Raw genomic sequence first — 89,567 nt, 5'->3', positions numbered from 1 at the left:
CGGGTCCGGCGTTTGCTCCCGGCGCTGCGCGCCGGTCCGCGCCCCCGGTGGCATCGCTCGACTCGCCTGACGGCGAGTCGGGTCCGGCGTTTGCTCCCGGCGCTGCGCGCCGGTCCGCGCCCCCGGTGGCATCGCTCGACTCGCCTGACGGCGAGTCGGGTCCGGCGTTTGCTCCCGGCGCTGCGCGCCGGTCCGCGCCCCCGGTGGCATCGCTCGACTCGCCTGACGGCGAGTCGGGTCCGGCGTTTGCTCCCGGCGCTGCGCGCCGGTCCGCGCCCCCGGTCGCGTCGAAGTCCGCGTCGCGCTTCTCGACGAACGCGGTGCGCGCCTCGTCGGCGACGCCCCGCAACGTCAGCTCGTAGGTCAGGCCCTGCTCGAAGCGGTAGCTGCGGTTGACGTCGACCGGGTCGATGCCGTTGAGGGCCTCCTTGGCGCGGCGCAGGATCGTGGGTGACTTGGCCGCGAGCTGGCCCGCCACCTCGAGCGCCACGTCGCGGAGCTCGTCCCGCGCCACGACCGCACGGACGGACCCGAAGCGGTGCAGCTCCTCGGCGGTCGCGTTCTCGGCGAGGTAGAGCATGGCGCGCATGCGGTGCTCGGGAACGAGCCGGCTCAGGTGGGTCGCCGCCCCGAGCGCCCCGCGGTCCACCTCGGGCAGACCGAAGGTGGCGTCGTCGGAGGCGACGATGATGTCGGCGTTGCCGACCAGACCGATGCCGCCACCGAGGCAGAAGCCCTGGACCGCCGCGATGACCGGGACCTCGCACTCGTAGACCGCCTTGAAGGCGGCGTAGCAACCGCGGTTGACCCCGACGAGGGCGAGGTGGCCCTCGTCGGCTGCGAGCTCCTTGATGTCGACGCCCGCGCAGAAGCCCTTGCCCTCGGCCCGCAGGACGACCGCGCTGTCGGCCTGCTGGCCCGCGCGCGTGACCGTCTCGGCGAGCTCGAACCACGCGGCGACGGGCAGGGCGTTGACCGGCGGAAGGTCGATCGTCACCTCGGCGAACCCGTCGTCGTGCAACTGGAGCGTGATCGGCATCGTGGGCGAGTTCCCTGACACGGCGTCAGATGGCAAGCTAGCCCATCCATCTGGCCGGGAGACCCGTGGACGATCCGCTCGACCTCGCCGGTCGCATCGTGCTCGTCACCGGCGGGACGCGCGGCATCGGGCACGGCATCGCGACGCGGTTCGCGCAGGCGGGGGCGACGCTCGTCGTGTGCGGCCGGTCGGAGCCGGATGCCGACATCGTGGGGAGGTTCATCGCCGCGGACGTACGCGAGCCGGATGCGGTCGGGGCACTCGTCGGGACGGTCGTCGAGGACCACGGGCGGCTCGACGTCGTCGTGAACAACGCGGGCGGCTCTCCTCACGGCGCCGTCGCCGACGTCTCGCCTCGTTTCCTCGCGGCGATCATCGACCTGAACCTCACCGCGGCCCTGTACGTGGCGCAGCGCGCGAACGCGGTCATGCAGGGACAGGACGATGGCGGCTGCATCGTCAACATCGCGTCGCTGTCGGGGCTGCGGCCGTCGCCGGGGACGGCGGCGTACGGGGCGGCGAAGGCCGGGCTGCTCAACCTGACGCGCTCGCTGGCGATGGAGTGGGCGCCGAAGGTGCGGGTGAACGCGGTCAGCGCCGGCTACGTCGCGACCGAGCAGGCTGTGGAGCACTACGGCGGCGAGGATGGCGTGGCGCGGGTGGCAGCCACGGTGCCGCTGGGACGGATGGGCAGACCCCGAGACGTCGCCGATGCGTGCCTCTACCTCGCGTCGCCGATGGCCGCCTACGTCACCGGCGCGAACCTCGAGGTGCACGGTGGTGGTGAGCCGCCTCCGTTCCTCGCGGCGGCACGGGGCGAGTGATGCAGGCGCGGTATCCGCTCCGATCGAGAGGTGCCCGATGAGGTACGGCGTGACGCTTATGCTCACCGACCGCTCGATGCGGCCCGACGAGCTCGCGCGCGAGGTGGAGGCGCACGGCTTCGACAGCCTCTACCTCCCCGAGCACACCCACATCCCGACCGCCCGCGCGACCCCCGCCCCGATGGGTGAGCCGCTGCCCGAGTCGTACCAGCGCCTGCTCGACCCGTTCGTCGCACTGACCGCGGCCGCGGCTGCCACCTCGAGGTTGCGGGTCGGGACCGGGGTGTGTCTCGTCGCCGAGCGCGATCCCATCGTTACCGCCAAGGAGGTCGCGTCGGTCGATCTGCTGTCGGACGGTCGGTTCGTGTTCGGCGTCGGCTTCGGCTGGAACCGCGAGGAGCTGGCTCACCACGGGGTGGCGTACGAGGACCGGCGCGCCGTCGTGCTCGAGCGGCTGGCGCTGATGCGGGCCCTGTGGACGCAGGACGAGGCGTCGTTCGACGGCGAGCGCATCTCGCTCGAGCCGAGCTGGCAGTGGCCCAAGCCGGTGCAGTCGCCCCATCCGCCCGTGCTGTTCGGTGTCGGGGCGGGCGAGCGGTCGGTGCGGCTGCTGGTCGAGCACGCCGACGGCTGGATCCCGATCGGTGGGCGCGGCCTGACCGACGCGTTGCCCCGTGTGCGCGGCGCGCTGGAGGAGGCGGGGCGCGACCCGTCGAGCTTCGACGTGGTCCCCTTCGGCTCGACCCCCGACGTCGCCAAGTTCGACCACTTCCGCGACATCGGCTGCACCGAGGTCGTCACCAACCTGCCGTCCGGCGTCCGCGACGAGATCATGCCCGCCCTCGCCGCCGCCGCCGAGGTGGTGGGGGCCCTGCGCTGACCGCGTTGGCCGGACCCATGTAGGTACTTCGCCACCTCGTGGGTGGCGATGTACCTACACCGATGTCGTCGCGTCAGCTGCCGGGGGGTGGGACGGCGTCGTTGGCGTCGGCGGCGAGGCGCACCAGGCCGGCGTCCACGCCCTCGGGCAGCGCATCGAGCATCGCCTGCAGCTCGAACGCCCCGAGGTGCGACGAGCCGCGCAGCACCTCGGCCAGCGTGACCGCGGTCGCGGCGGTGGCGTAGCCGGGGCCGAGGGTCGCGATGTCGGTGACGGTCGCGGTCCGCTCGATCTCGGACACCTCGCGGGTGCGGGCGTCCTCCCAACGCAGGCGGACGGTGGCGACCGCCGCTTCCGCGGAAGCGCCCTCGGCCAGTACGAGCTCGTACATCGCGGTCACCTGGTGCCCGGCACCCACCTCGCCGGCGTCGACCTCGTCGTTGCGGAAGTCGTCGTCGGCGACGGCACGGTTGTCGTAGCCGATGAGGCGGTACTCGCGGACGGCTGCGGGATCGAACTCGACCTGGACCTTGGCGTCACGTGCGACGTGCACCAGGGTCGACTCGAGGCGATCGACGAAGAGGCGCTCGGCTTCCTCGCGGCTGTCGATGTAGAACGCGGTCCCGTTGCCATCGTTGGCGAGCTGCTCCATCAGGAAGTCGTTGTACTCGCCCTGGCCCACGCCGAGCGTGAGGAGGGTCAGGCCAGCGTCGACGCCGTCGCGGACCGTGTCGAGGATGGCGTCGGGGCCAGTCGCCCCGACGTTGGCAACGCCGTCCGACGCCAGAACGACGGCGTTGAGGCCGGGCGCCATGGCCTCACGTGCGACCTCGTAGCCCAGCTGCAGACCCGCTTCGGCGTAGGTCGAGCCGTTCGTCGTCAGGCCGGCGATAGCGGGGCTGATCGTGTCGGCCTCGGACAGGGGCACGGGACGGGTCACGAGGTTGGCGATGTCGCCGTAGGTGACGATGCCGATGCGGTCATCGGGGCGGAGCTGGTCGACGAGCAGGGTCAGTGTGTCCTTGACCGTCTGCAGCGGGGCTCCCTCCATCGACCCGGAGGTGTCGACGACGAACGTGAGGGTCGCGGGCGGCCGATCCTCGCGAGCGATCTCGGCGGTGTTCAACCCGACTCGGATCAGGGGGTGGGCCGGGTTCCACGGGGCCGGCGCGCCGTCGACGTGGATCGCCCACGTGTCGCCGTCGGCCGGGGCGGGGTAGTCGTAGCGGAAGTAGTTGACGAACTCCTCGGGGCGGACAAGCGATGTCGGCGGGCGCTGTCCGGTGCTGATCCACGACCGCGTCTGGGTGTACGAGGCGGTGTCGACGTCGGTCGCGAACGTCGACAGCGGATCGTCGGCGGCTGTGACGAACGGGGCGACGCCGGGGTCTTCGGTGTTGGTCGTGCGCGGCGGGTCGGTGTCGGGTTCCGGGGGCAGCGGTTCGATCGGCGGCAGTGGGCCGGTCGGGGCGACCGTTCCGCCCGTGGCAGCACCGGAACTCACCGCTGCGTCGTAGGACTCGACGACCCTCTCCTCGAGCACTGCGCGTTGCGCGCCGTCATCGCCGGCCGGGTCGGTCACGGCGCTGACCTGGTCGCTCGCCACGTCGTCACCTCCACATGCGGTCGCGATCGTCAGCGGGAGGGCGGTCAGGGCGATCAGTCGGCGGCGTCGCATCGTGGCTCCCTAGGCGTGTAGCCCGTGGGACGCCGCGGGGCGGGTCAGGGTTCCCGCCTTCGTCACGGTCGGACGATCAGCCGGAGGTGATAGCGCCCCAGCGGTGGCGGTCACGCAGGATGCCCAGCGCATCGTGCAGGGCGTGTTCGACGCGGGGCGCGTCGGTGAGGAACGCGGCCGTCACGACGGTGGTCGACGTCGGTGACGGACGGAACACCAGGACGCCAGCGGTGCGTCCGCGATCGCGTGCGAGCAGGGCTGGGCAGGCGTCGGCGGGGAAGCCTCCGGATGCTTCGACCACGTCGTCGTCAGCGACGCCGTCGCCGAGGAGCGTCCGCAGCCACGGGCGCTCGTCGGGGCGGAGGGGCCGCACGGTGACGTCGTCACGGTCGACTAGCGCGGGTCGGGGCGGTGGTTCGGGGCGGACGAGGCTGAAGCGCTCGAACAGCACGGGCTGGTCGTCGTCGAACGGGATGCCGACGGTCTCGGCTCGCCGCGTGAAGAACCGCAGGTGGGCGTCGCGCCAGTCCTCGAGCGTGCGGTCACCCTCACCTTCGTCCCACGCGAACGCGGGATCGGCCGCCCCGAACGGTGCCACCTCCACCTCGTCGGTGCGGATGACGCAGGCGGGACGGCCGTCGCCGTCGAGCACGATCCAGTGACGGCCCGGTGCCGGCAGGTCGTGAGCGTCCTCGTCGGCGAGCCAACCGGCGGTCGCCCGCTTGTCACCGTCGACGACGAGCCGTGCGAGCTTCTCGGCCATCTCGGGTGAGTCGCCGAACGCGAAGGCGTCGAGCACGTCCTCGTACCCGGTCGCATCGCGGAACTCGGCGGTGTACGCGGCGATCGCCTCGTCGTCGGGGTTCACGCCCGGACCCACTGCGGCAGGTGCAGCTCGCCCCGCCGTTCGAACACGGCCTCGACGGACTCGCCGATGACGATGCCGGCTGGATCGATCTCGTCGGGCGCCCCGCCCTCCTCGACGACGAGGTTGCCGACGAGACGGATGGTCGGGTCCTCGACGAGCGCGACGACGATCACGTTGTACGGGGCGAGCGCGGCGTAGGTCGGCAGCAGCGGCGGGTGCGCCACGACGTAGCTCCAGACAGTTCCACGCCCCGACACCTCCCGCCACCCGCGGTCGGTCGAGTTGCAGTGGGGGCACATCGGGCGGGGCGGGTGTCGCAGCGCCCCGCACGCCTCGCACGCCTGGATGGCGAGCACGTCGCGGGCGGTCGCCTCCCAGAAACCGGCCGACTCGTCGTCGACCTCGGGCACGAGCAGCTGGGGCCCTCCGGGCGTGTCCGTCGGCGCCTCCGGCACGGGCGTCACCTCCGCAGCAGCAGGGCGCTCGTGGGAACACCCTCGCCGGAGGTGACGATGCAGGTCTCGGCGCCTTCGACCTGTGAGGTCGACGTGCCCCGGAGTTGGCGAACGCCTTCGGTGATGAGGTTCATGCCGTGGACGTACGCCTCCGACAGTCCGCCGCCGGACGTGTTCGTGGGGAGGCGACCGCCGCGTCCGAGCGCCCCGTCCTCGGTGAAGGCGGCCCCCTCGCCGCGACCGCAGAAGCCGTAGCCCTCGAGCGACAGGATGATGAGCGGCGTGAACGCGTCGTAGAGCTGGGCGACGTCGATGTCGTCGGGACCGAAGTCGGCGTCGCGCCACAGCGCCTTGGCTGCGGCCCAGCTCGGTCCCTTCAGCGGGTCGTCGTTCCAGAAGTTGGTCATCGTGTGGTGCTGCGGTGGCAGTCCCTGACCGAAGCCGTGGACGTGGACGGGAGGATGGGGCAGGTCCTTCGCGCGATCGGCCGCGGTGACCACCACCGCCAGCGCCCCGTCGGTCTCGAGGCAGTTGTCGAACAGGCACAGCGGCTCGCTGATCATGCGTGCGGCGAAGTAGTCGTCACGGGTCATGGCGCGGTCGTGCATCACGGCGGCGGGGTTGCGGTTCGCGTGCTCGCGGGCGGCGATGGCGACGTTCGCGAGGTGCTCGCGGCTAGCTCCGTACTCGTGGATGTAGCGGCGCGTCAGCATCGCGACCTCGTCGACGGGGCGCAGCAGGCCCCACGGCCGCGTCCACTGTGCGGGTGTCCGCAAGCTGGACGGGTTGGTCCAGGGCCGCGGCCCCGAGCCGCGCTTCCGAGACCGCCACGCCACGCCGACCTTCGCCTGACCCGTCGCGACAGCCATCGCGAGGTGGCCGACCGTCGCGCATCCCGCCCCGCCCCCGTAGCCGACCTGGCTGAAGAAGGTGATGTCGCCGAAGCCGAGGTTCTTGGCGATCTGCACCTCGTTGTGGGTCTCGAGGGTGAAGCTGGAGAGCGCGTCGACCTCGTGCGGGGCGATGCCGGCATCGTCGAGCGCCACCTCGATGGCGGTGACGGCGAGCTCCTCCTCGGACGGTTCGAGGTGCTTGGCGAACGCCGTCGCCCCGATCCCCACGATCGCCGCCCGATCCTTCACCGCCGCGCTACCTCCACGCGCTGCAAGGTAGTGGGCGACTCCGGGACCGGACCCGATCCGCGCCGAGCGCCGGTCCGTGGAGCGGCCTCGCTCGGCACCGCCGGCTAGCTGGCGACCACGTAGGACAGCGTGAGCACGTCGACCGTGTCGATGTTGGGGTTGGGCACCGGGAAGCCGGTCTGCACCGTCCGCGAGACCGTCGGGATGATCACGCGATCATCGCCGACGGCCTCGATACCGCGCGGGTAGGTGCTGCCGACGGTGTAGCGCGCAGCCCACTGCCGCGAACCGTCCTCGGTCGCGAACGCGGTCGTGACGCTGTTCATCGCGCTGTGCTGGCCGCGCCGCTCGGTGATCACGACGCTCGATCCGTCGCCGCTGAAGGTCATCTGGGGGTAGTAGCCGACGTACCCGCTGCTGATGAGCGGCCGTGGGTCGCCGTCGGGGACGGCCCAGCGCACCGCCCCTGAGGCCGCGTCGTAGACCACCGTCGTGGAGCCGGCGTACGTGGGTCGCTCCTGGCCGCCCTCGGTGACCACCGCGACCGAGGCGCTGTCCGGCGACACGTCGATGGTGTTCTCGAACAGGTTGAAGTAGAACCCCTCGCCGTCGTCGCCGAGGTACGAGGTTTCCCAGCGCCGCTCACCCGTGGCCGCGTCGTAGGCGAACACCACGATCGCCGAGGTCGACGCCGTCGTGAACGAGCCGCTCGAGACCGGATCGAAACCGACCGCGAACACGCTGCCGCCATCGGGAGCGACAGCCAGCCCGCTCACCCCGTTGCTGTTGAAGAACCCGTCGGGGTCGCTCATCGGCTCGAGCGCCTCCCACAGCTGCTCGCCCGTAGCGGTGTCGTAGGCGACCGTGCCGAAGTTGCGCCGCAGTCCGTCGTCACCGTTCTCACCGCCACCGAGGAACACCCGGGTCCCGTCGATGCTGGAGGCGAGCCGACCCCCCGTCGTGCCCCAGGGTGCGGACGGCCGCCACGGTCGCTCCCACGCCGGGGCGGCACCGGTGGAGGAGACGTCCAGCGCCGACAGACCCATGGCGCTGCGTTGTTCGTCGACCTTGCGGTGCAGGCTGATCAGCAGACGGTCGCCGGTGGGGCCATCAACACGCTCGATCTCCTCCGGCCGGAAGTCCAACCTGTGGCTCCACAGCAGCGCCCCGTCGGAGGTGTCGAACGCCGTGACCGCCCCGCCGGTGCTGCCCGACCCGTCGTTCAGCGTGCTCAGCGCGTACAGGCGCTGGCCGTCCGCGCTGACCTCCATCCCGCGTGCGTACGCGTGGAGGGTGTCGCCGGCGTAGCGCCCGACCCAGCGCAGCGTGCCGTCGCCGGTGTCGTGGGCCAGGACGAGTGCGTCGAAGTCCACGCCGGTGCCGGTGGCGGCATCGCTGGTGACCGCGACGTACGCCGTCGCCCCGTCCGGGCTCACCGTCGTCGTATCCTCGGCGAAGAGCCCCGGTCCGACACGGTCCTCGCCCGCGCCGGGGCCGTCGAAGCGTTCCGAGGTCCACGCCTCGCAGCGATCGTCCACCGTGAGCGCCACGCAGCCGGGCACGGCAGCCGGTGCCGCGCCGGGCGTGGTCGTGCCACCAACGCAGCCGACTACGACTCGGGCTGCCGGCAGCCCCTCGTCCAGCTCAGCGACGACGGGCATGCAGGGCGGCTCTGACGCTACCGGCGGATGGGCCGACGCCAGGAGCGCCGTCGCACAGAGCCCGATGAGGACGACCACACGCATGCGCATCCCTGCCTCCCGCACCGCCGATGCAGTGAGAGGCCTTCTCCGCCGGAGGCGCGGACTCCTGCGCGTCCCGGTCCGCTGTGCGTCTTGGCTGCCGTGCTCGGGACGGACCGTCCGCCTCCTGCTCGTTCCGAGGCGAGATGCTGCCGTTGGCAAACATCCGCCTGAGTCGCGGAAGCAGTCGTCTGCGCCAGGCGCCGGGATGGCTGCTCCCCTCAACGTGCGCGGCGGCGGTGTCAGCGGCAGGGGGGACGGCCCCCAACGAGTGGGAGCAGTTCTGTGCGTTGGTGCGCGGATCCGCTCCCGCTGGAGGGTTGGGTCGGTCAGTGGGAGCGGTTCTGTGCGTTGGTGCGCGGATCCGCTCCCGCTGGAGGGTTGGGTCGGTCGGTGGGAGCGGTTCTGTGCGTAGGTGCCTCGATCTGCTCCCGCTGCGGTCGTCCACAGGCTGCGAGCACGCCGTTGACCGCGGGGCGGTGCCGAGGGTCATGCTGCGGCCATGGGTTGGAAGGATTTCATCGAGCTCCTCGACGAGCAGGGCGGCGTCGCCGCTTGCCGACAGGCTGACTCGTGCGGCCTCGACCGCAGCACGCTCAACCGACGAGTCGCGAAGGAGGGCTGGGCGCGCCCGTTCCCCGGCGTCATCCGCTCGCCCGGCGTCCCCGATGATGCACGAACCCGCACCCGGGCGGCACTGCTCGCCGTTGGTGGCGACGCTGCCCTGGCCGGGGAGACCGCGTTGTGGTGGTGGGGCGTGATCGACAAGCCGCCACCGTTCGTGACCATCATCGTGCCCTGGGGCCGGAGAGGGAGGAAGCTGCCCGGCGTGCGCGTGATCCGCAGCCGGGTCCTCGAAGCGTTCGACGTCGAGGAGGTCGACGGCGTACGGGTGACGACCGTCCAGCGGGCGTTCCTCGACCTCGCGGGGCGGCTGCCGAAGCGTCGGCTCCGTGCCTTGCTCATCGACGCCCGCCAGCGTCGGAAGGTCGAGCTCTCCGACGTGGCTCAGCGGGCGATGCAGGTGTTGCGCGTCCCGGGTCGGAACCGCCTCATCAGACTCTGCGCCGAGCTCGCTCCGGAGAACGCCGACTCGATCCTCACCGATGCGGTCTTCCGTGGGCTCATCGACGCGGGGCTGGCGCCGGACACGGTCCCGGTCGAGGTCCCGGTGGCGGGGCGGGTCTTGCACCCGGACATCACCTTCGCTGCCCGGCGCTTGGCGATCGAGTGCGATGGTTACGGCTCACACTCGGAGCGCTCACAGCTCGAGCTCGACAACCGCAAGACCAACGCGTACCAGCTGAGCGGCTGGACGGTCCTGCGTATCGACTGGGACCGGTTCGAGAACGACTGGGAGGGCTTCCTCGCCGAGGTCCGGGCTGCTCTTGCCCGCTGAGTGGGAGCCAACCTGTGCGTAGCTGCACAGGACTGCTCCCACTGGGCTCTGCCTCGCTGAGTGGGAGCCAACCTGTGCGTAGCTGCACAGGACTGCTCCCACTCGGAGGTGGCACTAACCTGACGCCCCGTCAGAACCCGAACGGGGCGGAGGGACCGTGGCCACCGAGCTGGAGCTGACGACCATCGGGGCGCTGGTCCGGGATGCGGCCGAGCGTCACGGCGAGGCGGAGGCGGTCGTCGACGACACGATCCGCTGGTCGTTCCGCCAGCTGCACGAGCAGGTCGTCGTCGCCGCGAAGGCCTTCCTCGCCACCGGGCTCGAGCGGGGTGACCGCGTCGCGATCTGGGCACCGAACTGCCACGAGTGGATGGTCGCGGCGCTCGGTGCGCTCACCGCGGGAGGCGTGCTCGTGCCACTCAACACCCGCTACAAGGGTCACGAGGCCGGCTACATCCTCGACACCAGCGGGGCGCGCTTCCTGCTCACGGTCTCAGGGTTCCTCGACACCGACTACGTGCAGCTCCTGCGGGACGCGGACGTCGACCTCGACCGCTTCGAGCGCGTGGTCATCCTGCGGGGCGCGGCCACGGACGGCGACGCGACGGACGGCACCCAGGTCTGGAGCGCCTTCCTCGCGGGGGGCAAGGACGTGCCGCTCGACGACGTCCTCCGGCGCGCGGACGAGGTCCGCCCCGAAGACACCAGCGACATCATCTTCACGTCGGGGACGACGGGCCGTCCGAAGGGCGTCGTGACGAGCCACCAGCAGACCCTGACCGTCTTCGAGGTGTGGTCCCGCCTGGTGGGCTTGCGCCCCGGCGACCGCTACCTCGTGGTGAACCCGTTCTTCCACACCTTCGGCTACAAGGCCGGCTTCGTGTCAGCGATCATGCGGGGCGCGACGACCATCCCGCACGCCGTGTTCGACCCGGCGACCGTCATGACCCGCATCGAGGTCGAGAGGGTGACGATGCTGCCTGGCCCGCCGACGCTGTACCAGATGATCCTCAACCATCCCGACCGCGAGAAGCACGACCTGTCGAGCCTGCGCCTCGCGGTCACCGGGGCAGCGGTGGTGCCGGTGCAGCTCATCCGCCAGATGTCCGACGACCTCGGCTTCGACGTGGTGCTGACCGCCTACGGACTGACCGAGGCGACCGGCGTCGTGAGCATGTGCCGCGAGGGCGACGATGCCGAGACCATCGCGAACACCTGCGGCACCGCCATCCCTGACACCGAGGTCCGAGTGGTGGACCAGGACGGCAACGCGGTGTCCGCCGGTGAACCGGGCGAGGTGGTCGTCCGCGGCTACAACGTCATGCAGGGCTACTTCGAGGACCCCCAGCGGACCGCCGAGACCATCCGCGACGGTTGGCTGCACACCGGTGACATCGGGGTGATGGACGAGCGGGGGTACCTGAAGATCACCGACCGGCTCAAGGACATGTTCATCGTCGGAGGTTTCAACGCCTACCCCGCCGAGATCGAGCAGGCGCTCCTGGACCACCCTGCGATCGCCCAGGCGGCGGTGGTCGGGGTCCCCGACGAGCGTCTCGGCGAGGTGGGTTGTGCGTTCGTCGTCCCGGCGAACGACGCGAGCGTCGATCCCGACGAGGTCATCGCCTGGAGCCGCGACCGCATGGCCAACTTCAAGGTGCCCCGGCGCGTCGAGGTGGTCGACGCCCTGCCGACCAACGCCAGCGGCAAGGTGCTGAAGACCGAGCTGCGCGATCGCGTCTTCGCCAGCTGACGCCCCGACCCGCGCCTCGCCTGGCGCCGCCCCGATCCCCGCGCACCACGAACCGAGGAGAGCCCGCCCATGGCCGACTTCCCCGCCACACCCGAGGAGTACCTCGATCGGCTCGGCCTCGGTCCGGTCGAGCTCGGGTCCATCCTGTTCACACTGGTAGAGCCGCACCCCGGTTGGGAGGTCGCCTACAACCGCTGGTACGAGCGCGACCACTTCTACGCGGGATGCATGGTCGGGGCGCACAACTTCGCCGGGGCGCGCTGGGTCGCGCCCGCCCCGTACAAGTCTCTACGGCACGTCGCCCCGCACTCGCCGGTCTCGGACGACCCGAAGGCCGGCAGCTATCTGTCGCTCTACTGGGTCGAGAAGGGCCACCACCAGGAGTGGAACCAGTGGGCTTACCGCCAGTTCAAGTGGCTGCACGACAACGACCGGATGTTCCCCCACCGCGACCACGTCCACACCCTGCTGTACGAGCACGACTGGGCCCTCTACCGCGACCCCGATCCGGTGCCAGCCGCTCTGGCTCTCGACCACCGCTTCACCGGGCTGGTGGTCGTCATCGGTGAGGCATCGGGTGGTCGCGCCGAGGTGGACCGCTGGTACCGCGAGGAGTGCCTGCCGGCGCTGCAGCGCGATTCGGCCATCGCGATGACGCTGAGCTTCTCCGCCATCCCGCTGCTGGTCGACGCGAAGGACGTCGACAAGGATGCCGACGTCGCGGGGCGGTGGCTGCACCTGCACTTCCTGGAAGCCGACCCCGCCGGCGTGTGGATGGAGTCCTTCGCCGACCACCCCGCCACTGTGGAGGAGTCGCGCCTCGGCCGCGTCGTGTGGCAGGGCCCGTTCATCCCGACTGTGCCGGGCACCGACACCTACGCTCACCAACTGTGATCCGAGACGAAGAGGGACGTGCATGAGTGACGACAACGAGCGGCTCGTGCGCGAGGCGTTCGAGCAGGTCTGGGCCCACGGCGACTTCACGTCGATCGCTGAGGACTACGTCGACCACAACCCCGCCCCGGGCGTCCCGGGGAACCGCGAGGGCCTCATGCGGCTCCGTGAGATGACACTGGCGGGCTTCCCCGACTTCGCCGTCACCGTGGAGGACGCCGTCGCCGCGGGCGACAAGGTCGCCGTTCGACTCACGAACACGGGCACCCACGAGGGCACTTTCCTCGGCATCCCCCCGACCGGGGCCCAAGCGAACTGGACGGTCATGGCGATCTTCCGCGTCGCGGATGACAGCGTCGTCGAGCGCTGGGGCTTGGTCGATGCCGTGTCGCTGCTGACCCAGCTCGGCGCGTTCCCGAGGTCGTAGCGGTGGCGGACCTGCCGGTCCGCGCGGCGCTGCCGCAGCTACGCGAAGCGCTCGACGGGCGGGGCGTCGCCGTCCTCGAGGCGCCGCCCGGGGCGGGGAAGACGACGCTGGTGCCGCTGGCGCTGCTCGACGCCCCGTGGCGCGGCGACGGACGGATCGTGGTCACCGAACCTCGCCGGCTCGCCGCCCGCGCCGCCGCGCGTCGCATGGCCCAGTTGCTCGACGAAGGCCTCGGCGCCACCGTCGGCTACGTGACCCGCGACGAGCGGGTGACATCGAAGGCAACCCGCATCGAGGTCGTGACCGAGGGAGTGCTGCTCCGACGCATCCAGCGCGACCCGTCGCTGGCCGGGATCGCGGCTGTCATCGTCGACGAGTTCCACGAACGTTCCCTCGAGGCCGACCTCGCGCTCGCGTTCACCGTGGAGACGCATGAGGCGCTGCGCCCCGACCTCCGCATCGTGGTGATGTCCGCCACCCTCGAGGGCGAGCGCGTGGCACGCCTGCTCGACGACGCCCCGCGCGTGGTCAGCGAGGGTCGCCTGTTCCCGGTCGAGACCCACCACCTCACGCGCACTGACCCGCGCCGGATCGCGCAGGGCAGCTCGGTTGGTCTACCGCCCTCCGGGCTACTTGAGACCGTCGTCGCGGCGATCGAGCGTGCACTCGGCGAGACCGAGGGTGACGTGCTCGTCTTCCTCCCCGGGGCGCGGGAGATCCGCAGGGTCGCCCGAGACCTCACCGAGACGACCGCGCGCCCCGTAGCACGGGACATCCTCATCGCCCCGCTCTACGGGGCACTGCCACCCCGGGAGCAGGACCGCGCTCTGGATCCCGCCCCGCGGAGCATGCGCAAGATCGTCCTCGCCACCGACATCGCCGAGACGAGCCTGACCATCGAGGGCGTCCGCGTCGTCGTGGACAGCGGTCTCGCCCGCGAGCCCCGCCTCGATCCGCGCACTGGAATGAGCCGACTCGAGACCGTCCGCGTCAGCCGCGCCAGCGCCGACCAGCGGCGCGGCCGCGCGGGACGCACCGCCCCCGGCACCTGCTACCGGCTCTGGCCCGAGCGCGAGACCGCAGGCCTCGACCCGTTCCGCCGCCCCGCCATCACCCAGATCGACCTGGCTGGGTTCGTCCTGGAGGTGGCGCGCTGGGGCGCCGATCCGACCGATCCAGCCAGCCTCAGCCAGCTCCGACTCCTCGATGCCCCTCCTGCCCCGGCGCACGCTCAGGCGGTCACGCTCCTCGAGGACCTCGGCTGTCTCGAGGACGGCCGCCTGACCGATCACGGCCGCGCTGTCGCCGAGCTCCCGGCTCACCCACGCCTGGGTCACCTGCTCGTCCGCGGGAACGAACTCGGTCGGGGCGCGCTCGCCGCCGACCTCGCCGCGATCCTCGGCGACCGTGATCCCCTGAACGTCGAGCGGTTCGCCTCCCACGTCGACATCGGGGCTCGCGTGGACGCGCTCCGCGGCCGCCCCGCCCCGCCCCGCACGACCCCACGACGGGGCACGCTGCGGGCGGTCCGGCGCGAAGCCGAGCGACTCCGCCGGGCGGTCGGCGCCTCGCCCGACCGCCCCGACGATCCCACCCACGTCGGGGCGCTGCTGTCGCTGGCCTACCCCGACCGCATCGCACGCAACCGTGGACGCCGCGGGGCGTTCGTCCTCGCCAACGGTCGGGGCGCGACCGTGGCCGAGGACGATGTCCTCGCGGGGGAGGACCTGCTGGTCGTCGCGGACGCTGACGCGGGGGGCTCGGACGCCCGCATCTACCTGGCCGCCGGGGTCGACCTGGCCGATCTCCGTCGCGTCCACGGGGACCGCATCCGGACGCTCGAGGTGGTGGCGTGGGACAGCGAGGTCGGGGACGTCGTGGCCGAGCGGCAGGAGCGGCTCGGGGCGGCGGTCCTCACACGCACGCGGCTGGACCGTCCGCCCGAAGGGGACACCACCGCGGCGCTGCTCGACGCGATCCGCGACCGGGGTTCGGGAGTGCTGCCCTGGACCCGCGAGGCGCAGGAGTTCCGACACCGCGTCGGGTTCCTGCGTCGTGAGCTGGCTGAGGACTGGCCCGACCTGTCCGACGAGGCGCTGCTGGCCACCCTCGAGTCGTGGCTCGCCCCGTTCCTCACCCGCGCACGTCGTGTCGCCCACCTCGACCGCGTCCCCCTGCTCGACGCGCTGCGAGCCCAGGTCCCGCCCGGCGACCTCCCCGCCATCGACCGCCTCGCACCCACCCACCTCCAGGTCCCGTCGGGGTCACACGTCCGGCTCGACTACTCCGCAGAGCGCCCCGTCCTCGCGGTCAAGCTGCAGGAGCTGTTCAGTTCGACCGCTACGCCTCGGATCGCGGGCGGCCGGGTGCCGGTGCTGCTGCACCTGCTCTCGCCCGCGCAGCGCCCCGTGCAGGTCACCGACGACCTCGCCGGCTTCTGGGAGCGCAGCTACCCCGAGATCCGCAAGGAGCTCCGAGGGCGCTACCCCAAGCACCCCTGGCCCGAGGATCCGCTGACCGCGACGCCCACCCGCCGGACCAAGCGCCGGGGGACCTGACGCCCAGTCAGGTCTGGCTACGATCCCACGCATGCACCTGCGCTACAGCGACGACGAGCTCGCGTTCCGCGACGGGCTCCGTTCCTGGCTCGCTGACGTGGTGCCCGACCTGCCTCCTGAGCCCGATCCGCAGGACTGGGAGGCCCGCCGCGTCTACGACACCGGTTGGCAGCGCCAGCTGCACGACGCGGGCTACGCCGGCATCAACTGGCCCGCCGAGTACGGAGGCCGGGGTGCCTCGCCGACCGAGCACCTGATCTTCCTTGAGGAGACCGAACGGGTCGGCGCCCCGTACGTGGGCATGAACTTCGTGGGACTCCTGCACGCCGGCCCCACCCTCATCGCCGAAGCCACCGACGAGCAGAAGCAGCGCTACCTCCCGCCGATCCTCCGCGGGGAGGAGGTGTGGTGCCAGGGGTTCAGCGAACCCGATGCCGGCAGTGACCTCGCGAGCCTTCAGACCCGCGCGGTCCGTGACGGTGACCACTACGTCGTCACGGGGCGCAAGATCTGGACCTCCTTCGCGCACGTCGCGGACTTCGCCGAGCTGCTGGTGCGTACCGATCGGGATGCCCCGAGGCACGCGGGCATCTCGTGGCTCATCCTGCCGATGGACAGCCCCGGCATCGAGGTGCGGCCGCTCGACACCCTGGTCGGTAGCTCGGAGTTCTGCGAGGTGTTCCTCGACGAGGTCCGGGTACCCGCCGTCAACCGTGTGGGGGAGGAGAACGACGGCTGGCGCGTCGCGATGGTCACCTTCAGCTTCGAGCGCGGTACCGCGTTCGTGTCGGAGCTGCTGCGGTCACGTCAGCACCTCGAGCACCTCATCGAGCTGGCCGACGAGCTCGGGAAGCTCGAGGCTCACGCGGCTCAGCTCGGGCACCTCGTCGCGGACTTCGGAGCTCTCTGGGCTCTCACCAAGCGCAACGTCTCCCAGGCGTCCAGCGGCTCGGGCGTCCCGGGCTTGCTCGGGTCGGTGTTCAAACTGCACTACTCCGAGGCCACCCACCGCATGGGCGACCTCGCGATGGCGATGCTGGGCAGCGCAGGGCTGAGCCTCGACGACATCGACGGCATCGCGGGGGGCCGCCACGTGCGGTCGTGGTTCCACGCACTGTCCACTTCGATCGCCGCCGGCACGTCGCAGATCCAGCGCAACATCCTCGGCGAGCGGATCCTCGGCCTGCCGAAGGAACGCTGATGCACCTCGACCTCGACGACGAGGAGCGTGCACTGCAAGCGGGTATCCGCGAGCTCATCCGTGGGCGCTTCCCGTTCGACCGCGTCCGGGCCGGCTTCGACCGCACCGACTGGAAGCAGCTCGCCGACGCCGGTGTCTTCGCCCTGCGCATCGCGGAGTCCGAGGGTGGTCTGGGCCTCGGCATGACCCACGCCACCGTGGTGTACGAGGAGCTCGGTCGGGCGCTCGTTCCCGGACCGCTCGTCGCGACCGGTCTCGCCGCCGCGGCCGTCGATGGGGCGGCGATCGGCGACCGCGTCGTCGGACTCGTCGAGGGGGCGACGCACCCCCACATCGTCGAGCATCCCGGTGATCTCGACGATCTGCTCGTGCTCGCCCCGAAGCGCATCGGTCACGTCGATCCGCGCAGCCTCGACCTGCAGCCGGTGGCACGCCCACTGGACCCGCTCACGCCGGTCGCCGCCCTGGACCCCCTGCCGGAGGGGGAGCTGGTCGGCGAGACCTGGGCGGCGGGGCGCTTCCACCTCGAGGGGGCGGTACTGACCGCGGCACTCCAGCTCGGCATCGCTCTCGAGACAACCGACCGCGCGGTCGCCTTCGCCAAGCAACGCGAGCAGTTCGGCCGTCCCATCGGCTCGTTCCAGGCGGTCAAGCACCTGTGCGCGGACATGCTCGTGCGCGCCGAGGTAGCGCGCGCCGCCGTGTACGCCGCCGCCGTCCATCTCGACGACCCAGCCAGCGGCGACGTCGACCGCGCCGTCGCGACCGCGAAGATCTGCGCCGACGACGCCGCGCTCGCCAACGCCAAGTCCAACATCCAGGTCCACGGCGGCATGGGCTTCACCTGGGAGGCGCACGAGCATCTGTTCCTCAAGCGCGCTGCCGTTCTGGCCGCACGCTTCGAGCGCGCCGAGTCTCATGCGAGTAGGCTCGCCGCTCGCTGACCGCGGGTCACCGAGAACGCTTAGCTCGAGCCCACATCGCGGTCAGGCTCCCTCCACCTACTACCTCCTTAGGGGGGCACATGAGATCCACGAGAACTCGCGCTGCCGCGATCGCGCTCACCGGTGCGCTCGCGTTGACCGCTTGTGGTGGCGATGACGACACCACGGATGACCCGACGGATGCAACGACCGCCGAGCCAACCGGGGCCGCCACCGACGCCGATGCAGCCGGTGAGGTCACGACCGTGACCGCGGTCAACTACGCCTACCCGGACGCCCCGGCCGAGGTGGCCGCGGGGACCACGATCGTGCTCCAGAACGACTCGGAGGACGAGGTCCACGAGATCATCGCGCTGCGGATCGACGACGACGAGACCCGCCCCCTGGAGGAGTTGCTCCAGCTTCCGCCCGAGGAGCAGGAGACGCTCGCCACCTTCACCGGCGTCGCGCTCGCCCCACCCGGCGCGAGCTCCACGGCGCTCCCCGCCCCGCCGCTGACGCTGACGGAACCCGGGCGCTACCTGTTCGCGTGCTTCATCCCCACCGGCGCCCCGCCGGACGAGGTCATGGCCGCAGTGCAGGCCTTCCTCGAGGCAGGTGCCCCCGAGGATGGTGGGCCCGAGTACCCCGAAACGGGGCCGCCACACGTCACGCAGGGGATGGCCGCAGAGGTAACCGTCACCTGACGGTGAGCCCGCACCAGTCACCGGGGGAGGGGTCGCTACGGCGACCCCTTCGCCGTTCCTCGACCGACCGCCCCGGAGTAGGCTCGCGTCGCGCGTTGGCGGGAGAGCTTCATCCCGGTCCCAGGGGACCACTCCTCCCGTCGACGACAGGTCGGGTGGGGTGGCGGTGTCGGTGACGGATCGGCGGGTCGGGACGGAGGCAGGTGCTGCCACGTTCACGTTCCTGTTCACCGACATCGAGGGCTCGACGCGCCTCCTCACGGAACTCGGTGCGGCCTACAGCGAGGTCCTGCGGACGCACCACGAGATCCTGCGGGAGGCGATCGGTGCCCACGATGGGGTGGTCGAGCGCACCGAGGGCGACGCGTTCTTCGCGCTCTTCCCGACCGCCCAGGGTGCGGTCTCCGCCGCCGTCGAGGCACAGCGCCAGTTCGCCGCCGAACCGTGGCTGATGGACGAGCCTCTCAAGGTCCGGATGGGCCTGCACACCGGCGAAGCATCGCGGGTCGATGACGAGCTCGTCGGTCTGGACATCCACCGCGCGGCCCGTATCGCCGCCGTGGGCTGGGGTGGGCAGATCCTCGTCTCGGAAGCGTCGCGCCAGCTCCTCAGCGGTGAGCGCGCCGATATCGAGCTGCGTGACCTCGGGGCGCACCGCCTCAAAGATCTCGACGCCCCGCAGCACCTCTACCAGGTCGTCTGCTCCGGGCTCCGCGAGGACTTCCCAGCGCTGCGTTCGCTCGATCATCTCGCGAACAACCTGCCGACCGAGCTGACCGGCTTCATCGGGCGCGACCGCGAGGTACGCGACGTCGCGGATCTGCTCGCGACCGCGCGCGTCGTCACCTTGACGGGACCCGGCGGCACCGGCAAGACACGCCTGTCCATCCGGACCGCCGCGGAGGTCGCCGACCGCTTCAGCGACGGCGTCTTCTTCGTCGCCCTCGCACCGATCGTCGATCCGGACCTCGTCGTGCCGACGATCGCGACGACGCTCGGCCTCAGCGAATCCGCCAACCGCCCCATCCTCGATGTCGTGGTAGACCACCTCGCCGATAAGCGGGCGCTCCTGGTCCTCGACAACTTCGAGCAGGTGCTCGCCGCCGGACCGGACATCGCCAAGCTCGTCGGCGACGCCCCGGCTGTCTCGGTGCTCGTCAGTTCTCGCGCGCCGCTGCGCATCTACGGCGAACACGAGTACCCGGTCCCGCCTCTCCCGGTGCCTGCCGATGCCGAGCTCGACCTCGACTCGCTCGCCATGAACGAGGCGGTCGCGCTGTTCCTCGCCCGCGCGAGCGCGATGCAGCCCGGTCTGCAGCTGACCCCGGAGAACGCCCCGGCCATCGTCGCGATCACGCGGCGACTCGACGGACTGCCGCTGGCGATCGAGCTCGCCGCCGCCCGCGTCAAGCTCCTGCCGCCCACCGCGATCGCGGAACGGTTGGATCACGCCCTCGATCTGCTGGGTGGCGGAGCGCGGGACCTCCCCGATCGACAACGCACCTTGCGCGGCGCGATCGCGTGGAGCTGGGACCTGCTCGAGCCGGCGAGCCAGGCGCTGTTCGCGCGCATGTCGGTGTTCATGGGCGGCGCGTCGCTCGCCCACATCGAGGCCGTGTGCGCGGACGACCTCCCCGGCGATCTGTTCGAGGCGTTATCGGATCTCGTCGATCACAGCCTGGTCAAGCGTCACGGCGACGACCGCTTCTTCATGCTCGAGACCATCCGCGAGTACGCCGACGAGCGCCTGTCGGAGCGCGATGAGTGCGACGCTGTCCGGCGGCGTCACGGAGACGTCTTCCTCGACCTGCTCGAATCGTCGGCGCCGGGGTTGACGGGTGAGGCGGCGGTTGACGTGCTGCACGCGCTGGTGCGGGACATCGACAACCTCCGCGCCGGGATCGACCGGGCCGTGGCCCGCGCGGATGTCCGCTGCGCCTTGCGGCTGGTCGGGGCGGGATTCCGACTGTGGCAGATGGCCGGACACCTCAACGAGGGGGCGGCCGTCGCCGATCGCGTGCTCGCGATGCCGGGTGTCGACGCCCACCCGCGCGAGCTCGGGACGGCGCACGAGACCGCCGGCGGCATCGCGTACTGGCGTGGCGACCTCCCGGTCGCTCGCGAGCACTACCAGCGCGCACTCGACCGCTACCGCGAGGCGGGCGATGTCCACGATGTCGCCCGCGGGCTGTACAACCTCGGGTTCGGTTACTGGCGGGACCCCGAGCGCGCGGTAGAGCACTTCAACGAGGCGCTCGCCGTCTACGAGACGCTAGGCGACGAGGTCGGCGTCGCGCGCGCCCACTGGGGGCTGGGGGTGGCCAACTACTGGCTCCACGACTACTCAGCCATCCAGCATCACACCGAGCAGTGCCTCGACGTGTTCCGGACGACCGGGCAGGCCTACGACCTCACCTGGGCGCTGCACATGCGGGGGATCGCCGCGTACGGGCTGGGCCGCTACGACGAGGCCGTCCCCTTCTTCGCTGAGGCGCTCCAGCGACTCGTGGCGGCGGGCGATGTCTCTGGGATCGACCTCGTGCTCGCCGACTTCGCGTTGGTCGCCGAGGCCGAGGGTGACGACGAGCGCTCGCTGCGACTGTGGGGAGCCGGCGAGCGCATCGCCGAGGAGAGTGGCTCTGGGCTCGTGGCGGCGCAGTACGACGAGTTCGCGCGCCCTCGTCGGTCGGACGAGTCGGTGCCGCCCGATCGGGCCGCCGAGCTGCGCGAGCAGGGCCGTCGGATGAACCTCGAGGCGGCGGTCAGCTACGCCCTCGAGCGCGTCGCGGAACCGGACGGTGGGCGACAAGCCACCGAGGCTGGTACGCCGAACGGCTAGCTTTCGCGGACCTGACGCCCCGTCAGGTCCCCGCCCGCTCCGGAGGTGTTGCCGCGTGTCGCGCCCCGCACCGCTCGCCGGCATCCGCGTGCTGGAAGCCTCGATGCTCGGGCCCGCCGGCATCACCACCCACCTCGCCGACCTCGGGGCGGACGTGATCAAGGTCGAGCCGCCGCAGGGCGACTACGTGCGGCGCATGACGTGGCCGATCATCGAGGGCGTATCGCTGATGCACCTCCACCTCAACCGTGGCAAGCGCTCGATCACCATCGACCTGCGCACGCCCGAGGGCGTCGAGGTGTTCGCCGAGCTCGCCGCGGCCTCGGACGTCGTGGTCGAGGCGATGCGCCCCGGTGCGCTGGAGCGGCGGGGCGTGGGCTACGACCTGCTGCGCCAGCGCAACCCGCGCCTCGTCTTCACCTCGATCAGTGGGTACGGCGCGACCGGTCCCTACAAGGACCTCCCGAGCCACGGCATCGCCTACGACACCTGGGCCGGCATCGTCACGCCCGCCTACGACGAGGAAGGCTTCTGCTACATCCCCGAGCATGTCTCGATCGGCATCAACGTCGGTCCCGTCTTCGGGGCGCTGGGGATCCTCGCTGCGGTCATCCGCGCACGTGAGACCGGTGAGGGCTGCGCGCTCGAGGTGGCCCAGTCCGACGCGGCCGCCTACTTCGACTGGTACCGGTCGGAGACGTGGCTCGCCTACGAGCGCCCCGACGACGAGGTCACCGGCAACGCCGCCGACGACTACGAGCGCCGCGCCCCGGGCACCGCCGGGATGAAGGAGGGCGTCCGCTACCAGATCTACGAGTCGGCGGACGGGCACGTGCTGTTCATGGCGAGCGAGCGAGTGTTCTGGCGCAACTTCTGCGAGGGCGTCGACCGGATGGATCTGTTCGAGCGCTGGCCCGGCAGCGAGCTCGCCGACCACGCCCGCGGCAACCGCGAGCTGCAGGCGGAGCTGCGTGCCATCTTCCGCAGCCGCACCAGCGCGGAGTGGATCGCCTTCTCGGGTGAGGCGGAGACCCCCATCGCCCCGGTCAACACGCCTCGCACCGTCACCGCCGACCCGCAGTTCCAGGCACGGTTCGCGATCTACGACCACCAGCAGCACGGCGCCGACATGCTCAGCCAGCCGCTGCACTTCGTCGACGAGGAGCTGCCGCCGCCGTCGAAGGCTCCGACCGTCGGCGAGCACACCGACGAGGTGCTCAGCGACGTGCTCGGGTACGACGCGGGGCGCATCGGGGCGCTGAGGGAGGGCGGGGCGCTCGGCTGAGGACCGAGCGGGAGCGGTTCACCGCGCTGAGCGGCGGGCCTCGATGCCGGCGAGCTTCTCGATGGCCTTGACCAGCGCGTGGTTGCCCTCGCCGCCCCGACCCTCGTGCTGCAGCGAGCGGTAGAGCTGGAAGACCAGCCCCGTCGCCATCGCGGGCACCCCGGCGCGGTCGGCGGCCTCGAGCACGAGCCGCAGGTCCTTCTGCTGCAGGTCGATGCTGAAGCCCGGTTCCCAGTAGCCGTCGACGACCTGCGGGCCGCGATGCGCCAGCATCCAGCTCCCCGCCGCCCCGCCCGAGACGGCGTCGATGGTCGCGTCGAGGTCGAGTCCTTGGGCCGCGGCGAACACGAGCGCCTCGGAGACGCCCAGCATGGTCGTGACGACGAGGATCTGGTTGACGAGCTTGCACGCCTGTCCCGCGCCGGGGCCGCCGACGTGGGTGATGGTGCGGCAGAAGGCGTCGAGGACGGGACGTGCCCGGGCGACATCGTGGTCGAGGCCTCCGACCATCGCGGCGAGGGTCCCCGCGATCGCGCCCTCGCTGCCCCCGCTCACCGGCGAGTCGACCCAACCCACGCCCCGCTCCGCCATCCTGGCGTGCAGCTCCCTCGTCACGTCGGGGCTGATGGTGGAGCAGTCGATGACGAGCATGCCTTCGGACAGGCCCGGCACGAGCTGATGGGTCACCTCTGCCACGTCCGGTGTGTCGGAGACGCACAGGACCACCACGTCCACGGCCTCACCGAGGTCGGCCGGCGTGTCGGCTCGAGCTGCGCCAGCCTCGACGAGGATCTCGGTCCGCGCCGGCGTGCGGTTCCACACGGTCAGGTCGAAGCCACCCGTGAGGAGGTTGCCGGACATGCCTGATCCCATGATCCCGAGCCCGATGAAGCCGATGCGTTCGCTCACGGGGGACCCCTCTGCGACGGGAGATCGAGGGTAGGTCAACGGTAGGGTTGTCGATCGCCTGGTGGTGCAGACGGCCCGGTTCCAGGAGAGCGCGTGACGATGGAGCTGTTCGAGACGGCCAGCCTCGGATCCGCTCGCCTACGCAACCGACTCGTCAAGGCCGCGACCTTCGAGGGGCGTACGCCGCGCGGCGCGGTGACCGACGAGCTCGTGGAGTTCCACCGCCGTCACGCGGCGGGAGGTGTCGGGGCGACGACCGTGGCGTACTGTGCCGTGTCCCCTGAGGGCCGTACGTACCGGGATCAGATCGTCCTCGACGACGACGCGGTTCCCGGGCTGCGGCGACTCACCGACGTCGTCCACGCCGAGGGTGCCGCCGCCCTCGTCCAGCTCGGCCACGCCGGGACCTTCGCCAACGCGAAGGTCAACCGCCGCCCCGCGCTCGGGCCCTCACGCGCGTTCAGCCCCCTGGGCATGACGCTCGCACGCCCCGCCTCGACCGACGAGCTGGCGACGATCCGCGGGGCGTTCGCCGCTGCGGCTCGCCGCGCGGTGGAGGCTGGCTTCGATGGCGTGGAGGTGCACGTCGGGCACGGCTACCTCCTCAGCCAGTTCCTGAGCCCCGCGACCAATCGTCGCTGCGACCGCTACGGCGGCTCGGCCGAGGCCCGTTCGCGGTTCCCTCGCGAGGTGCTCGCGGTCGTCCGCGACGGTGTGGGTGCCCGTGCCGCCGTGACCGCGAAGCTGAACATGCTCGACGGCTACCGGCGCCGTCTGGACGTCGAGGACGCCCTCGTGGCCGCACGGGGCATCGATGCCGACGGGACCGTCGATGCGTTGCAGCTCACCGCCGGATCGACCAGCCGCACACCGATGTTCCTGATGCGCGGAGACGTGCCGATCGCGGATTTGATCGATCAGCAGCCTTCGGCGATCCAGCGGTTCGGTATGCGCGTCGTCGGGCGACGTCTGATGGTCGAGTACCCGTTCGAGGAGGCCTTCCTGCTGCCCTGCGCGCGCCGGTTCCTCGGCGAGGTGTCGGCCCCGCTGATGCTCCTCGGCGGAGTCACCCGCCCCGAGACCGCTCGCGCCGCGCTCGACGAGGGTTTCGCGTTCGTGGCGATGGCGCGGGCGCTGCTCTACGAACCTGACCTGCCCCAGCGGTGGCGAGGCGGCGACGCTGCCCCGTCGGGATGCGACCACGGCAACCGCTGCGTCGTCGAGATGGAGCGGGACGGCACCCGCTGCCCCATCGCCCCACAGGGGTCGTGGTCACGAACTTGAATACCTGGGTGCACAGAGACGTAGCCAAGTAGTCAAGTTCGTCGGAAGGACGGGCGTGGACGACGAGGTGCTGCGGCGGGCGGGGGCGTGGGTCGAGGGCGATCCCGACCCCGCGACGCGCGCCGAGCTCGAGCAGCTGATCGAGGCCGGTGACCGCGATGCACTCGCGGCACGGGTGGACGGGACGCTGAAGTTCGGCACCGCCGGGATCCGCGGGGTGGTCGGGGCCGGGCCGCTGCGCATGAACCGTGCGGTCGTCATCCGCACGACCCGGGGCCTGGCTGAACACCTCCTCGACGAGCCCGGAGGCGGCATCGTCGTGGTCGGGCACGACGCACGTCCCGACAGCGAGCGCTTCGCCGCCGACGCGACCGGGGTGCTCGGAGCTGCCGGGCTCGAGGTCCACGCGTTCGACGGGGTCGTGCCCACGCCGCTCGTCGCGTTCGCTGCCAAGGAGCTGGGGGCCATCGCGGCTGTAGTCATCACCGCCAGCCACAACCCGCCTGAGTGGAACGGCTACAAGGTCTACGACCACCGCGCCGTACAGATCGTGCCGCCCACCGACACCTCCATCGCACGTGCCATCGACGAGGTCGGTCCCGCGCGGCAGGTACCGCGTCGCCCCGGCGACCGCCCCGCCGACATCGACGGCGTGCACGTCCTCGGCGACGAGATGTTCGACCGCTACCTCGCGCGCGTCCTCGCCGCACGCAGCTCGACCGACCGCGTCCCGCTCCGCATCGCGCACACCCCGCTGCACGGTGTCGGAGGCGAACCGGTCCGATGCGCCCTCGAGGCGGCCGGGTACGAGGTCCACCAGGTCGCCTCCCAGCGGGAACCCGATGGGGGTTTCCCGACCGTTCCGTTCCCCAACCCGGAGGAGCCCGGGGCGCTGGACGCGGTGCTCGCACTGGCCACCGAGGTCGACGCCGACCTCGTCCTCGCCAACGACCCCGACGTCGACCGACTCGCCGTCGCCGTCCCGGACAGCGACGCGGGCTGGCGACCCCTGGACGGGAACGAGATCGGCGTCCTCTTAGCCGACCACCTCCTGCGCCACGACCGCGCCGCGGCGGAGCGGCTGGTCGTGACCTCGATCGTGTCCACGCCGATGGCGACAGCGATCGCCGAGGCGCACGGGGCGCGTCACGAGGTGACGCTCACCGGCTTCAAGTGGATCTGCAACGCTGCCCTCGACCTCGCCGAGACTGAGGGGGCGCGGCTCGTGCTCGGCTTCGAGGAGGCGCTCGGCTACTGCGTCGGCGAGCTCGTCCGGGACAAGGACGGGATCAACGCCGCGGTCGCCTTCGCCGACCTCGCCGCCGCGTGCAGCGCCAGAGGCACGACCGTCCTGGGCTACCTCGACGAGCTGTACGGAGCCCACGGTCGCTGGATCAGCGCCCCGCTCAGCATCGTCCGTGCCGGCCCCGATGGCCCGGCCGAGATGGCGGCCGCGATGGAACGGATCGGCATCGACCGTCATCCGGAGGCGCTCGCCGGTCGGCAGGTCGAGTCGGTGCGCGACCTGCGGAGCGGAGCGGACCAACGGCCCCGGTGGCTCCCCGACGACGCGGTGGTCGAACTGACCTTCGACGGCGGCCGGGCGCTGGTCCGCCCCAGTGGTACCGAACCGAAGCTCAAGATCTACGTCGACGTGCGGGGCCCCACCGACCGCCCCGCCGAGCAAGCCCGTGCCGATGCCGCGCGCATCGCGCACGACCTCGCCACCTTCCTCGGCGTCGGCCCAGGCTGAGCCTCGATCCCTCTACTCGGGGTTCTTGCCCTCTGGCGCCTTCGCCTTGGCGGCCTTGACCTCCGCGCTCTTCTCGCCGGCGCCTTTCTTCTGGGACTTCTTCCCGGAGCCCTTCGAGGACTTCTTCGTCTTCTTCTTGGTCTTCTTCTTGGCGCTCGACTCGTCCTTGGCCGACTTCTCCTCCGCGGCTTGCTCGTCGGCGTCGTCGGAGGCAACTGGCTGGGGTCGCTCCGTCCCGGCGAAGCGGTCACGCAACTCGAACTTCAGGACCTTGCCGGCGGGGCTGCGGGGGAGCGCGTCGACGACCTCGACCTGCTCGGGCCACTTGCGCTTGTTGAGCTTCTGCTGCTCCAGGAACCCCTGGACGTCGGGGAGCGTCGGGGCGTCGGCCCCGTCGGCCACGACCAGCACCGCGCACGCGCGCTCGCCGGTCTCGTCATCGGGCAGTCCGATGACGGCCACGTCGGCGATGGCGTCGTGGTCGTACAGCACGTCCTCGACCTCCTTGGCGGAGATGTTCTCGCCCTTGCGGATGATGACGTCCTTGACACGGCCCGTGATCGTCAGGAACCCGTCCTCGTCGAGCTTGCCCAGGTCGCCGGTGCGGAAGAAGCCGTCCTCGTCGAACGCCTCCTCGCCGAGGCTGGCGTCGAGGTAGCCCACCATGAGCTGCGGCGCCTTGGCGCGGACCTCGCCCTCCTCGCCGGCTGTCGCGACCTCGCCGTCGAGGGTCACGAGCTTGAGTTCGACGCCGGGCATGGCCCGGCCCTCGGTGTTCGCGAGCGCCTCGTCCTCGTCGTCGGGCGTGGCCATGGTGAGGATGGGCGCCTCGGTGAGCCCGTACCCGCTGAGGATCCCGGCGCTGTCCGGCCACGCTTCCCTCATCGCGTGGTGGAGCTGTGGGGGCTTGGGGGCGCCGCCGCCGGGGAAGCCGCGGACGGAGCTGAACAGCTTCGCGTTCTCCTTCTTCGCGGCGAGGTAGGCCTGGTGGAAGTACGTGCCCGCGCCGGCGAGCGTGACGTCCTGACCGTCGAGGAACCCGATGGTCGTTTCGGGGTTGAAAGCCTGGTCGATGACGTTCGGGAATCCGACGAGCAGGCTCGAGAAGAGCCAGATGATCCCGCCGATGTGCGGGAAGGGGAACACCAGCGCGGAGCGATCGTCCGGGGTCAGCTCCAGGGATTCGCACATGCCACGCGACACCGCCATGATCGTCGCGTCGGTGTGCTGCGCCCCCTTGGGGTTGGCGGTGGTCCCGGAGGTGTAGAAGTACCAACGCACCGGAGCCTCGTCCTCGAAGTCGGTCCGAGGTGGCTTCGGCAGGTCCTCGAGCTGATCGACCTCGGCCAGGCCGGGTCGGGTGATGAGCTTGACATCGAGCCCCTCGACGTCGGCCGCGATGCCGCGAGCGAACGAGGCGAAGTCGAAGCCGCCGAACTCCTCGGGGACGATGAGGAGCTTGGTCTGGGCCTCGCGCACGATGAAGCCGACCTCGCGTTCCCGGTAGATGTGCAGGATCGGGTTCTGGATGACGCGCATGCGCGACAGCGCCCCGACGATGAGCATCGACTCCTGCCATGTCGGCAGCTGCCACGACACGACATCGCCCGCCTTGACGTTCCAGGCCTGGAGACCGACCCCCACACGTTCGACGCGTTCGGCGTACTCGCCGAAGGTCAGCTCCCGGCCGGTGTCGTCGATGACCATCGGCGCGTCAGGCGTGGCGTCCGCACGCTTGCTGATGAGCTCCCACAGGGTCCTGGCCTCGAGCATCCGTCACTCCGCTGTCGATCCGACGTGGCGCCCTGACCCGGCGTCTCCCGAGTCCCCCTCGGATCGGGCCCTGCGCCGAGTAGCGTTCGCCGTCCCCAGGCTAGGCCAGGAGCAGGGTCCGTGACAGCGGAGACGGTTCGGCTCGAGCGTGACGGCGACGTGGCGGTACTCACGCTCGATCGCCCCGAACGGCACAACGCGTTCACCGACGCCATGGACGACGAGCTGTTCGCGGCGTGGGAGCGGCTCCACGACGACCGGAGCGTCCGCGCGATCGTGTGGCGGGGCGAGGGTCCCAGCTTCTCGTCGGGACGTGATACGGAGGAGCTCGGTCAGCGCCCCGACGGGGTCAGCGACCTCGACTACATCGCGCGGGGGCACCGCTACACGCGCCTGCTCCTGACGATGCCCGCGCCGGTCGTCGTCGCCTTGAAGGGGTGGGTCATCGGTGGGTCGTTCGAGCGGGCGCTGCTGTGCGACCTGCGCATCGCGGCGGACGACGCCAGGATGATGCTGCCGGAGGTCAAGCACGGTGTGATCCCCGACTCTGCCGGTGTCGCGCGGCTGTTCCAGATGGCTGGTCACGGCGTGGCGGCCGACCTCGCCCTGACGGGGCGGGTGATGGACGCTGACGAGGCGCTCCGGCACGGCGTGGTCTCGCGTGTCACGGCCGTCGAGGAGCTCGATGAGGTCGCGCTCGAGATCGCCCACACCATCGCCGCGTTCCCGCCGCTCGCAGTGCGGATGGCGATGCAGACCGTGCGGGGGCTGGCCAACCCGCCGGTTGAGGACACCCTCACCCACGAGATGCTGGCGCAGACGGTGGTCATGGCCGGTGACGAGTTCCGCGCCCGCCGCGAGGCGCGCGACCGGTCGTGAGGCCGGCGACTTCCGGTCAGCTGAGCTGGTCGCGGATCGGGGTGAAGGGAGGTTGCAGCAGTGACCGACGCTGCCAGTTCGCCCCGTCGACGGTCAGCGTGGCCCCGCTGATGTAGGTGCCGTACGGCGACGCCAGGAAGGTCGCCGCCCAACCGAGCTCGCGTGGTCGGCCGACGCGCCCCGCCGGTGAGCGCTCGTCCTCGCGGTCGCCGCGCTCGGGCACGCCACGGATGTGGTCGGCCTCGTCCTCGTGCGGGAAGAGGCCGGGAACGAGGCAGTTGACCCGGATGCCGTAGGGCGCCCACTCGACCGCGAGCGTCTCGGTGAGGTTCTTGACCGCGGCCTTCGCGGCAGCCGAGTGCACGAACCCCGGTCCGCCGGTCCAGGCGTAGCTCGCCCCGATGTTCACGATGCTGCCCGGTGTGCCGGCGTCGAGGTGGCGTCGCGCGAACTCGCGCGAGCAGAAGAACGTGCCGTCCGCGACGATCTGGGTCACCGCTCGCCACCCGTTGGGCGACAGCTCCTCGGCGGCGACGGGGAAGTTGCCGGCCGCGTTGTTCACGAGCACGTCGGGCAGTCCGAGCCGGGCCACGACCGCGTTGAACGCCGCCCCGACCTGATCGGGATCGCGCACGTCGCACGCCACGGCGGTGGCGCGCGCCCCGACCTCGCCGATGGCGGCGATCCCCGCCTGGTGGTGGGCGGGGTTGCGGCTGAGGATCGCGACGCTCGCCCCCAGCCGCGCGAACTCGACCGCGATGGCCTTGCCCAGGCCCGTCCCACCTCCGGTCACGGCGACGACCGCGCCGTCGAACGTCCCTGGCGGGAGCGCCGACGCCCCGACGTCCGGCGGCTCGGGCAGCCCCATCACATCCACCTCCCGCTGAAGATCGAACCGTTGAACCGGAGCATCAGGTTCACCGGTTCAATCTTCCGAGGCTGAGCGGACGACGGCGAGGGCGTCGAGGGCGACGACGCCGTCGGGGCGGGCGAGCAGCGGGTTGAGGTCGAGCTCCACGAGGTCGTCGCCGAGGTCGAGCGCGAGGTCCTGGACCGCCATGACGGCGTCGACGAGCGCGTCGAGGTCGGCGGCGGGGCGACCTCGCGCCCCGGTCAGCAGCGGCAGCCCGCGCACCTCGCGGACCATCCGCTCGGCCTCGGCGCGGGTGAAGGGCACGACCCGGAAGGTGACGTCGCGGTACACCTCGACCGCCACCCCGCCGATCCCGAACACGACCGTCGGCCCGAACAGCTCGTCGCGGACGAGGCCGAGGATGGTCTCGGTCCCGCCGCTGAGCTGCTCGGCCACGAGGACGCCCTCGATCGAGTCGGGCGGGACGTGGCCCGTCACCGCGCCGAGCAGCCGGTCGTAGGTGTCCCGCACGCCCCGCTCGTCGAGGACGCCGAGGGCGACGAGCCCGAGGTCGGTCTTGTGCTGCAGGTGTGGCGACACAACCTTCATCACGACCGGGTAGCCGATCTCGGCTGCCGCCGCGACCGCCTCGTCGGAGGAGCTGCACAGCTCCTCGCGCGGCATCACGATGCCGTAGCCGTTGACCAAACGCTTCGCCGTGACCTCGCTGAGCGCCCCGCCGTCGCCGATGACCTCGCGCGCCACGGCCGCGCGGGCGTCGTGCGGGGCGCGGGGCGGCAGAGCGGAGACGTAGCTCGACCGGAAGCGGTGCCAGGCGAAGTACGCGCGGATCGCGGTGAGCGCGTTGCCGAGCGAGCGGAAGACCGGCAGGCCGCTGGGCAGGAGGATGTCGCGGTAGGCCGGTTCGGTTCCGACGGGGGAACCCCACACGACGCAGATCGGCTTGTCGGTGCCGCGAGCCGCATCGACGAGGTCCTGTGCGAACTTCTCCGAGATGGGAGGGACCGCACCGGGGATCGGCACGAGCAGCAGCGACACGGCGGGGTCGGCGAGGATCGCTTCGAGGATGCGGGGACCACGCTCGTCCCCGGTGGGGTGGCCACCGCTGTCGACGGGGTTGGACACGCGGAGGAAGGGCGCGATGAGCTCGTGCAGTCGTCCCTGGGTCGGCTCCGACAGCTCCGGGAGCTCGAGGCCGCGGGCGGCCGCGAGGTCCGCGGCGTGGGCCCCGGTGCCGCCGGAGATCGAGTAGATGGCGAGCCCGTTACCACGGGGCGGGGTGGCGCGCGCGAGCAGCATCGACACGTCGGCGAGCTCGTCGAGCGTGTCGACCCGGGTGACGCCGTACTGGCGGAAGGCCGCGTCGGTGACCTGGTCGGAGCCCGCGAGGTGGCCCGAGTGCGACCGCGCCCACGACCGGCCCACGTCTGTGCGGCCGACCTTCACGCACACGAACGGCACCGCGCGGGCGGCGGCATGGTCGAGCGCGCGCAGCAGCGCCCCGCCGTCCTTGAAGCCCTCGATGTACGCGGCGACGGCGCCGACGTCGTCCTGGTCGGCGAACCAACGCAGGAAGTCGGCGGCTTCGAGATCGGCCTCGTTGCCGGTGGGTGCCCACGCCTTGAGCCCGAGCCCGAGTTCCTGCGCCTGGTACAGCGGTCGTCCCTGGTGACCGGACTGGGTGATCAGACCGACGCGCTTGCCGCCACCGACGTCCGGGGAGAAGTCCTGGAACGCGTTGAGCGTGGTGTTCGGTCCGAGCAGCCGCAGGTCGGTGCCGGCCAGCATCTCGACGATGGCGCGCTGGCGCGCCTCGCCCTCGTCGCCGGTCTCGGCGAAACCGGCCGAGAAGAGGACCGCGAACCGCGCCTTCTTCTCGATGATCTCGGGCAGGACCGCCTCGGGCTTGCTGATGAGGATCGCGACGAGGTCCACCTCGCCGGGCACGTCGAGGATGGATCCGTACGCGGTCAGGTCGTCGACCCGCTCGCGACCGGGGTTGATCGGGATGACCTGCGCCCCGTGCGCCTCGCCCCAGCGCCGGATCTGGTCCCAGCTCATCCAGGCGGGTGAGTCGGGGTCGTCGGTGGCACCGATGACGGCGACGACGCGGGGCGTGAAGAACCGGTCGAGGTCCGCCACGCGCGCCTCCACGCCACCTCCTCCGGATCCCGCCCGTCGTGCTCGTCGCCGACGCAGAACCTGACGGTGTGTCAGGTTAGCGCTGGAGGCCCAGGAGTACCCTCGGACCCCGCTCCGTGGAGCATCTGGCTCACCTGTGAGACACATCCTCCACGCAGCCTCGCTCAGGGGGCCGTAACCCCCGCTGGGAGGAGAAGATGGCGACCGGACCGACGCAGCTGCTGGAGACGGCGAGCGCGGCGTTCGGTCGTCGTGTCGAGCCGGTCGCGGTGCTGGCGAACTCCGCCGAGCCACTGGCGATCGCGTGCCACGCGATGGCGGGTCGCTTCCTCGAGGGCGGGACCCTGATCGCCTTCGGCAACGGCGGCCCGACGACCGACGCGCAGCACGTGTCGGTGGAGTTCGTCCACCCCGTCATCGTCGGCAAGCGCGCGCTGCCAGCCATCTCGCTCAACGCCGACGCGGCGAGCTTCACGAGCGTCGCGTCGCGACACGGCTTCGACGAGGTCTACGCGCACACGCTCCGCGTCGTGGGCCGGCCCACCGACATCGCACTCGGGCTGTCCCACGACGGCGACTGTCGCAACGTGCTGCGTGGTCTCGAGGCCGCGCACGAGGCCGGGCTGCTGACGATCGCGCTCGTCGGAGGTGACGGTGGTGCCATCGCCGACAGCGGAGCCGTCGACCACGTCCTGCTGGCGGCGTCCGACGATCCGTTGGTGGTGAAGGAGGCTCACGTCACGACCTACCACGTGCTGTGGGAGCTGGTCCACGTCTTCCTCGAGCAGCCGGACGTCGTGACCGGCGACGCATCCGCGGCCGAGACGGGTCCCGACGGCCTAGGCGAGCTCTACCCGTTCCTGTACGAGGGCGGCTCGGACATCGAGGCCGTGCTCGAGGAGGTGGCTGCGTCCAGCCGCGACAAGGTCGCCGAGGTCGTGCAGCTCCGCACCCGGACCGGCGAGGCCTACGCCGACGAGCTCGCACGGGCGGCCGCGGCGCTGGGGGAGTCCTTCCGGAGGGGTGGGAGGCTGCTCAGTTGCGGGAACGGCGGGAGCAGCAGCGACGCGCAGGAGGTTGCTCGCGTCCACCTCGACCCGCCTCACGGCTGGTCGCCGGTGCCGGCGCTGTGCCTGACCAACGATGTCGCGGTCATCACCGCCCTGTCGAACGACGTCGACTTCGAGGTCGTGTTCTCCCGCCAGGTGCGCGCCTTCGGCCGCCCCGGTGATGCGTTCGTCGCGCTGTCGACGAGCGGCAACTCGCCCAACCTCATCCGCGCGTTCGAGGCTGCCCGAGAGATCGGGATGGTGACGGTGGGGTTCGCGGGTGGGGATGGCGGGACGATGGCGAGCAGCGACGCCATCGACCACCTCTTCGTCGTGCCGTCCGCGTCGGTGCACCGCATCCAGGAGGTCCAGACGACGCTCTACCACGTGCTGCGTGAGCTCACGGCTGCGGCGATGACGGCCTGACCGAGGCTGATGCCACCGTCGTTGGGTGGCACCCGCCGGTGGGTGAGGACCTCGAAGCCCGCCTGCGTCAGCGCCGCGAGCACGCCCTCGACCAAGCGCACGTTCTGGAAGACCCCTCCGGACAGCGCCACCGTCGTTAGTCCCGTCACCCCCCGGACGTGCTCCGCCGCCTCGACCACGACGCCGATCAGCCCGGCGTGGAACCTCGCGGCGATGGTCGGCGCCGGCACACCATCCCGGAGGTCGTCGACGACGGCCCGGATCAGGTCGCTCGCGGCGATGGTGAACGGCGCCCCGCTCGTGTCCAGCGTCGCTGGGTAGGCGGCGTCCACCGTGACATCGGCGGCCTGCTCCAGCTCGATGGCGGCCTGGCCCTCGTAGGTAACGGCGTCGCGGATGCCGACGAGGGCGGCGACCGCGTCGAACAGCCGCCCCACGCTCGAGGTGGGTGGGGAGTTGATGCCGGAGCGGCCGACCGCGACGACGTCGTCCCAGCGCTCGGCGTTGCGTCGGCGGACCTCCAGAGCCTCTGACGCGAGACCAGCGGCGTCGAGGTGGGTGGCGGCCATGCGCCACGGTTCACGGATGGCGGCGGCTCCGCCCGCGAGCGGGACGGTCGAGAGGTGGCCGACGCGGTCGTGTTCGGCGCGGTCGGCGACCAGCACCTCGCCCCCCCAGATGGTCCCGTCGTCGCCGTAACCGGTGCCGTCGAACGCGAACCCGATGACCGGCCCGTCGACGGCGTTGTCCGCGAGACACGAGACGATGTGGGCGTGGTGGTGCTGCACGCCCACGAGTTCGACGTCGTCGAGTTCGGACGCGTACTTCGTCGACAGGTACTCGGGGTGCAGGTCGTGGGCGACGACCTCCGGGGAGATGTCGAACAGGCGCGCGAAGTGGGCGATCCCGTCGGTGAAGGCTCGCAGCGTCTCGTGGTTCTCGAGATCGCCGATGTGGTGCGAGACGAACACGTGCTGGTCCTTCGCGAGCGCGAAGGTGTTCTTCAACTCGGCGCCGACCGCGAGGACGTGACGCGGGAACGGCCACGCGACCTCGACCGGGCGTGGGGCGTAACCACGCGATCGCCTGAGCGGGGTGACGCGATCGCCGATCACCCGAACGACCGAGTCGTCGACGCGGGTGTGGATGGGGCGCTCGTGGGTGAGGAAGGCGTCGGCGATGGGTCCGAGGCGCTCGAAGGCGTCGTCGTCGCGGAAGGCGATGGGCTCGTCGGACACGTTCCCGCTCGTCAGCACGAGGGGGCGGTCGACCGCAACCAACAGCAGGTGGTGCAGGGGGGTGTAGGGCAGCATCAGCCCGAGCGAGCGGTTCCGTGGGGCGACGGACGAGGCGATCGCGGCGTCCTGGCGTCGCGGCAGCAGCAGGATGGGGCGCTCGCGGCCGGTCAGCAGCTCCGCTTCGGTCTCCCCGACCTCGCAGAGCTCGCGTGCCGTCGCCAGGTCGGCGACCATCAGGGCGAAGGGCTTCTCCTCGCGGTGCTTGCGCCGCCGCAGCGCCGCGGTCGCCTCCTCCGATGTCGCGTCCACCGCGAGGTGGTACCCACCGACACCCTTCACCGCGACGACCCGGCCGTCCAGGAGCAGCCGTGCCGTCTGCTCGATGGGGTCGCCTCGGAGCACCTCGCCCGATGACGCGACGAGACGCAGCGACGGCCCACAGGCGGGACAGCACACCGGCTGGGCGTGGAAGCGACGGTCGCGAGGGTCGGCGTACTCGGCGGCGCAGGCCTCACACATGTCGAACCGCGCCATCGTCGTGTTGGGACGGTCGTAGGGCACGCCCGTGACGATGGTCAGCCGCGGCCCGCAGTTCGTGCAGTTCGTGAACGGGTACCGGTGGCGACGATCACGGCGGTCGGTCACCTCAGCGAGGCAGTCGTCGCACGTGGCGACGTCGGGCGAGATCTGTGCCGTCCGCACCCCGCCGGCGTCGCTGGCGACGATCGTGAAGGTGTGCGTGCCGACCGGCGTGAGTGGTTCGACGTCGAAGCGCTCGATCCGAGCGAGCGGTGGCAGTTCGACGGGGAGCCTCGTGAGGAACCGTTCGATCGCTGGTTCGCGCCCCTCGATCTCGATGAAGACCCCGGCCGCGTCGTTGCCGACGTGACCGGTCAGGCCGAGCTCGGTCGCCAGCGCGTACACGTACGGACGGAACCCGACCCCCTGCACGGTGCCGTCGATCCGGACGCCACGACGGATCCGCTCCTCGGTACTCCCCAGTGGGACACCTCACGCTCGGTCACGCGCCGACCGGGTCGGGCGTGAACGAGCGTAGTGAGGGCAGTGTCAGTGGTTGCGGAGGGCGTTGATGAGCTCCTTCTTACTCATGTCGGAGCGGCCCTCGATGCCGACGTCCTTGGCCTTCTCGTACAGCTCGTCCTTGTTCCAGTCCTCGTACTTGCTCGAGGAGCCACCGCGCTTGCCGGCCTTCGAACGGTCGGCGTTGGCGATGCGGGCGGCCTTCTCCTTCGACATGCCCTCCTCGCGCAGGGACTCGTACTGCTCGTCGTCCTTGACCGATGGTCCGTGGTCCTTCTGACCCAAGGTTGATCCTCCTCGTAGCTGGCGGTTCCAAGGTGCGTGCCCGAGGCGGCGCTCGCTCGCCCCTTGCCCGACCGGACGGAGGGCGGTCCCGCGGTCGTGGGTACGTTCGTCCGGAGAGGTAGCACGAGGAGGAGTGCTCAAGTAGCGAAGCGGTAGCACGAGGAGTGCTCAAGCAGCGGAGCGGTAGCACGAGAGTGAGGGAAGGGGGCATGCGTGGACTGGCTCGGCGCCGAGGAGTACTGGCTCGCGCGCTGGCTGTTCCAGCGTGCCCTGGCGGCGATCTACCTCCTCGCTTTCGTGGCGGTCGTCCACCAGTGGCGCGGGCTGCTCGGAGACGACGGGCTGACACCCGCCCGTCGCTTCGTGGAACGGGTGGCCTTCCGTCAGAGCCCCAGCCTGTTCCACTGGCGCTACTCCGACGGGGGCGTGCTGGTGGCGGGCTGGCTCGGGATCGGTCTGTCAGCCGCCGCGGTCCTGGGCCTCACCGAGTCGGGACCGATCGTGGTCTCGATGGGGACGTGGATCGTCCTGTGGGCGCTGTACCTGTCGCTGCTCAACATCGGCCAGGTGTGGTACGCGTTCGGGTGGGAGTCGCTGCTGGTCGAGGCGGGCTTCCTCGCCATCTTCCTCGGGCCGGCCGACGTCGCCCCGCCTCTGCTGGTGATCTGGTTGCTGCGCTGGCTGCTGTTCCGGGTCGAGTTCGGGGCGGGACTCATCAAGCTGCGGGGCGACCCCTGCTGGCGCGACCTGACGTGCCTGGAGTACCACCACGAGACCCAGCCGATGCCCAACCCGCTGAGCTGGTACTTCCACCACCTGCCACGGTGGGCGCACCGGATCGAGGTCGGCGCGAACCACGTCACCCAGCTCGCGATCCCCTTCCTGCTCTTCACCCCGCAGCCGGTCGCGAGCGTCGGCGGCGCGGTGATCGTGGTGACGCAGGCCTACCTGATGGTGTCGGGCAACTTCGCCTGGTTGAACGCCCTGACGCTCGTGCTGGGGTTCACCGCCCTGAGCGGTGGGTTCCTCGACGCGCTGCTGCCGGCGTCAGCCCCGGCGGACCTGGCCGACCCGCCGGTGTGGTTCGGCGGGCTCGCCATCGCGCTCACCGCGCTGGTGGCGGTCCGCTCGGTGCCGGTCGTGCGCAACCTGCTGTCACCGGGTCAGGCGATGAACCGCAGCTTCGACGCCCTGCGGCTGGTGAACACGTACGGGGCGTTCGGCTCCATCACCAAGACCCGCTACGAGATCGTGGTGGAGGGCACGCTCGACGACCCGGCCGACACGTCCGCGGAGTGGCGCGAGTACGAGTTCAAGGGCAAGCCCACCGACGTTCGCCGCAGACCGCCGCAGGTCGCCCCGTACCACCTCCGACTCGACTGGCTGATGTGGTTCGCGGCGATGTCGCCCTCGCCGGGGTTCCGCGACCGCTGGTTCGTCCCGATGATCGAGGCGTTGCTGGCCGCTAACCCCAGGATCCTCGCGCTGCTCCGGGATGACCCCTTCGACGGCGAGCCGCCCCGCGCGGTGCGGGCGATCCGCTACCGCTACCGGTTCAGCTCCCCGGCCGAGCGGAGGGAGAGCGGGGCGTGGTGGACACGCGAACCGGTCGGCACCTACGTCCCCGCGGTCGCACGTCAGGGATCAGGCGCCTCTCACGGATCGATGCGCGGATGACACGCCATCCCGCGTCAACTACACATCGCTGCTGCGAGGAGGAGGAGGAGGGACACGGGGCGCACACGTCGAAGTAGGCGGTGAGGCGAGGCGATCCCCCGCCCGAATGCTCCAGGAGTGACCCCGATGCGCCGTCCCATCCTCGCCGCCCTCGCCGCCCTGGCGCTGGCCGCCACCGGCTTCACCACCGCGGTATCCCCGACCGGACAGCTCGGCGACGGCAACATCACGGGCGTGGGGACGCTCGGGTTCGACGGGGCGTACGCGAACTCGCCCAACGTCTACTACCTCGGGACGCTCTTCACCGAGTCGCCGGGTGTGGGCGGCAAGTACGTCGAGGTCGAGGGCCAGCCGCGCTTCTACATGACCGGCGTCAAGGGCCTGTCGATCTACGACGTCTCGGTGCCCACCGCGCCGGTCCTGATGGGACACCTCCCGCTCGGGCACTTCCAGAACGAGGACGTCGACGTCTCCGCCGACGGTTCTCGCGCCATCATCTCGATCGACACCGTTGGGGTCTCGCCGACCGGCGGGCGCGCCGGCACGCTCGGCGGCGTCTACGTGATCGACATCGAGGAGGTCGTGCCGGGACGGGTGCTGCGGCCGCAGATCAGTGCCTACATCCACGAGCGCAACCACACCTCCACCTGTGCCGATGACGCCTGCGAGTGGATCTACGGCTCGAGCAACGACATCCTCCACGTCGAGGGCAAGGGTCCGGACGACACCACGATCACGCGGGTCGGGGCGGGCGTGACCGGCGGACACGCGTGGAACCGCGATGAGGCCGGGATCATGATCAGCGACTCGGGTACGCGCTTCGTGGTCGATCCCAGCGACGATCCCGCGAACCCGACGGTCGTCACCAGGGGCCAGCCACCCGCCAACGACCGCTACCAGCACAACAACGTGCGCCCCGACGCGCTCGGCTTCGTGCCACGCGCTCCGCGAGAGCAGTGGGACGAGCACCCCGAGGACTCCTACCAGGAGGGCTCATTCGAGGGCACCTCGGCGCTGCGTGCCGGCGAGCTGTTCATCGGCAACGCCGAGACCACCGTCAACCCGTTCTGCGACAACGCCGGCGGTCTTTCCACCTGGGACATGCGCGACTGGGACAAGGGCCGCGAGATGGCGCTCGTGGAGCAGCTCAAGCCCGCCAACGGCTTGCTCGTGACCGACGGCCGCCCCGTGGTCAACGCGGGTCTCGGCTGCTCCGGTCACTGGTTCACGGTCCAGGACGACCTGATCGCCGCGTCGTGGTACGAGCACGGCACGCGCTTCGTGCAGGTGGACAGCTCCAACGGCGAGATGACGGAGGTGGGTTGGTTCCAGCCGGTCGTCACCGAGGCGGGGGCTGCCCACTTCGTCGGCCAGGTCGAGGTACCGGGAGTCGGGCGGACGCTCGACATCGTCTACAACGTCGACTACGCCCGCGGCATCGACATCATCGCGTTCGACCGCGAGGGCATCCCACCCACCGACGAGCAGCTGATCGGGTCGTGGTACCAGAACCTCGACCGCTTCCAGACGGGCGCGTTCGCGAACACCGAGCGCTACCTCTGCAACCTCGCGTCGACCAACGGCGGCGCGGTCCCGACAGGCACCACGTTCGCCGATGCGCTGGTCGCCACCGCGGCGGAGTAAGCCCGACGATCTACACGTCCGCGGATTCCCCCGCCCCGAGCACGACGACCTTGGCGATGCCGCAGTACTCGCCGAACTGGTCGGGGTTGGCGATGAAGTAGTCGTAGTGGATCGGGATGACCGTCTCCGCCCCGAGCATCTCGACGAACCGGTAGGCGTCACGGAAGCTGATGCTCGGTCCCGCGATCGGCGCCGCGAGCACCTCGACCGACAACCCTGGCAGCTCGCGCCCGTCGCCGGGGTGGAAGAAGCGTCCGTCGATGACGTAGCCCGTGTTCGGTGGGCCCGGCGAGCCGTCGACCATCTCGACGTGGGGCAGGTCGCGAGCCTCGACCTCGAACCCCGCCACGTCGAAGCTCTGGCGGTTGACGACCTCGGTCGAGCGTTCCGCCCCGAGGATCTTGCACACGTCGGCGTTGCCGTACATGGCGATGCCGCGCTCCTCGATGCCGTCGAGCCTGGACTCATCGAGGTGGTCGGCGTGGCGGTGCGTGTAGAGCACCGCGTCGATGTGACCGAAGTCGTCGAGGTCGAAGTCGGCGAACGCGAGCGTCCCCGGGTCGATCAACACCCGCCCCGCGTCCGGCTTCTCGAGGACCAGTGTCGACTGTGGGTACTTGGTGACCTTCACGGTGGCTCCTCCCGACGGAACTTGACTACTCGGGTGCATCTGGATGCCCCCAACCATTCAAGTTGCGTGAGGGTGGAGCGCAAGGGACGTTCGTCGGAGCGCCCCGCGGTTCCTGACGCCCCGTCAGGAACCGGTAGCCTCGGCGCCTCACACCCACCTCCGGAGGTCGCGAGTTGGCCGGGTTCCTCGAGGGCAAGAGCGTCGCGGTGACCGGTGCGGGGCGCGGTATCGGTCGCGCGGTCGCGCTCGCGTGCGCCGCCGAGGGCGCCAACGTGGTCGTCGCCGACATCGGTGTCGAGATGGACGGCTCCGACCCCAAGTCCGAGATCGCCGAGCAGGTCGCGAAGGAGATCGAGGCGGCCGGCGGGACCGCCATCGCGCTCAGCGCCGATGTGACCTCGATGGCCGACGGGGCGCGGATCGTGAACACCGCGATGGAGGAGTGGGGGACCATCGATGGGGTCGTGTGCCCCGCCGGGATCCTGCGTGAGCGCATGCTGTTCAACATGAGCGAGGATGAGTGGGACGCGGTGATCGATGTGCACCTCAAGGGACACTTCACCGTGTTCCGCGCGGCGACCGAGGCGATGCGTGAGCAGCGCAGCGGCAGCCTCGTCGGGTTCACCAGCGGGGCGTTCCAGGGCTCGATCGCGCAGGCCAACTACTCCGCGGCCAAGGGCGGCATCGTCAGCCTCGTGCGGTCGGCGGCGGCCGGCATGCGCAAGTACGGCGTCCGCGCCAACGCCATCGCCCCGGTCGCCAAGACGAGGATGAGCGACAACGTCCCCATGTCGATCGAGATGGGGGAGGCCGAGGACGTTGCCCCCATGGTCGTCTACCTGCTGTCCGACGCGGCGAAGGATGTGACCGGTCAGGTCTACACCGCGGTCGGAGCCCGCCTCGCGGTCTGGAACCAGCCCCAGGAGGTGCGCGAGATCAGCACGGGCGCCCGCTGGTCGCCCGACGAGATCGCGGCGCGCTTCGATGAGCTCGGGCAGGAGCGGATGCCGCTGTTCGACCTGATGGACCAGTGGGCAGGCTCTCAGCAACGGGACGGCTGAGCCGGTGACCGTCTCGTGGCTGTACCTGGTGGGTGCGCTCATCGGGGCGTGGTTCACCAAGTCGGCGCTGTGGCCCTCGCGCCTGCCATGGGGCATCCCGAGCTTCTTCGCCGGGTGGCTCACCAACGAACTGGTCGTGCACCACTACGTCTGGCAGGCCGTGGCCGCGGGTCTGTTCATCGCCAACGGGGCGCTGGAGCACTGGCCAGGATGGGTCGCGCTCGGCTTGACGCTGCTGCAGTGGGTCGGCAACGCCTACATCCTGCGCAACGTCCTCCGTGCCCGGTCCCTCGTCGAGGAGGTGCTGCGCGAGGGCTTGCCCGAGGAGCCTCCCCCGCGCCAGCGCGACCGTGCCGCGAGGCGCCTGCGGCTGCGGTGGCTGATCGCCCCGATCGCGCGCCACCCCGCCGTGACCTCGCAGTGGCATCGTCCCTGGGCCCGCGTCGGCGGGAAGGAGCTGCGCCTCGACATCCACCGGCCGAAGGATCCCGAGCCGACCGCCCCGGTACTCGTCTACGTCCACGGCGGCGGGTGGGTGATCGGGTTCCGTGAGCGGCAGGGCCTGCCCTTGATGTTCGAGCTCGCCGCGCTGGGGTGGGTGTGCGTGTCGATCGACTACCGACTCTCGCCAGCCGCCACCTTCCCCGATCACCTGATCGACGTGAAGCACGGCATCGCCTGGGTCCGCGAGCACGCCGACGAGCTCGGGATCGATCCGAGCAAGCTGGTCATCGCCGGCAACTCGGCCGGTGGTCACTTGGCCGCGCTCGCCGCGTTGACCCCGGGCCGTCCCGAGCTGCAGCCCGGCTTCGAGCACGCCGACACCTCGGTCGGAGCCTGCCTGCCCTTCTACGGCATCTACGACCTCCTCGACCGCGACGCCGGTTTCGGCTTCGACGACTGGATGCGCTTCGTGCAGGAGTACCTCCTCAAGGCGTTCGTCGACGAGCGCCCCGACCTGTTCGAGCTCGCCTCGCCGATCGACCAGATCAACCCCGACGCGCCCCCGTTCCTCGTCGTCCACGGATCGAAGGACTCGCTCGCCCCGACCTCGACCGCGCGCGAGTTCGTGCGTCAACTCCGCGAGGTGAGCGCCAACCCGGTGCTGTACCTCGAGCTGCCCGGCACCCAGCACGCCTTCGATGTGTTCCCGTCGATCCGGTCGATCGCGGTCATCGACGGGTGCGTGCGTTTCCTGGAGCAGGTGCGGACGCGGTGGCGTAACGTCCGCGATGCCGAGGCCAGCGACGACGAGCAGGCCGAGGGCTCAAGTAGCGAAGGGGTAGCACAACCCGAGTGCTCAAGTAGCGAAGCGGTAGCACAACCCGAACGCGACAACGATGCGCGCGTGGGAGCCACGCGGGACGCCGAGCCGAGGGGACGGCGATGAGACGGGTCGACGGCAAGGACGCGATCTTCCTCTACATGGAGACGGCGAACGTCCACCAGCACGTCACGTTCGCAGGTGTCTTCGACCCGTCCACCATCCCCGGTGGCCTACAGCACCCCCGGGAGATCCACCAGCGCGTGCGCGACCTGATCTCGAGCCGCCTCCACCTGTTCCCACCGTTCCGCCAGCGACTCGTCGAGGTCCCCCTCGACCTGGACCATCCGATGTTCATCGAGGACCCGAACTTCGACCTCGACTTCCACGTGCGGCGGGCCGCGTTGCCGGCACCGGGCGGGGCGCGCGAGCTGGCCGAGTACGTCGGCCAGCTGCACTCGCGGCCCATGGACCGCCACCACCCCTTCTGGGAGATCCACGTCGTGGAAGGCATCGAGGACGGACGCTGGGCGATGGTCGGCAAGGCCCACCACGTCATCATCGACGGTGTCGGTGGCAGCGAGATGATGATCCACCTCTTCGACCTCGACCCCGAGCCGCGTCAGGTCGATCCGCCCGAGAGCGCCTGGGTACCCGAGGACGTGCCCTCCGACGTGAGGCTGCTCGGCAAGGCGGTGGTCTCCAACGTCGTCAACCCACCCAAGCTGCTCCGGACCGTGGCAGGAACCGCCGGGACGGTGGCGGGTCTGCTGAAGGACCGGGTCACCTCGAAGGAGGACGACGGCGGCATCGCCACCCTGGGGCCGCACACGCTGCTGAACGAGCCGGTCGGTCCCCACCGGCAGGTCGCTTTCGGCAAGGTCAGCCTCGACGAGCTGAAGACGATCAAGGCGGCGTTCGACGTCAAGCTGAACGACGTGGTGCTGGCGATCAGCGGACGCGCACTCCGCGCGTTCCTCCGTGAGCACGGCGACGATCCCGATAAGTCGCTGGTCGCCGCGTGTCCGATCTCGATCCGCGTCGAGGGCGAGGAGTCTGCCGGCAACCAGGTCGCCGGCATGACCGTGCCACTCGGGGACATCGAGGACGACCCGGTCGACCAGCTCCGCGCCATCCAGCGCGTCACCGGCAAGGCCAAGGAGAGACTCGGGGCGCTGAGCGCCGACATCATGCGGGACTGGACCCAGCACGCGACCCCGGCGATCGCGGTCCAGGCGTTCCGCTTCTACAGCCAGCTCGGCCTGCAGAAGCGTCACCCTCCTCTGGCGAACGTCACGATCAGCAACGTGCCGGGGCCGCCGATCCCGCTGTACGTCGCCGGGTCGCAGATGCAGTCCATGTACCCGCTCGGCCCGCTCGTGCACGGCCAGGGCCTCAACATCACGCTGGTGAGCTACCTCGACACGATGTTCATCGGGCTGGTCGCTTGCCGCGACACCGTCCCCGACGTGTGGCCCCTCATCACGGCCTGGGAGAAGGCCATGTCCGAGTTCCTGGAGGCCGCCGAGCACGCCTGAGCACCCAGAAGGTCGAACCAGTGAACCCGATCGACCGGTTCAGGGGTTCAACCTTCGGTTCAGGGGTTCAACCTCGGGTGGGACGGGTCAGCGGGGCTCGGCGGAGATGAAGAGGCCGGTGGCCTCCGCGAGGAGATCGTCGTCGCAGCGGACCTCCGCGCGGACCCGGACCTTGCGCCCCGCTCGCTCCTCCACCCACGACTCGAACCGGATGGGCAGGTGCAACGGCGTGGGGCGGTGGAAGCGGATGGTGAGCTCACCGGTGGGACCGACCTGGCCCGAGCCGATCTGGCCCACGCCGAGGATCTCGTCGAGCGCAGCCGCGACGACGCCGCCGTGGACGTGGCCGGGAGGTCCCTCGTAGCGCTCGTCGAACACGGCGGTGCCGACGGCGCGTGCACCGTCGAACGACAGCATCAGCGGCGGGGCGACGGGGTTGCCCTGACCGCTGACCGGCGAGCGCTCGACCAGCCGACCGTCGCCGTTGGGTGCTCGCGCCGGCGACTCCGCGCGGACCGGCTCGGTCACGAGGTGCGCCTGGGCGGTCTCCAATGCCGCGATCGTGTCGCCGAGGTCGGCCGCCTCGGTATCGACCGCGAGCAGCTGGTTCGAGATCGCTCGGAGCAGAGCTGTGACCCGGTGGCGGGCCACCCGAGCGGGCGACGCATCGCTGTCCGGGGCGAAGTAGATGTCGAGGATCTCCTGGGGGACCGTCACGGGAACGACTCCGACCGCTGTGGACACGAAACTAGAACGTGTTATACCTTGCCTGGTCCTGCATCCACGTCGGCGCTCGGGGAGAGCGATGCACATCGGGCTGACGCCGGAGCAGCAGGCGTTCCGACACGAGGTCCGCTCGTACTTCGAGTCCGTCCTGACGGCCGACGTCCGCGCCCAGGTCCACCGCGAGGTGCACGGTGTCGGCATCGACGCACGTCTCGGAGACGACAGCGCCTACCGCCAGCTGATCCGACGGTTCGGCGCCGACGGGTGGCTGTGCCCGACGTGGCCGTCCGAGTGGGGTGGGCGCGATCTGTCACCGGTCGAGGCGTTCGTCTTCTTCGACGAGACCCAGCGCATCGGCGCCCCGATCCCCTTCCTGGCCACCAACACCGTCGGTCCGACGATCATGGCCCATGGCACCGACGAGCAGAAGGCCCGCTACCTCCCCGGGATCGCGGCGGGCGAGACGCTGTTCGCGATCGGCTACTCCGAGGCTTCGTCCGGCACGGACCTCGCCAGCCTGACGACTCGCGCAGTCCTCGATGGCGACACGTGGGTGATAGACGGCCAGAAGATGTGGACCAGCCTGATCCACGTCGCGGACCACGTCTGGCTCGCGTGCCGTACCGACCCGACAACCGCTCCCGGCGCCCACCCAACGCCCGGCGCGAAGAAGCACGAGGGCATCTCGATCATCATCGTCCCCACCGACAGCCCCGGGTTCAGCTGGACCAAGGTGTCGACCATGGGCGGTGGCCTCACCTCCGCCACCTACTACGAGGACGTCCGCGTCCCGGTGGCCAACCTCGTCGGGGAGGTCAACGAGGGCTGGCGCTTGATCACGAGCCAGCTCAACCACGAACGCATCGCCCTGGCGCCTTCCGGCGTGGTCGAGCGACGCCTCGACGCCGTCCGTGCCTGGGCGCAGCAGAGCAAGCTCCCCGACGGCCGTCGCGTGATCGACCAGGAGTGGGTCCAGGTCAACCTCGCCCGGGTCCGCGCGAAGCTGGAGTACCTGCGCCTGCTCAACTGGAAGGTCGCGTGGGAAGCGTCGGAAGGACGCATCGATCCGGCCGATGCCTCCGCGATGAAGGTGTTCGGCACCGAGTTCTTCATCGAGGCGTGGCGCCTGCTCATGGAGGTGGTCGGCGACGCCTCCGTCCTGCAACCCGACGCTGCCGGAGCGGTGCTCGACGGGGACCTCGAGGAGATGATCCGCCGCGCCGTCATCCTGACGTTCGGCGGCGGCGTCAACGAGATCCAGCGCGACATCATCGCCTGGCTCGGTCTCGACATGCCGCGTGGGACGAGGTAGCCGCGTGGACTTCCGCCTCGACGAAGCCCAGGAGACCGTCCGCGACCTCGGGGCGCGGATCCTCGGAGGCCAGGTCACCAACGCCTCGCTCGACACGCTCGACGCCGCGGGGGAGTGGTTCGACCGCTCGACCTGGCGTGAGCTCGCCGACGCGGGCCTGCTCGGCATCGCGCTCCCCGAGGAGCACGGTGGCGGCGGCCTGACCTTCCTCGAGCTGCACCTGCTGCTCGAGCAGGTCGGGGCACACGTGGCTCAGGTGCCGGCATGGGAGACGCTGGTGCTCGGGGCGTTGCCGATCGCAGCGTTCGGGACCGAGCAGCAGCGTGCACGTCTCCTGCCCGGCGTCGTCGCGGGCGAGGTCACCTTGAGCGGGGCGCTCGGGACGACCCACGACCCCGACGTGGTGGCGACACCCGATGGCGACCACTGGAGGCTCAACGGAAGCCGCAGCGTCGTGCCGCTCGCCCCGCTCGTCGATCACCTCGTCGTCGCTGGGGTGACCAGCGACGGTGACGAGGGCCTCCACCTCCTCGACGCCGACAGCGAGGGCCTGAGCATCACCGCCGGATCGCTCACCGGCGGCTGGCCGGCTGGCACGGTCGAGCTGGCCGATGCTCCCGCGGAGGCGCTCGGGATCCCCGGCGACGGCGCCCCGGCGTGGCTCCGTGAACGGGCCCTCGCCGGGCTCGCATCGCTGCAGTCGGGCGTGTGCACGCGCGCCGTCGAGCGTGCCGCCGCCTACACCTCCGAACGGGAGCAGTTCGGGCGCCCCGTCGCGACGTTCCAGGCGGTCGGTCACCGCGTCGCCGACGCCTACATAGACGCGGAGGCGGTGCGTCTGACCGCCCTGCAGGCGGCGTGGCGGCTGGCCGAGGGGCTCGCTGCGACCGACGAGGTCACCATCGCGAAGTGGTGGGCCGCAGAGGCCGGTCACCGCGTGCTGTACGGGGTCCACCACGTCCACGGTGGCGTCGGCGTGGACCACAGCTACGGCCTGCACCGCTACTTCGGCTGGGCCAAGCGCATCGAGTTCACGCTCGGCAGCGGCACCGACCAGCTGCTGAGCCTGGGCCGGACGCTCGCGGCCGAGCCCGCTTGACACGCACCGGACACGAGGAGCACGCGCTTGAGCGAGGCAACGAGGCTGGACGGCAAGGTCGCGATCGTCACGGGGGCGGGGCGCGGCCTCGGCCGCGTCGAGGCACTGGAGCTGGCGAAGCAGGGTGCGCGCGTCGTCGTCAACGACGTCGGGGCGAGCCCGGCGGGGGATCGCCGGGAGGTCGCGGAGCGACCGGGCGGGCGGGACAGTGCTGAGGGAGCCCGTCTCGCTGACGAGGTCGTGGCTGAGATCGCTGATCTGGGCGGCGAGGCGGTCGCGCACCACGGCGACGTCGCCGACACGGACGATGCCGACGGGCTCGTCCGCACCGCGATCGAGACGTTCGATGGCCTCGACATCCTCGTCAACAACGCCGGGATCATCCGCGACCGCATGCTCTTCTCGATGTCCGACGAGGAGTGGGACGCGGTGATCCGGGTCCACCTCCGAGGCCACTTCGCGACCTGCCGAGCGGCGACGTCGTACTGGCGAGACCGCTCCAAGGAGTCGGATGGGCCGGTCTACGCGCGCATCGTCAACACCTCCTCCGAGGCGTTCCTGATCGGCTCACCGGGCCAGCCCAACTACTCCGCCGCGAAGTCGGGGATCGTCGGGCTGACGATGTCGATCGCGAACTCGTGCGGGAAGTACGGCGTGCGTGCCAACGCCATCTGCCCCCGCGCGCGGACCCGCATGACCGCCGAGGTTTTCGGGGCGCAGGCCGAGGGCGACTACGACCCGATCGCGCCCGAGCACGTGGCACCGCTCGTCGCGTTCCTGTCCTCACCAGCGGCCGAGGCGGTGAGCGGTCAGGTGTTCGTCGTGCACGGCGGCTACGTGGGTCTGGTCGCCGCCCCGAGCCTCGAGCAGCGGTTCGACGCCGAGTCCGGGCACTGGGACGTGGAGGACCTCGCGGCCGCCGTGAGCAAGTACTGGGAGACCCGCGATCCCAAGCAGAGCTTCGCGGCGATCGAGCTTCTGAAAGCGGGCGGCATGTAGACGCGGCAGGGCCTACGGTTGGCCTCGAGCGACACGGCCGCCCACTTGTACGGCGGCCGTCAGAGCGACACGGCCGCCAACTTGTACGGCACGGGCGATGGGAGGAGCCGGAGTGAGCAGGGTACGAGTGCTGGCGCTCCTCATGCTCGCGAGCATGGTCACCGTGGCTTGCGGGGCGCGTCTGACCGACGAGCAACGGCAGTTCGTCATCGAGCAGGGCGCACTCGGGGCCACGACGGGCGGCGACACCACGGGGGCGGACGCTCCCACGACCGGGGCGACTGAGGTGCCGGCCACCACCACCGGTGGCACCACGACCGCAACGACCGGAACGACCGGTTCGACCGCAACGACCGGTACGGCGACCGGAGGCACGACCGGCGGGACGACGGGCGCGACCACCCAGGAGACCGCGACCTCCGGTGGGGAGACGACGGGCGGGACGGCCACGGGCGACGCGAGCACGACCGGGAGCGCCGGCGAGGGCACGACCGGTGGAGCGGCTGCCTGCGGCGCGTCGGTCGGGGCGGACGTGCCCCAGGTCGCGATCACCGACGACGTGATCAAGGTCGCGAACGCGTCCGACATCGGCGGGGCGGTCCCCGGGCTGTTCAAGGACGCACAGCTCGCCACCCTGGCCTACTTCGCGATGATCAACGGCACCGAGGGCGGGGTGTGTGGCCGCCAGCTCGACCTCGCCCGCTACGACACACGGCTCGACTCCAACGGCAACCGACAGGCCTACACCGACGCGTGCAGCAAGACCTTCGCCGCGGTCGGCTCGATGTCGGCGTTCGAGCAGGGCGCCGCCCCGGTCGTGCGCGACTGCAACTACCCCGACCTGCGCACCGCGGCGCCGAACAAGACCATGCAGCAGGTCCCCACCGCGTTCTCGACCGATGCGATGAGCCCCGGCTGGCAGCCGCTCGCGGAGTACAACTACTGGGCCACCCAGGCGGACGTGAAGCGCGCCGGCTTCTACTACATCAGGGCCGAGACGACCGAGTACCAGGTCAACGAGCTGGTCGTACCTGGCACCGAGGCGGGTGCCGGCTACGACTTCGTCGAGATCCAGGGCATCGACATCTCCGAGACCAACTACGGCTCCCACGTCCTCACCATGAAGAACCCATCCGACGGCGGTCCCCCGCTCGACTTCGTCGCCTTCCAGGGCGCGTGGCAGCAGGGTCTGCGGCTCGCGGACGCGATGCAGCAGCAGAACTACGCCCCGTCCATCTACGCCCTGCAGTCCAACGCCTACACCCCCGACATCCTCACCCAGGATCGCCGCGGGTCGCTCGCGGCGACGAACACCCAGATCGCGGTCCCGAGCGTGATCCTCGAGGAGGCGGACCGCCACCCCGAGCTGTTGCTCTACGCCCAGTGGGTCAACCAGGTCGAGCCGGGCGCGCGTCCCACCGGACTGGGCATCTACGCCTGGTCGGCGGCGCGCCTGTTCGTCGAGACCCTGAAGACGATGCCGGAGCTGTCGCGCACCGCGCTGATCGACAAGCTCGGTCAGGTCAACGGCTTCGAGGGCAACGGCCTCATCCCGCCGCAGAACATCGGGGAGAAGATCCCGGCGGACTGCGTGATCATCATCGCCCCGCGCGACGGGGCGTTCCACCGCGTCGAGCCCGCGGGTCAGGGCATGCGCTGCGACAACCACGTGCAACAGGTGCCGGTCGAGTGAGCTTCGACAGCTTCCTCAGCTTCACGATCTTCGGGTTGGTCGTGGGCTCTGCGTACGCGATCGCCGCCAGCGGCCTGGTCATCACGTACGCGACGTCGAACGTGTTCAACATGGCCCACGGCGCCGTCGGCATGGTGATGGCCTTCGTGTACTGGGAGCTCGACGTCAACCGTGGACTTCCCGCGGTCGTCGCGCTCCTCCTGGTCGTGCTGGTCATCGCCCCGCTGTTCGGCGCCATCATCGAGAGGGTGATGATGCGCCACCTTGCGGGCGCCTCGGTCACGGTGTCGTTGACGGTGACCGTCGGTCTGCTCGTGATGCTCATCGGTTTCGCCCAGAACCGGTGGCCGCCGACCGGACGGTCCGTGGAGGAGTTCTTCTCGGCGACCTCGTTCGAGGTGTTCGGTGTGTTCGTCACCGCGCACGAGGTGTTGACGTTCGTGATCGCGCTCGCGGTGGCGATCGCGCTCTACGTGCTCCTCAACCGCACCCGTACCGGGGTCGCGATGCGCGCGATCGTCGACAACCGGGAGCTGCTCGCGCTCCAGGGCGCGCGGCCCGGTCTGCTCGGGATGCTGTCCTGGGCGCTGGGCAGCTCGCTGGCGGCGCTGGCCGGCATCCTGCTCATCAACGAGCTCGGCCTCGACTACTTCCAGCTGACGCTGCTGGTGGTCAACGCGTACGCGGCGGCGATGCTCGGCAAGCTCGTCAACCTCCCGCGCACGTTCATCGGCGCCTTGATCCTGGGACTGCTGACCCAGTACTCGCTCCTGATCCAGCAGCAGGGGTTGCCGCAGGCGTTCGTCGAGCGTTTCGAGGGGGTCCTCGGCGGGTTCCGTGCCGCGCTCCCGACCGTCTTCCTGTTCGCCATCATGATCCTGCTGCCGCAGGAGAAGCTGCGGGTCGGCACGGTTCAGGGCGCCACGCTCGTGAAGGTGCCGACCTGGCGGCGGGCGGTCACGTGGGGCGTCGTGCTGATCACGGCCGTGGTGGTCATCACGCAGTTCGCCGGCGCCGCCAACACCGCCAACCTCGGCAACTCGCTCTCCCTGGCACTGATCATGCTGTCCCTGGTGGTGCTCACGGGCTACGGGGGCGATGTCTCGCTGGGCCAGATGACCTTCGTCGGCTTCGGCGCTCTCGTCGTGGCCCGGACCTTCGGTGGCAACCTCAACCTGGGAACGTTGCTCGCTGCGGGACTGGTCGCCGCGATCACCGGAGCGATCATCGCCATCCCGGCGCTCCGGCTCCGAGGTCTCTACCTCGGCCTCGCGACACTGGCGTTCGCGGTGGCGATGGACAAGCTCGTGTTCGAGACCTCGGAGTTGGGGTTCTCGCTGGGCGGTGCCGCGGAGGTCCAGCGGCCCACCGTGCTCGGCATCTCGCTGGCGAGCGAGGCGGCGATGACCGTCGCCGTCGCCGTCGCGTTCGTCCTGCTCGCGTTCTTCACCTTGTGGATCCGGCGCGGTCGCTACGGCCGTTTCCTGCTCGCGACCCGCGATAGCCCCGCGGCGTGCGGGACCCTCGGGCTCAACATCACCGGAACCCGGGTCGCGGTCTTCGCCATCTCCGCTGGGATGGCCGGGGTCGCGGGCGCCATGTTCTCGGGGATGCGGGTGTCCGTGGGCGCGGCCGACTTCACGATGTTCCAGAGCCTGCCGGTCCTCCTGCTCGCGGTCGTCGGAGGCATCACCTCCATCACGGGAGCGCTGATCGGTGGTATGGCGCTCGGTTGGTTGCCGGTACTGCAGGACCGCTTCCCGGCCGTCGGGGGGCTCGCAGCTCTGCTGATCGGTGTCGCGGCGATCCTGCTCGGCCGCAACCCCAACGGCATCGCGGGGTGGCTGTTCAAGACCGCCAAAGGCGGCACCGTCGACGAGGACGGCGACGAGCCGCGCCCCGCCTCGCTCGAGCCGGCTGATGACGACACGCTGGTCCTCGGGGAGGTGACCCCGGTTGGGTGACGTCATCCTCGAGGTCCGCGACGTCGTCATGCGCTTCGGCGGTGTCATCGCGGTCGATCACGCCTCGATCGACGTCGAGTCGGGACGGATCGCGGCGCTCATCGGTCCCAACGGAGCGGGCAAGACCACCACCTTCAACATCATCTCCGGGCTGCAGGAACCGACGTCCGGCCAGGTGTTCTGGAAGGGCGAGGACGTCACGTCGTTCGCCGTCCAGGCGCGGGCGCGGCGGGGCATCGGGCGGACCTTCCAACGCCTCGAGGTGTTCGGGTCGCTGACCGTGTACGAGAACCTGCTGGTGTCTGCCGAGATCCACCGCTCGTGGAACAACGACGCACCCCAACCGCGCCTCGTCGCCGAGGAGCTGATCGACCTGATCGGGCTCGAGGACTTCCGGCACCAGCCCGCTGACTCCATCCCCACCGGGATGGCTCGGCGCACCGAGCTCGGCCGTGCGCTCGCGATCGATCCCGAGCTGCTGCTGCTCGATGAGCCCGCGTCCGGACAGGACGAGGAGGAGACCGCCGAGTTCGGCGACCTGCTCCGCGAGCTCGCACGCCGTGGCAAGTCGATCCTGATGGTCGAGCACGACGTCGAGCTCGTCATGGACGTGTGCGAGTGGATCGACGTGCTCGACTTCGGTCGCATCATCGCCTCTGGCCGACCCGAGGAGATCCAGGCCAACGACGAGGTCCAGGCGGCCTACCTCGGGGCAGAGGTCGCGGTCGAGGAGGCGGGCGTATGACGGTTCGAACCTCACCCCCCAGGCCGGCAACGCCGGCACCTCCCCCCTCCAGGGGGGAGGCAATTACCGATCGAACCTCACCCCCCAGGCCGGCAACGCCGGCCCCTCCCCCCTCCAGGGGGGAGGTATGACCACGCCGATCCTCGAGCTGCGCGACGTGCACGCTGCCTACGGACGCATCGAGGTGCTGCGGGGTGTCAGCTTCACCGTCCCGCGGGGCACCGTCGTCGCGCTGCTCGGACCCAACGGTGCGGGCAAGACCACGACGCTCAAGGTCATCTCCGGCCAGATGGAGCCCACCGAGGGTCACGTGCACATCAACGGGCACCATGTGAACGGTCTGGCTCCGGATGCGCTGGCGCGCGCCGGCACCTGCACGATCCCCGAGGGGCGCGGCATCTTCCCCAACCTCAGCGTGAGCGAGAACATCCGCCTGTTCGCGTACTCGGCGTCGGCGCCGGAACGCGACCTGCGCGACCGGGCCTTCGAGTACTTCCCGCGCCTCGGCGAGCGCCGCGAGCAGCTCGCGGGCACCCTGTCGGGTGGTGAGCAGCAGATGCTCGCGATGTCCCGGGCGCTCGCCACCGACCCGGAGCTGCTGCTACTGGACGAACTGTCGATGGGGTTGGCACCCTTGATCGTCGAGGAGCTGTACGCGATCGTCAGCCGGATCGCACGGGAAGGGATCTCGGTCCTGGTGATCGAACAGTTCGCTCGGACGGCCCTCGCCGTCGCGGAGTACGGCGTGGTCATGGTCCACGGACGCGTGACCGCGATCGGTCAACCGCAGGACATCGAGGACCAGCTCTCCGAGGCGTACCTGGGAGGTGCGGCGTGAGGCGTCGGACGCGGGCGTGGGCATCCATCGTGTCCGCCGTGGTCGTCGGCGGGGCGACCCTGCCGCTGCTGCCCGGGGCGGTCGCACAGGAGGTCGAGATCCGGACCGATCCGGGTGAACTCGGCGGCTACACGAGCAAGGCCGAGGCCTCACCGTTCTCGATCCTGTTCTTCGAGCAGAGCATCCCGATCCCGACCGACCCGGGCGAGCCGCAGATGGAGGCGAGCACCTCCTACACCCGCACGACCCTGCAGACCGGGCCGACATCGCGTGCGACCGCGTCCTCGACGTGGCCCGGACCCGCCTTCGGTGACGGGTTCTCGACCATCTGCTCGTGCGAAGAGGACTGGTTCGTCCGCGCCAACGCGAGCTACCCGGCTCCGCCCCACGAGGACGATCAGGCGGCGCCCGGGACGGGATCGGGGATGCACGCCGAGGCGCTCGGGCTCGACGTGCTGGCGACCGCGGTTTCCTCGCAGTCTCCGAACCCCGAGAACGCCGGCTACGGCTCGGTGTCGTCGCTGTCGCTCTCGACGGTTCCCGAGGACGAGGCGGTCACGGTCACGAGCATGGACGCGGCCGCCGAGGACGTCGCGCTCATGGGCGGGGTGATCACGATCGACTCGGTGCGGACTCAGATGACGGCGCGGTCCGACGGGGTGACCGGCACGACGACGGGACACACGGAGGTCAACGGGCTGACGATCGCCGGGCAGGGCTACGTCGTCGACGAGGAGGGGGCCCGTCCGGTGCAGGACGAGGAGCCGGGTGACGGCCCCCCGCCGGTCGAGAACCCGGCACAGCAGGACATCCGTGAAGCACTCGGCATCGAGGTCATCCTCACCGCGCACGAGGAGACCGTCAACGGCGCTGACGCCGCGCGTGAAGCCGGTGGACTCATCATCGTGGTCGACACGACCGTGATGAAGGAGGCGCTCACGGGGCCGGTGCCGATCAACGACGTCATCGCCAACCTACCCCCCGACATCTACGTGGCACTCCTGGGCTTCCTCGGGCTCGGACCGGAGATCCACTACGTCTTCGGTCGCGGATCGGTCCGTGCCGCTGCGACCGAACCCTTCGAGCTGCCGCCGCTGCCGCCTCCACCCGCGGCCCCCGTGGACCCACCGGCCCCCGTCCCGCCTGCCACCGGCGTCTCCAACCCCCCGCCGCCGCAGACCGGCGTGTTCCAGCCGCCCGTCGCGGCGCCGGCTGAGCCCGCCCCGCAAGTGGCGCCACCTCCGACGGGAGGTGGCGAGCCACAGGTCCTCGCCGCGATCCCGGCGGGCTCGGGGATCCCGTCGACGACGTACGTGCTGTGGCTCGCGCTCGTCGCCCTGGCTGCCTACGCGCTGCCCTACCTCACGGACCGCGCGATGGGCGGGATGACGAGTCCGTTCTGTGAGCGTGGGGCGCCGAAGCGCGTGCCCGACCTACGAGTGCCGGCGGATGGCTGAGGAGACCACGATGGCGACCGCGGACGTACCCATCGACGAGCCCGCCACCGGCGGGGCGTCCGACGACGAGCAGCGGTCGGGGCGGCTCGCGACGTTCGCGCGCATGGCGGGCATCGCCAAGCGCGATCGACGCATCCGGTACTGGACCCTCGACCGCATCCTGGCGTTCCTCGCGCTGCTCATGCTCCCGGCGGGGCTCGGGGCGATCATCCTCGGCTGGCTCGGGGCGGCGAACACCCCGTTCTTGTTCGAGCAGGTCCCGTACCTGATCTCGGGTGGGCTGCTCGGCATGGGCCTGATGCTCATGGGCGGGTTGCTCTACGTCGGGTCGTGGCTGGCACGGCTCGCGGAGCAGTCGCGCGACGAGGCCGACAAGGTGCGCGAACTCATCGACGTGCTGCGCGCCGATCTCGCGGCGACGCCGGGGCGTGCCGTCGATGCGGTCGCCCGGAGCTCGGCGGGCCTGCCCGCGTTGCTGGTCGCCACCCCCACCGGGACGATGTTCCACCTCCCCGACTGCTCCGTGGTCGTGGGCCGCGACGACCTCCGCGAGGTCGACCCCGACGCCGAACCCGGCATGCAGCCCTGCAAGATCTGCGAGCCCCTCTCCTGACCCATCGATGTAGGTACAACGCACCCTCCGAGGATGCGATGTAGCTACATCGATGCGCGGATCCGCGTCAGGGTCCGCCGCACCTCTTCCGCCACCCGGGGCATCCTCTCGCGGACGTCGTGTTCATCGAAGCGCAGCGGGGCGCGCCACTCCCCGGTGAGGGCGATCGCGTTCTGTCGCGCCCCGTCCTCCGCTCGTGCCAGGGTCGACGCGTGGTAGCGGTCGGAGTCGATCTCGATCGGCTGCCGCTCCGGGATGTAGGCGAAGTCGAGGAACCGTTGCCGGCCGTCGGCGTCCCGGATCTCGACGTTGGCGGTGGGGAGGTCCACCCCGGCTGCCTGGAGCCCCCGGAAGAAGGTGCGCTCGAGGTCCGAGCGCGAGCCGACCATCCGGGGATCGAACGCCTCGACCGTCCTCCGCGCCAGGCGGACGCCGGGGAACGAGCCCAGGAACGCGATCATCGCGTTGAGTTCGTCGCACGAGGTGCGCTCCTCGGACAGGGCGGCGTCGAGGATGCGACGGTAGGACCGCTCCCAGACGACGTTCGCCAGGTCGAGCAGCGTCCGCGGGACGTTCGTGTACCGCAGGTCCTCCTCCTCGATGATGTGGTCGTAGGGCAGCAGGATCGGGTGGTGCACGATCACACCCCGGACCGTCGGGCTGTGCCCGCGCGGCACCGCGATGTCGATGCGGCTCTCCGCGAGACCCGTAGGCAGGTGGCGTAGCTCGAGCACCTCCGCCGCCGTGACGTGCGACAGGGCAGCCTGAGGGCCGGCTGCGAGCGCCGCCGCCCGGACCTGCAGGTCCCTCGAGTCGGGGACGTTCGCGAAGGCGAAGACGCGTGGCCATCGCACGCCGATCCCGGCCCTCGTGCACCGGGGTGCACGGAGCCTGTGGATGAAGGGCCTGTCCAGCGACCGCCAGCCGGTGGATGGCGGGCCGCACGCGACCTGTGTGGGTACATCGCAACCCCACACGGTGCGATGTACCAACATCGATGGGCTCAGAAGCCCTCGATCTTGTGCATGTTCTTCCAGATGACGTTCGGGATGAACCGCCGCGCCTTGATCGAGGCCCTGGCGGCGCCCGGCGCGCAGAGGAACGCGCCCCGCTCGAGGCTGGCCTCGATGGCGTCGATCACCTCGGCCGGCGTGAGCGGGTCGGGGGTGCGCTTGTCGTGCAGCGTCTTCATCGGCGAGGTGACCTGGTTCAGCAGGGGGGTCTCGACGTTGGGCGGGGCGACGAGCGCGAAGCGGAGGCCGCTGTCGCGGTTCTCGTGGTAGAGGATCTCGGCGAACGCGACCACCGCCGCCTTCGCCGCGCAGTACGCCCCGAGGTACATCGTCGGGAGGTAGCCCATCAACGAGGCGAAGATCACCATGTCGCCCCGCCGCCGCTCGAGCATCCCCGGCAGCGTCGCCTTGACGGTGTTGACGACGCCGAGGTAGTCGACCTCGACGATCTTGCGGATGACCTCGGTGTCCATCTCAGCGAGCAGGCCGGTGGGCATGATCGCGGCGGCGGCCATCGTGCGGTCGATCGGGCCGAGGTCGGTCTCGACCTGCTTGACGACCTGCTGGACGCGTCCGGCGTCGCTGACATCGCACACGAACGTCGTGACGTTCTCGTGCGCCCCGGCCGTCGCGGCCAACCCCTCCTCGTTCACGTCCAGCGCGGCGACCTTCGCGCCCCGTTGCGCGAGACGCGTCGCGGCGAGCTGACCCATGCCGCTGCCGCCTCCGGTGACGAGTGCGACCTTGCCACGGAACGCCATGGCTTCTCCTCCCGCTGACCTGAGGGGCACGCGCCCCGGCTACTTCCCTTGGAACCTCGGGTCACGCTTCTCCGCGAACGCGCGCGGACCCTCCTTCGCGTCCTCCGACGCGAACACCCGCATCCCGATCTCGAGCTCGAGCTTCAGCGCCTCCTCCTCGGGCAGGCTCGCCGTCTCCCGCGCCGAGCGCTTGATCGCCTGCACCGCGAGCGGGCCGTTGCGGGCGATGCGGTTGGCGATCCGTCTCGCCTCGTTCAACGCCTCGCCGTCGGGGACGACGCGGCCGACCAGGCCGATCCGAAGCGCCTCGGCCGCGTCGATCTGCTCGCCGGTGAGGAGGATCTCCATCGCCTTGGTGAACGGCACCTGACGCTGCAGCCGCACGGTCGAACCGCCGATCGGGAACAGCGCGCGCTGCACCTCGGCGAGCCCGAACCGCGCGGACTCGCCGGCGATGCGGATGTCGGTGGCCTGCAGGATCTCGGTACCGCCGGCGACGGCGTAGCCCTCGACCGCGGCGATCAGCGGCTTGCTGAGCGAGTGGTTGCGTAGCATCGCGGTGAACGCCACGTTGGCGCCCTTCACGCGGTCCGCGAAGCCGTCGTCGCCCTCGGAGCGGCGCGAGCTCATGTCCTTGAGGTCGGCGCCCGCGCAGAACGTGCCGCCCGCCCCAGTGAGGATCGCGACCCGTACCGACGGCTCGGCGTCGATCCACTCCCACGCCGCGGCCATGCCCTCGATCATCAGCCCGGACCACGCGTTCTTCGCCTCGGGGCGGTTCATCGTGACCGTGACGACGTGGCCATCCTGCTCGACGATGAGATCGTCGTTCCCCGGCAGCTCCCCTCGACCCATCAGATCCGCTCCAGGATCGTGCCGGTCGCCAGCGCCCCGCCCGCGCACATCGACACCAGGGCGGTCGCGGCGTCACGCCGTTCCAGCTCGTGCAGCGCGGTGGTGATCAGACGTGACCCCGTCGCCCCGACCGGGTGGCCGAGCGCGATCGCCCCGCCGTTGACGTTCACCTTGTCGAGGTCGGGCTCGTGCTCCTGGGCCCAGCTGAGCACCACCGACGCGAACGCCTCGTTGACCTCGAACAGGTCGATGTCGTCGATCTTCATCCCTGCCTTGGCGAGCACGTCGCGGGTGGCCCGGCGCGGTCCGTCGAGGTGGTAGTAGGGGTCGTCGCCGACCAGCGTCTGGGCGAGGATGCGGGCCCGGGGCGTCAGGCCTAGCTCCTGTGCACGTGTGCGCGACATCCACAGCACCGCCGCCGCACCGTCGCTGATCTGTGATGAGGTGCCGGCGGTGTGCAAGCCGTCCTCGAGCACGGGCTTCAGACCGGCGAGGGCGTCCATCGAGGTCGCACGCAGGCCCTCGTCACGGTCGACGGTGGCCCGTTCGCCGGTCGCCTCGCCGTCTTCCAGCACCGGAGCGTCGAGCGCGAAGGTCTCACGCTTGAGGCGGCCCTCCTCCCACGCCTGCTGCGCGTGCTCCTGCGAGCGCAGCCCCCAGGCATCGAGGGCCTCGCGGTCGATGCCGCGGTCGGTCGCGATGCGGTCGGCGCCCTCGAACTGGTTGGGCAGGTCGACGTCCCAGCCGTCGGGGCGGGGCACGCCCGGGCCGTTGAGCACGTTGGCACCGAGGCCCACCCGACTCATCATCTCGACGCCGCACGCGATACCGACGTCGATCGCCCCGACCGCGATCAGGCCCTGGATGAAGTGGTTGGCCTGCTGTGACGACCCGCACTGGCAGTCGATGGTCGTGCACGCGGTCGTCTGGGGGAGGCGGCGCGCCAGCCACGTGTAGCGGGTGATGTTCGCCCCCTGCTCGCCGGCCTGGGTGACGGTCCCGCCGACGACCTGCTGCACGTCCACAGCGTCGATGCCGGCGCGTGCGATCAGCTCCTCGAGCGTCGCCCCCAGCACCTCGGTCGGATGCAACCCGCTGAGGCCACCATTGCGACGGCCGATGGGGGAGCGGACGGCTTCGACGATGACGGCTTCGGACATCTGGCCTCCGACCACGTGCCGATCAACTCGACCGGCGAGCGCTGATGTGCTCGACTGTAACACGTTCTAGTTCTGCGGAGGGTGGTGCTCGATGTGGTCGGCGGATGTGCGCCGCAGTTGGGCACCATCCTGGTGAAGGTCCGAGCTCGAGGCGAGGTGCCCGCGTGACCGACGACGCGACGATCGCCGCCATCGAGGCGGCGCGTGCGCACGTGGGACAGCCCCCGGACGACGAGAAGGTCGCCCCGTATCCCGTCAACGAGGCGATGGTCGTGCACTGGGTGCGGGCTTTCGAGGAGACCAACCCGGTGTACACCGATCCCGAGGTCGCCGCGGCGTCGCGCCACGGAGGCGTCGTCGCCCCGCCCGCGATGCTCGGCAGCTGGACGCTCGAGATCTCCGCCGGCAAGAGCGGCAGTGCCCGCGACCGCGTCTTCGGGGTGCTCGACGACGCCGGGTACACCGCCGTGGTCGCGACGGACTACGAGCACGACTACCTGCGCGAGGTCCGGCCTGGCGACCACCTCTACGAGGAGATCTCGATCGAGTCGCTGTCGGACGTCAAGACGACAGCGCTCGGGGAGGGCTACTTCGTCACGGTCAGGCACGACTACAAGTTGCTCGGCAGCGGGGAAGCCGTTGGCGTCGCCCGGATGCGGCTGCTGAAGTTCCGCCCGCCACCCGCGAAGCCGAAGGCGGGCCAGAGCGCCGTGTCCGACCCGGGCTCGCCCCGCCGACCCCGGCCGCCGATCAACCGCGACAACGCGTTCTTCTGGGAGGGGGTCGAAGCGCGCGAGCTGCGCATCCAGCGCTGCGCCGCGTGCGGGACGTTGCGCCACCCGCCCCGACCGATGTGCGGGGCGTGTGGCGCCACCGAGCGGGACACGGTGACCAGCGCGGGGCGCGGCACCATCCACAGCTACGTCGTTCACCACCACCCGCCCCTACCCGGCACCGATCCACCGTTCGCGGTCGCGGTGATCGACCTCGACGAGGGCGTGCGGTTCGTGTCCGAGATCGTCGACATCGACCCCGCCGAGGTGACCATCGGCATGGCGGTGGAGCTGACCTGGCGCGAGGTCGAGCCCGACTACATCCTCCCCCTGTTCGCGCCCGCGCTGGGTCAGGAGGACGACGCATGAGCGACTCCCTCACGATCGATGACGTCACCGTCGGGGCGGTGCTCCCCGTGGTCGAGCTGGTGACCTCGCGCAGCTTCGTCGTGACGACCGCGATCGCGACCCGCGACTTCGAACCGGTCCACCACGACCCCGAGGTCGCGCAGGCCAGTGGTCTGCCGGACGTCTTCCTGAACATCCTGACGACCAACGGTCTGTGCGTGAAGTACGTCACCGACTGGGCCGGACCACAGGCGATCGCCAAGGGCACAGCGATCCGCCTCGGCGTCCCACACGTCGCCGGCGCCACGCTGAAGTTCAGCGGCGAGGTGACCGCGATCGAGGGGACGATGGTGACCGTCGCGGTCACGGGGCGCAACGCCACCGGCAACCACGTCACCGGCAGGGTCCGGGTCGAGCTGCCTGAGGCTGTGCTACCGCTTCGCTTCTCGAGCACCCAGGCGTCGACGTGAGCGACTTCTCCCGGACCACCGCGATCGCCGGCATCGGCGCCACCGAGTTCTCGAAGGACTCGGGGCGGTCGCCGCTTCAGCTCGCGGCCGAGGCGGTGCGTGCCGCCATCGAGGACGCGGGCCTGCAGCCCTTCGAGGTCGACGGGCTCGTGACCTACAAGCTCGAGGACAACCCCGAGATCCAGGTCGCCGAGGCGGTCGGGATCGGCGCCCTGACCTACTTCAGCCGCGTCCACTACGGCGGCGGGGCGGCCTGCGCCACGATCCAGCAGGCCGCCATGGCGGTCACGACCGGCATGGCCGAGGTGGTCGTGTGCTACCGCGCCTTCAACGAGCGCTCCGGGCGGCGCTACGGGCGGGGCCGCAGCGAGTGGTCCGAGAACGCCGAGGAGGCCGAGTGGGGCTGGTACACGCCCTTCGGGTTCATGACCCCTGCCGCCTGGGTCGCGATGGCGGCGCAGCGCTACCTCCACGACTCCGGTACCACGAGCCAGGATCTCGGCCGCGTGGCCGTGGCGATGCGCAAGCACGCCGCCACCAACCCGGCGGCCTACTTCTTCGAGCGCCCCATCACCCTCGACGAGCACCAAGCCTCGCGCTGGGTCGTCGAACCGTTGCGCCTGCTCGACTGCTGCCAGGAGACCGACGGGGCACAGGCGATCGTCGTTACCTCGCTCGAGCGTGCGCGATCGTTGCGCCGGCCTCCGGCCGTCGTCGCCGCGGCCGCCCAGGGGTCGGCCGACCACCAGCAGCAGATGACCAGCTACTACCACGGCGACATCACGAGGCTGCCGGAGATGCACCTGGTCGGCGAGCAGCTGTGGCGTCAGGCCGGCATCGAGCCAGCCGATATCCAGACGGCGATGATCTACGACCACTTCACCCCGGAGGTGCTGCGCCAGCTCGAGGAGCTGGGGTTCTGCGGGCGGGGCGAGGCCAAGGATTTCGTCGCCGACGGGGGCATCGAGCTCGGTGGACGGCTGCCGGTGAACACGCACGGAGGCCAGCTCGGCGAGGCGTACCTGCACGGGATGAACGGCGTGGCGGAGGGGGTCCGCCAGGTGTGGGGCACCTCCGTCAACCAGGTCGCGGACGTCGAGCACGTTCTGGTCACGGCCGGGACTGGCGTGCCCACGAGCGGACTCATCCTCGCCGTCGATCGTTGACAGACCAACCACGGACCGAACCACCCGGACCGACCACGGAGGAGATCCGATGCAGACCGAGCTGTCCCGCGAGCTGGGTATCGAGTACCCGATCTTCGGGTTCAGCTACGTGCCCGAGGTCGCCGGAGCGATCAGCCGCGCGGGCGGGTTCGGGGTGCTCGGGGCGGTGCGCTACGGCGGCGAGGCGACCGAGCTGGACGAGGCGCTCGATGTGGTCGAGGCCGAGGCCGACGGCCGTCCCTACGGCGTCAACCTCGTCATGCCGGTCTCCCGCGCGCAGGTCGAGGCCGGTGGGTTCGACGATCTCGAGGACAAGCTCGCTGCGCTGATCCCCGAGGAGCACCGAGCGTTCGTCGAGCGTTTCCTCGCGGACCACGACGTCCCGCCGCTGCCCGAGGACGGCGAGGAGGTGCGGGGCGTTCTCGGCTGGGCGGATGCGGCACACGAGCCTCAACTCGACGTCGCCTTCCGGCACTCGCCCGCGCTGCTGGCATCGGCGCTGGGACCTCCTTCGAAGGAGGTCGTGGACCGCGCCCACGAGGCCGGCATCAAGGTGGCCGCGCTCGTCGGGCGGGTGGATCAAGCGCTGAAGCAGCGCGAGCAGGGCGTGGACATCGTCGTCGCGCAGGGCTGGGAGGCCGGGGGCCACACGGGAGACATCGCCTCGATGGTGCTGTGGCCGGAGGTCGTCGACGCGGTCGCCCCGGCCCCCGTGCTCGCCGCGGGCGGCGTGGGGGACGGACGTCAGGTCGCGGCGGCGTTGGCGCTCGGGGCGCAGGGGGTGTGGACCGGCTCGATCTGGCTGTCGACCACCGAGTGCGCGCTACCCGACGGGTTGCAGAAACTGCTGTGGGAGGCGACCTCCCGCGACACGCTGCGCTCGCGCGGTCTGACCGGCAAGCCCGCGCGGCAGCTCAAGACCTCCTGGCTCGAGGCGTGGGAGTCGGACGACAACCCTGATCCACTGCAGATGCCGCTGCAGTACCTGCTGACCTCCGAGGCTCTGGCTCGCTTCCGCGCGGCGGGGCGGCACGACCTCGTGGGGACCCCCGTGGGCCAGATCGTCGGGGCGCTGCACGAAGCGCGCCCCGTCGTCGAGGTCATGGCTGACCTGGTCAGTGGGGCGCGGGAGGCGGCGGGGCGCGTGCACCGCATCGTGGGAGGAGCCTGAGATGGACCTACACGAAGTCGACATCGCCAACCACGACAACTACATCGAGGCGTTCCCGTACGAGATGTTCGACGTGCTCCGGCGAGAGGACCCCGTCCACCTCCACGAGGACCCCTACGAGGGCGTGCCGTTCTGGGCACTGACCAAGCACGAGGACATCGTCTACGCCTCACGCAGGCCCGAGATCTACTCCAGCTTCGAGCGCACCTCCATCTTCCGCGAGCCGACGATGAACAACGAGCTCGAGGAGCTGCAGCTCATGATGGTCAACCAGGACCCTCCGGAACACACCCGCCTGCGGTCCATCGTCAACAGCGGCTTCACGCCCCGCGTGATCGCCCGGCTCGAGGAGCGCATCCGCGACTACACCAACGCCATCGTGGATCGCGCCCTCGAGGAAGGTGAGGGCGACTTCGTGCGCTGGGTGTCCGCGGAGCTCCCACTCGAGGTCATCGCCGAGCTCATGGGCGCCCCGATCGAGGAACGCGATTTCATCTTCGAGATCAGCAACCGCCTCATCGGCTTCGACGACCCCGAGTTCCAGACGTCGCCGGAGGACGCTCGTGTCGCCGCCGCCGAGATGTTCACGTACGCCGAGAACCTGCGCCAGCAACGTGAGGCCGAGCCGCGCGACGACATCGTGACCGCCCTCGTGAACGCGGAGGTGGACGGGAACCGGCTGAGCGAGATGGAGTTCGACCTCTTCTTCATCCTGCTGGCGGTGGCCGGCAACGAGACGACGCGCAACGCCATCAGCCACGGGATGCAGGCGCTGTTCGACCACCCGGGGGAGTGGAAGAAGCTCAAGGCGGAGCCATCGCTGCTCGACACCGCGGCCGACGAGATCATCCGCTGGGCACACCCCGTCATCCAGTTCCGCCGCACCGCGATGCGCGACGACGTCATCCGCGGCCGCGAGATCCGGGACGGTGACAAGGTCGTGCTGTGGTACGCGTCGGGCAACCGCGACGAGGACGTGTTCGAGGCCCCCTACACCTTCGACGTCGCCCGCGCCCCGAACCCCCACATCAGCTTCGGCGGTGGCGGTCCCCACTACTGCCTCGGGGCGCACCTGGCGAAGCTCGAGATCCGCATCATGTTCGACGTCATCGCCGACCGCATGCCCGACATCGAGCCCGCCGGCGAGGTCCGCCGCCTGCGCAGCAACTTCATCAACGGCATCAAGACCATGCCCGTCCGCTTCACCCCCTAGTCCCCGCGCCCCGCCCCGCCTGCCACCCGGCCGCCCCGCCCCCGGTGAGACTGAAGAGTTGAGTGCGTACAGACGTACCCAACGCTTCAACGTCGCGGGTGCCGGCGGGTTGTCCCCAGCGGATCGAACGCTGGCCTCGACGTGGCAACCGCGAGGTTGCATCGTGTGCGCCATGATCAAGCGCATCTACGACCTCGCGGCCCAGCAGCACCAGGTCGTCCACGTCCGCCAAGCCGCCAACGAGGGGATCGATCTGCGGTCTTTCCGCGCCCGCATGTCCGCCGACGGAGGAACCCGCCTCCAGCGAGGTTCCTGGTTGATGCCCGGCGCCGAGCGTTCGTTCCAGGCGGAAGCGATGGCGGCCGTTCTCACGGCTGGTGACCGCAGCGCCATCACGGGGCAGAGCGCGCTCTACCTGCACGGCATCACCGACGCTCGACCATCACAGCTCCAGGTTGCGGTCCCGGCCGATCGCGCCCGGCCGACCCTGGTCGGCGTGGACGACATCATCCGCAGTGCCAAACTTCTCCAGCGCGATGTGCAGTCGGCCCGGGGGATCCGTGCGCTGGTACCCGCGTGGTCGCTGCTGCACAGCGGCCGCCGGAACCCCGGGCCGGTCGTGCTCGAGTGGACAATCAACGCCCAGCAGCGAGGTCACCTGCCGCGCGGTGCCCTCGAGGACGTGCTCTGGCGCTGCGGCCACGCGAACGGGACGGGGTCTGTGCGCCGCGCCTACGAAGCCACGATCTCGGATACCGTCGACTCGGTGCTCGAGCTCGACTCTCGTAGGCTCGTGAGGTCTCTCGGTCACGCCCCGTACCCCTCGCCGTTCCCGTTCCTGTGTGGCGACGGGCGCGTCATCCACCTCGATCTACCGTTCCCCTCGATCTGGTTCGCTTACGAGTGCGACAGCCCGCAGTCGCGGGCTGGCGGGCGCGCGTTCCGCACCGACCGGAAGCGGTGGGTCGAGGCGAAGAAGGGCGGTTGGGACGTCAGCTGGTTGACGCGCGATCGCATCGAGAACGACGTCGAGAGCATCGCCGAGGAGCTCGCTGCAGCACACGCAGGCGCCGATCCCGAGCGGCCGCCGCCGATCGCGACGCCGTGCCGTCAGCGCCGTTGCCGCGTCTGTCCCGAGCTCCGAGCGAGCCTGAAGCGTTGAGTGCGTTCTGACGTACTCAACTCTTCAGCCCCAGCGGCGCCCCGCAGAAGTGGAACGTGTTCTAGTATGCGCCCCGCGCCGAGCAGGGGACGCGCGATGAGCGAGCAGCAGCAACCGGTGACGGGGTTCTACGCGTTGGCACAGCTCGAGCCGGAAGCGCTCTGCGTCATCGAGCCGGACGGCACCGAGCACACGCGGGGCGCGATCCTCGGCAACGTCCACCGCATCACCCACGCCCTCCGCGGGCTCGGCCTCGAGCGCGGCGACGTCGTGGCGATGCTGCTACCCAACAGCGCCGAGGCCATCGGGTTGATCCTCGCGGTCATGCAGTCCGGGTGGCACCTCGTGCCGATCAACTGGCACCTCGCCGGCGACGAGGTGGCCTACATCGTCGAGGACAGCGGGGCGAGGGCGTTCGTGGCGCACAGCCGCTTCGAGGACGCGGTCACCGCGGTCACCGACGACGTCCCCACGCTTCCGGCCGAGGCGCGCTTCAGCGTCGGGGCGCTGGAGGGGTACCGGGACTGGCTCACGTTCCGCGACGGGCACCCCGACACGGCGCCCGACGACCGCACGGCGGGCGGGTTCATGAACTACACCTCGGGGACCACGGGGCGTCCGAAGGGGGTCGAGCGGCCGCTCCCCGAGGTCGACGCGGACACCCAGGCGAGCCTGTCCGGCTTCCTCAACTACCTGTTCGGCATCCAGCCCGGCGAGGACCACGTCCACCTCGCGGTCGCCCCGCTGTACCACACCGCCGTTATGCAGTTCGTCCTCGCCGCGTTGCAGTTCGGCCACACGGTCGTGCTCATGGACAAGTGGACCCCGGAGGGGACGCTCGAGCGCATCGAGCGCTATCGCGTCACGACCAGCCACATGGTGCCGACGATGTTCAACCGGATGCTGAAGCTGCCGGAGGACGAGCGCAGGCGCTACGACGTGTCCAGCCTCACCCACGTCATCCACAGCGCCGCCCCGTGCCCCGTCCCGACCAAGCACGCGATGCTCGAGTGGTGGGGCCCGGTGGTCTACGAGTACTACGCGGCGACCGAGGGAGGCGGAACGCTCGCGACCCCCGAGGACTGGTTACGCAAGCCCGGCACGGTCGGCAACGCCTGGCCGATCAGCGAGATCAAGATCCTCGACGATGACGGCAACGAGCTGCCCGCCGGCGAGATCGGCACGGTCTGGATGAAGATGGGCGACCGCACCTTCGAGTACCACGGCGACGAGGACAAGACCAAGCGGACCTGGAACGAGCAGGGCTTCTTCACCGTCGGGGACGTGGGTGAGCTCGACGAGGACGGCTTCCTGTTCCTGCGTGACCGTAAGGTCGACATGATCATCTCCGGCGGCGTCAACATCTACCCAGCCGAGATCGAGTCCCAGCTCCTCCAGCACGAGGCCGTCCTCGACTGCGCCGTGTTCGGCGTCCCCAACGATGACTGGGGCGAGGAGGTTAAGGCTGCCGTGCAGCTCGTCGATCCCGACGCGGTGAGTGACGACCTCGCCGAGGAGCTGATCGCCTACTGCCGCGACCACCTCGGGGGCTACAAGGTCCCACGCACCATCGACTTCCACGCCGAGCTCCCGCGCACCGCCACCGGCAAGCTCCTCAAGCGCGAGCTCCGCGCCCCGTACTGGGAGGGCCGCGACAGCGCTCTCGTGTGACGGGGGGCCGGGTCCAACGAGGTCGACCGGCGCCGTTCCCGGACGGATAGGGAGGCGGGTGTTGCCCGGGGGAGGGCTCTCGCTCGCCTACGTTGACCTTCGCCGGCAACGGAGGGACGCAGTGGGCACACGGGGACGGATCCTGATCGTCGCGGCGGTCATCGCCACCCTGCTCGTACCGGTGACGGCCGAAGCGGCGCCGGTCGCCCGTCTCTGGGGTGACGACCGCTACGAGACCGCGGCAGCGATCAGCGAGGCCAGCTGGCCCGACGGGGCCGAGTTCGCCTTCGTCACGACCGGAGAGAGCTTCCCCGATGCGCTGGCAGCCGGCCCCGTCGCGGCGGGCCTCGGGCCGGTGCTGCTGGTGCGCCACAAGGTGATCCCCGGAGCGACGGTGCGGGAGCTGCGCCGTCTCCAGCCGGAGTTCATCCTCGTCGTCGGGGGGCCAGCAGCGGTGCGGGACGACGTGGTCGATGCGCTCGAGGACTTCGCCACCGACGGGGCGCTGCCGGTCGGTGGAGCGGACCGGTACGAGACCGCCGCTTTCCTCTCCGAGCTCGTCTTCGAAGAAGGGGCGGAGACGGCGTTCCTCACCACGGGCGAGGGCTTCGCCGATGCGCTGTCCGCCTCGGCGCTCGCCGGTGCGTTCGGTGAGCCGCTGCTGTTGACGAGACGGCAGTCGCTGCCGGGATCGACGCGGGCCGAGATCGAACGGCTCGGCGCCACGTCCGTCGAGGTCATCGGAGGTCCCGACGCGATCGACCCCGCCATCGTGAGCGAGCTCGCCGCGATGGGCGTGACGGTACGTCGCATCGCGGGAGCCGACCGCTACGGCACCAGCGCCGCCGTCAGCCGCTCGCTCCACTCGTTCTCCAACTCGGCGTTCGTCGCCACGGGCACGGACTTCCCCGACGCGCTGGCGGGGGCCGCATTCGCCGGCCTCCACGCCGAGCCGCTCCTGCTCGTCCGCCCCGACGCCATCCCCGTCGAGGTCGGTTGCGAGCTCGCCCGTCTCCAGCCCGGCGAGATCTTCGTCCTTGGCGGTCCGGCAGCCGTGCGCGACGACGTCGCCGCACAGCTCGAGTCCGGCGCTTACGTCGCCGACCCGACCGCGTGTCCTCCGGCACCGAGCGAGATCCCCACGCGTGTGCAGCTGCCGGACGACGCGCTGCTCGGTGACGCGGTCATCACCGATGACGACGTCGCCTACGTCGCCAACGCCGGGCGCGGTCGCCTGGAGGTCATCGATGCGCGGACCGGGATCAGGCGCGGTTCCATCCCGGTCGGGAGTGAGCCGTGGGATGTCGACGTCGCACCGGACGGCACGCTCTTCGTCACGGATCGGACGACGGACGTCATCAGCGTGGTCGATCCCGACGCCGGCGAGGTCGTGCGCACGATGGACCTCGGACTGGGCGAGCAGCACCTCGCACGGATCGCGGTGACCGACGACGGTCGTGCGCTCGTGAGTACGCGCTACGACGCCCCTGGCGCCGCACCATCGCACCTCTACATCGTCGACCTCGCGACCGGAGACCTCGACGAGCTCGCCGAGGTCGCGCCGGACACGATCATCGAACGCAGCCGCGACCGCTCCCGCATCTACGCCGGCGAGACCGTCCCGGAGGACGGGCGGCTCCTGCTGTGGGAGCCCGCGACCGAGCCGGCCGCGGTGACCTCGAGGGCCACGGGGATGTCGATCGCCACGCTGGCGGTCGATGCCGACGGCGACCGTGTTCTCGTCAACGGGGTGACGCTCTACGACGACCGGTTCAAGCCGATCGGCTCGTTGCCCGAGAGCGGGACCGTCTACGGCTCCGATCTCTCCGGCGACGGGGCGGTGGCGTTCCGTCAGTCGAGCCTCGCGGTGGACGCGGTGGACGTCGCCACGGGAACGTCGGTGGAGCTCCTCGGCTACAGCGAGGACTTCGTGGTCGCGGGCCTGGGGGAGGTCACGGCCGCCCCTGACGAGGGCGCGCTGCTGGTGGACTTCGAGGACAGCGTGCTGCTGTGGGTCGACGAGGACGGGTCCCTGGCCTGACGTTGCCAGCAAACTGGAACGTGTTCTAGTATCGGCGCCCCGCGAACAGAGTGCTCAAGTAGCCGCAGGCGGTAGCACAGAACAGACCGGAGGATGGGGTGACCGAGGAGGTGCTGGAGGCTCCGCACGTCCTGTCGTACGACTACACCCGCTCCACCGGCCCCGTGATCGGCACCTTCCTGGCCGGGCTCCGCGACCGCCGCATCCTCGGCATCCGCGGCCGCGACGGGCGCGTGCTGGTGCCGCCCCAGGAGTACGACCCGCTCACCTCGGAGTCGCTCGGTGCGCGACGAGCCGAAGCGGTAGCACAGGAGGACGAGTGGGTCGAGGTCGCCGCCGAGGGTGAGGTCGTGAGCTGGGCGTGGAACCCCACGCCCCGACCGGGCCAGCCGCTGGACCGGACGTTCGCGTGGGTGCTCGTCCGCCTCGACGGTGCCGACACGACCATGCTCCACGCCCTGGACGTCTCTGCGCCCGACCAGGTCGTAACCGGGCAGCGCGTGCGCATCCGCTGGAGCGACGAGCCCCAGGGGCGCATCACCGACATCGCCTGCTTCGAGCCGACCGGTGACTCGGACGAGCCGAAAAAGGAGCCGGCCGCGTGACCTATCGTGCCTCACCCCCCAGGCCGGCAACGCCGGCCCCTCCCCCCTCGAGGGGGGAGGCGTGACGGACGTCGCGCTGCCCGAGCCGCTCACCGAGGTCATCACGCCGGTCCACCTCGAGTACCGCTACACCCCCGGCGAGTCACCGAGCCAGTTCCTGCGCCACATCCCCGAGGGCAAGCTGCTGGGTCGGCGCTGTCCCGAGTGCGGCAAGGTGTACGCCCCGCCCCGCGGGGCGTGCTCCATGTGCGGGTCGTTGTTCGGTGAGGAGGTCGAGCTCGCCGACACCGGCACGGTCACCACGTTCTGCATCGTCAACATCAACTTCGCCAACCGTGCGGTCGATCTGCCCTACGTCTGCGCTGAGATCCTCTTCGACGGCTCCGACACGACCGCCCAGCTGTTGCTGCAGGGCATCGATCCCGACGAGGTCCGGATGGGGATGCGTGTCCGTGCCGTGTGGAAGCCCGAGGAGGAACGCACGCCGTCCATGGCGTCGATCAGCCACGTCGAGCCGGTGGACGAGCCCGACGCCCCGTTCGACTCCTACGCCGAGTTCGTGTGATGGTCGACGTCGCTGTCGTCGGCTACAGCTCGTTCGCGACGCCCCGGGAGGAGCGTCGCAACGAGATCGAGATGCTCATCCCGGTCATCGACGAGGCCCTCGCCCCCACCGGCCTCGCCAAGGGCGACATGGGGTTCGTCGTCAGCGGGTCGAGCGACTACCTCGCCGGACAGCCGTTCGCGTTCGTCAACGCGCTCGACGCGATCGGCGCGTGGCCACCGATCGCGGAGTCACACGTCGAGCAGGACGGCGCCTTCGCCCTGTACGAGGCGTGGCTGCGCCTGCAGCACGGTGACATCGACACGGCGCTCGTCTACGGGTTCGGCAAGTCCTCACCGGGCGACCTGCCGCGGGTGCTCGCGCTGCAGATGGATCCCTACACCGTCACGCCGCTGTGGCCGGACTCGGTCTCCCTCGCCGCACTGCAGGCGCGCCTGCTCCTCGAGGACGGCGTGGACGAGCGCGACCTCGCGGAGGTGGCCGCGCGCAGCCTGACCGATGCCGTCGGCAACCCCCACGCCGTCCGCTCAGGTCAGAGCACCGCCGACGAACTGCTCGAACGCCCCGTCTTCGCCGACCCCCTGCGCAAGCACGATTGCGCCCCGATCACCGATGGCTGCACAGCCGTCGTGCTGGCGACCGGCGACCGAGCCCGCGAGCTGAGCGAGCGCCCCGCCTGGATCACCGGTATCGACCACCGCATCGAACCGACCGCGATCGGCACGCGCGACCTCACCGACTCGCCGTCGACCCGGCGCGCCGCCGAGGAAGCCGGCGTCGCCGAGGGTCCCGTTGACGTCGCCGAGCTGTACGCCCCGTTCAGCTCGCAGGAGCTGATCCTGCGTCGCGCGCTGGGACTGAACGGCGCGACGAGGATCAACCCCAGCGGAGGAGCGCTCGTCAGCAACCCTGTGATGGCCGCAGGACTGATCCGGATCGGCGAGGCGGCGCAGCGGATCCGCGATGGCGAAGCCAACCGGGCGGTCGCCCACGCGACTTCCGGCCCACTGCTACAGCACAACCTCGTGTGCGTCCTGGAGGCGCGGTGATGGGAGCGCGAAGGGTCGCGGTCGTCGGGTGCGGGCAGACGCACCACAAGGCCGAACGCAAGGACGTCTCCATCCCCGGTCTCGTCCGGGAGGCCGCCGAGCGCGCGCTCGCCGATGCCGAGATGGACTGGGGTGACATCGACGCCGTCGTGATCGGCAAGGCGCCGGACATGTTCGAGGGCGTGATGATGCCCGAGCTCATGCTCGCCGACGCCCTGGGTGCGACCGGCAAGCCGATGCTGCGGGTACACACGGCCGGGTCGGTCGGAGGTTCGACCGCGGTCGTCGCCACCCACCACGTGAGCGCCGGGCGGTTCGACCGCGTCCTGACGGTCGCCTTCCAGAAGCAGTCCGAATCCAACGCGATGTGGGCGCTGTCGGTCCCGATCCCGTTCTCCACGCCCCTGCTCGCCGGCGCCGGCGGCTACTTCAGCCCCATCGTGCGCGCCTACATCAAGAAGAGCGGTGCCCCCGAGAACACCGGCTACCTCGTCGCGCTCAAGGACCGCTTGAACGCGTTGAAGAACCCCTACGCGCACATCCACCAGGAGGACGTCACCTACGAGGCGGTCGTCGAGTCGCCGATGCTGTGGGACCCGATCCGCTACGCCGAGACGTGCCCCTCGTCCGACGGCGCGGCCGCGATAGTGCTGGCCTCCGACCGCGTCGCCGACGGGCGCGACGGGGTCGCCTGGGTGCACGGGACCGCGGTCCGTTCCGAGCCGACCATCGGTGCCGGCCGTGACCGCGTCAACCCGTGGGCAGGGCGCGCCTGCGCCGAGGCGGTCTACGCCGAGGCCGGCATCAGCGACCCCCGCAGCCAGATCGACTGCGCCGAGATGTACGTGCCGTTCAGCTGGTTCGAGCCGATGTGGCTCGAGAACCTCGGGATCGCGCCGGAGCACGAGGGCTGGAAGATGGTCCAGGATGGCTCGACCCAGCTCGACGGCGACTTCCCGGTCGACATGTCCGGGGGAGTGCTGTCCACCAACCCCATCGGCGCGTCGGGGATGCTGCGGTTCCTCGAGGCGGCTCTCCAGGTGCGGGGCCAGGCCGGTGAGCACCAGGTCGACGGCGCGCGAACCGCGATGGGCCACGCCTACGGAGGCGGCAGCCAGTTCTTCGCCATGTGGGTGGTCGGAAGCGGCAGGCCGTGATCGTGACGTCACCTCGTCCACTCGAGCCGACGAAGTGACGTCACGAACCAGGCGGTGAGGAGTCAGCGGATGGCAGGCCGGTTGGAAGGCAAGGTCGCGCTGATCTCGGGCGGGGCGCGCGGCATCGGCGCCTCGGCAGCCGAGCGGTTCATCGAGGAAGGTGCCCGCGTCGTGATCGGGGACGTCCTCGAAAAGGACGGTCACCGCATCGCGGAGCGGTTGGGCGACGCGTGCACGTTCGCCCCGCTCGACGTGACCGACCTGGCCGCCTGGGAGGCGGCGGTCGCCACCGCCGAGCAGACCTACGCACTGCTCGACGTGCTCGTCAACAACGCTGGGATCCTGAGGTTCGGCTCCATCGAGAACATGGACCCCGACGAGTACCGGACGGTGATCGAGGTCAACCAGCTCGGCGTCTGGCTCGGGATGAAGGCCGCCCTGCCCGCCATGAAGCGAGCAGGCGGTGGCTCGATCATCAACTCGTCGTCGGTCGAAGGGCTGGGTGGCATGCCCTACCTGTCCGCCTACGCGGCGTCGAAGTTCGCGGTGCGGGGCATGACGAAGTCGGCCGCGCTCGAGTTCGCGCGCTACGGGATCCGGGTCAACTCGATCCATCCGGGCGCGATCGAGACCCCGATGGTCGCGGGCGCGTCGGAGAACCTGGGCGAGGTCGACCTGACGCCCATCGGGAAGATGGTCCCGATGCAGCGCATGGGTCAGCCCGCCGAGATAGCCAACCTGATGCTCTTCCTCGCCTCGGACGAGTCGAGCTACGCGACCGGCGCGGAGTTCGTGTTCGACGGCGGTGCGACGTGCACCTCGGGGTTCGGACACGGCAGCTGAGGGCGCCGGTCCGCGCCGCCAGGGGCCTGTTCACATCCGGCGTGTGCTCCCGGCGCTACGCGCCGGTCCGCGCCGCCGGCGTCGCGCGCTACTCGCCACCCTCGTACTTGAACGAGACGTTGACCTTGGCGCGGTAGGCCTTCACCACGCCGTTCTCGAGCGTCATGTCGAGCTCGGTCACCTCGGCGACGCGAAGGTCACGCAGCGATTCGTTCGCGCGAGCCACCGCGGCCGCGGCAGCCTTCTCCCAGGACTCGGTGCTGGTCCCGACGAGCTCGATGACCTTGTAGACGCTCTCCGCCATTGTGGCACTCCGTGTGGTTGGGGTGGCCCGGACTCTGTCCGCCGGGGAGCCCGCCGTCAAGCCCTGCGTGCTGCCGCTCCGCTACTCGAGCACGTGACGAACAACTGGAACGTGTTCTAGTATCACGGGTCCACGGCCCGGGAGTGCGCGTGCGCATCGACCTCGACGACGAGCAGCGCGCGCTGCGCGACGAGCTGCGGGCCTACTTCCAGGCCCTGGTGACCTCGGAGCTTCACGACGAGGTCGCCGTGGGCGAGTTCGGCGGAGGGCCACAGTCCACGGCCGCACTCCGCCAACTCGCAGCCGACGGATGGATCGGGATCGGCTGGCCCACCGAGTACGGCGGGCAGGCCAGGTCCGCGATCGAGCAGTGGATCTTCTTCGACGAGGCCATGCGCGCCGGCCTGCCCATCCCGTTCCTGACGATCAACAGCATCGGCCCCTCGATCCAGACGTTCGGGTCGCAGGAGCAGAAGGACCACTTCCTCCCACGGATCCTGCGCGGCGAGTGCATCTTCGCGATCGGGTACACCGAGCCCGAGGCCGGGACGGACCTCGGCAGCCTCACGACCCGCGCCGTCGTCGAGGGCGATGAGCTGATCATCAACGGGCAGAAGATCTTCACCTCGTTGACCGATCACGCCGACTACATCTGGCTCGCGTGCCGGACCGACCCGGACGCCTCGAAGCACCAGGGCATCTCGATCGTGATCGTCCCCACGGACGCCGATGGCTTCAGCTACACGCCCATCGAGGTGATGGGCGACGCGCGGACCTTTATGACCTACTACGAGGACGTCCGCGTGCCGTTGAGCAACGTCGTCGGAGGTCTGAACGAGGGCTGGAAGTGCATCGTGCACCAGCTCAACTTCGAGCGCGTCTCCCTCGCCACCCCTGGGATGCTCGAGAAGAACTACGTCGACGTGCGCGAGTGGGCCAAGGACACCAAGCTCGCCGACGGGCGCCGGGTGATCGATCAGGAGTGGGTCCGCCTCCTGCTCGGCAAGGTCCACGCCAAGCTCGACGCGCTGCGCCTCATCAACTGGAAGGTCGCATGGGGCGTGACACAGGAGGTCGTCAACGTCGAGGAGTCCTCGGCGACCAAGGTCTACGGCACCGAGATGTACTGCGAGTGCTACGGCTACCTCATGGAGGTCATGGGCAGTGCCGGCTCACTGAAGCGCGGCTCGCCCGGCGCGGTCATCTCCGGACGGGTCGAGCGGGCCTACCGAGGCTCGCTGATCCTCACCTTCGGAGGCGGCACCAACGAGATCCAGCGCGACCTGATCGCCATCTTCGGACTGAAGATGCCGCGATCGCTGCGCTGAGGAGGCTGCCGTGGACTTCGCCCTGACCGAGGAACAGCAGGCGCTCGCGGAGGTGGCCCGCTCCGTGCTGTCGGACCGTTGCACCCACGGACACTTGAAGGAGCTCGAGTCGCGGGAAGGCTCGGTCTACGACGCCGACCTGTGGCGCGCGCTCGCGGAGGGTGGAGTCGTCGGGGCGGTCGTGCCCGAGGAGCACGGTGGCAGCGGGCTGGGGCTGCTGTCCCTGCTCGGGGTCTTCGAGGAGGCTGGCCGCCACGTCGCCCCTCTACCGCTCATGCCGACGATCGTCGGGGCGGCAGCGCTCGCGCGCTTCGGCAGTCCCGAGCAGCGGTCGGCGTGGCTGCCCGGGGTCGTGTCGGGGGAGACGCTCCTCGCGGTTGCGCTGGAGGAGGTGGGCAACGACGACCTGCACGCCCCGTCGGTGCGAGCCGAGCGCGACGGCGACTCGTGGCACCTCCACGGCCGCAAGACGCTGGTGCCCTACGGGGCGGAGGCCGATCGCGCGATCGTCTCGGCCGTGAGCGCGGCCGGCCCGGCGCTTCTGCTCGCGGCGCCGACCGACGTCACCCCGCAACTCACCACGAACCGTCAGCCGCACGCCGAGGTGATCTTCGAGGCGACGCCGGCGGAGCTGCTCGTCGAAGGCGTGGAGGCGGTGCGGTGGGTCGCCGAGCGGGGGGCGGCCGTCCTGTGCGCCATCCAGGCGGGTGTGTGCGAGGGCGCGCTGCGGATGACCGCCGAGTACACGTCGAACCGGCGCCAGTTCGACAAGCCGATCGCCGAGTTCCAGGCCGTCGCGCAGCGCGCGGCCGACGCGTTCGTCGACACCGAGATGGTGCGACTGACCGCGTGGCAGGCGCTGTACCGGCTCGACGCCGAGCTCGACAGCGCGGCTGCGGTGCACACCGCCAAGTTCTGGGCCGGCGACGGAGCGATGCGCGTCGTCCACGCCGCCCAGCACCTGCACGGCGGGATCGGCGTCGACCTCGACTACCCCCTCCACCGCTACTTCGTGTGGGCCAAGCAGCTCGAGCACACGCTCGGGACGCCCACGCGCGAACTCATCCGACTCGGCGCGGTCCTGGCCGAGTGAACCCACCCTGACGGAGGTGCCGCCGTGGAGTACCAGCTCAGCGAGTTGTTCGAGTCGATCGTCGACCACATCCCCGACCGCACCGCGCTCGTGTGCGCCGACGCGGACGGCGAGGTGACGAGCCGCCGCACGTACCGCGAGCTCGACGAGCGAGCGAACCAGCTCGCGCACGCGCTGTCGGCCGCGGGGATCGGGAAGGGCGACCACGTCGGCTGCCACATCACCAACGGCCACGAGTACGTCGAGATGATGCTCGCCTGCTTCAAGATCTCGGCGGTCCCGGTCAACGTCAACTACCGCTACGTCGAGGGCGAGCTGCGCTACCTGTACGACAACGCCGACCTCAAGGGCCTGCTCTTCGGGGGGCAGTTCGCGCAGCGCGTGTCCGCCGTCGCCGACGACATCGACACCCTCGAGCTGTTCATCGTCTCGGGAGAGCCCGACGGGGACGTGCCCGATGGCACACGTGAGTACGAGGCGTTCCTGGCCGGTGGTTCGTCCGAGCGCGACTTCACCGGCCGCTCCGGCGATGACATCTGGCTCCTGTACACCGGCGGCACCACGGGGATGCCGAAGGGCGTCATGTGGCGCCACGAGGACGTGTTCTTCGCGGGCATGGGCGGCGGCAACCCCGTGGCGGAGCCGGTCAGCTCGCCTGAGGAGCTGCACACCCGCATCGACAACTCCGAGGGCGCGTTCCAGCTCGCGATGTTCGCGGCGCCGCCGCTGATGCACGGCGCCGCCCAGCTCGGGACGTTCATCGGCTTCTGGGGCGGCAGCAAGGTCTGCCTCATCGAGAAGTACTCTGGTCACGGAGCGCTGACGCTGATCCGGAACGAGGGGGTCAACACGATCTCGCTCGTCGGCGACGCGATGGCCGTCCCGCTCATCGAAGCGCTCGCGGAGGGCGACTACGACACCTCGTCGCTGTTCGTGATCTCGAGCGCCGGGGCGATCCTGTCCAAGACCGTCCGGGAACGGCTCAACGAGGCCATCCCGAGCGGCAACATCCTCGACAGCTTCGGCTCGTCCGAGACCGGCTACAGCGGCTCGGAGGCGGAGGGCTCAAGCCCCGACGAGGGCCTCAAGTTCAACGTCACCGAGCGGACGGCGGTCATCACCGACGACCACCGCGTCGTCGACCCCGGCTCGGACGACATCGGACGTGTGGCGCAGCGCGGCCACATCCCGCTCGGCTACTACAACGACGAGGACAAGACCGCCGAGACCTTCCCGGTCATCGACGACGAGCGTTGGGTCCTCACCGGCGACTACGCCACCGTCGACACGGACGGGGTGATCCACGTCATGGGGCGCGGGTCGGTCTGCATCAACTCCGGCGGGGAGAAGATCTACCCAGAGGAGGTCGAGGCGGCGCTCAAGGCCCACCCCGCGATCGTGGACGCGATCGTCGCGGGGATCCCCGACGAGACTTGGGGCGAGCGGGTCGGGGCGGTCGTGCAGGTCTCCTCCGGGCAGCAGGCGCCGTCGCCGGAGGACATCGAAGCCCACCTGGCCGACCGGGTCGCGCGGTACAAGGTCCCGCGCGCGCTCGCGATCGTCGACGAGGTGGTCCGGTCACCCGCGGGCAAGCCCGATTACAAGTGGGCCCGTGCGGTCCTCGCCGAGGCGTGATCAGCGCACGAGAAGGCGGACGGCGACCTCGAGTTCGTCGCTGAGTTCGCGGGCGGTGAGCCGCCCCGAGAGCCACGACAGGATGTAGGCCCACCACACGTTCTCGATGACCCGTGCGACCGCCGCGTCGTCGTCGCGGGTGGGACGGTCGGGGCCGCGGAGCGCGTGCGTGACGGCTGCGGTGAAGACGTCGCTGACGCGTTCCACGTCTGCGGCCGCGCTCGCGTCGGCGAACATCAGCGCCCGCATCATCGCGTCGGCGAGCGCCTGCTCGCGGCGCAGGGTCCGCATCGCGCGGCTGAGCAGGTTCAGCACACGATCCGCAGCCGTCGACCCCGGCACCGATTGCTTCGTGATCTGCTCGGTCATATCGGCCACGAGCTGGTGCAGGACGTTGACGAGCAGCTGGACCTTCGACGGGAAGTAGCGGTAGAGGGTCCCCAGCGCGACCTCGGCGCGGTCAGCGACGTCACGCATCTGCACGCCCTCGTAGCCACCTTCGACGGCCAGCTCGGTGGCCGCCTCGAGGATGCGCTCACGGCGCTCTCGCTGCGTGTCGTTGAGCTCGTCCGGGGCGATGCCCGTCGCGACATCCGATGCCATCGAGACCCCTCACGCTGTGAACTGGAACACGTTCTAGCACAGCCTCCGGACGGCGCCTACGCTCGGCGGTGGCGAAGGAGGGCGGGTGAAGACCGACAGCGCCCCGACGTACCGGATCCTCGATCGCGACGTGACCCTCCCCGTCGAGGTCCGTCACGCACGTGCGGCGATGGCGACGTTCCTGGTGAGGTCGCGAGCGGCCCAGAGCCTGCTCCCCACCGACGACCTCGAGGTGGCGACGGCCCTCCCGGGTCGCACGCCGCTGCTCATCGGTGTCATCGACTACGACGACAACGACCTCGGCGACTACCTCGAGGTCTCGATCCTGCTGTTCGTCCGCCCTCGAGACCAGCCCCGCGGCGTCCCCGTCGTCTCCGACGCCTACCGCATGCTCCGAGGCAGGCTCGGCACCTACATCCTGGCCCTGCCCGTCGATCAGGAGTTCACGTGCGAGGCGGGGCGGCGGATCTGGGGTTTCCCCAAGTCGGTCGAGGACATCTCGTTCGAGCGCCGCGACGGGCACGCCGTTGGCCGTCTCGACATGGACGGTCGACACGTGCTGACGCTGACGGTCCGGACCGGCGGATCGAGGACGCTGCGACCGCAGACCATCACGACCTACACCCAACTCGACGGGAAGTTGCACCGCACGCGAGCGGAACAGGCGGGGCGGGGCGTCGGCATCCGGCTGGGCGGGGCGAGTATCGAACTCGGCGACCACCCGCTCGCGGCGTCGCTGCGGACGCTGGGTCTGCCCAGGCGCCCGCTGCTGTCGATGTGGTTCGAGCACTTCAACGGCACGTTCGGTCCCGCTGAGAGGATCGGCTGAGCGTCAGGCCGGATGCTCGTAGCCACTCGGCAGGGCCAGGTGAGGCAGAGCCGCTTGCAGGACGAGGCGCGCGATGAACCTCCGGGTGCTCGGTCCGAAGACCGGTGCGAGCGCTTCCTCGGCCGCGGCGAGCGCGTTGTCGAGATCCGTGAGGTCCATGGCCGCGCCTCCATCCGTCGTTACTCCCACGGTCTCCGTCCGTGGTGCTCCCACGTTCGGTGACGACTGCTCACCTCACCGTCGGCTCACCCCTTCCTTCCGACCGGTACCTCGAGGCCAACCCTGGCCGCGTGGCCGGGCCAGAACGGCGAGTATGGCCGCGCCGCCACCCGCGACCACCGTCGAACGACCACCCCCGGTGGCGGGCAGCGGTGCTCTCAGCTCGTGGTCGGAGACCGGCGTCGGTGGGCGCTCCCGATCCGGCGTCGGCTGCTCTCCGGCGAACGCGTCGACCGCAGGAGCAGCCAGTCGCTCGTACGCGGCCTGCCACACCTCGGGCGAGTTGATGATGCCGAGGTGCGCCGTCAGCAGCGCCCCGTCGTAGCGGCCCTGACCGGTGAACTCCACGACCTCGGCGCCGTCCAGCCAGGCGCTGCGCGAGAAGTCCTCGGGTTCTCCCCGACGGTTCTGCGCCGGTACCGGCGGCAGCGTGCCGTCCTGCTCGTCGATGTACACGAAGCTCACGTCCGCGTTCACGAAGGCGACGTAGGTGGTCTGGCCGGGAGTCTCGTCTCCGGCGTTGAGTGTGGTCAGGAAGGGCGTGTCGCCGGCGCCGTACTCGACGCAGATGGCGCTGTCGGGGGTGAACCCCCCGAGGGCGGGCGCCTGCCAGAAGTTGCGGGGGTCGGGCGAGCAGTTGAGGATGCCGTGGTTGGGGCCGTCGACCCCGACGAGGGTGCGGACGAGGTGGTAGGCGTCGTCCTGCCGCATCCACTCGCGCGTGAGCGTCGTGCCCAGACTGTGACCGACGATGTCCACCTGTTCCGCGCCCGTGTAGTCGAGGACCGCCGCGACGAACGCTCGTAGGTCCGGGACGTTGGCGACGGTCGAGTGCGTCGGGCCCGACTTGATGGTGGGATCGACGAGCTGGTCGCACTGTTCGCCCTGGTAGCCCAGCCCCCACAGCTCACCCGGGGTGTAGCCGCGTTCGAGGAAGTACTGCGCCATGTTGACGATGTAGCCGAACGCTCCGTTGCAGTCGGTGGGGTAGGGCGTGTCGTTGTTGCCGTGGAGGAAGATGACCGGCGTGCGCGTGACCGCACCGACGTCCGATCCGAACCCGATGACGGGCACGCCGAGGGAGTTGTCGATGATGACGGGGAAGTCGTCGGGGAAGCCGGGCGTGATGGTCGCCCCGTCCTGCGCCCGTGCCTGGCTGCCCAGAGACAGCACGAGGAGCACTCCCGCCGCGACCGTCCACCGCGCCACCGTGGTCCCCTTCGCCCGCGAACCTGACAGGTCGTTCAGGTTGCGGCAGCCTAGCCCGTCAGCAGGAGCTCGGGGCGCCGACCGCGAGACCGTCGCGGTCCGTGCGGGTGCAGGCCTCGCCGACGTGTGGGTGCGGACGGTGGTGCCAGCCGGGGGGACGGCTCAGGTCAACATGCAGCGGGATCCGCGGTGAGGAAGGCGCGGAGTCGGTCGTAGGCCGCCGTCAGGCTGTCGATCGGCACGTGCTCACCGCGCTGGTGCGCCTGGGACGTCAGCCCGGGCCCGTAGTTCACCGCCGGCACGTCGATCTCGGCGAACCGGGCGATGTCGGTCCAGGCCTACTTGCCGGTCACCTCACCGCCCCCGACGAGCTCGACGAACCGCGCGACGAGGCGATCCGAGGTACGCGGTGGAGCGGGGGCCGCACGGTCGACGATCTCGACCTCGGCACGGCCGTCCACCGTTGCGAGGAGCTCGGCCTCGGCCGTGGCCAGGTCACGCGACGGCGCGAAGCGGTAGTTGAGGTTCACCACGAACCGATCGGGTACCACGTTGCGTGCGTTCTCGGTGCTGGCCTGCGTCGCCGTCCACACGTCGTGGTAGGTGACGCCGTCGACGGTGACCTCCCGCGCGGGGCGCTCGTGGAGCTCGGCGAGGAAGGACCCGGCCTTCGTCAGCGCGTTCTCGCCGGTCCAGGGTCGGGCCGAGTGCGCGGCGCGCCCCGTGAACAACAGCAGCGCGTGGAGGCCGCCGAGACAGCCAGCCTGGACCTCGAGGTCGGTCGGCTCGAGGATGATCGCGAGGGCGAGATCGTGGAGCCACGGGACCTCGGCGAGGACCGTGCGCAGCTCGTTGTGCTCGTCCGGTCCCTCCTCCGCCGCGTAGAGCACGAGCACGAGGTCGTACGGTGACGAGCCAGCGAGGTCGGCGCGGAGCCGTTCACCGACCGCGATCCCCCCCTTCATGTCCGACGCGCCGCGCCCGACGATGACGCCACTCTCGACCCGCGGCTCGCGGTCGTCCTCGGTCGCGGGGACGGTGTCGAGGTGCCCGACGAGCGCGATCGCCGGCCGTCCCGACGGCTCGCCAACGACGACGCTGTTGCCGACGCGCGTGACGCGGTCGGAGCCGTAGGTGGCAGCGACGTGATCGGCGATGGCGGACTCGTCGCCGGTCACCGATGGGATGCGCAGCAGTTCGAGGGTCCGTGCCGTCAGTGCTTCGGCGTCGGCCACCTCAGACCTGCACGTCGAACTCGCGGAGGGCCTCGTTGAGTGACACCTTGCGGTCCGTGGACGCCTTGCGGTGGCCGATGACGATCGCGGCCGAGAGCTGCACCGTGCCGCCCGGGAACTCCTTGGGACGCGTCCCGGGGACGACCACGGCTCGGGCGGGGACGCGGCCGCGGTGCTCGACCGGCTCCGGCCCGGTCACGTCGATGATCGGCGTCGAGGCGGTGATGACGGTGTTGGCGCCGAGGACGGCCTCGGCCTCGACGATGCTGCCCTCCACGACGATGCAGCGTGAGCCGATGAACGCCCCGTCCTCGACGATGACGGGGCGCGCCCCGGGCGGTTCGAGCACGCCACCGATGCCCACCCCTCCGGCGAGGTGCACGTCACGGCCGATCTGCGCGCACGAACCGACGGTCGCCCACGTGTCCACCATCGACCCGGCGCCGACGTAGGCCCCGATGTTCACGTAGCTGGGCATCAGGATGGCTCCGGACTCGATGTGGGCTCCCCAGCGCGCCGTCGCTGGCGGCACGACGCGGACGCCCGCTCGCTCCCAACCGCGTTTCAGCGGGATCTTGTCGCGGTACTCGTAGGGGCCGACCTCGATCGTCTCCATCTCGGCCTGGCGGAACAGCAGCAGGATCGCCTCCTTGAGCCACGTGTTCACACGCCACTCGCCGTCCACGTTCTCGGCCACCCGTACCTCGCCACGGTCGAGCAGGTCGATGGCCTCGTGCACCGCCGAGCGGGCGTCCCCGCCCTTCCACGAGTCGTCGTCGGCGGCGAACGCCGCCTCGATGGTCGCCTTGAGCTGGTCGGTCACCCTGAACCTCCGGTCGCTCCGGAGCGTAGAAGAGGGGGGAGGCTCGACCGCGGGCGCGCTGGGGTCCGACAGGGAGGTAGGCATCGTGAACCGCATGCTCGTCCTCGTGGTCAGCACGAGCGTCGTCGCAGCGCTGTCGGTACCGGGTCCCGTCCGTGCGGACCACCCCGACGCGACCGTGACCATCGGTGCCAACACGGACACCTACACGCCGAAGGATCTCACCGTGGAGGTCGGGACCACCGTGCACTGGGTCAAGGCGGCTGGCAGCAGGAGCCACAACGTCCAAGCGGACGGTGACTCGTTCTCCTCGGGCGCCCCGACGACAGGGTCGATCGACTTCACCCACAAGTTCGACGCTCCGGGCGAGTTCCCATACCACTGCTCCGTCCACGGTGCCGACGGAGGCGTGGGCATGTCCGGAACCGTGTTCGTGACCGACGGGTCGGATCCCGGCGAGCCGCCCGCGCCGATCGCCGACGCTGGCGGGCCCTACGAGGTCGTCGAAGGAGACAGCGTCACCCTCGACGGGCGCGGTAGTCGGGATCCCGAGGAGGGTGGCGCGATCGAGGCCTACGCGTGGGACGTCGATGGTGACGGCAACGCCGACGCCACCGGCGCGACCGTCGTCGTGCCGTTCCCGCAGGAGGGCATCTTCACCGTCACGCTGACCGTCACCGACGACGACGACCAGGACGCGTCCGACGACGCGACCGTGACCGTGACCGACGGAGCCAGCCTGTCGCGGACGGCTGGGGACGACCGCATCCTCACGGCGGTGGCATCGGCACGCCGCGGATGGTCCGAGGCCGAGCACGCCCTGCTCGCGACGGGCTTCGCGTTCCCGGACGCACTCGCGGCGACCGCGCTGGCCGCGAAGCTCGACGCCCCGCTGCTGCTGACGCGGAAGGACGAGCTTCCCAATGAGGTCCTGCAGGCGCTGAGTGATCTCAGGGTCGAGACCGTCTGGATCCTCGGGGGCGTCGCGGCGGTCTCGCAGGCGGTCGAGGACCAGCTGGTCGAGAGCGGCTTCACGGTCCGTCGTCTGGAAGGGGCGGACCGGTTCCAGACCGCACGCGCGGTCGCGCTCGAGGTCGGGGCGAGCCCGGCCGCGGAGGTCGTCGTGGCACTCGGGCAGCACGATGACCCCGCGCGTGACTCGTGGCCGGATGCGCTGTCGGCCGGGTCGCTGTCGGCCGGTCCCGACCGGCTGCCGACGCTGTTGACCCGCAGCGGATCGCTCCCTCAGGTGACCGAGGCGACCCTCGCTCAGCTCGATACACGGAAGGTGTGGCTGCTGGGCGGCACCGCCGCCATCGCGGACGCCGTCGAGACGCGACTCCGACAACTCGGCTACGAGGTGGAGCGGCTCGAGGGGCCCTCCCGGTACGGCACCACCGTCGCAGTGGCGCAGCAGGCTCTGGCGCGGCTCTCCGCTGGTGACGTCCCGCTCGTGTTCGCGACCGGCGCCGACTTCCCGGACGGCCTCACCGCGGGTGCGTACGCCGCCCGGGTCGGCGGCGTCGTGGTGCTCGTGCATCCAGCCGACCTCGCCGGCGGTGCCACCGCGGTCCGCGACTTCATCGTCGACCAGGCGTCACGCTTCGACGTCGGCACCGTCATCGGCGGCACCGCTGCCGTCACGGCGGACGTGTTCGCGGAGCTGCTCGACGCGATGCGTCGGTGACGCCCGAAGGGCCGCAGGCCTCAGCGCAGGCCGTAGAAGAAGCCGTCGCGACTGCCGACGTAGATGCCGCCGTTCCAGACCGCCGGCGTCGACTCGATGCACGCCCCACCCCCGACCGTCACATCCCATAGCGGGGTCGGGGCACGCGGGTCCCGCAGCGACCACGCGAGCAACCCGCCCTCCTCGCACGCCCCGACGATCAGCGTGTCGTCGACGACGACGGGTGAAGACCACTCGTGGTAGCCGATGTCCTGGCGCCACACCACCTCGCCCGTGGCGGTGTCGACGACCAGCAGGTCGCCCGGGTGGGTCGTGGCGTAGAGCAGTCCCTCGTGCAGAGCGGGGGTGCCCCAGATCCCGCCGTCGTCGGGCCCGCCGCCGGGGGGGCGGGGCGGGACCGCCACGCCCCAGACCCGCGGGTCGCCCGCCGTGTAGGGATCGAGCTTGACGAGCTGTCCGACCTCCTCGGCACGGGGCAGGAAGCGCTCGAGCTCGACCGACACGTACAGCATCCCCTCGGCGTCGATGACGATGGAAGCGTCGACGTCGTCGCCGACCCAGTAGTCGAAGACGACCGGAGCCTCGCCCCTGCGGACATCGGCGAGGTCGAGGCCGACGACGCGTCCGCCGGAGTTGGCGAAGTAGACCCGGTCCTCGAACACGGCGACCGAGTTCTCGATCGAGACGTTGCGATCGCCGACGTCCCGGAAGAGCTGGTCGTTCCACCCCTCCACCTCGACGAGCACCTCCGGCGCGACCGTCACCAGCCCGTCGGCGTCGGTGTCACGGTTGAGCTCGATGGCGTAGAACCAGCTGTCCTCGCCGCCTTCGAGCAGCAGCCCGTCGACGATGACGGGGTTGCCGTCCCAGTCGTTGTTCCACACCCGGTTGGGGTTCGCGGGGAGTCGCCACAGCTCGACCGGATCACCGCGGTCCAGTGCCACGATGCGGAGGTTGTCGTCGCGCGAGCCGAAGTAGAGGAGCGGGAACCCGTTCGGATCGAGGGTCACCGAGCCCTTGATCATGTGGCCGGTCTGGAACTTCGCGCGCGTCGCCTCACCGGTCGCGGCATCGACGAAGTGCACCGCCCCGTCGAAGCCCCCGAAGATCACCTCGGTCACGCCATCGGGCCGTTCCCACACGACCGGCTGGCCGGTCCACCCCGTCCCGCACCACAGCTTGGTGACGGGCCGCGTGGTGTCGATGACGTTGCCCTCGGCGTCGGTGGTCTGAACGACCTCCTCGCCGGTCACCTCCTCGGTGCACATGGTCCGATCGGGGTAGCGCCACACCTCCCGAGGCGCGGTCGGGACCGGTCCGGTCCCGTACCAGGTGCGGGTCGGGTTGCCCCGGAACTGCAGCAACCCGGCGATCGTGCCCCAGGGAGAACCGACGGTGGACGCCCCGACCATCCCGCGGTTCTCGGGCATGGGCGAGGTCGTGGGGCTCGCTGCAGGCGACGTCGGTTCCGGGGCCGCGGTTCCCGGGGCGGTCGTCGCGGTCGGCTGCGCCACGACCGGACGCGCGTCGGCCGCCGCGGGGCCGGGACCCGAGGTGCGGACCGCGAGGACGACCAGACCGACCGCGAGCAGCGCTGCGGAGACGACCACGAGGTAGGGACGCTGCGTCACGTCGGGAGCCGTCCGGCGTCGATGGCCTCGCCCCATGACCCTACGGCGTCGCGGCAGGCCTCGACCGTCGGGACGAGCGCCAGACGGATCCACCCCGCTCCGCCGTCCCCGAACGAGCGACCCGGGGACGCGACGATCCGCTCCTTCAGCAACGCTTCGCAGTAGTCGACGTCGTCACCGTTCGGGGCGCGGAACCACACGTAGAAGGTGGCCGCCGATCCGGACACCGTCATGCCGGCCCGGTCGAGGAAGCTCAGGACGACGTCGCGCTTGGCGGCGAACACGGCGCGCCGCTCGTCGACGTGCTCCTGGTCGGCCCACGCGGCCGCCGCTGCGGCCTGCACGAACCCCGGCGGCGCAGCGCCGATGTTGGGTCGCAGCACGCGCAACCGAGCGATCAGTTCCGGGTCGCCGATGACGGCTCCACAGCGGTAGCCGGTCATCCCCGACCGCTTCGACAGCGACACGAACGCGAGGACCCCGGTCAGGTCGTCCCCGCAGGCCTCGAGCACCGATGGGGCGGGCTCGTCGAACCACACCTCCTGGTAGCACTCGTCGGAGCACAGCAGGACGTCGCGATCGCGCGCGACCCCGACCTGATCGGCGAGGTAGGCGCGATCAGCCGCCGCTCCAGTGGGGTTGTGGGGGTAGTTGACCCACGCGATGCACGCACGATCGAGGCGGTCGTGATCGAGCGCCCCGAGGTCGAGCAACCACCCGTCTGCGTGCGTCAGGGTCACCGGGTCGGACTCGCCTCCGGCGAACAGCGCGCCCCGCCCGTAGACCGGGTAGCCGGGGTCCCCCCACAGGACGTGCCGGCGCGATCCGTGCGGATCGATCACCGCCAGCGGCAGGTGGAAGATGGCCTCCTTGCTCCCCGAGGTGGGTAGCACGTGCACGTCCGGGTCGATCGTGACGCCGTGCCGACGCCCTACCCAGCTCGCGATGGCCTCCCGCAGCGCGACACGGCCGGTGGCCGTGGGGTAGCGACTGACCGGTCCGAGATCGTCGACCAGAGCCTGACGGATGAACGAGGGGGTGGGCTCGTCGGGGTCGCCGATGGAGAAGTCGTGCACCGTCGCGCCGCTCGCGCGCAGGTCCTCGGCGAGGTCCTGCAGACGCGCGAGCGGGTAGCCGCCGAGGCGTCGGAGGGCGGGGTTGGAGGTGACCATGGCGGGGGAGGGTACGCGAGCGTCCCGACGGCGCTCGGTAGGTCACCGGAGCGGCGACCTGGGTAGGCTCGCCGCGCTCCGCTCCGAGGCCTGTCTCTGACCGATCGACGAACCCTCCTCGTCCGCATCTCCGGGCGTGACCGGCCCGGGATCACCGCGGGTCTGCTCGAGGCTCTCAGCGGCGGCGACGTCGAGCTCTACGACATGGAGCAGGTCGTCGTGCGACAGCGGCTGACCCTCGACGTGCTGATCAGCATCCCCGAGGGTGACAGCAGGGTGCTGAAGGATCTGCTGTTCTTCGGGTGGGACCGCGATCTCCAGCTCGATTTCGAGGTCGTCGAGGACCGGCCGTCACCGGTCGCGGGACCGCACTGGGCGGTCACGGTCATGGCGAGCCGACTGACGCCCACCGCCCTGCACGCCGTGACCACCGCGATCGCGGACCACGGCGGCAACATCGACCGCATCGTGCGGTTGTCGCGGTACCCCGTCGTCACGTTCGAGTTCATCGTGGCGGGTGGGGACGGGGACGCGATGCGGGCCGCACTGGTCGAGGCCGCGGGGGTCCACCGTGTCGACATCGCCGTCCAGCGAGAGGGCCTCGAGCGTCGCGCCAAGCGCCTCGTCGTGCTGGACGTCGACTCGACCCTGATCGAGGACGAGCTGATCGAGCTGCTCGCCGACGAGGCCGGACGCGCCAACGAGGTCGCCGATCTCACCGAACGAGCGATGACGGGTGAGCTCGACTTCGAGAGCGCCCTCCGCGAGCGCGTCAGGATGCTCGCAGGTCTGGACATCGAAGCGGTGCGACGCGTCAGCGAGCGCGTCCGGCTGACGCCTGGCGCACGCACGTTCATCCGCACGCTCAAGCGACTCGGCTTCCGCATCGGCATCGTCAGCGGAGGTTTCACGCTGTTGACGGACCGGCTCGCGGACGAGCTCGGCCTCGACCACGCCTACGCGAACGAGCTCGAGGTCGAGGACGGCAGGCTCACGGGGGAGATCGTCGGCCCGGTCGTGGACCGCGCCCGGAAGGCCGAGCTGCTGACCGAGATCGCCGCCCGCGAGGGGGTCCCGCTCGAGCAGACCGTCGCGGTGGGCGACGGTGCCAACGACCTCGACATGCTGGCGCGTGCGGGACTGGGCATCGCGTTCAACGCCAAGCCGGTGGTGCGCGAAGCAGCCGACACCGCCGTCTCGGTGCCCTACCTCGATGCGATCCTGTTCGTGCTCGGGATCCGTCGTGACGAGGTGGAAGCTGCCGACGCCGACGACCCGACGGTCACCGGTGACCCGGTCCCGGTGCCCGGTACACCCCCTGCGTGACCTGACTGCCTGCCACTACGCTGAACGCCGTTGCTGGTTGGGGCCACGGCCCGACACCAGCACGGAGGCGAGGGCTAGGAGCTGCACCGTGGCGGATGCATCCTCGGACGAGGACCGCGACGGTGCGGGCCCGGCCGAGCGGCCTCTCGTGGACGTGCAACGGCTGCTCGCCTTCACCGGACGTCTCCGCGCGGTGCATGCGCGCATCGACGTCGCGACGATGTCGGTGGGGCGGCGCAGCGGCTACCAGCGACGTCTCGCGGCCGCCGCCGACACCGGCCAGTCGGATCTGCAGAAGGCTGAGGCGCAGCTCGAACGACTCGAGGCCGACCTCGATCGTCAGCTCAAGGACTGATCCCGTCACTACCCTCGCCCGTCCGCTCAACCGAGGCCTGCCGTGGACCGAGTGACCGTCTTCCACCTCACGCGGGTGCGGCGCCTGCCTCTCATCGAGGAGGAGGGGTTGCGGACCCGCGCGGATCTCAGCGATCGGCTCGGACCTCCCGGCGAGCTCGACCGCGCCGCGCCGGGGGCGTACGCGCACGGCCGCCGGGTGTCTGCCTACCTCGAGCAGCGACACGCCGAGCAGCACGTGGACGAGCACGGACCGGGCCTGGTGAGCTTCACCGTCGACCCCCGCAAGACGCTGGCGGTCCCGTCGCGACACCGCGACGGCGATCCAGCCGCCTACTGGCAGCAGGCCCAGCCCCTGTCCGCCTGGATGGCGGACGGCACACCGCCAGACGACCTCGAGGTCCACGTCAACGTCCCCGTCCGTGCCAAGCACGTGCGCCTGCACGCCCCGCTCGTCCGGGACGAGGATCTTGGCGCGTACGCCCCGCTCGTCGCGGCGGTCGCCGACGACCGCCTCTCCGCCAAGGCGCTGATGCACCTCGCGGTCATCGCTTCCAGCGACGACTTC

Annotated in this window: 75 protein-coding genes and 1 pseudogene; 50 read left to right on the top strand and 26 right to left on the bottom strand. The window is 70.6% G+C overall.

The genetic code is table 11. The annotated features are described in order from the left end of the window. The coding region (locus KY469_13940; protein ID MBW3664196.1) for an enoyl-CoA hydratase family protein at positions 1 to 1,039 on the bottom strand (1,039 nt) is incomplete at its 3' end. Positions 1,040 to 1,104: 65 nt separating this feature from the next. Here KY469_13940 and KY469_13935 point away from each other — a divergent pair. Both KY469_13935 and KY469_13930 read left to right on the top strand, forming a co-directional pair. Then, on the top strand, positions 1,105 to 1,863 hold the full coding sequence (locus KY469_13935; GenBank protein MBW3664195.1) for an SDR family oxidoreductase: 759 nt from the start codon (positions 1,105 to 1,107) through the stop codon (positions 1,861 to 1,863). 37 nt (positions 1,864 to 1,900) lie between these two features. Then, entirely contained in the window at positions 1,901 to 2,743 is an 843-nt protein-coding gene (locus KY469_13930; protein MBW3664194.1) for an LLM class F420-dependent oxidoreductase, read from the top strand. 73 nt (positions 2,744 to 2,816) lie between these two features. Here the strand turns inward: KY469_13930 and KY469_13925 are convergent, their stop codons facing one another. The 5 genes from KY469_13925 to KY469_13905 form a co-directional block, all read right to left on the bottom strand. Then, positions 2,817 to 4,421 carry a von Willebrand factor type A domain-containing protein gene (locus KY469_13925; protein MBW3664193.1) on the bottom strand — a complete coding sequence of 535 codons (1,605 nt, stop codon included), beginning with the start codon at positions 4,419 to 4,421 and terminating at the stop codon, positions 2,817 to 2,819. 76 nt (positions 4,422 to 4,497) lie between these two features. Beyond that, positions 4,498 to 5,289, bottom strand: a complete 792-nt coding sequence (locus KY469_13920; GenBank protein MBW3664192.1) for an ASCH domain-containing protein — start codon at positions 5,287 to 5,289, stop codon at positions 4,498 to 4,500. Next, positions 5,286 to 5,705: an OB-fold domain-containing protein gene (locus KY469_13915; GenBank protein MBW3664191.1), complete on the bottom strand. Its 420-nt coding sequence runs from the start codon at positions 5,703 to 5,705 to the stop codon at positions 5,286 to 5,288. The genes KY469_13920 and KY469_13915 overlap by 4 nt, the downstream gene beginning before the upstream one ends. Positions 5,706 to 5,749: 44 nt before the next feature. Further along, the gene (locus KY469_13910) at positions 5,750 to 6,943 is read right to left on the bottom strand and encodes a lipid-transfer protein (GenBank protein MBW3664190.1); all 1,194 of its coding nucleotides are present in this window, start codon (positions 6,941 to 6,943) and stop codon (positions 5,750 to 5,752) included. Between the two features lie 47 nt (positions 6,944 to 6,990). Beyond that, complete coding sequence (locus tag KY469_13905; GenBank protein ID MBW3664189.1) at positions 6,991 to 8,637, bottom strand: PQQ-like beta-propeller repeat protein; 1,647 nt, start codon at positions 8,635 to 8,637, stop codon at positions 6,991 to 6,993. 493 nt (positions 8,638 to 9,130) lie between these two features. Here KY469_13905 and KY469_13900 point away from each other — a divergent pair, with 493 nt between their 5' ends. The 10 genes from KY469_13900 (at position 9,131) to KY469_13855 (ending at position 22,614) form a co-directional block, all read left to right on the top strand. After that, entirely contained in the window at positions 9,131 to 10,027 is an 897-nt protein-coding gene (locus KY469_13900; protein ID MBW3664188.1) for an endonuclease domain-containing protein, read from the top strand. Positions 10,028 to 10,184: 157 nt separating this feature from the next. Then, positions 10,185 to 11,780, top strand: coding sequence for a FadD3 family acyl-CoA ligase (locus KY469_13895; GenBank protein MBW3664187.1), 1,596 nt, complete (start codon positions 10,185 to 10,187; stop codon positions 11,778 to 11,780). A gap of 69 nt (positions 11,781 to 11,849) precedes the next feature. Continuing rightward, the gene (locus KY469_13890) at positions 11,850 to 12,674 is read left to right on the top strand and encodes a hypothetical protein (protein ID MBW3664186.1); all 825 of its coding nucleotides are present in this window, start codon (positions 11,850 to 11,852) and stop codon (positions 12,672 to 12,674) included. Between the two features lie 22 nt (positions 12,675 to 12,696). After that, the gene (locus KY469_13885; GenBank protein ID MBW3664185.1) at positions 12,697 to 13,101 is read left to right on the top strand and encodes an ester cyclase; all 405 of its coding nucleotides are present in this window, start codon (positions 12,697 to 12,699) and stop codon (positions 13,099 to 13,101) included. A gap of 2 nt (positions 13,102 to 13,103) precedes the next feature. Continuing rightward, entirely contained in the window at positions 13,104 to 15,659 is a 2,556-nt protein-coding gene (gene hrpB, locus KY469_13880) for an ATP-dependent helicase HrpB (protein MBW3664184.1), read from the top strand. A gap of 31 nt (positions 15,660 to 15,690) precedes the next feature. Then, a complete protein-coding gene (locus tag KY469_13875) occupies positions 15,691 to 16,860 on the top strand; it encodes an acyl-CoA dehydrogenase family protein (GenBank protein MBW3664183.1) in 1,170 nt (389 codons plus the stop codon). Next, on the top strand, positions 16,860 to 17,804 hold the full coding sequence (locus tag KY469_13870) for an acyl-CoA/acyl-ACP dehydrogenase (protein ID MBW3664182.1): 945 nt from the start codon (positions 16,860 to 16,862) through the stop codon (positions 17,802 to 17,804). Before KY469_13875 ends, KY469_13870 begins: the two co-directional genes overlap by 1 nt. A gap of 80 nt (positions 17,805 to 17,884) precedes the next feature. Beyond that, entirely contained in the window at positions 17,885 to 18,490 is a 606-nt protein-coding gene (locus KY469_13865) for a hypothetical protein (GenBank protein MBW3664181.1), read from the top strand. A gap of 172 nt (positions 18,491 to 18,662) precedes the next feature. Then, a complete protein-coding gene (locus tag KY469_13860; protein MBW3664180.1) occupies positions 18,663 to 21,329 on the top strand; it encodes a tetratricopeptide repeat protein in 2,667 nt (888 codons plus the stop codon). 103 nt (positions 21,330 to 21,432) lie between these two features. Then, the gene (locus KY469_13855) at positions 21,433 to 22,614 is read left to right on the top strand and encodes a CoA transferase (protein ID MBW3664179.1); all 1,182 of its coding nucleotides are present in this window, start codon (positions 21,433 to 21,435) and stop codon (positions 22,612 to 22,614) included. A gap of 18 nt (positions 22,615 to 22,632) precedes the next feature. On the opposite strand, the gene KY469_13850 is transcribed toward KY469_13855, so the two are convergent. Continuing rightward, a complete protein-coding gene (locus KY469_13850) occupies positions 22,633 to 23,523 on the bottom strand; it encodes an NAD(P)-dependent oxidoreductase (protein ID MBW3664178.1) in 891 nt (296 codons plus the stop codon). Positions 23,524 to 23,622: 99 nt separating this feature from the next. Here KY469_13850 and KY469_13845 point away from each other — a divergent pair, with 99 nt between their 5' ends. Then, positions 23,623 to 24,807, top strand: coding sequence for an NADH:flavin oxidoreductase (locus tag KY469_13845; GenBank protein MBW3664177.1), 1,185 nt, complete (start codon positions 23,623 to 23,625; stop codon positions 24,805 to 24,807). Positions 24,808 to 24,862: 55 nt separating this feature from the next. After that, positions 24,863 to 26,560: a phospho-sugar mutase gene (locus KY469_13840; protein ID MBW3664176.1), complete on the top strand. Its 1,698-nt coding sequence runs from the start codon at positions 24,863 to 24,865 to the stop codon at positions 26,558 to 26,560. A 12-nt stretch (positions 26,561 to 26,572) separates the two neighbouring features. On the opposite strand, the gene KY469_13835 is transcribed toward KY469_13840, so the two are convergent. Beyond that, positions 26,573 to 28,333 carry an AMP-binding protein gene (locus KY469_13835; protein MBW3664175.1) on the bottom strand — a complete coding sequence of 587 codons (1,761 nt, stop codon included), beginning with the start codon at positions 28,331 to 28,333 and terminating at the stop codon, positions 26,573 to 26,575. 120 nt (positions 28,334 to 28,453) lie between these two features. Between KY469_13835 and KY469_13830 the strand changes: the two genes are divergently transcribed. Continuing rightward, positions 28,454 to 29,212: an enoyl-CoA hydratase/isomerase family protein gene (locus KY469_13830; GenBank protein MBW3664174.1), complete on the top strand. Its 759-nt coding sequence runs from the start codon at positions 28,454 to 28,456 to the stop codon at positions 29,210 to 29,212. Between the two features lie 16 nt (positions 29,213 to 29,228). Here the strand turns inward: KY469_13830 and KY469_13825 are convergent, their stop codons facing one another. Together KY469_13825 and KY469_13820 are read right to left on the bottom strand one after the other, a co-directional pair. Then, the gene (locus KY469_13825; protein ID MBW3664173.1) at positions 29,229 to 30,080 is read right to left on the bottom strand and encodes an SDR family oxidoreductase; all 852 of its coding nucleotides are present in this window, start codon (positions 30,078 to 30,080) and stop codon (positions 29,229 to 29,231) included. Between the two features lie 57 nt (positions 30,081 to 30,137). Further along, complete coding sequence (locus KY469_13820) at positions 30,138 to 32,375, bottom strand: acetate--CoA ligase family protein (protein ID MBW3664172.1); 2,238 nt, start codon at positions 32,373 to 32,375, stop codon at positions 30,138 to 30,140. A gap of 50 nt (positions 32,376 to 32,425) precedes the next feature. Here KY469_13820 and KY469_13815 point away from each other — a divergent pair, with 50 nt between their 5' ends. After that, positions 32,426 to 33,703 (top strand): SIS domain-containing protein, encoded by a 1,278-nt coding sequence (locus KY469_13815; GenBank protein MBW3664171.1) that lies wholly within the window; start codon positions 32,426 to 32,428, stop codon positions 33,701 to 33,703. Here the strand turns inward: KY469_13815 and hypF are convergent. Then, positions 33,658 to 35,943, bottom strand: a complete 2,286-nt coding sequence (gene hypF / locus KY469_13810; protein MBW3664170.1) for a carbamoyltransferase HypF — start codon at positions 35,941 to 35,943, stop codon at positions 33,658 to 33,660. The two genes, KY469_13815 and hypF, sit on opposite strands and share 46 nt — an antisense overlap. A gap of 66 nt (positions 35,944 to 36,009) precedes the next feature. Further along, a complete protein-coding gene (locus KY469_13805; GenBank protein ID MBW3664169.1) occupies positions 36,010 to 36,198 on the bottom strand; it encodes a Rho termination factor N-terminal domain-containing protein in 189 nt (62 codons plus the stop codon). 282 nt (positions 36,199 to 36,480) lie between these two features. On the opposite strand from KY469_13805, the gene KY469_13800 reads away from it, so the two are divergent. Then, positions 36,481 to 37,944 (top strand): lipase maturation factor family protein, encoded by a 1,464-nt coding sequence (locus tag KY469_13800; protein MBW3664168.1) that lies wholly within the window; start codon positions 36,481 to 36,483, stop codon positions 37,942 to 37,944. Between the two features lie 126 nt (positions 37,945 to 38,070). Then, positions 38,071 to 39,588, top strand: coding sequence for a hypothetical protein (locus KY469_13795; GenBank protein ID MBW3664167.1), 1,518 nt, complete (start codon positions 38,071 to 38,073; stop codon positions 39,586 to 39,588). A gap of 10 nt (positions 39,589 to 39,598) precedes the next feature. On the opposite strand, the gene KY469_13790 is transcribed toward KY469_13795, so the two are convergent. Beyond that, positions 39,599 to 40,219 (bottom strand): MBL fold metallo-hydrolase, encoded by a 621-nt coding sequence (locus tag KY469_13790; protein ID MBW3664166.1) that lies wholly within the window; start codon positions 40,217 to 40,219, stop codon positions 39,599 to 39,601. Positions 40,220 to 40,392: 173 nt separating this feature from the next. Between KY469_13790 and KY469_13785 the strand changes: the two genes are divergently transcribed. The 3 genes from KY469_13785 to KY469_13775 are packed head-to-tail and all read left to right on the top strand — an operon-like array spanning position 40,393 to position 44,082. Next, a complete protein-coding gene (locus tag KY469_13785) occupies positions 40,393 to 41,280 on the top strand; it encodes an SDR family oxidoreductase (protein MBW3664165.1) in 888 nt (295 codons plus the stop codon). Between the two features lie 4 nt (positions 41,281 to 41,284). Continuing rightward, entirely contained in the window at positions 41,285 to 42,670 is a 1,386-nt protein-coding gene (locus KY469_13780) for an alpha/beta hydrolase (GenBank protein MBW3664164.1), read from the top strand. Then, a complete protein-coding gene (locus KY469_13775; GenBank protein ID MBW3664163.1) occupies positions 42,667 to 44,082 on the top strand; it encodes a wax ester/triacylglycerol synthase family O-acyltransferase in 1,416 nt (471 codons plus the stop codon). Before KY469_13780 ends, KY469_13775 begins: the two co-directional genes overlap by 4 nt. An 87-nt stretch (positions 44,083 to 44,169) precedes the next feature. Here KY469_13775 and KY469_13770 read toward each other — a convergent pair whose 3' ends face one another. Next, entirely contained in the window at positions 44,170 to 44,799 is a 630-nt protein-coding gene (locus KY469_13770; GenBank protein ID MBW3664162.1) for a PaaI family thioesterase, read from the bottom strand. 88 nt (positions 44,800 to 44,887) lie between these two features. On the opposite strand from KY469_13770, the gene KY469_13765 reads away from it, so the two are divergent. From KY469_13765 to KY469_13725, 9 genes are all read left to right on the top strand, one after another. After that, complete coding sequence (locus KY469_13765; protein MBW3664161.1) at positions 44,888 to 46,120, top strand: acyl-CoA dehydrogenase family protein; 1,233 nt, start codon at positions 44,888 to 44,890, stop codon at positions 46,118 to 46,120. Between the two features lie 4 nt (positions 46,121 to 46,124). After that, positions 46,125 to 47,219, top strand: a complete 1,095-nt coding sequence (locus KY469_13760; GenBank protein ID MBW3664160.1) for an acyl-CoA/acyl-ACP dehydrogenase — start codon at positions 46,125 to 46,127, stop codon at positions 47,217 to 47,219. A 27-nt stretch (positions 47,220 to 47,246) separates the two neighbouring features. After that, positions 47,247 to 48,218, top strand: coding sequence for a 3-oxoacyl-ACP reductase (locus KY469_13755; GenBank protein ID MBW3664159.1), 972 nt, complete (start codon positions 47,247 to 47,249; stop codon positions 48,216 to 48,218). A gap of 112 nt (positions 48,219 to 48,330) precedes the next feature. Beyond that, positions 48,331 to 49,911, top strand: coding sequence for a hypothetical protein (locus KY469_13750; GenBank protein MBW3664158.1), 1,581 nt, complete (start codon positions 48,331 to 48,333; stop codon positions 49,909 to 49,911). After that, on the top strand, positions 49,908 to 51,875 hold the full coding sequence (locus tag KY469_13745) for an ABC transporter permease (protein MBW3664157.1): 1,968 nt from the start codon (positions 49,908 to 49,910) through the stop codon (positions 51,873 to 51,875). Before KY469_13750 ends, KY469_13745 begins: the two co-directional genes overlap by 4 nt. A gap of 28 nt (positions 51,876 to 51,903) precedes the next feature. Next, complete coding sequence (locus tag KY469_13740; protein ID MBW3664156.1) at positions 51,904 to 52,620, top strand: ABC transporter ATP-binding protein; 717 nt, start codon at positions 51,904 to 51,906, stop codon at positions 52,618 to 52,620. 127 nt (positions 52,621 to 52,747) lie between these two features. Then, positions 52,748 to 53,458: an ABC transporter ATP-binding protein gene (locus KY469_13735; GenBank protein MBW3664155.1), complete on the top strand. Its 711-nt coding sequence runs from the start codon at positions 52,748 to 52,750 to the stop codon at positions 53,456 to 53,458. Then, the gene (locus KY469_13730) at positions 53,455 to 54,915 is read left to right on the top strand and encodes a hypothetical protein (GenBank protein MBW3664154.1); all 1,461 of its coding nucleotides are present in this window, start codon (positions 53,455 to 53,457) and stop codon (positions 54,913 to 54,915) included. Before KY469_13735 ends, KY469_13730 begins: the two co-directional genes overlap by 4 nt. Further along, positions 54,908 to 55,528, top strand: coding sequence for a hypothetical protein (locus tag KY469_13725; protein ID MBW3664153.1), 621 nt, complete (start codon positions 54,908 to 54,910; stop codon positions 55,526 to 55,528). Before KY469_13730 ends, KY469_13725 begins: the two co-directional genes overlap by 8 nt. Before the next feature lie 44 nt (positions 55,529 to 55,572). On the opposite strand, the gene KY469_13720 is transcribed toward KY469_13725, so the two are convergent. From KY469_13720 to KY469_13705, 4 genes are all read right to left on the bottom strand, one after another. Next, positions 55,573 to 56,382: a hypothetical protein gene (locus KY469_13720; GenBank protein MBW3664152.1), complete on the bottom strand. Its 810-nt coding sequence runs from the start codon at positions 56,380 to 56,382 to the stop codon at positions 55,573 to 55,575. Between the two features lie 149 nt (positions 56,383 to 56,531). Further along, complete coding sequence (locus KY469_13715; protein MBW3664151.1) at positions 56,532 to 57,302, bottom strand: SDR family NAD(P)-dependent oxidoreductase; 771 nt, start codon at positions 57,300 to 57,302, stop codon at positions 56,532 to 56,534. Positions 57,303 to 57,341: 39 nt separating this feature from the next. Then, positions 57,342 to 58,157, bottom strand: a complete 816-nt coding sequence (locus tag KY469_13710; GenBank protein ID MBW3664150.1) for a crotonase/enoyl-CoA hydratase family protein — start codon at positions 58,155 to 58,157, stop codon at positions 57,342 to 57,344. Further along, positions 58,157 to 59,317: a steroid 3-ketoacyl-CoA thiolase gene (locus KY469_13705; GenBank protein ID MBW3664149.1), complete on the bottom strand. Its 1,161-nt coding sequence runs from the start codon at positions 59,315 to 59,317 to the stop codon at positions 58,157 to 58,159. Before KY469_13705 ends, KY469_13710 begins: the two co-directional genes overlap by 1 nt. Before the next feature lie 164 nt (positions 59,318 to 59,481). On the opposite strand from KY469_13705, the gene KY469_13700 reads away from it, so the two are divergent. From KY469_13700 to KY469_13645, 12 genes and pseudogenes are all read left to right on the top strand, one after another. Further along, positions 59,482 to 60,459: an OB-fold domain-containing protein gene (locus tag KY469_13700; GenBank protein ID MBW3664148.1), complete on the top strand. Its 978-nt coding sequence runs from the start codon at positions 59,482 to 59,484 to the stop codon at positions 60,457 to 60,459. Beyond that, positions 60,456 to 60,908 (top strand): hypothetical protein, encoded by a 453-nt coding sequence (locus KY469_13695; protein MBW3664147.1) that lies wholly within the window; start codon positions 60,456 to 60,458, stop codon positions 60,906 to 60,908. Before KY469_13700 ends, KY469_13695 begins: the two co-directional genes overlap by 4 nt. After that, positions 60,905 to 62,074: a lipid-transfer protein gene (locus KY469_13690; GenBank protein MBW3664146.1), complete on the top strand. Its 1,170-nt coding sequence runs from the start codon at positions 60,905 to 60,907 to the stop codon at positions 62,072 to 62,074. The genes KY469_13695 and KY469_13690 overlap by 4 nt, the downstream gene beginning before the upstream one ends. Positions 62,075 to 62,123: 49 nt before the next feature. Further along, positions 62,124 to 63,245, top strand: a complete 1,122-nt coding sequence (locus tag KY469_13685; GenBank protein MBW3664145.1) for a nitronate monooxygenase — start codon at positions 62,124 to 62,126, stop codon at positions 63,243 to 63,245. Between the two features lies 1 nt (position 63,246). Beyond that, on the top strand, positions 63,247 to 64,458 hold the full coding sequence (locus KY469_13680; GenBank protein MBW3664144.1) for a cytochrome P450: 1,212 nt from the start codon (positions 63,247 to 63,249) through the stop codon (positions 64,456 to 64,458). A 163-nt stretch (positions 64,459 to 64,621) separates the two neighbouring features. After that, positions 64,622 to 65,620 (top strand): hypothetical protein, encoded by a 999-nt coding sequence (locus KY469_13675; GenBank protein MBW3664143.1) that lies wholly within the window; start codon positions 64,622 to 64,624, stop codon positions 65,618 to 65,620. Between the two features lie 96 nt (positions 65,621 to 65,716). After that, positions 65,717 to 67,291, top strand: a complete 1,575-nt coding sequence (locus KY469_13670) for an acyl-CoA synthetase (GenBank protein MBW3664142.1) — start codon at positions 65,717 to 65,719, stop codon at positions 67,289 to 67,291. A gap of 121 nt (positions 67,292 to 67,412) precedes the next feature. After that, positions 67,413 to 69,332, top strand: a complete 1,920-nt coding sequence (locus KY469_13665) for a cell wall-binding repeat-containing protein (GenBank protein ID MBW3664141.1) — start codon at positions 67,413 to 67,415, stop codon at positions 69,330 to 69,332. 98 nt (positions 69,333 to 69,430) lie between these two features. Then, a pseudogene (locus KY469_13660) lies at positions 69,431 to 70,502 on the top strand (OB-fold domain-containing protein). Next, positions 70,502 to 71,551: a thiolase domain-containing protein gene (locus tag KY469_13655; protein MBW3664140.1), complete on the top strand. Its 1,050-nt coding sequence runs from the start codon at positions 70,502 to 70,504 to the stop codon at positions 71,549 to 71,551. The pseudogene KY469_13660 and the gene KY469_13655 overlap by 1 nt, the downstream one beginning before the upstream one ends. Then, positions 71,551 to 72,708 (top strand): thiolase domain-containing protein, encoded by a 1,158-nt coding sequence (locus tag KY469_13650; protein MBW3664139.1) that lies wholly within the window; start codon positions 71,551 to 71,553, stop codon positions 72,706 to 72,708. The genes KY469_13655 and KY469_13650 overlap by 1 nt, the downstream gene beginning before the upstream one ends. Positions 72,709 to 72,777: 69 nt before the next feature. Next, positions 72,778 to 73,551 (top strand): glucose 1-dehydrogenase, encoded by a 774-nt coding sequence (locus KY469_13645; protein MBW3664138.1) that lies wholly within the window; start codon positions 72,778 to 72,780, stop codon positions 73,549 to 73,551. Between the two features lie 88 nt (positions 73,552 to 73,639). On the opposite strand, the gene KY469_13640 is transcribed toward KY469_13645, so the two are convergent. After that, positions 73,640 to 73,855 carry a dodecin domain-containing protein gene (locus KY469_13640; protein MBW3664137.1) on the bottom strand — a complete coding sequence of 72 codons (216 nt, stop codon included), beginning with the start codon at positions 73,853 to 73,855 and terminating at the stop codon, positions 73,640 to 73,642. Positions 73,856 to 74,004: 149 nt separating this feature from the next. Between KY469_13640 and KY469_13635 the strand changes: the two genes are divergently transcribed. The 3 genes from KY469_13635 to KY469_13625 are packed head-to-tail and all read left to right on the top strand — an operon-like array spanning position 74,005 to position 77,911. Beyond that, entirely contained in the window at positions 74,005 to 75,183 is a 1,179-nt protein-coding gene (locus tag KY469_13635; GenBank protein ID MBW3664136.1) for an acyl-CoA dehydrogenase family protein, read from the top strand. 10 nt (positions 75,184 to 75,193) lie between these two features. Then, positions 75,194 to 76,276, top strand: coding sequence for an acyl-CoA/acyl-ACP dehydrogenase (locus KY469_13630; GenBank protein ID MBW3664135.1), 1,083 nt, complete (start codon positions 75,194 to 75,196; stop codon positions 76,274 to 76,276). Between the two features lie 24 nt (positions 76,277 to 76,300). Further along, a complete protein-coding gene (locus tag KY469_13625; GenBank protein MBW3664134.1) occupies positions 76,301 to 77,911 on the top strand; it encodes an acyl-CoA synthetase in 1,611 nt (536 codons plus the stop codon). On the opposite strand, the gene KY469_13620 is transcribed toward KY469_13625, so the two are convergent. After that, positions 77,912 to 78,514, bottom strand: a complete 603-nt coding sequence (locus tag KY469_13620) for a TetR family transcriptional regulator (GenBank protein ID MBW3664133.1) — start codon at positions 78,512 to 78,514, stop codon at positions 77,912 to 77,914. Positions 78,515 to 78,599: 85 nt separating this feature from the next. Here KY469_13620 and KY469_13615 point away from each other — a divergent pair, with 85 nt between their 5' ends. Then, complete coding sequence (locus tag KY469_13615; protein MBW3664132.1) at positions 78,600 to 79,343, top strand: acetoacetate decarboxylase family protein; 744 nt, start codon at positions 78,600 to 78,602, stop codon at positions 79,341 to 79,343. 3 nt (positions 79,344 to 79,346) lie between these two features. Here the strand turns inward: KY469_13615 and KY469_13610 are convergent, their stop codons facing one another. The 4 genes from KY469_13610 to KY469_13595 all read right to left on the bottom strand — a co-directional run bounded on the left by KY469_13610 (position 79,347) and on the right by KY469_13595 (position 82,913). Next, positions 79,347 to 79,502: a hypothetical protein gene (locus KY469_13610; GenBank protein ID MBW3664131.1), complete on the bottom strand. Its 156-nt coding sequence runs from the start codon at positions 79,500 to 79,502 to the stop codon at positions 79,347 to 79,349. Positions 79,503 to 79,577: 75 nt separating this feature from the next. Then, positions 79,578 to 80,771, bottom strand: coding sequence for a hypothetical protein (locus KY469_13605; GenBank protein MBW3664130.1), 1,194 nt, complete (start codon positions 80,769 to 80,771; stop codon positions 79,578 to 79,580). A 338-nt stretch (positions 80,772 to 81,109) separates the two neighbouring features. Further along, positions 81,110 to 82,006 carry a M20/M25/M40 family metallo-hydrolase gene (locus KY469_13600; GenBank protein MBW3664129.1) on the bottom strand — a complete coding sequence of 299 codons (897 nt, stop codon included), beginning with the start codon at positions 82,004 to 82,006 and terminating at the stop codon, positions 81,110 to 81,112. Between the two features lies 1 nt (position 82,007). Next, positions 82,008 to 82,913 (bottom strand): 2,3,4,5-tetrahydropyridine-2,6-dicarboxylate N-succinyltransferase, encoded by a 906-nt coding sequence (locus KY469_13595; GenBank protein ID MBW3664128.1) that lies wholly within the window; start codon positions 82,911 to 82,913, stop codon positions 82,008 to 82,010. Position 82,914: 1 nt separating this feature from the next. Between KY469_13595 and KY469_13590 the strand changes: the two genes are divergently transcribed. Further along, positions 82,915 to 84,516, top strand: coding sequence for a cell wall-binding repeat-containing protein (locus tag KY469_13590; GenBank protein MBW3664127.1), 1,602 nt, complete (start codon positions 82,915 to 82,917; stop codon positions 84,514 to 84,516). Between the two features lie 20 nt (positions 84,517 to 84,536). On the opposite strand, the gene KY469_13585 is transcribed toward KY469_13590, so the two are convergent. Continuing rightward, complete coding sequence (locus tag KY469_13585; protein ID MBW3664126.1) at positions 84,537 to 86,147, bottom strand: PQQ-like beta-propeller repeat protein; 1,611 nt, start codon at positions 86,145 to 86,147, stop codon at positions 84,537 to 84,539. Further along, on the bottom strand, positions 86,144 to 87,319 hold the full coding sequence (gene dapC, locus KY469_13580) for a succinyldiaminopimelate transaminase (GenBank protein MBW3664125.1): 1,176 nt from the start codon (positions 87,317 to 87,319) through the stop codon (positions 86,144 to 86,146). The genes KY469_13585 and dapC overlap by 4 nt, the downstream gene beginning before the upstream one ends. Positions 87,320 to 87,415: 96 nt before the next feature. On the opposite strand from dapC, the gene serB reads away from it, so the two are divergent. The 3 genes from serB to KY469_13565 form a co-directional block, all read left to right on the top strand. Then, positions 87,416 to 88,645 (top strand): phosphoserine phosphatase SerB, encoded by a 1,230-nt coding sequence (gene serB / locus KY469_13575; protein MBW3664124.1) that lies wholly within the window; start codon positions 87,416 to 87,418, stop codon positions 88,643 to 88,645. Between the two features lie 88 nt (positions 88,646 to 88,733). After that, positions 88,734 to 89,000, top strand: a complete 267-nt coding sequence (locus tag KY469_13570) for a hypothetical protein (protein MBW3664123.1) — start codon at positions 88,734 to 88,736, stop codon at positions 88,998 to 89,000. 42 nt (positions 89,001 to 89,042) lie between these two features. Further along, positions 89,043 to 89,567: hypothetical protein (locus KY469_13565; protein ID MBW3664122.1), on the top strand; the 525-nt coding region annotated here is incomplete at its 3' end.

It is taken from the genome of Actinomycetota bacterium, assembly GCA_019347575.1.
In the GTDB taxonomy this organism is placed as follows: Bacteria; Actinomycetota; Nitriliruptoria; order Nitriliruptorales; family Nitriliruptoraceae; genus JAHWKY01.
The sequence above is the reverse complement of the archived record's forward strand: the minus strand, read 5'-3'. Positions and strand labels throughout refer to the sequence as shown.

Bases quoted from the DNA above. Each gene is read 5' to 3' on its own strand.
- KY469_13900 (MBW3664188.1), top strand. From the start codon at position 9,131: ATGGGTTGGAAGGATTTCATCGAGCTCCTCGACGAGCAGGGCGGCGTC.
- KY469_13710 (MBW3664150.1), bottom strand. From the start codon at position 58,157: ATGGGTCGAGGGGAGCTGCCGGGGAACGACGATCTCATCGTCGAGCAG.
- KY469_13870 (MBW3664182.1), top strand. From the start codon at position 16,860: ATGCACCTCGACCTCGACGACGAGGAGCGTGCACTGCAAGCGGGTATC.
- KY469_13620 (MBW3664133.1), bottom strand. From the start codon at position 78,514: ATGGCATCGGATGTCGCGACGGGCATCGCCCCGGACGAGCTCAACGAC.
- KY469_13765 (MBW3664161.1), top strand. From the start codon at position 44,888: ATGCACATCGGGCTGACGCCGGAGCAGCAGGCGTTCCGACACGAGGTC.
- KY469_13835 (MBW3664175.1), bottom strand. From the start codon at position 28,333: ATGCTCGAGGCCAGGACCCTGTGGGAGCTCATCAGCAAGCGTGCGGAC.
- KY469_13655 (MBW3664140.1), top strand. From the start codon at position 70,502: ATGGTCGACGTCGCTGTCGTCGGCTACAGCTCGTTCGCGACGCCCCGG.
- KY469_13595 (MBW3664128.1), bottom strand. From the start codon at position 82,913: ATGCCTACCTCCCTGTCGGACCCCAGCGCGCCCGCGGTCGAGCCTCCC.
- KY469_13670 (MBW3664142.1), top strand. From the start codon at position 65,717: ATGAGCGAGCAGCAGCAACCGGTGACGGGGTTCTACGCGTTGGCACAG.
- KY469_13725 (MBW3664153.1), top strand. From the start codon at position 54,908: ATGGCTGAGGAGACCACGATGGCGACCGCGGACGTACCCATCGACGAG.
- KY469_13890 (MBW3664186.1), top strand. From the start codon at position 11,850: ATGGCCGACTTCCCCGCCACACCCGAGGAGTACCTCGATCGGCTCGGC.
- KY469_13740 (MBW3664156.1), top strand. From the start codon at position 51,904: ATGCGCTTCGGCGGTGTCATCGCGGTCGATCACGCCTCGATCGACGTC.
- KY469_13735 (MBW3664155.1), top strand. From the start codon at position 52,748: ATGACCACGCCGATCCTCGAGCTGCGCGACGTGCACGCTGCCTACGGA.
- KY469_13865 (MBW3664181.1), top strand. From the start codon at position 17,885: ATGAGATCCACGAGAACTCGCGCTGCCGCGATCGCGCTCACCGGTGCG.
- KY469_13795 (MBW3664167.1), top strand. From the start codon at position 38,071: ATGCGCCGTCCCATCCTCGCCGCCCTCGCCGCCCTGGCGCTGGCCGCC.
- KY469_13705 (MBW3664149.1), bottom strand. From the start codon at position 59,317: ATGTCCGAAGCCGTCATCGTCGAAGCCGTCCGCTCCCCCATCGGCCGT.
- KY469_13775 (MBW3664163.1), top strand. From the start codon at position 42,667: ATGAGACGGGTCGACGGCAAGGACGCGATCTTCCTCTACATGGAGACG.
- KY469_13845 (MBW3664177.1), top strand. From the start codon at position 23,623: ATGGAGCTGTTCGAGACGGCCAGCCTCGGATCCGCTCGCCTACGCAAC.
- KY469_13925 (MBW3664193.1), bottom strand. From the start codon at position 4,421: ATGCGACGCCGCCGACTGATCGCCCTGACCGCCCTCCCGCTGACGATC.
- KY469_13805 (MBW3664169.1), bottom strand. From the start codon at position 36,198: ATGTCGAAGGAGAAGGCCGCCCGCATCGCCAACGCCGACCGTTCGAAG.
- KY469_13650 (MBW3664139.1), top strand. From the start codon at position 71,551: ATGGGAGCGCGAAGGGTCGCGGTCGTCGGGTGCGGGCAGACGCACCAC.
- KY469_13855 (MBW3664179.1), top strand. From the start codon at position 21,433: ATGCTCGGGCCCGCCGGCATCACCACCCACCTCGCCGACCTCGGGGCG.
- KY469_13610 (MBW3664131.1), bottom strand. From the start codon at position 79,502: ATGGACCTCACGGATCTCGACAACGCGCTCGCCGCGGCCGAGGAAGCG.
- KY469_13875 (MBW3664183.1), top strand. From the start codon at position 15,691: ATGCACCTGCGCTACAGCGACGACGAGCTCGCGTTCCGCGACGGGCTC.
- KY469_13905 (MBW3664189.1), bottom strand. From the start codon at position 8,637: ATGCGCATGCGTGTGGTCGTCCTCATCGGGCTCTGTGCGACGGCGCTC.
- KY469_13885 (MBW3664185.1), top strand. From the start codon at position 12,697: ATGAGTGACGACAACGAGCGGCTCGTGCGCGAGGCGTTCGAGCAGGTC.
- KY469_13715 (MBW3664151.1), bottom strand. From the start codon at position 57,302: ATGGCGTTCCGTGGCAAGGTCGCACTCGTCACCGGAGGCGGCAGCGGC.
- KY469_13685 (MBW3664145.1), top strand. From the start codon at position 62,124: ATGCAGACCGAGCTGTCCCGCGAGCTGGGTATCGAGTACCCGATCTTC.
- KY469_13820 (MBW3664172.1), bottom strand. From the start codon at position 32,375: ATGTGTCTCACAGGTGAGCCAGATGCTCCACGGAGCGGGGTCCGAGGG.
- KY469_13825 (MBW3664173.1), bottom strand. From the start codon at position 30,080: ATGGGGCTGCCCGAGCCGCCGGACGTCGGGGCGTCGGCGCTCCCGCCA.
- dapC (MBW3664125.1), bottom strand. From the start codon at position 87,319: ATGGTCACCTCCAACCCCGCCCTCCGACGCCTCGGCGGCTACCCGCTC.
- KY469_13680 (MBW3664144.1), top strand. From the start codon at position 63,247: ATGGACCTACACGAAGTCGACATCGCCAACCACGACAACTACATCGAG.
- KY469_13645 (MBW3664138.1), top strand. From the start codon at position 72,778: ATGGCAGGCCGGTTGGAAGGCAAGGTCGCGCTGATCTCGGGCGGGGCG.
- KY469_13695 (MBW3664147.1), top strand. From the start codon at position 60,456: ATGAGCGACTCCCTCACGATCGATGACGTCACCGTCGGGGCGGTGCTC.
- KY469_13640 (MBW3664137.1), bottom strand. From the start codon at position 73,855: ATGGCGGAGAGCGTCTACAAGGTCATCGAGCTCGTCGGGACCAGCACC.
- KY469_13815 (MBW3664171.1), top strand. From the start codon at position 32,426: ATGGCGACCGGACCGACGCAGCTGCTGGAGACGGCGAGCGCGGCGTTC.
- KY469_13930 (MBW3664194.1), top strand. From the start codon at position 1,901: ATGAGGTACGGCGTGACGCTTATGCTCACCGACCGCTCGATGCGGCCC.